The 97,394-nt window shown below is 68.5% G+C and carries 80 protein-coding genes, 3 pseudogenes and 2 riboswitches; of the genes and pseudogenes, 36 read left to right on the forward strand and 47 right to left on the reverse strand.

The window, feature by feature from the left end:
- Positions 1-96: 96 nt before the first annotated feature.
- From gnd to AAEX60_RS00690, 6 genes are all read right to left on the reverse strand, one after another.
- Entirely contained in the window at positions 97-1,065 is a 969-nt protein-coding gene (gnd, locus tag AAEX60_RS00665) for a phosphogluconate dehydrogenase (NAD(+)-dependent, decarboxylating) (RefSeq protein ID WP_342100334.1), read from the reverse strand.
- Between the two features lie 215 nt (positions 1,066-1,280).
- Positions 1,281-1,718 carry a DUF779 domain-containing protein gene (locus AAEX60_RS00670; protein WP_342100467.1) on the reverse strand — a complete coding sequence of 146 codons (438 nt, stop codon included), beginning with the start codon at positions 1,716-1,718 and terminating at the stop codon, positions 1,281-1,283.
- Positions 1,719-1,818: 100 nt separating this feature from the next.
- Positions 1,819-3,342, reverse strand: a complete 1,524-nt coding sequence (gene exaC / locus AAEX60_RS00675; protein ID WP_342100336.1) for an acetaldehyde dehydrogenase ExaC — start codon at positions 3,340-3,342, stop codon at positions 1,819-1,821.
- Between the two features lie 244 nt (positions 3,343-3,586).
- Positions 3,587-4,747 (reverse strand): DNA polymerase III subunit beta, encoded by a 1,161-nt coding sequence (gene dnaN, locus AAEX60_RS00680; protein WP_342100338.1) that lies wholly within the window; start codon positions 4,745-4,747, stop codon positions 3,587-3,589.
- A 212-nt stretch (positions 4,748-4,959) separates the two neighbouring features.
- Positions 4,960-7,521 (reverse strand): ABC transporter permease, encoded by a 2,562-nt coding sequence (locus tag AAEX60_RS00685; RefSeq protein ID WP_342100340.1) that lies wholly within the window; start codon positions 7,519-7,521, stop codon positions 4,960-4,962.
- A 1-nt stretch (position 7,522) separates the two neighbouring features.
- A complete protein-coding gene (locus AAEX60_RS00690) occupies positions 7,523-8,440 on the reverse strand; it encodes an ABC transporter ATP-binding protein (protein ID WP_342100341.1) in 918 nt (305 codons plus the stop codon).
- Between the two features lie 511 nt (positions 8,441-8,951).
- Between AAEX60_RS00690 and AAEX60_RS00695 the strand changes: the two genes are divergently transcribed.
- Positions 8,952-9,590, forward strand: coding sequence for a TetR/AcrR family transcriptional regulator (locus tag AAEX60_RS00695; RefSeq protein WP_342100342.1), 639 nt, complete (start codon positions 8,952-8,954; stop codon positions 9,588-9,590).
- Positions 9,591-9,757: 167 nt separating this feature from the next.
- On the opposite strand, the gene dnaA is transcribed toward AAEX60_RS00695, so the two are convergent.
- A complete protein-coding gene (dnaA, locus tag AAEX60_RS00700; RefSeq protein WP_342100343.1) occupies positions 9,758-11,203 on the reverse strand; it encodes a chromosomal replication initiator protein DnaA in 1,446 nt (481 codons plus the stop codon).
- A 491-nt stretch (positions 11,204-11,694) separates the two neighbouring features.
- Between dnaA and rpmH the strand changes: the two genes are divergently transcribed.
- The 5 genes and pseudogenes from rpmH to AAEX60_RS00725 all read left to right on the forward strand — a co-directional run bounded on the left by rpmH (position 11,695) and on the right by AAEX60_RS00725 (position 14,431).
- The gene (gene rpmH, locus AAEX60_RS00705; RefSeq protein ID WP_342091803.1) at positions 11,695-11,832 is read left to right on the forward strand and encodes a 50S ribosomal protein L34; all 138 of its coding nucleotides are present in this window, start codon (positions 11,695-11,697) and stop codon (positions 11,830-11,832) included.
- 9 nt (positions 11,833-11,841) lie between these two features.
- Positions 11,842-12,237: a ribonuclease P protein component gene (rnpA, locus tag AAEX60_RS00710; protein WP_342100344.1), complete on the forward strand. Its 396-nt coding sequence runs from the start codon at positions 11,842-11,844 to the stop codon at positions 12,235-12,237.
- Between the two features lie 11 nt (positions 12,238-12,248).
- Positions 12,249-12,464: pseudogene (gene yidD, locus AAEX60_RS00715) on the forward strand (membrane protein insertion efficiency factor YidD); the annotation flags it as partial.
- Positions 12,465-12,565: 101 nt separating this feature from the next.
- Positions 12,566-13,666 (forward strand): membrane protein insertase YidC, encoded by a 1,101-nt coding sequence (gene yidC, locus AAEX60_RS00720; RefSeq protein ID WP_446721216.1) that lies wholly within the window; start codon positions 12,566-12,568, stop codon positions 13,664-13,666.
- A 318-nt stretch (positions 13,667-13,984) separates the two neighbouring features.
- Entirely contained in the window at positions 13,985-14,431 is a 447-nt protein-coding gene (locus tag AAEX60_RS00725) for a Jag family protein (RefSeq protein ID WP_446721226.1), read from the forward strand.
- Between the two features lie 144 nt (positions 14,432-14,575).
- Here the strand turns inward: AAEX60_RS00725 and AAEX60_RS00730 are convergent, their stop codons facing one another.
- On the reverse strand, positions 14,576-14,938 hold the full coding sequence (locus tag AAEX60_RS00730; RefSeq protein ID WP_342100345.1) for a GNAT family N-acetyltransferase: 363 nt from the start codon (positions 14,936-14,938) through the stop codon (positions 14,576-14,578).
- Between the two features lie 519 nt (positions 14,939-15,457).
- Here AAEX60_RS00730 and rsmG point away from each other — a divergent pair.
- From rsmG to AAEX60_RS00745, 3 genes are all read left to right on the forward strand, one after another.
- Complete coding sequence (gene rsmG / locus AAEX60_RS00735) at positions 15,458-16,072, forward strand: 16S rRNA (guanine(527)-N(7))-methyltransferase RsmG (protein ID WP_342100346.1); 615 nt, start codon at positions 15,458-15,460, stop codon at positions 16,070-16,072.
- 1,673 nt (positions 16,073-17,745) lie between these two features.
- On the forward strand, positions 17,746-18,513 hold the full coding sequence (locus tag AAEX60_RS00740) for a ParA family protein (RefSeq protein ID WP_342100471.1): 768 nt from the start codon (positions 17,746-17,748) through the stop codon (positions 18,511-18,513).
- Complete coding sequence (locus AAEX60_RS00745; RefSeq protein WP_342100349.1) at positions 18,513-19,460, forward strand: ParB/RepB/Spo0J family partition protein; 948 nt, start codon at positions 18,513-18,515, stop codon at positions 19,458-19,460. The genes AAEX60_RS00740 and AAEX60_RS00745 overlap by 1 nt, the downstream gene beginning before the upstream one ends.
- Positions 19,461-19,583: 123 nt before the next feature.
- Here the strand turns inward: AAEX60_RS00745 and AAEX60_RS00750 are convergent, their stop codons facing one another.
- From AAEX60_RS00750 to AAEX60_RS00765, 4 genes are all read right to left on the reverse strand, one after another.
- Positions 19,584-19,976 carry a DUF3817 domain-containing protein gene (locus tag AAEX60_RS00750; RefSeq protein WP_342100351.1) on the reverse strand — a complete coding sequence of 131 codons (393 nt, stop codon included), beginning with the start codon at positions 19,974-19,976 and terminating at the stop codon, positions 19,584-19,586.
- A 10-nt stretch (positions 19,977-19,986) separates the two neighbouring features.
- Positions 19,987-20,679 (reverse strand): SURF1 family protein, encoded by a 693-nt coding sequence (locus tag AAEX60_RS00755; RefSeq protein WP_342100354.1) that lies wholly within the window; start codon positions 20,677-20,679, stop codon positions 19,987-19,989.
- A complete protein-coding gene (locus AAEX60_RS00760) occupies positions 20,676-21,716 on the reverse strand; it encodes a D-alanine--D-alanine ligase family protein (RefSeq protein ID WP_342100357.1) in 1,041 nt (346 codons plus the stop codon). The genes AAEX60_RS00755 and AAEX60_RS00760 overlap by 4 nt, the downstream gene beginning before the upstream one ends.
- A 140-nt stretch (positions 21,717-21,856) precedes the next feature.
- The gene (locus AAEX60_RS00765; RefSeq protein ID WP_342100360.1) at positions 21,857-23,167 is read right to left on the reverse strand and encodes an aminotransferase-like domain-containing protein; all 1,311 of its coding nucleotides are present in this window, start codon (positions 23,165-23,167) and stop codon (positions 21,857-21,859) included.
- Positions 23,168-23,321: 154 nt separating this feature from the next.
- On the opposite strand from AAEX60_RS00765, the gene AAEX60_RS00770 reads away from it, so the two are divergent.
- Entirely contained in the window at positions 23,322-23,945 is a 624-nt protein-coding gene (locus tag AAEX60_RS00770; protein WP_342100362.1) for a hypothetical protein, read from the forward strand.
- A 219-nt stretch (positions 23,946-24,164) separates the two neighbouring features.
- On the opposite strand, the gene AAEX60_RS00775 is transcribed toward AAEX60_RS00770, so the two are convergent.
- From AAEX60_RS00775 to arsD, 8 genes are all read right to left on the reverse strand, one after another.
- Positions 24,165-24,767: a transglycosylase family protein gene (locus tag AAEX60_RS00775; protein ID WP_342100364.1), complete on the reverse strand. Its 603-nt coding sequence runs from the start codon at positions 24,765-24,767 to the stop codon at positions 24,165-24,167.
- Positions 24,768-24,933: 166 nt separating this feature from the next.
- Entirely contained in the window at positions 24,934-25,371 is a 438-nt protein-coding gene (locus tag AAEX60_RS00780; RefSeq protein ID WP_342100366.1) for an OsmC family protein, read from the reverse strand.
- The gene (locus AAEX60_RS00785; protein WP_342100367.1) at positions 25,368-25,982 is read right to left on the reverse strand and encodes a hypothetical protein; all 615 of its coding nucleotides are present in this window, start codon (positions 25,980-25,982) and stop codon (positions 25,368-25,370) included. Before AAEX60_RS00785 ends, AAEX60_RS00780 begins: the two co-directional genes overlap by 4 nt.
- A gap of 103 nt (positions 25,983-26,085) precedes the next feature.
- Positions 26,086-26,409 (reverse strand): thioredoxin, encoded by a 324-nt coding sequence (gene trxA / locus AAEX60_RS00790; protein ID WP_342100369.1) that lies wholly within the window; start codon positions 26,407-26,409, stop codon positions 26,086-26,088.
- A 57-nt stretch (positions 26,410-26,466) separates the two neighbouring features.
- A complete protein-coding gene (gene trxB / locus AAEX60_RS00795; RefSeq protein WP_342100372.1) occupies positions 26,467-27,522 on the reverse strand; it encodes a thioredoxin-disulfide reductase in 1,056 nt (351 codons plus the stop codon).
- Between the two features lie 278 nt (positions 27,523-27,800).
- Positions 27,801-28,112 (reverse strand): hypothetical protein, encoded by a 312-nt coding sequence (locus AAEX60_RS00800; RefSeq protein ID WP_342100374.1) that lies wholly within the window; start codon positions 28,110-28,112, stop codon positions 27,801-27,803.
- Positions 28,113-28,219: 107 nt separating this feature from the next.
- Positions 28,220-29,986 (reverse strand): arsenical pump-driving ATPase, encoded by a 1,767-nt coding sequence (arsA, locus tag AAEX60_RS00805; protein WP_342100375.1) that lies wholly within the window; start codon positions 29,984-29,986, stop codon positions 28,220-28,222.
- A 41-nt stretch (positions 29,987-30,027) separates the two neighbouring features.
- On the reverse strand, positions 30,028-30,423 hold the full coding sequence (arsD, locus tag AAEX60_RS00810; protein WP_342100378.1) for an arsenite efflux transporter metallochaperone ArsD: 396 nt from the start codon (positions 30,421-30,423) through the stop codon (positions 30,028-30,030).
- Positions 30,424-30,547: 124 nt separating this feature from the next.
- Here arsD and AAEX60_RS00815 point away from each other — a divergent pair, with 124 nt between their 5' ends.
- Both AAEX60_RS00815 and AAEX60_RS00820 read left to right on the forward strand, forming a co-directional pair.
- Positions 30,548-30,880, forward strand: coding sequence for an ArsR/SmtB family transcription factor (locus AAEX60_RS00815; RefSeq protein WP_342100380.1), 333 nt, complete (start codon positions 30,548-30,550; stop codon positions 30,878-30,880).
- 70 nt (positions 30,881-30,950) lie between these two features.
- On the forward strand, positions 30,951-31,406 hold the full coding sequence (locus AAEX60_RS00820) for an arsenate-mycothiol transferase ArsC (RefSeq protein WP_342100381.1): 456 nt from the start codon (positions 30,951-30,953) through the stop codon (positions 31,404-31,406).
- 594 nt (positions 31,407-32,000) lie between these two features.
- Here the strand turns inward: AAEX60_RS00820 and AAEX60_RS00825 are convergent.
- Positions 32,001-32,951, reverse strand: coding sequence for a sugar-binding transcriptional regulator (locus tag AAEX60_RS00825; protein WP_342100383.1), 951 nt, complete (start codon positions 32,949-32,951; stop codon positions 32,001-32,003).
- A gap of 222 nt (positions 32,952-33,173) precedes the next feature.
- Between AAEX60_RS00825 and glpK the strand changes: the two genes are divergently transcribed.
- Positions 33,174-34,694, forward strand: coding sequence for a glycerol kinase GlpK (gene glpK, locus AAEX60_RS00830; protein ID WP_342100384.1), 1,521 nt, complete (start codon positions 33,174-33,176; stop codon positions 34,692-34,694).
- A 365-nt stretch (positions 34,695-35,059) separates the two neighbouring features.
- Positions 35,060-35,617 (forward strand): TetR/AcrR family transcriptional regulator, encoded by a 558-nt coding sequence (locus tag AAEX60_RS00835; RefSeq protein ID WP_342100386.1) that lies wholly within the window; start codon positions 35,060-35,062, stop codon positions 35,615-35,617.
- A 50-nt stretch (positions 35,618-35,667) separates the two neighbouring features.
- On the opposite strand, the gene AAEX60_RS00840 is transcribed toward AAEX60_RS00835, so the two are convergent.
- From AAEX60_RS00840 to AAEX60_RS00865, 6 genes are all read right to left on the reverse strand, one after another.
- A complete protein-coding gene (locus AAEX60_RS00840) occupies positions 35,668-35,949 on the reverse strand; it encodes a hypothetical protein (protein WP_342100389.1) in 282 nt (93 codons plus the stop codon).
- Between the two features lie 163 nt (positions 35,950-36,112).
- Positions 36,113-36,700: an RNA polymerase sigma factor SigM gene (gene sigM, locus AAEX60_RS00845; RefSeq protein ID WP_342100391.1), complete on the reverse strand. Its 588-nt coding sequence runs from the start codon at positions 36,698-36,700 to the stop codon at positions 36,113-36,115.
- A complete protein-coding gene (locus tag AAEX60_RS00850; protein WP_342100394.1) occupies positions 36,697-38,772 on the reverse strand; it encodes a protein kinase family protein in 2,076 nt (691 codons plus the stop codon). The genes sigM and AAEX60_RS00850 overlap by 4 nt, the downstream gene beginning before the upstream one ends.
- A gap of 7 nt (positions 38,773-38,779) precedes the next feature.
- The gene (locus AAEX60_RS00855) at positions 38,780-40,864 is read right to left on the reverse strand and encodes a DUF6049 family protein (protein WP_342100395.1); all 2,085 of its coding nucleotides are present in this window, start codon (positions 40,862-40,864) and stop codon (positions 38,780-38,782) included.
- 9 nt (positions 40,865-40,873) lie between these two features.
- On the reverse strand, positions 40,874-42,295 hold the full coding sequence (locus AAEX60_RS00860; protein WP_342100473.1) for a CCA tRNA nucleotidyltransferase: 1,422 nt from the start codon (positions 42,293-42,295) through the stop codon (positions 40,874-40,876).
- 83 nt (positions 42,296-42,378) lie between these two features.
- Positions 42,379-45,771, reverse strand: coding sequence for a DEAD/DEAH box helicase family protein (locus AAEX60_RS00865; protein ID WP_342100398.1), 3,393 nt, complete (start codon positions 45,769-45,771; stop codon positions 42,379-42,381).
- A gap of 187 nt (positions 45,772-45,958) precedes the next feature.
- Between AAEX60_RS00865 and AAEX60_RS00870 the strand changes: the two genes are divergently transcribed.
- From AAEX60_RS00870 to AAEX60_RS00910, 9 genes are all read left to right on the forward strand, one after another.
- On the forward strand, positions 45,959-47,113 hold the full coding sequence (locus tag AAEX60_RS00870) for an ImmA/IrrE family metallo-endopeptidase (protein WP_342100399.1): 1,155 nt from the start codon (positions 45,959-45,961) through the stop codon (positions 47,111-47,113).
- The gene (locus AAEX60_RS00875) at positions 47,113-47,613 is read left to right on the forward strand and encodes a DUF4411 family protein (protein WP_342100401.1); all 501 of its coding nucleotides are present in this window, start codon (positions 47,113-47,115) and stop codon (positions 47,611-47,613) included. Before AAEX60_RS00870 ends, AAEX60_RS00875 begins: the two co-directional genes overlap by 1 nt.
- 189 nt (positions 47,614-47,802) lie before the next feature.
- On the forward strand, positions 47,803-49,314 hold the full coding sequence (locus AAEX60_RS00880) for a sodium:solute symporter family protein (RefSeq protein ID WP_342100403.1): 1,512 nt from the start codon (positions 47,803-47,805) through the stop codon (positions 49,312-49,314).
- Positions 49,311-50,564, forward strand: coding sequence for an AGE family epimerase/isomerase (locus AAEX60_RS00885; protein WP_342100404.1), 1,254 nt, complete (start codon positions 49,311-49,313; stop codon positions 50,562-50,564). Before AAEX60_RS00880 ends, AAEX60_RS00885 begins: the two co-directional genes overlap by 4 nt.
- Entirely contained in the window at positions 50,561-51,316 is a 756-nt protein-coding gene (locus AAEX60_RS00890) for a 6-phosphogluconolactonase (RefSeq protein WP_342100406.1), read from the forward strand. Before AAEX60_RS00885 ends, AAEX60_RS00890 begins: the two co-directional genes overlap by 4 nt.
- Entirely contained in the window at positions 51,297-52,052 is a 756-nt protein-coding gene (locus tag AAEX60_RS00895) for a sugar isomerase domain-containing protein (protein WP_342100407.1), read from the forward strand. Before AAEX60_RS00890 ends, AAEX60_RS00895 begins: the two co-directional genes overlap by 20 nt.
- 125 nt (positions 52,053-52,177) lie before the next feature.
- The gene (locus AAEX60_RS00900) at positions 52,178-53,176 is read left to right on the forward strand and encodes an N-acetylglucosamine-6-phosphate deacetylase (RefSeq protein WP_342100408.1); all 999 of its coding nucleotides are present in this window, start codon (positions 52,178-52,180) and stop codon (positions 53,174-53,176) included.
- The gene (locus AAEX60_RS00905; RefSeq protein WP_342100409.1) at positions 53,173-54,417 is read left to right on the forward strand and encodes an alkaline ceramidase; all 1,245 of its coding nucleotides are present in this window, start codon (positions 53,173-53,175) and stop codon (positions 54,415-54,417) included. The genes AAEX60_RS00900 and AAEX60_RS00905 overlap by 4 nt, the downstream gene beginning before the upstream one ends.
- Complete coding sequence (locus AAEX60_RS00910) at positions 54,417-55,379, forward strand: LacI family DNA-binding transcriptional regulator (protein ID WP_342100410.1); 963 nt, start codon at positions 54,417-54,419, stop codon at positions 55,377-55,379. The genes AAEX60_RS00905 and AAEX60_RS00910 overlap by 1 nt, the downstream gene beginning before the upstream one ends.
- A gap of 16 nt (positions 55,380-55,395) precedes the next feature.
- On the opposite strand, the gene AAEX60_RS00915 is transcribed toward AAEX60_RS00910, so the two are convergent.
- The 4 genes from AAEX60_RS00915 to AAEX60_RS00930 all read right to left on the reverse strand — a co-directional run bounded on the left by AAEX60_RS00915 (position 55,396) and on the right by AAEX60_RS00930 (position 60,385).
- Positions 55,396-56,301, reverse strand: a complete 906-nt coding sequence (locus AAEX60_RS00915; protein WP_342100412.1) for a restriction endonuclease — start codon at positions 56,299-56,301, stop codon at positions 55,396-55,398.
- On the reverse strand, positions 56,298-57,461 hold the full coding sequence (locus AAEX60_RS00920; RefSeq protein WP_342100414.1) for a restriction endonuclease subunit S: 1,164 nt from the start codon (positions 57,459-57,461) through the stop codon (positions 56,298-56,300). The genes AAEX60_RS00915 and AAEX60_RS00920 overlap by 4 nt, the downstream gene beginning before the upstream one ends.
- Positions 57,458-58,981, reverse strand: coding sequence for a type I restriction-modification system subunit M (locus AAEX60_RS00925; RefSeq protein WP_342100417.1), 1,524 nt, complete (start codon positions 58,979-58,981; stop codon positions 57,458-57,460). The genes AAEX60_RS00920 and AAEX60_RS00925 overlap by 4 nt, the downstream gene beginning before the upstream one ends.
- A 69-nt stretch (positions 58,982-59,050) precedes the next feature.
- On the reverse strand, positions 59,051-60,385 hold the full coding sequence (locus AAEX60_RS00930; protein WP_342100419.1) for a sodium:proton antiporter: 1,335 nt from the start codon (positions 60,383-60,385) through the stop codon (positions 59,051-59,053).
- A 178-nt stretch (positions 60,386-60,563) separates the two neighbouring features.
- Between AAEX60_RS00930 and AAEX60_RS00935 the strand changes: the two genes are divergently transcribed.
- The 4 genes from AAEX60_RS00935 to AAEX60_RS00950 are packed head-to-tail and all read left to right on the forward strand — an operon-like array spanning position 60,564 to position 67,410.
- A complete protein-coding gene (locus AAEX60_RS00935; protein WP_342100421.1) occupies positions 60,564-62,882 on the forward strand; it encodes an ATP-binding cassette domain-containing protein in 2,319 nt (772 codons plus the stop codon).
- Positions 62,883-62,919: 37 nt separating this feature from the next.
- On the forward strand, positions 62,920-64,701 hold the full coding sequence (locus AAEX60_RS00940; RefSeq protein WP_342100423.1) for a serine/threonine-protein kinase: 1,782 nt from the start codon (positions 62,920-62,922) through the stop codon (positions 64,699-64,701).
- 44 nt (positions 64,702-64,745) lie between these two features.
- The gene (locus AAEX60_RS00945) at positions 64,746-66,386 is read left to right on the forward strand and encodes a serine/threonine-protein kinase (protein ID WP_342100424.1); all 1,641 of its coding nucleotides are present in this window, start codon (positions 64,746-64,748) and stop codon (positions 66,384-66,386) included.
- Positions 66,387-66,411: 25 nt separating this feature from the next.
- Complete coding sequence (locus AAEX60_RS00950; RefSeq protein ID WP_342100425.1) at positions 66,412-67,410, forward strand: hypothetical protein; 999 nt, start codon at positions 66,412-66,414, stop codon at positions 67,408-67,410.
- Positions 67,411-67,437: 27 nt separating this feature from the next.
- On the opposite strand, the gene AAEX60_RS00955 is transcribed toward AAEX60_RS00950, so the two are convergent.
- On the reverse strand, positions 67,438-68,334 hold the full coding sequence (locus tag AAEX60_RS00955) for an EamA family transporter (protein WP_342100427.1): 897 nt from the start codon (positions 68,332-68,334) through the stop codon (positions 67,438-67,440).
- Positions 68,335-68,498: 164 nt separating this feature from the next.
- Positions 68,499-69,389 carry a mechanosensitive ion channel family protein gene (locus AAEX60_RS00960; RefSeq protein WP_342100429.1) on the reverse strand — a complete coding sequence of 297 codons (891 nt, stop codon included), beginning with the start codon at positions 69,387-69,389 and terminating at the stop codon, positions 68,499-68,501.
- A gap of 75 nt (positions 69,390-69,464) precedes the next feature.
- Positions 69,465-69,588, forward strand: a riboswitch (cobalamin riboswitch).
- Between the two features lie 4 nt (positions 69,589-69,592).
- Here AAEX60_RS00960 and cobN point away from each other — a divergent pair.
- The 3 genes from cobN to AAEX60_RS00975 are packed head-to-tail and all read left to right on the forward strand — an operon-like array spanning position 69,593 to position 74,747.
- On the forward strand, positions 69,593-73,231 hold the full coding sequence (gene cobN, locus AAEX60_RS00965; protein WP_446721221.1) for a cobaltochelatase subunit CobN: 3,639 nt from the start codon (positions 69,593-69,595) through the stop codon (positions 73,229-73,231).
- Positions 73,228-74,001, forward strand: a complete 774-nt coding sequence (cobF, locus tag AAEX60_RS00970) for a precorrin-6A synthase (deacetylating) (RefSeq protein ID WP_342100433.1) — start codon at positions 73,228-73,230, stop codon at positions 73,999-74,001. Before cobN ends, cobF begins: the two co-directional genes overlap by 4 nt.
- Positions 73,998-74,747, forward strand: a complete 750-nt coding sequence (locus AAEX60_RS00975; protein ID WP_342100435.1) for a cobalt-precorrin-6A reductase — start codon at positions 73,998-74,000, stop codon at positions 74,745-74,747. The genes cobF and AAEX60_RS00975 overlap by 4 nt, the downstream gene beginning before the upstream one ends.
- Before the next feature lie 13 nt (positions 74,748-74,760).
- On the opposite strand, the gene AAEX60_RS00980 is transcribed toward AAEX60_RS00975, so the two are convergent.
- The 5 genes and pseudogenes from AAEX60_RS00980 to AAEX60_RS01000 form a co-directional block, all read right to left on the reverse strand.
- A complete protein-coding gene (locus AAEX60_RS00980) occupies positions 74,761-75,060 on the reverse strand; it encodes an addiction module antidote protein (RefSeq protein WP_342100438.1) in 300 nt (99 codons plus the stop codon).
- A pseudogene (locus AAEX60_RS00985) lies at positions 75,057-75,347 on the reverse strand (type II toxin-antitoxin system RelE/ParE family toxin); the annotation flags it as partial. The gene AAEX60_RS00980 and the pseudogene AAEX60_RS00985, both read right to left, overlap by 4 nt.
- Before the next feature lie 142 nt (positions 75,348-75,489).
- Positions 75,490-77,733: a VWA domain-containing protein gene (locus AAEX60_RS00990; RefSeq protein WP_342100440.1), complete on the reverse strand. Its 2,244-nt coding sequence runs from the start codon at positions 77,731-77,733 to the stop codon at positions 75,490-75,492.
- 27 nt (positions 77,734-77,760) lie between these two features.
- Positions 77,761-77,918: riboswitch (cobalamin riboswitch) on the reverse strand.
- A gap of 35 nt (positions 77,919-77,953) precedes the next feature.
- Positions 77,954-80,449, reverse strand: a complete 2,496-nt coding sequence (locus tag AAEX60_RS00995) for a polynucleotide kinase-phosphatase (RefSeq protein WP_342100442.1) — start codon at positions 80,447-80,449, stop codon at positions 77,954-77,956.
- Entirely contained in the window at positions 80,442-81,911 is a 1,470-nt protein-coding gene (locus tag AAEX60_RS01000; RefSeq protein ID WP_342100443.1) for a 3' terminal RNA ribose 2'-O-methyltransferase Hen1, read from the reverse strand. The genes AAEX60_RS00995 and AAEX60_RS01000 overlap by 8 nt, the downstream gene beginning before the upstream one ends.
- 54 nt (positions 81,912-81,965) lie before the next feature.
- Between AAEX60_RS01000 and cbiE the strand changes: the two genes are divergently transcribed.
- The 3 genes and pseudogenes from cbiE to AAEX60_RS01015 all read left to right on the forward strand — a co-directional run bounded on the left by cbiE (position 81,966) and on the right by AAEX60_RS01015 (position 83,645).
- A complete protein-coding gene (cbiE, locus tag AAEX60_RS01005) occupies positions 81,966-82,982 on the forward strand; it encodes a precorrin-6y C5,15-methyltransferase (decarboxylating) subunit CbiE (RefSeq protein ID WP_342100445.1) in 1,017 nt (338 codons plus the stop codon).
- 96 nt (positions 82,983-83,078) lie between these two features.
- Positions 83,079-83,304, forward strand: a pseudogene (locus AAEX60_RS01010) (toxin HicA).
- Positions 83,301-83,645, forward strand: a complete 345-nt coding sequence (locus AAEX60_RS01015) for a type II toxin-antitoxin system HicB family antitoxin (RefSeq protein WP_342100446.1) — start codon at positions 83,301-83,303, stop codon at positions 83,643-83,645. Before AAEX60_RS01010 ends, AAEX60_RS01015 begins: the two are co-directional and overlap by 4 nt.
- 143 nt (positions 83,646-83,788) lie before the next feature.
- Here AAEX60_RS01015 and AAEX60_RS01020 read toward each other — a convergent pair whose 3' ends face one another.
- The 6 genes from AAEX60_RS01020 to AAEX60_RS01045 form a co-directional block, all read right to left on the reverse strand.
- A complete protein-coding gene (locus tag AAEX60_RS01020; RefSeq protein ID WP_342100447.1) occupies positions 83,789-84,625 on the reverse strand; it encodes a phosphotransferase family protein in 837 nt (278 codons plus the stop codon).
- Positions 84,626-84,727: 102 nt separating this feature from the next.
- On the reverse strand, positions 84,728-85,486 hold the full coding sequence (cobM, locus tag AAEX60_RS01025; protein ID WP_342100450.1) for a precorrin-4 C(11)-methyltransferase: 759 nt from the start codon (positions 85,484-85,486) through the stop codon (positions 84,728-84,730).
- Complete coding sequence (locus tag AAEX60_RS01030; RefSeq protein ID WP_342100453.1) at positions 85,483-87,111, reverse strand: precorrin-2 C(20)-methyltransferase; 1,629 nt, start codon at positions 87,109-87,111, stop codon at positions 85,483-85,485. The genes cobM and AAEX60_RS01030 overlap by 4 nt, the downstream gene beginning before the upstream one ends.
- A complete protein-coding gene (locus tag AAEX60_RS01035) occupies positions 87,108-87,773 on the reverse strand; it encodes a precorrin-8X methylmutase (protein ID WP_342100455.1) in 666 nt (221 codons plus the stop codon). Before AAEX60_RS01035 ends, AAEX60_RS01030 begins: the two co-directional genes overlap by 4 nt.
- Before the next feature lie 7 nt (positions 87,774-87,780).
- Entirely contained in the window at positions 87,781-88,659 is an 879-nt protein-coding gene (locus AAEX60_RS01040) for a nitrite reductase (protein WP_342100457.1), read from the reverse strand.
- A gap of 55 nt (positions 88,660-88,714) precedes the next feature.
- Positions 88,715-90,685 carry a penicillin-binding transpeptidase domain-containing protein gene (locus tag AAEX60_RS01045; protein ID WP_342100459.1) on the reverse strand — a complete coding sequence of 657 codons (1,971 nt, stop codon included), beginning with the start codon at positions 90,683-90,685 and terminating at the stop codon, positions 88,715-88,717.
- Positions 90,686-90,844: 159 nt separating this feature from the next.
- On the opposite strand from AAEX60_RS01045, the gene AAEX60_RS01050 reads away from it, so the two are divergent.
- Together AAEX60_RS01050 and AAEX60_RS01055 are read left to right on the forward strand one after the other, a co-directional pair.
- Positions 90,845-92,005, forward strand: a complete 1,161-nt coding sequence (locus tag AAEX60_RS01050; protein ID WP_342100460.1) for an LLM class flavin-dependent oxidoreductase — start codon at positions 90,845-90,847, stop codon at positions 92,003-92,005.
- Between the two features lie 405 nt (positions 92,006-92,410).
- Entirely contained in the window at positions 92,411-92,782 is a 372-nt protein-coding gene (locus AAEX60_RS01055; RefSeq protein WP_342100461.1) for a hypothetical protein, read from the forward strand.
- 59 nt (positions 92,783-92,841) lie between these two features.
- Here the strand turns inward: AAEX60_RS01055 and AAEX60_RS01060 are convergent, their stop codons facing one another.
- Positions 92,842-94,179, reverse strand: a complete 1,338-nt coding sequence (locus tag AAEX60_RS01060) for an MATE family efflux transporter (protein WP_342100462.1) — start codon at positions 94,177-94,179, stop codon at positions 92,842-92,844.
- A gap of 142 nt (positions 94,180-94,321) precedes the next feature.
- On the opposite strand from AAEX60_RS01060, the gene AAEX60_RS01065 reads away from it, so the two are divergent.
- Entirely contained in the window at positions 94,322-94,990 is a 669-nt protein-coding gene (locus tag AAEX60_RS01065; protein WP_342100464.1) for a CE1759 family FMN reductase, read from the forward strand.
- A gap of 227 nt (positions 94,991-95,217) precedes the next feature.
- Here the strand turns inward: AAEX60_RS01065 and AAEX60_RS01070 are convergent, their stop codons facing one another.
- Together AAEX60_RS01070 and AAEX60_RS01075 are read right to left on the reverse strand one after the other, a co-directional pair.
- Positions 95,218-95,676, reverse strand: coding sequence for an Lrp/AsnC family transcriptional regulator (locus tag AAEX60_RS01070; RefSeq protein WP_342100466.1), 459 nt, complete (start codon positions 95,674-95,676; stop codon positions 95,218-95,220).
- Positions 95,677-95,748: 72 nt separating this feature from the next.
- The gene (locus AAEX60_RS01075) at positions 95,749-97,269 is read right to left on the reverse strand and encodes an amino acid permease (RefSeq protein ID WP_446721224.1); all 1,521 of its coding nucleotides are present in this window, start codon (positions 97,267-97,269) and stop codon (positions 95,749-95,751) included.
- Positions 97,270-97,394: the final 125 nt, after the last annotated feature.

Here is a 97,394-nt window from a genome sequence, read left to right on the forward strand (position 1 = left end):
CCCCCCCCCCCCCCCCCCCCCCCCCCCCCCCCCCCCCTCCCCCCCCCCCCCCCCCCCCCCCCCCCCCCCCCCCCCCCCACTTCTCTCTTGACGCGTCTAGTTCCCGGGCTTGATCGGGTTCAGCGACCCCTTCGGGTTGCCGCTCTCGCCGGCCGCCATCGGCTGCTCTGCCGGCACCTCACCGGGCTGCGGCGCGGCGACGACGGCATGCCCGCCGAACTCATTGCGCATGGCGGCGATCATCTTCATGGCCGGCTTGTCCTCCTGCTGGCTGACGAAGCGCGCAAAGAGGCTGGCCGCGATGGTGGGCACCGGAACACCAAGATCAACAGCCGCATTCACGGTCCACCGGCCCTCGCCGGAGTCCTCCGCAATGTCGTCGATCTTGTCCAGATGGGGGTCCTTCTTGAGGGCGTCGACGGTCAGGTCCAGCAGCCAGGAACGGATCACCGTGCCCTCCTTCCAGGACTCGAAGATCGCCGGGACGTCGGTCACCTCGTCGGCCTTCTCCAGCAGCTCCCAGCCCTCGGCATAGGCCTGCATCAGGGCGTACTCAATGCCGTTGTGCACCATCTTGGCGAAGTGCCCGGCACCGTGTGCGCCGGCGTGCACGAAGCCGTACCCGCCTTCCGGCTTGAGGGCATCGAAGATGGGCTGCACCGTGGCGACGTCGGCAGCCTCGCCACCCACCATCAGCGCGTAGCCGTACTCCAGGCCCCAGATGCCACCGGAGACGCCACAGTCCAGGAAACCGATGCCCTTGGCCTTGAGCTGCTCGGCGTGGCGCTTGTCATTGGTCCACTTGGAGTTGCCGCCGTCGATGATGATGTCGCCGGGGCTGAGCATGTCGGCCAGCTTGGTGATGGTCTCGTCGACGAACTTGATGGGTAGCATCACCCAGACCACCTTGGGGCCCTCGGTGAGCTGGGCCAGCATCTCCTCCAGGCTCGCGACGTCGCTGACCTCGGGGTTCACGTCGTAGCCGATGACGGTGTGCCCGCCCTTGCGGATCCGCTCCCGCATGTTGCCGCCCATCTTGCCCAGGCCGACGAGTCCGATCTGCATGCTGCTTCCTCTCGAAGAAGTCCTCGGTGTACACCGGTTCGTACCCCAGCCTAGGGACATTGGGGCGCTTTGTGGGTGCCGGAGCCGTCCGCCCACAGCGTCATCGCCGGGGCCCTGCTTGGCGGCCCTGCTGAGAACAGATGCATCTCATGAGGGCAACGCAATAGTTGCGTCGGACCCCCGTCCGGCATCTGTTCTGAGCGACGCCTGTGTGGTCAGTCCACCGGGACCTGGCGCTCCTGCTCGGTCAACAGCCGGGAGCGGGTGAGAAAGCGCACTCCTTCGGGGCTCTCCAGGCTGAAGCCGGCGCCCCGCCCCGGAACCGCGTCGATGGTCAGGTGGGTGTGCTGCCAGCCCTGGAACTGGGCCCGGGAGATCCACACCTCCACACCCTCCGGCTGGGCTTCGGGATCCAGCCCGGGGACCGCCAGCCTGCCCAGCAGGACGTCGCTGTCCCCAGTCAGGAAGTCGCCCTGTGGATAACACATCGGCGCGGAGCCGTCACAGCACCCGCCCGACTGGTGGAACATGACCGGACCATGTTTCTCCACCAGCCGGACGAGCACTTCTGCGGCCGCCCGGGTGAGCCCCACCCGGGACGTTGTGGGTTGTGGCAGTTCCTGCCACCAGGCCTGGGACGTCGACGAGCACACGTCACCCTGGGCAGACGGTGGGGCCCCGACGGGTTCGGCCGCCGTGGCCATGTTCAGCTTTCCGCCTCCAGAGGACTTGTGCGTCGTCATGGTCGTCGGCTCAGAAGAAGCCCAGCTTGTCCGGGCTGTAGCTGACCAACAGGTTCTTGGTCTGCTGGTAGTGGTCCAACATCATCTTGTGGTTCTCCCGGCCGATGCCGGACTGCTTGTAGCCACCGAAGGCCGCGTGCGCGGGGTAGTGGTGGTAGCAGTTGGTCCACACCCGGCCGGCCTGGATGGCGCGGCCGATGTGGTAGGCCTTGTGCATGTGGCGGGTCCACAGGCCGGCACCCAGGCCGTAGATGGTGTCGTTGGCAATCTGCATCGCCTCGGCCTCGTCCTCGAAGCTGGTCAGCGCCACCACGGGGCCGAAGATCTCCTCCTGGAAGATCCGCATCGAGTTGTTGCCCTCGAAGATGGTCGGCTGCACGTAGAAGCCGCCGGCCAGGTCTCCACCAAGATCAGCCTTGTCGCCGCCGGTGAGGATCTTGGCGCCCTCGTCGCGGCCGATCTTGAGATAGCTCATGATCTTCTCGAACTGGTCATTGCTGGCCTGGGCACCCATCATGGTGTCGGTGTCCAGCGGATTGCCCTGCACAATCGCCTCGACGCGCTTGATGCCGTCGGCGACGAAGGACTCGTACATGCTCTTCTGCACCAGCGCACGGCTGGGGCAGGTGCACACCTCGCCCTGGTTCAGCGCGAACATCGCGAAGCCCTCCAGCGCCTTGTCGTAGAAGGCGTCCTGCTCCTCCGCGACGTCGGAGAAGAAGATGTTGGGGCTCTTGCCGCCCAGCTCCAGGGTGACCGGGATGATGTTCTGGCTGGCGTACTGCATGATCAGCCGGCCGGTGGTGGTCTCACCGGTGAAGGCGATCTTGGCGATCCGCGGGTTGCTGGCCAGCGGCTTGCCGGCCTCGACGCCGAAACCGTTGACGATGTTCACCACGCCCGGGGGCAGCAGGTCACCGATGATCTCGAACAGCTTGAGGATGCTCCACGGGGTCTGCTCGGCCGGCTTGAGCACGACGGCATTGCCGGCGGCCAGCGCCGGGGCGAGCTTCCAGACCGCCATCAGGATCGGGAAGTTCCACGGGATGATCTGGCCCACCACGCCCAGCGGCTCGTGGAAGTGGTAGGCGACGGTCTCCGAGTCGATCTGGCTGATCGCGCCCTCCTGGGCACGCAGGCAGCCGGCGAAGTAGCGGAAGTGGTCGACGGCCAGCGGGATGTCCGCGTTCAGGGTCTCCCGGACGGCCTTGCCGTTGTCCCAGGTCTCCGCGACGGCGATCTCCTCCAGGTGCTCCTCCATCCGGTCGGCGATCTTCAACAGGATGTTGGAGCGCTCGGTGTTGGAGGTCTTGCCCCAGGCCGGGGCCGCGGCGTGCGCGGCGTCCAGCGCCTTCTCGATGTCCTCGGCGGTGCCGCGGGCAACCCGGGTGAAGACCTGGCCGGTGACCGGGGTGACATTCTCGAAGTACTCGCCCTTGACGGGGTCGACCCACTCGTTGTTGATCCAGTGGCCGTACTTCTCGGCCACCGTGATCGTGGAGTCGCTGGATCCTGGCTGGGGGTAGACGCTCATCTGATTCCCATCGTCGGTGAAGGGTGTGTGATCTTTTTCACACCATACCGACGAGGGCAAGCCAGCGGAACCCCCGCCGGACAGATTCGGGCGGACGCGGCCAGCCGTCCCCAGGCGCCGGGCCAGGAGGTCCGGGACAGAGGGCCTCAATGCCCGGGCCCGCGCGGGACATCACCAGGGCGGGACATGACCCGAGGGGCACCCCAGCGATGGGGTGCCCCTCAGCAGGTCAACGTCGGCCGGATCAGTTGGGCAGGCGCATCAGCATGATCACGTGCTTGTAGTCCGGCAACGGGTCGGAGTCCAGGTCCGCCAGGCCCGTGACCAGGCAGGGCTTGCCGGGCGCGGTGAAGGCGAAGTGCACATAGGGGGTGTCCAGCGCGTTCAGGGCGTCGGAGAGGTAGTGCGGGTTGAAGCCGGCCGCGGTGATCGGGGCGTCGCCGCCGACGTGGTTCTCCACCACGGCCTCGATCGCCTCCGAGGCCTGGGCCTGGTCACCGGTGGCGGCCTCCAGGGCCACCTGGCCGTCGCCGATCATCATCCGCAGCGGGGTGTTGCGCTCCGCCACCAGGGCGACGCGCTTCACGGAGCTGATCAACTCCGCGGTGTTGACCCGCACGGACAGGGCGGCCTGCACATTCATCAGGTGCCGCACCTTGGGGAATTCGCCGTCCAGCAGGCGGGTGGTGATCTGGCGGGTGCCGCCGGAACCCTCGCCCTCGAAGCCGATCAGGCCGTCGCCGGCCGAGGCATTGGACAGGCTCATGGTGACGTTCTCGCCGGAGACCATGCTCTTGGCAGTCTCGCTGAGCACCTTGGCGGGCACCAGCGCGGCGCCGGAGGCCTGGGAATCGGCGGGCCGCCACGTGAGCTCCTTGAGGGCCATCCGGTAGCGGTCGGTGGCCAGCAGGGAGAGGGTCTCGCCCTCGATCTCCACCCGGACACCGGTGAAGACCGGCAGCAGCTCGTCGCGGCCGGCGGCGACGACCACCTGGCCGACGGCCTTGGAGAAGTCCTCGCTGGCCACGGTGCCGGTGGCGGCGGGCATCTCCGGCAGGTTGGGGTAGTCATCGACGGGCAGCGTCTGCAGCGTGAACCGGGCCGAGCCGCAGACCAGTTCCACCCGGGACTGGTCGGCCGTCAGCTCGACGGGCTTGTTGGGCAGGCTGCGGGCGATGTCGGCCAGCAGCCGGCCGGAGACCAGAGCCTCGCCCGGCTCGTCCACCTGGGCGTGGATGTTGATCTGGGCCGACGTCTCGTAGTCGAAGCTAGACATGGTGACGCCGTCGGGGGTGGCCTTGACCAGCAGGCCGGCCAGGATCGGGACGCTCGGGCGGCTCGGCAGGCTGCGGGCAGCCCAGGCCACCGCCTCGGCCATCACATCGCGTTCCAGGCGAATCTTCACGGCGTCCCCTTCGGTTCTGGTTCTGATGCCCGCAAAACCCGTGTGGCTGGCCCCTTTGGCGCCAACGCGACGGGTGCAGTGCGGCGCTGGCATCATATCCAAGCCGGGCCCGACGCGCACCGGCGCGAGCCACTGACCGGGGCAACCCTCCAGCCCAGCGTGAGGTTCACACGGCCAGGGCCGTCGCGACGCTCACTCCTGGGCGATGACGCTCACTCCTGGGCAATGGCGTCCAGCACGTTCAGTCGCGCGGCCCGTCGGGCCGGCCAGACCGCCGCCAGCACACCCACCAGGGCGGCCACCGCCAGGAAGAGCAGCAAACGCCCCCACGGGATGGCCAGGGTGCTCAGGCCGCTGTCTGCCAGTACCCGCTGCAGTGCGGCGCCGAAGACCACGCCCAGACTGATCCCCAGGATGGAGCCCAGCAGGGCAATCACGACGGACTCCAGGGTGATCATGGCGCGCAACTGCCCGCGGGTCAGGGCGATGGCCCGCAGCAGGCCGATCTCCCGGGTACGCTCCACCACCGACAGGCCCAGGGTGTTGACGATGCCCAGGATGGAGATCACCACCGCCAGGCCCAGCAGGCCGTAGATCACGTTCAGCAGCTGGTTCACCTGGCTGGAGCGGTTCTCGATCAATTCCTGGGCGTCCATCACCCGCACCATCGGCAACTCGTCGGTGAACTTGTCCATCTCGCCGTGCACCCGCTTGAGATCCGCGCCCGGCGCAAGTTCCACGCTCAGCAGCTGGTCCTGGTTGGGCGGCACGAACTTCGCTCCCGTCTTCTGGTTGACCACCAGGTTGCCCATACTGCCACCCTCGGCATCGGTGAACAGCCCCACCACCTTCAGGGGAGTGGGCTTGCGGTCCCCGCCGATCACGGTGACCACGTCCCCCACCTTCTTGCCCCACTCCTCGGCGGCATCCCGATTCAGCACGGTCTCGTTCATCCCGGTGGCCTGACGGCCGGCCACCAGTTCCTGGGCCAGCATCCGGTTGAAGCTGGCCGGGTCCTGCACCGCCAGCCAGGTGCGTTGGCCGTCGCGGATCACCATCCCGCCTCGCAGGATGTTGACCTTCTGCACGCCGTCGATCTTCTGCGTCTGCTCGGCGATCGAGTGCGGGAAGTTGCCGAAGGTGGCCGACTCCACCATCAGGTCCCCGCGCAGGCCCTCGCTGATCGCGGTGCGCAAGGAACTCGACGCGGAACTGCCCAGCACGGACAGCGCACTGACCAGGGCCAGGGAGAGCATCAGGGCCGACGCGGTGGCGGCGGTGCGGCGCGGCTGGCGGGTGGCATTGAGTTCGGCCAGCTTGCCCACCTCGCCGAAGGCGGAGCGGTAGGCCCTGCCCAGCAGCCAGGTCACCGGCCGGCCCATCCACGGGCTGGCGGCGGCCACGCCCAGCAGCACCGCGGCGGCACCGACACCAACCACCAGGGCCCGGTCGTCGTCCAGCCACCACAGCCCGCTCACCATCGCCAGGGCACCGGCCAGCCCCAGCGCAACGCCGAACCAGATCCGTCGTCCCAGACCCTTGTCGGTATTGCTCAGGGCACCGGTCATGGCGGTCACCGGCGGCACCTTGCTGGCGGCCCGGGCCGGCATCCAGGCCGCCACCAGGGTGACCAGGGTGCCGATCAGGTAGGAGGCCAGGATGGCATTCCAACCGGGGCGGGGGACCTTGCCGCCGAAGTCCATCCCCATCTGGCCGAAGAGCTGGACGATCCCGATGGCCAGCAGCCAGCCCACGAACAGGCCGATGGTGGCGCCCACCAGTCCGATCACCAGCGCCTCGAGCAGCACGGTGTTGCGCACCTGCCCGCGGCTGGCGCCCATCGCCCGGAAGAGCGCCAGCTCCCGGCTGCGTTGCGCCACCAGGATGGAGAAGGTGTTGACGATCAGGAAGCTGGCCACCACCAGGGCAATGGCGGCGAAGACCAGCAGGAAGGTGTCGATGAAGCTCAGCCCCTGGTTGACCACCGACGCGGTGGCGTCGGCCGCCTTCTGCCCGTCGACCGCCTCATAACCCTGGGGCACCACCGTGCCCACCTCCGCGCTCATCGCGACGGGGTCCTTACCCGGCTCCAGACTGACCCAACCGGTCTGGAAGACCTTCTTGCCCCCCAGGAAGAGCCGCTGCGCCTCGGCGTCGGTGAAGAAGGAGTACATCGCGCCGGCGCTGCCGCCGCTACCCCAGGAGGCGGTGCCGACGATGGTCTTGGTGAAGCTGCCGGCCGCGGAGCTGACGAACTTCATCCGGTCACCGATCCGGTACCCGGAGCGCTCCAAGGTCTTGGGGTCCACCACCACCTCGTCGGTGGTGCGCGGTTCCCGGCCCTCCTTCAGGGTCACCCCGGGGGTGTTGCCCAGGGCCGGGGCGGTCAACCAGTTGGACGCGATCCCCGGGGCCCCGCCGACATTGAGCACCTTGCCGTCGGAGCCGATCGGGAAGACCTCGGTCATGGAGACCACGCCCTCGGCCTGCTGCACCCCGGGCACGGCGCGGATCTTCTCCAGGTCCGCCGGGGTGAGCACCATGGCCGTGCTGCTCACCTGGGACATGTCCATGGACTGCGGGTCATAGGTGCCCTTGACCACCACGTTCACGTCTGCGACGGTGCCGCGCATGATGTCGTCGAAGGTGGACTTCAGCATCCCGGTGAAGATCAGGGTGCCGGCCACGAAGGCGACACCCAGCATGATCGCCACCGCGCTCATCAGCAGGCGCAGCTTGCGCGCCAGCAGCGACTTGAAGGAGGCCTTGTACATCTCAGCCCTCCGCCGCGCGCCGCGGCCGGACCAGTGCGGCACCCGCAGCAGGGGAGTTGTCAGCCGCGGAGTTCTCAGCAGCAAGGGTGGTCCCGGACGGTGCGGCATCGCGTCGGTTCGCGGCCTGGTCCGCGGCGGCGTCCTCGTCCAGGAAGCGCGGATCCAGCCGGGCCATCTGGTCCAGCACCGATTCCCGGGTGGGGTCCAAGACATCACCGACGATCCGGCCGTCGGCTAGGAAAAGCGCCCGGTCCGCGTAGCTGGCGGCCACCGGGTCGTGCGTGACCATCACGATGGTCTGGCCGAAGTCGTCGACGCTCTGCCGCAGGAAGGCCAGCACCTCGGCGGAGGAGCGCGAGTCCAGGTTGCCGGTGGGTTCGTCGGCGAAAATGATCTCCGGCTTGCCCACCAGGGCCCGGGCGCAGGCCACCCGCTGCTGCTGCCCACCGGACAGCTCCGACGGCTTGTGACCCAGCCGATCACCCAGGCCGACGGTGTCGATGATCCGGCGGTACCAGTCCGGGTCGGGTTGGCGGCCGGCGATGGCCAGCGGCAGCAGGATGTTCTCCTCGGCGGTCAGCGTCGGCACCAGGTTGAAGGCCTGGAAGATGAACCCCACCCGGTCCCGGCGCAGCTGGGTGAGCTCCTTGTCCTTCAGCCTGCCGATGGCGGTCTCGCCCACCATCACCTCCCCGGAAGTGGGTACGTCCAGCCCGGCGGCGCAGTGCATCAGCGTCGACTTGCCGGAACCCGAGGGGCCCATCACCGCGGTGAACTCGCCACGACGGAAGTCGACGTCGACGCCAGCCAGCGCGATCACCTGGGCATCGCCCTGGCCATAGTGTTTGGTCAGGCCGCGGGCGCTGGCGGCCACCTCGGCAGTGGTGGGGTTGGGGTTGGCGGGCTGCGGTGTGGTCATGTCTGCTGCTCCTGTCGGTCCAGCCACCACCCTATTGAGCCCGATGCCCCCGTTGGGGGTACTCAGGGTTGGATCCGGGACGCACCCGGGAGCGTTCACGTGTGGTTTGCCCGCCGTTGTGCACAGGTTGGCTGGGGGCTGACTTTGAAGATCGTGGAGATATGTAGAACTTCATCATCGTCATCACTTCTGTGGAAGCTGTGGAAAACCACCGTTTGTGCTTGTCATCCTCCGATTCTTTGTCCTTTGGGGATGTGGACGGGCGGCGGAACAGCGGGTGCGGCGTGTGGATCGAGGGGCTACCCGACTCTGCCCATCCACCACTCGCACACAGCGAGCAGTGAACTTTTCCACAGTTGTCCACAGGCTTGCTGTGGATTGTGCACAAGGCGGGCGACGGGAATCGGGCCCGGGTGGGGCCGTGAGACGGGGCATTGGCCCGCGAACCGTCCACGCACGATACTGGCCAGTGCAGACGTCGCCACCGGGGCGACGGGAGAGAGTGAGACCCGTGAGCGGAACCGACCAGCACGAGCCCAGCCCGAAGGGTGATCGGCGTCGCGCCCAGATCATCGAGACGGCCATCCAGCTCTTCGGCGAGGTGGGTTACCGCGGGACCTCCCTGCGGGACATCGCGGCCAAGGTGGGGATCACCCACCCCGGGCTGCTGTACCACTTCCACTCCAAGGAGGAACTGCTGCTGGAGGTGCTCGCCCGGCGCGACGAGGACGACGGCGCCCGTTTTCACACCAAGGATGCCGACTCCACCCCGGTGGAGAAGCTGCGGGCGATGGTGAACATCGTCGAGCACAATTCCCAGCGGCACGGCATCGTCGAACTGTTCAGCACGCTGTCCGCCGAGGCGACCGACCCGGGTCACCCGGCGCACACCTACTTCACGCTGCGCTACGAGATGCTGGCGGACAGCAACACCGCCCTCTTCCAGGCGCTGGCCAACGAGGGCCTGCTGCGCCCTGAGGTCTCGCCCGCCAGTGCTGCCCGCAGCCTGATTGCGCTGATGGACGGCCTGCAGGTGCAGTGGCTCTACGACGAGCGCGGGGTGGACATGGTGGCCGACGTGAGCACCTACCTGGACGCCATCCTGGTCAAGCCGCTGGCGACGCTGGAGGCCGAGCAGGCCCAGGGCTGAGCCGTCCCTCCTGTCAGGACAAGCCAAGGCCTCGACAAGCCTGGGCCTCGACAGGCTCGGCCACCGTGGTGACGTGGGGCCTGACCAGCCACGGTCCCCGAGCGCGTCGAGGGGTGGTCCCAGCTCACGGGCAGTGAGCGTAGGCGAAGCCGAAGCGACCCCGTGAGTTACTGACCCTGCTGCTTGATCCGGTTGGTGAGCTCGGTCACCTGGTTGAAGACGCTGCGACGCTCCCGGAGCAGTTCGCGGATCTTGCGGTCCGCGTGCATCACCGTCGTGTGATCCTTGCCACCGAAGAGCTGGCCGATCTTGGGCAGGCTCATGTCGGTCAGTTCCCGGCAGAGGTACATCGCGATCTGGCGGGCGGTGACCAGGACGTGGGTCCGGGAGGCGCCGGTGAGCTCCTCCATGGTGATGCCGAAGTAGGCGGCCGTCTCGTTCATGATCAGCTGCGGCGTGACCTCGGCCTCGGTCCCCTCCGGGATCAGGTCCTTGAGCACGATCTGCGCCAGCTCCAGGTCGACCTCCTGGCGCTGCAGGCTGGCGAAGGCGGTGACCCGGATCAGGGCACCCTCCAGCTCGCGGATGTTGGTCTGGATGCGCGACGCGATGAACTCCAGCACCTCCGGCCCGGCGGTCAGGTTCTGGGTGGCCGCCATCCGCTTCAGGATGGCGATCCTGGTCTCCAGGTCCGGCGGCTGGATGTCGGTGATCAGGCCCCACTCGAAGCGGCTGCGCAGCCGGGGTTCGAGGGCCTCCAACAACTTGGGCGGCCGGTCGGAGGTCATCACGATCTGCTTCTGCGCATTGTGCAGCGTGTTGAAGGTGTGGAAGAACTCCTCCTGCGTCTGGATCTTGGACTCCAGGAACTGGATGTCGTCGATCAGCAGGACGTCGACGTCGCGATAGGTGCGGCGGAACTGCGCGGTGCGGTTGTCGCTGATGGCGTTGATGAAGTCATTGGTCAGCTCCTCGGTGCTGACGTACTTCACCCGGACCCGGTCGTAGTAGTTGTGCACATAGTGACCGATGGCGTGCAGCAGGTGGGTCTTGCCCAGCCCGGACTCGCCGTAGATCATCAGCGGGTTGTAGCTCTTGCCCGGGGCCTCCGCGACGGCGGCGGCCGCGGCGTGGGCGAATCGGTTGGAGGAGCCGATCACGAAGGTTTCGAAGGTGTACTTCGGGTTCAACCGGTCCAGATCGGCCGAGGGGCTGGCCGTGGCGGGGGCGGCGCCGGGCCGGGGACGTTCCTGGTCCGGCTTGGGGATGAACTGGGCCGGCTCCGGATCCAGCTCCTCGGGATCCTCGTCGCGCTCCGGCACCTCCAGGCTCAGCTCCAGGTCGGGTTCGACGGTGATGGCCAGCCGCATCTGCCGGTGGAAGAAGTCGGACAGCGCTTCCTCGATCTGCACCCGCATCCGGGTCTCGATCCGTTCCCGGGTGAACTCATTGGGCACCGCGATCATCACGGTGGACTCGTGCATGGTCAGCGGGCGGGTGTTCTTCAGCCAGGCCTTGTTGGGGCCCTGGGCGCTGGTCTGGATGTGCTTCCACGCCTTGGTCAGCTGGGCGGCAGGGTCCACGGGCGCCCTGTGCTCTGCCGGATTGCTCACTGACACACCCATCACTCCACCGCGGCGATCGGGCAGTGCGTCCTCGTGGCGGGTACGAGGTGCCCGTGATTCCCCTGCAGGGAATGCTGTCTTGACCAACTGCTGCGCTTACCAACTGCTGTGCTGACAAGTATCCACATAGTTTTCCACAGGCTGTGGGCGGGGGTCCCCCGTCGACACTCCCAGACGCGTCCCGGGCCTGTGGACAACTCAATGGCTCAGACCGTAGACGATACTTCCGGGCCGACGAAGTGGGCAAGCTGGGCCCTGGGATTTGTTTGGGTGCCGACGGCGTGTCGGCTGGACTACATGGTTGTAGTTCTCCCGTCGCTGGCCGGGCTGGGCAGGCCGGTTTGCCCCGCGGGTGTCAAAACCCGTATCGTTGACCAGTCGCTGGCAGTCGGCGACGCACTTCCCCGTGCCGGAATGGACCCCGCAAGGTGTCTGTCCGTTCCGGGTTCCGCCTTCGAAGACAAAAGGGAGTAATCCCCGTGAGCAAGCGTACTTTCCAGCCCAGCAACCGTCGCCGCAGCCGCACCCATGGCTTCCGCGCCCGGATGAGCACCCGCGCCGGTCGCGCCATCCTGGCGGCTCGTCGCCGCAAGGGTCGCGCCGAGCTGTCTGCCTGACGAGTTCGGGTGCTCCCCGCCCAGACCCGGATGCGTCATGCATCCGAATTCCGCCAGACCATGCGTGGCGGGGTCCGGGCGGCGAGACCCACTCTCGTCGTGCACGCACACCGCACCAACAGCCCCCCTTCCCGGGTGGGCTTTGTTGTGTCCAAGGCCGTAGGCAATGCCGTCACCCGCAACCGGGTGAAGCGTCGCCTACGGCATCTTGTGCTTCCCCTGCTGGCCACCTCGCCCGACGTGCGGGTGGTGGTCCGGGCCCTGCCCGCCGCCGCCACCAGCCCCGATCGGCTGGCCGAGGACCTGGCCCAGGCCTGGGCCAAGTGTCTGGCCCGCTTGGGCGTGGAGCCCGGCGTCGCCACGGGGGACAATGGCAAGGACGCCAACCCGGAGGGCATGCCGTGAAGTACCCGCTGATCGCCTTCGTGCGGCTCTGGCGTGCCCTGATCTCCCCCCTGTACGGCAATGTCTGCAAGTACCACCCCTCCTGCTCGGCCTATGGCCTGCGCGCCCTGCAGACCCGCGGGGCCCTGATGGGGAGTCTGCTGACCGTCTGGCGGATCCTGCGTTGCAATCCGTGGTCCCCCGGTGGTTATGACCCGGTACCCGGAACCCCCGAGCATGCGGCCTGGCTGGCCGAACAGGCCGCCGACGCACCCAAGATCTCCTCCGTCGTCGTCCCGGCTCATTGCGCGGCGACGGATCCTTCCCACAACACCCGAGGTGAAATCTGATGGCTCCACTCCACGAAGTGCTGCTGTTCTTCGGGCTGAAGAGCGCGTTCATGGGCTTTGCCCACGCGGTCATGCAGCCCATCTACTGGGCCGTGTCCGGCCTGATCGTCCTGGCCCACAAGCTGTGGTCCCCACTGTTCGGTGCGGACACCGGCCTGACCTGGGTGCTGTCCATCGTCACGCTGGTGATCGTGATCCGTACCCTGCTGATCCCGCTGTTCGTCAAGCAGATCAACTCCGCGCGGGACATGCAGCTGATCCAGCCCAAGGTGCGCGCACTCCAGGAGAAGTACGGCAGTGATCGCGAGCGGCTTGGTCAGGAGACCATGAAGCTGTACCGGGAGGAGGGTGTCAACCCCGCCGCCTCCTGCCTGCCGGCACTGCTGCAGATGCCGATCTTCCTGGCCCTGTTCCGGGTGCTCGACGGCGCCTCGCGCGGTATCCCCCGCGGCACCTTCTTCCGGGAGAACCCGGAGCTGATGACCTCGCTGCAGCACGCCACCTTCCTCAAGGCCCAGCTGGCCGGCCGCTTCCTGCCGCTGGACCACGGCTTCGGCGCCAACCAGATCATGGCGATGACCCTGATCGTGCTGATGACCGCCGTGCTGTTCATCCAGCAGAAGGAGCTGATGGTGCGCAACATGCCACCGGAAGCCCTCGTCGGCCCGATGGCGCAGCAGCAGAAGATGATGCTCTACATGTTCCCGATCATGTACCTGTTCTCGGGTCTCTACATCCCGATCGGCGTGCTGGTCTACTGGATGACCACCAACCTGTGGACCCTGGCCCAGCAGTACATCCTGATCCACAACAACCCGACGCCCGGTACCCCTGCCTACATCGACTGGCAGGAGCGGATGCGGGCCAAGGGCAAGGATCCGGTCAAGATCGAGGCCGAGCGTCGGGCCAAGCGGCAGCGCAACCGCGTTCCCGCCACCGTCGCCACCCCTGCGGCCAACGAGGAGGGCGCCAAGCCCACCGTCGCGCGGCAGGGGGTCACCCGGCAGACCGTGCGCCGCACCGCCGACGGCGGCCAGCAGGTGGTGCAGCGTCAGCAGCCTGCCCGCCAGCCGCGCCAGGCCCGCAAGAAGAAGAAGTAGGGCCCGCCCACTCCCCTGTTTTCACGGTGCGGGCCGGCAACCCAGCCGCCGGGCGCACCACCCCATCCCTAGGAGAACACCATGAGCGAACAGCTCAGCACCCCCGAGGTGCCAGCCGAGGTCACCGACGAAGCTGCCGTGGCCGAACAGGAGCAGGCCCCGGCCCGCCAGACCGCGGAAGACGTCACCGCCGAGGAGCTGGCCAAGGACGCCGAGATCCTGTCCCCCGCCTCCACGCCGGCGTCGGAGGACGACGACGAAGACGATCAGGCCGAGGACGATGCCGACGCTGAGGACGACGAGGAGTCGGACGATCCGCTGGACGCCGAGGGCGACATCGCCGCGGACTACCTGGAGGAGCTGCTGGACATCGCCGATCTGGATGGCGACATCGACACCTACTCCGAGGGCGGCCGGGCCCACGTCTCGATCGTGACCGACACCGAGATCCTGGTGGGCAAGAACGGCGAGGTGCTGGACGCCCTGCAGGAGCTCTCCCGGCTGGCCGTGATGACCGAGACGGGCCACCGGAGCCGGCTGATGCTGGACATCGCCGGGCACCGTGAGCGCCGCCGCAAGGAGCTGCAGGTGCTGGCGCACGACGCCATTGCCGAGGTGAAGACCTCCGGGGAGGCCGTGCGGCTGGCGCCGATGAACCCCTTCGAGCGCAAGATCGTGCACGACGCGGTGGCCGAGGCCGGGCTGGTCAGCGAGTCCGAGGGCGTGGAGCCCAAGCGACGCGTGGTGGTGCTGCCCGCCGGCTGAGCGGCCACCCCGAAACCAACCCACCCGGGATCATCCCAAGGGCCCGGCGGAGCATCCGTCGGGCCCTTGTCATGCCCCAGGCACCGTGCTCCGGGCTGCCCTGCGGCAGGGCGTCGTGGGGTCCCGGCAGGGCAGGCGCGGCCGTCAGCGTTCGCTGGCCAGCAGGGCATAGGCGTAGGAGTCCAGCCACTCCCCCGAACGGTGCAGGGAGTCCTGGCGGAAGGTGCCCTCGCGTCGCATCCCGATCCGTTCCATGATGCGCCAGGAGGGCTCGTTGGCGGCGAAACAGTAGGCGGTCACCCGGCGGTAGTCGGCGTCGAAGGCGATCTCCAGCAGCGCGGCGGCCAGCTCGGTGCCCAGCCCCCGGCCCTGCTGGTCGGGGGCGATCAGCCAGCCAATCTCAGCCTGGGCTCCCGCCGCGCGGATCCGCACCTCGTCCTGCGCCCACGCCGTCTCCGGCGCCACCTTGCCGAGCCCCACCATCCGGCCGACGCTGTCTTCGGCCACCACCCAGAGCGACAGCCGGTTGCCCAACGACGAAGGTAGTTCTCCCGATCCCGGGGAATGCTGGTCAGCCAGGTGCTCATCCCCGGCTGGGTTCGCCAGGTCCAGACGGCTTCGCCATCCGAGGGGGTGGCAGGTCGAATCGTCAGGCGTGCGGTGGTGCGCGGCCAGCTCAGCGCGTCGAGACCCGTCGTCATGACCTCTCCTAGTCGGCGTCCTCACAGCATGTCAGTCGACGAGGAAAGCACAACCGGTCGTTTCACGTGGAACTGGGCGTGACGTGGTTTCGGTTGACGGCCGGTGGTGGACCAGAAGGCCTGCCGGGGCTGGTCTGGTCCTGTCCGGATGTGGCTGTAGTGGAGGTCCCGCGCATGATGTGAAGTCAGAAGACCGCCCGTGCCGTGCGCCAGGGCGGGGCCCGGGGCCGAGGCAGACGGATGGGTCGAGCCTTCTGATGCCTGCAGGGCTGGGGCAGTAGGTGCCGCCGGTAGGCTGGGCGGGCAACCACATCGGAGGAGCGGCATGGATCCCATTCGGCAGGCGCAGGCGGTCTATGGAGAAGCCTTCAAAACGATTAATCGATATGTCGACATTTTGGCGACGAAGGGTATTGACTGGGGGCTGATGGGTCCCCGGGAGAAGGACCGGTTGTGGGACCGGCACATCCTGAATTCCGCGGCCTTGGCGGACCTCATCCCGGAAGGCAGCACAGTTGTGGACGTCGGTAGCGGCGCCGGTCTGCCCGGCATTCCGCTGGCCATCCTTCGACCCGATCTGCAGATCACCCTGCTGGAACCCCTGCTGCGTCGGTTCAACTTCTTGGGCGAGACCGTGGACGAGCTCGGGCTGGCGGAGCACGTGACGGTCCAGCGAGGACGAGCCGAGGACTGCGACCAGACCTTCGACGTGGTGACCTGCCGCGCCGTGGCCAATGTCCAGAAACTCCTGGGCTGGTGCACCCCCCTGTTCTATCCGCATGGGCGATTGGTGGCCTTGAAGGGGGATTCGGTGGACCAGGAGATCATCGACGCCTCCCGTCGGCTGGAGGCCAGTCGGCTCGAAGCCGAGGTCTTCCAGGTGAGGGCGCACCCCGAGGCCGAGGTAACCAAGGCGCTGGTGATCAAGCCAGTCCGCTGAGTGCCGCTCTGGGCCGTTGTGGTGATCGCCGGGCCGTCCACGAATTCCTGTTTCACGTGAAACACGGGGTGGGTTAGTCGAGCGGACCCAGCCACGGCGGCCGAGCTTGTCGAGGGTACGCAACCACGGTGGCCGTGCTTGTCGAGGGTACGCAACCACGGTGGCCGTGCTTGTCGAGCCCCCGGGCGCAGTGACCCGGGTTGGGTCGACGTCGGGTCGGCAGCCTCTGGCGCTGCGTCTCGTCGACGCTCGCTCGCTCGCGTCTCCTCGCGGAACCGCGCCGCAAGGCTCCGAGCCCGACGACGTCCCTTGCCAATCAAGTCCCCTGGGCTTGTAGAGGGAATCAACCAAGTCGGCGATGCTTCCGAGGGGTCTGAAGCAGTCCCCGTGCGGCCTCGGGCCTGCTAAGGGAACCCGACCACGCGATGGTCGAGGCTGTCGAGGAACTCAGCCACGTCGGCCGAGCTTGTCGAGGCCCTGGGCGTAACTCCCCGATCGGCCCGGCAGCTGCTCGGCAGCCCAGACGGAGCGGGCAAGCAAGCACGGTGCTCGAGCTTGTCGAGGGCTTCTCGTACAGGGTCGGTTCATCGTCGGATCGGTGGCCTCTGGCGCTGCGTCTCGTCGACGCTCGCTCGCTCGCGTCTCCTCGCGGAACCGCGTTGCGAGGCTCCGAGCCCGACGACGAACCTCACCACCGGCTCCCGAACCTGTGGCAGGAACCCGACCACGGTCCCGGAGCCCGTCGGGGGAACCCAGCCACGGTCCCCGAGCCAGCGAGCGGACTCAACCACGGTGGCCGAGCTTGTCGGGGCCTTGGGCGCAGTTGTCGGGTCGGTTCGTTGTCCGGGCGGTGGCCTCTTGCGCTGCGTCTCGTCGACCCTCGCTCGCTCGCGTCTCGTCGCGGAACCGCGTTGCGAGGCTCCGAGCCCGACGGCAACCCTTGCCAACCAGGGTGCCCGAGCCCGAGTGGGCTTCGACAGACTCGGCCCTCCTGGTAGGACTTGCTGCCTTGGTGGTCCCGGTCTTTCGATCTGGTGGCCTCGACAGACTGGGCCTTCCTGGTACGGCTTCCTGCCTGGGTGGCTACCGTGCTCGGCCCGGGTTGCGCTCGCCAGAATTGGACGTTGTGGTCGGAGTCGTGTCGTGGTGACCACGGTCTCCGAGCATTTCGAGCGTCGAAAGCAGTCGGCGGACTTCATATGGACGTCTACCGGTAGCCCTGACGATCCGCGCGTCCGCAGAGGCGAAACGAGTCCACCCTTCAACATGAGTATCGGCGTCGGGTCCGCAGCCTCGCAGCGCGGTTCCGCGAGAAGACGCGAGCGAGCGAGCGTCGACGAGACGCAGCGCCAGAGGCTGCCGGCCCGGCGGCGAGCCATCCACTATTGCGACACGCTCCCCACGACAGTGCTTTGCGTCTGCATTCGGTGCCCCATCGAGCGTCTAGTAGAATTCTCGGCGTACTGACCGCTGGAATCACAGTGATGTGTTTTACGTGATGTTTCACGTGGAACATCGACGCTGACCTTCCCCGAGACCGCGGTTGTCAGGCGAGACGAAGGGCAGAACCACCAGTGAGCAGCGCGACCTCTACGCAGCGTCCTGCGGGAACGCCCCGAATCATCCCCCGCGATGAAAAGCGCGACTTTCCGAAGCCTTCGGATCCCCGGGTGATGGTAGTGGTGAACCAGAAGGGCGGGGTCGGCAAGACCACCACGACGGTGAATCTGGCCGCTTCCCTGGCCAATGGGGGCCTCAAGGTGTTGGTCCTGGATCTCGACCCCCAAGGAAATGCGTCCACGGCTCTGGGAGTGGACCATGGACCAGGCACACCTGGCACCTACGAGGTGCTGATGGACGGCGTACCGCTGGCCGACGTCGTGGTCGACTCTCCGGAGGCGCCCGGCCTGCAAGCCGTTCCCGCGACAGTTGATCTTGCTGGAGCCGAACTGCAGTTGGTGCAGATGGTGGGCCGCGAACAGCGGTTGGCCCGCGCCATTCGGGCCTACCTCAAGGACCACGACGTCGACTACATCCTGTTCGACTGCCCGCCGTCGCTGGGGCTGCTCACCCTGAATGCCCTGGTGGCGGCCGGGGAGATCATCATCCCGATCCAGTGCGAGTACTACGCCCTGGAGGGTGTCTCCCAACTGATGAACACCATCGGCGTCGTGCAACGGGAACTCAATCCTGATCTTGATCTCTCCACGGTGCTGCTCACCATGTTCGACGCCCGCACCAAGCTCTCGGCCCAGGTGGCTCGCGAGGTGCGGCGCTACTTCAGTGACCAGACCCTGAACGCCCAGATTCCCCGCAGCGTACGGATTGCCGAGGCACCCAGCTACGGCCAGACCCTGCTCCAGTTCGACCCGACCTCCGCCGGTGCCAAGGCCTATTGGCGTGCCGCGCAGGAGATCGCCAACCGTGGAAAGGCGCGTTGATGCCCGCAAAACACCAGTCCGGACTGGGCCGAGGCCTGGGGGAACTCTTCCAGCGCACCGACGTCGACGAGGACTCCCGCCGCCCGGCCGGGGCGCTGGGTGATCCCGGTACGGCCGAGAGCCAGGAGCATGACCGCTCGGCGCCGCTGGAGGATGGCTCGTACTTCCAGCTGATCCCGGTTGACCAGATCCGCCCCAATCCCAAGCAGCCTCGCACGGTCTTCGACGAAGACGCACTGCAGGAACTGGTGGAGTCGATCAAGGAGGTCGGCGTCCTCCAGCCGATCGTCGTGCGCAAGGTTGACCAAGATCAATTCGAGTTGATCATGGGTGAACGGCGCTGGCGAGCCACTCGGGAAGCCGGTCTGGAGCGGGTGCCGGCGATCGTTCGCGGTACCGATGACGGTGACCTGCTGCGCGACGCCCTGCTGGAGAACTTGCACCGGGCCCAGCTGAACCCGCTGGAAGAGGCCGCTGCCTACCAGCAGATGCTGAGCGACTTCGGCTGCACCCAGGAGGAATTGGCAACCAAGATCAAGCGGTCCCGTCCCCAGATCTCCAACACCATCCGGCTGCTCCGGTTGCCGGCCCCGGTGCAGCGACGGGTGGCGGCCGGGGTGCTCTCCGCTGGCCACGCCCGGGCACTGCTGATGGTGGAGGACCCGGTGGCCCAGGAGCGCCTGGCCCAGCGGATCGTGGCCGAAGGGCTGTCGGTGCGCGCCGTGGAGGAGATCGTCGCGCTGGGCGGTGCCGAGGCCGGACCAGAGCGCCGGACCCGGGCCCCGAAGGAGCCGTCGCCGCGTGCGCTGGAGCTGTCAAACTCCTTGTCAGACCACTTTGACACCCGGGTCAAGGTGGACATTGGCCGCAAGCGGGGCAAGATCACCATCGAGTTCGCCAGCGAGGATGACCTGGAGCGGATCCTCAACATCGTCAATGGACAGTGACCAACTCAGGCATTAAATAGATTTGGGGCTTTGTCGACAATTCGACAAAGCCCCAAATGGTTGGTTGATGGACTTCGGCTACGGGTGGCGCAGAGTCGGTGGCACCCATGTGCCCGAGAGTTCTCAGGCGTCGAGACTCCCCATGCGTCGCGACCAGTCCGCCAGCTTGGCCTGCACGTCCTTGCGCGCGGAGTGCTCGGCGACAAAGGAGAGGAAGGGGACGGTGCCGGCCAGGGCGATCAGCAGCAGGCGCTTCCAGGACCAGCGGGCCCGACGGCCAAGGTCATAGGCGGTGATCAACAGCCCCATGTAGAGCCAGCCGTGGGGCAGGCCGGTCCAGGTGACCACCGTGTCATTGTCGGCCAGGTACTTCATAGGCATGCCCACGCACACCAGCACCACCAGCAGGATGCCGGTCACATAGGCGAAGAAACGGTAGCGACCCAGGGCGCCGCGCAGCCCGCGCAGATCATTCTCGTCCAGGTCGTCGAGGTAGTCGTCAGGAGTCTCAGTCACGGGGCCAAGCCTACCCAGCGTCGGCGGAACGCCCCACCGCTCGCACGCCGGCGGCGGTGGCCACCGCCCCGAAGGCCGCGAAGGCCCACCACTGCAGGGCATAGCCACGGTTGCGGGTCGTGCCGCCGCCCACGTCGGGAATCACCGGAACCGCCTCGCCCAGACCCTGCGCGCGCGCGGGCTCGCCGGGTTGGGTGATGAAGCCGTCCAGCATGGGCGCCGGCCACAGCTGGGCCAGCTGTTCCAGCCGGACGCTGGCCAGGGTGCCGGCCGGGGCGCCCGCGGGCACCGGCTGCGTGCCGCGGGACTGGGTGGGCAGGATCAAACCGGTCACCTGCTGTGCCCCGGCAGGAGCGGCTGGAACGGCCTGGCCCTGACCGACGGTGCCCCGGACGACGGCCACCGTGTGGCCCTGGTTGGTACGAAAGGCGCTGACCACCTGCAGCGGGTACTCGGTTCCCGCCAGCACCTGCTTGCCCGGGAGGTACTGGCCGGTGGTCGTGACCTGCCGGCCGTAGAGATCACCCACCTTGCCCCCGGTGAGGCTCTGTTCCAGATCGACGGCGGGAGCGGCGGCCCGCTGGGCCGCGCTGCCGTCGGCCTGGGACTGGAAGACCTGCATCTGCCACAGCCCCAGGAAGACCATGAACAGGGTCAGGGCCCCGCCCAGCAGAGCCACGAGGAGCTGTTTGATCTTGGTCATCTCTCGGCGGCCTCCTGGACCAGCGTGCTGTAGAGCTTTCCAAGATCAAGTTCTGCTGCCTCCATGGCCAGCGGGGCCAGAGAGGTCTCGGTCATCCCGGGGGCCGTGTTGGCCTCCAGGAACCAGGGCTCACCGTTGTCGTCGACGATCATGTCCACCCGTACGACGCCGTCGAGGTGCAGGGCCTCCACCACGCCCCGGGCCAGTGCGTCGGCCTTCGCGGCGGCGGATTCGTCCAGCTCGGCGGGTACCAGGAAGCGGGTGAAGCCGGCGGTGTAGCGCGCGTCGTAGTCATAGATGCCGGACTCGGGGCGGATCTCCACCGCGGGGAGCACCCGGGTGCGTTCCTTGCCCACCAGGATGGTGACGGCCACCTCGGTGCCGGCGACGAATTCCTCCACCACCGCGACCGGGCCATAGGCATAGGCGGCCACCAGCGCCACCCGGAGCTCGTCCATGGAGTTGACCTTGGTGGTGCCCAGGGCGGAGCCGCTGCGGGCGGGCTTCACGATCAACGGGAAGCCGAGCCGCTCGCCCAGCGCGTCCACCAGGGCGTCGGCCCCCAGCTCCCGGAAGATGTCGTGCGGCAGGGCGACCTGTTCCGGCGCCTTCCAGCCGTAGCGGCCGACGACGGTCCCGGCGACCGACTTGTCGAAGGTGGTGCGGCAGGCGGCTCCGCTGCAGCCGACGAAGGGCACCCCCAGCAGTTGCAGCACCTCCCGGACCGCACCGTCCTCGCCCAGCCCGCCATGCAGCATCGGCACCACGACGGGCCGGTCCAGCCCCCGCAAAAGGCCGACCAGATCGGAATTGATGTCGGACTCGATCACTCGGTGGCCGGCACGGCGCAGGGCCTGCGCCACCCGACGGCCGGAACGCAGGGAGACGTCGCGCTCATGCGAGAGGCCACCGGCGAGCACCACGACGGGTGCCAGGGCTTGCTCGGCTCCCTTGTCCTGCGGGGCGCCGTCCACCTGCTCGGCCACGGGGGTCTGCGCTTCCTGGGTGGGGCGTTCGTCGGTGACGGGATCGGACATGCTGTGCCTTCCGGTGATTCTGGGGGTGGTGCTGGGCAACCATGATGTGGAGCTGCTTTGTGGGAGCTGTTCCGTGGTGGAGCTTTTCCGTTGTGGCGAAGGGGGTGGGCACCCCGGGGTGGTGAGGGGTCTGGTGCGGGTCAGAGGGTCTCGGGCGCTGGTCCGTCGATGCGACGGTGCACCGGGGAGGTGCCCAGGCCGAAGGTGTGGTGCAGGTCCAGCTCCCGGTTGACCACGTCGGCCAGCCGGCGCACCCCCTCCCGGATCCGGTCCGGGGGCGGGTAGCAATAGCTCAGCCGCATGTTGCGGCTGCCCAGGCCATCGGCGTAGAAGGCGGTGCCGGGGGTGTAGGCCACCCGGGCGGTGACGGCGCGGGGGAGCATGGCCTGGGTGTCCAGGCCCTCCGGCAGGGTCACCCAGACGAAGAAGCCACCCTTCGGCTCGGTCCAGGTAGTGCCCTCGGGCATGTATTCCGCCAGCGCCTCCAGCATCGCGTCGCGGCGGGCCCGGTACATGTCCTTGAAGGTGACAATCTGGGCCTGCCAGTCGTGCTGGTCCAGGTAGGAGCTGACCGCGTACTGGCTGAAGACCGGCGGGCACAGGGTGGCGGCCTCCTGGGCCAGCACCAGCTTCTCCCGCACGGCGTGCGGCGCCAGCACCCAGCCAACCCGGAAGCCGGGGGCGAAGGTCTTGGAGAAGGAACCCAGGTAGATGACCTGCTCGTCGTCCAGGGAGCGGATGGCCGGCACCGGCTCCGAGTCCAGGGTGAGCAGGCCGTAGGGGTTGTCCTCCACCACCAGGATGTCCAGCTCACGGCAGACCGCCAGCAGCTCGCGGCGGCGTTCCAGCGTCTGGGTGATGCCCGACGGGTTGTTGAAGTTGGGGATGGTGTAGAGGAACTTGGGCTTCTTGCCGGCCGCGGCACAGGCCTCGGCGGCGGCGCGCAGCGCGTCGGGTTGCAGGCCGGACTCGTCCATGGCGACGTGGACCACCTCGCACTGGTAACTGCCGAAGGTGCTCAACGCCCCCACATAGCTGGGTGCCTCGGTGAGGATCACGTCGCCGGGATTGCAGAAGATCCGGGTGACCAGGTCCAGTCCCTGCTGGGAGCCGCAGGTGATGGTGATGTCGTCGGCGTGGGCGTTGATTCCCTCCAGCGCCATCACCTCACAGATCTGCTCCCGCAGGAAGGGTTCGCCCTGGCCGGAGCCGTACTGCATGGCCTGCTGGCCGCGGGTCATCACCAGGCCGGAGAGGGCGTCGGCCACCACATTCAGCGGGAGGTCGGCGATGTTGGGCATGCCGCCCGCCAGCGAGACCACCTCCGGCCGGTTGGCCACCGCGAACAGGGCGCGTACCGCGGAGGCTCGCATCCCGTGGGTGCGGTCGGAATAGCTGGAATGGTAACGGTCCAGCCGGGTGTCTCGTCGTTGGGGTTCAGGCAGGCTCACGCCCCTACTCTGCCACGCCGCGCCAGTGCGTGGACGCGTGCTCACCGTGCAGGGCGCGGTTCTTGCGGCTTGCCGTCGGGCTGCGGAGCGGGCCAGTAGCATGGCAGGCGCCGGCGGGCGACGGGGCCGTCGGCCTGGCTGGTGGGAGGCGACGATGGGACGCGGGAGCAGGGTGCACGCGGTGGTCCCCGGGGATCTGGCGGGGCTGTTGCCCGGCTGTCAGGGCCATCCCGAGCTGGAGTACGCCCTGCATGACCCCGCGGCGGGATGGGCGCGGGCGGCCATGGCCCAGTGGGGGCTGTGTGGCGTGGCGATGCACGACGAACAGGACGCCCCGGTGGCCCAGGCGCTGGTCTGTCCCGGGCTGAACCTGCCCCCCGAGCACCCGCTGGTGCACTGGTCCAAACTGCCCGACGCGGCCTATCTGCTGGCACTGGTCACCCACACGGACGACGACGAGGCGGCGCATGCCCAGGTCAGGCTGCTGGTGCAGGGCTTGGCGCGGCACCTGCACGGCCAGGTGGACACCCTGGAGGCCGTCGGACGCCATGCCGCCCCCAGCTGTCTGGAGCCGCCGGTGGGCTGGCTGACCGCCGCGGGTTTCCAACCCGTCGACGAGTTCCGGGCCGACGGCTGCCAACGGCTCCGCCTGGACCTGGGCACCACCGTGCGCTGGCGGCCCGACCTGGCGCGGGCCTGGCACCTGCTGGGCGGCCTGGTGCCGCGTCCGGTGCCGCCGGCCGAACCCACCGGGCGGCAGGGCCGCACTCAGCAGTAGCACCGACAGGCGTCGCCTTGGCCCGGGTGGCCGCGGTGACCGGTTCCCAGCGTGCGGCTCGGCACTACGTGACTCGGGACAACTATCGCCGTGGTGGGACGCCGCTCTGGTTGGGCTGACCGTCGTCGATGACGGGGGGCGAGGGCGGTGCCCACGGTGGACATGGCAAGGGCCCCGGTCTGCCGTGACCGGGGCCCTTGGTGGGACAGCAGGGGTGGCTCAGGCCACGCGGACCTTCTGGCCGACCTTGATCATGTTCGGGTTCTTGATGGTGGACTTGTTCAGCTTCCACACCTTCTGCCAGGAGCCGGCGCCCGAGCGCTTGGCGATCTTGCCCAGGGTGTCGCCGGGGCGCACGGTCACGTACTTGGCGCCCTTGACCGACTTCACCGGGGCGGCCTTGGTGGTGGCCTTCTTCTTGGTGACCTTCACGGTCTTCACGCTGCTGGTGACGCTGCCGGTGTTGGCGGCCAGGCCATTGGCGCGGGTCAGGCCGGCGCGCTTGGAGCAGACGGGCCACGCGCCGGGGCCCTGGCCCTGCAGGGTCTTCTTGGCGATGGCGATCTGCTGCGCCTTGGTGGCCTTGTTGGCGGTGGGGGCGTACTTGCCGCCACCATAGGCCAGCCAGGTGGAGCGGGTGAACTGCAGGCCGCCGTAGAAACCGTTGCCGGTGTTGATCTGCCAGTTGCCGCCCGACTCGCACTGGGCCACGCGGTCCCAGACGGTGCCCGCGGCCTGGGCGGGGGCGGCAGCGCCGATGCCGACGCCAGCGCTCATGGCGGTCGCGGCGACCAGGGAAACGATGGTGGAAGTCTTCTTCATGAAGAACAACCTAAGCAATCCTGAGTAATTCTCAAAATCGCTCTCAGTGAATCGGGCGGCGTGGCGCGGGGGCAAGCCGGTGGGGATGCGCTATGTCACGCGGAAATTCATCAGTTGAGAGGCGCCTGAGAGCGTTCCGCTGACCGGCACCTCGGCCCCGCCACCGTCAGCCCCCGGCCACCGTCCGCCCGTCGACGTCCATCCGGACCGGGGTGGGAAATTCCACCGTCCGGGAGACCGTGCAGTCCCGCTCATGGGAGAGCCGCACCAGCCGTTCCACCAGCCCGGCCGCCTCGCGGGCGCGGTCATCGTCGCCGAAGACCAGGTGGAAGTCGGCCACCACGTCCCGCAGGCGGGCCCCGCCCGTCTCGTCGGTCATCTTCTGGGCGGAGACCTCCACCTCGAAGCTGGTGGGCTCGGTGCGCCTGGCGGTCACCACGTCGACGTCGATGGCGCTGCACCCGCCGATGGCGGCCAGCAGCAATTCCACCGGGGAGAAGACGTCGTCGCCCTGGCCCAGGCCGATGCTCACGCCCGCGGCATTGGTGGCCCGGTAGTTGCCGGTGCTGGTGCGGCTCAGCCGCACGCTGTGTCGGCCGCTCACTTGGCCATCTCGTCGGCGAACTTGTGCGCCACCACCATCAGGTCGGAGCGGCTCTGCCCCACCAGGTCAACGATCAGGATCGCGGTGTCATCACGCATGATCGCGCAGCCATCCCGGTTGGAGTCCACGCTGGTGCCGCAGTAGCCGTCGTCGGTGGCCACCACGGTGTTCATCCCCATGTCCGCCATGAACTTCTTGGGATCCTTCTCCGGCCGGCTCATCAGCAGCACGACGCTGTTCTGCCCGCTGCGGGCATAGGTGGCGGAGATGGTGGACGTCTTCGTGGTGGGATTGGCCGACGGGGTGTCGTTGGCATTGGCGTCCCGGGAGAACTCGTCGACGGCCAGGGGTGGCACCATCGCCCATGGGGTGCGCGGTCCGGAGGCCGTCACCACCACCTGCGGTTTGCCGGTGTTCATCCGCCACGCGACGTAGGCGGCGCCGGCCACGGAGGCCAGGATGAGCAGGGTGCCGATCAGTACCAGCGCCCAGCGCGGGAAGCGGCCGCTGTGGATGGCCGGGCCCACCTCCAGCTCGTCGGGGCCGGTGCTGGCGCCGGGCGCGAGCTGACTGGAGCCGTTGATCGGCGAATTGCCGGGAGTGCTGCTCATGGTCCCCAAGGTAGTGGAAAGCGACAACCGCGGGCACCGGTAGGGCCCGCGGTTGTCAAGGAGTGGTTGAGCCTTCAGCCGTCGGGCCGGCCGGCGACTGCGCTCAGAGGTACTCGTTCAGGGCCTTCAGCAGCGCACCCTTGGTCTTGGCGCCCTGGAAGGACTTCACCACCCGTCCGTCCTGCCAGATCTGCAGGGTCGGCAGGCTGAGGATGCCCTGCTCGGTGGGGATCTGGGTGTTGGCGTTGGTGTCCATCTTCACGAAGTCCACCTGGCCACCCAGCTCGGAGGCCAGCTCGTCGATGATCGGGCTGAGCTGCTTGCACGGGCTGCACCAGTCGGCCCAGTAGTCCACCAGGACCGGCTTGGGGTTCATCACGACCTCGTCGACGAAGGTCTTGTCGGTGACGTCCTTGACATTGCTCATGGCTTCTCCTTGTTGCCCCTCGACAGGCTCGGGGATCGTGATTGCGGTTGGTCTTGGTCAGGCCTGGACGTTCTCGTCGGCCAGGTCGGCCAGGAAGCGCTCGGCGTCCAGGGCGGCCTTGCAGCCGGAGCCCGCGGCCGTGATGGCCTGGCGGTAGGTGTGGTCCACCAGGTCGCCGCAGGCGAAGACGCCGGACAGGTTGGTCTTCGTGCCGTCGGCTTCGGTCAGCACATAGCCGGCGGCGTCCAGCTCCACCTGCCCCTTGACCAGCTCGGAGCGGGGATCGTGGCCGATGGCGACGAACAGGCCGTTGACGGGCAGTTCCTTCTTCTCGCCGGTCTGGTTGTTCTCGATGGTGACGGTCTCCAGCGCGGGCTCCCCGGCCATCGAGACGACGTTCGAGTTCCACTCGATGGAGATCTTCGGGTCATTCAGGGCGCGGGCGGCCATGATCTTGCTGGCGCGCAGCTCATCGCGACGCACCACCATGGTGACGGTGGAGCCGAACCGGCTCAGGAAGGTGGCCTCCTCGACGGCGGAGTCACCGCCGCCGACCACGACGATCGGCTTGTCCTTGAAGAAGAAGCCATCGCAGGTGGCGCACCAGGAGACGCCGCGGCCCGAGTACTTGTCCTCGTCGGCCAGGCCCAGACGCTTGTAGCCGGAGCCGGTGGCCAGGATGACGGACTTGGCGCGGTAGACCCGTCCCTCGGAGTCCGTGACGGTCTTGATCGGGCCGGTCAGGTCCAGTTCCTCAGCGTCGTCGGTGACCAGCTCGGCGCCGAAGCGCTCGGCCTGGGCGCGCATGTTCTTCATCAGGTCCGGGCCCATGATGCCGTCGGTGTAGCCGGGGTAGTTCTCCACCTCGGTGGTGTTCATCAGCGCACCGCCGGCGGAGAAGGCGCCCTCGATGACCAGCGGCTCCAGGCCGGCGCGCGCGGTGTAGATGGCTGCCGTGTACCCGGCCGGGCCGGAGCCGACGATGATCACCTCGCGCACCTCCTGACCAGCATCGACGGCCGGGGTGGCGGGCTGCTCGTCGGGGGTGATGTCGTCCAACGAGATCAGGCCGCCGGTATTCAGGCCAACGGTGTTCAGGGCGGGTGTGGTCATGATGTCCTCTCGCGCGGGGATACCGCGGTGGCGTGCTGCGGGAAGCACTCTACCGAGGCTTGCTGGTGCAGCAGTGATTCGCCTCCTCAACCCCAGACGGCGGCGGAGTATTCCGCGCCCGTGCCCCTCGACAGGGTCGGGGATCGTGGTGGGGTGGGGTGCCGACGCATCCACGATGGCCGAGCCCGTCGAGGCCCGGGAGAACTGGCCGGGCCCCGCCACGACGTGCGTGACGGGGCCCGGTTGTTCAGTGCGCCAGTGCTGCGGGCGCCCTGCGATCACTTGTCGCCGCAGCAGCAGCCCTTCGCCTCGGTTTCGGCGGGCTTGGCCTCGTTGCACCCACAGGCGCACTCGGGCCCACAGGTGCACTTGCCGGTGGTGCAGTCGCAGCCACAGGTGCAGGGCTCGTTGCACGAGCAGGCGCAGTCGGGGCCGCAGGTGCAGTCAGCGGCGGGGCGTCCGCAGCCGCAGGTGCACAGGCGCACCTCGTCGGCCGCCTCGGTGGTCTCGGCGGGGGCCGCGGTGCCCTCGATGGTGATGGTCTGGTCCTTGTGGCCGCCGCAGCAGCCGCCTTGGGTCTGTTCGGTCATGGCAATCCTCCTGGTCTGCGTCGGCAAGAGCCGACAGCTCGAACCCTATGCAGTCGGACCGCCACCGCCCACCCCGGGGCCACAATCCTCAACCGACCCACCAGATCTCAGTCCAGCAGCGCGACCAGGGCGTCCACACCCACCGGTTCGGCCGTCTGGCTGGCCAGGACGGCCATCCGTGACGCGCGGCGATCCACCTCCGCCAGCAGGGCCTGCTCATTGCGCGCCCGCTGGGCCAGCAAGGGCGAGTGCGGCTCCGCCTTCGCCAGCGAGTTGTTCACCACCCAGGCCCACGGCCTGATGCCGGCACGTTCCAGCTCCTCGGCCAGGCCCCGGGCCTCCAGCACCGGCGTCGTCTCCGGCAGGGTCACCACGATCACCTTGGTGAGTTCCGGATCCTGCAGCCGCATCAGCGGCGTGGTCATCCGCGCCGCCTGCGTCTGGTCCAGATGACGGGTGATCTCGCGGTGGTAGGAGCCGGTGGCATCCATCAGCAGGAGGGTGTGTCCGGTGGGTGCGGTGTCCATCACCACGAAGCGGTGCCGGGCCTGGTTGACTGCCCGGCTGAACTGTTGGAAGACCGCGATCTCCTCGGTGCAGGGGCTCTTCAGGTCTTCGGCCAGCGCGGCGCGGCCCGCGTCGTCCAGGCTGGCGCCCTTGGTGCGCATCACCTGCTGCCGGTAGGCGGCGATCGCGGCCTGCGGATCGATCGCGCTCACCTCCAGCCGGGGCAGTTGGTCGGGCAGGGCGGTGCTCAGGTGCGCGGCCGGATCGGTGGTGGTCAGCAGCACGTCGTTGCCGCGTCGGGCCAGCTCTACGGCGATGGCCGCGGCGACGGTGGTCTTGCCGACGCCACCCTTGCCCATCGCCATCACCAGACCGTGGCCCTGGGATTCCACCTCGTCCACCAGGGTGCGCAGGCTGGAGGCTTCGACGGGCTCTGCCGTGGGGGGGTGCTCCGGCACCGAGGACTCGGGCGCTGCGGTGCTGAGCAGTGAGTCCAGCGCGGCGGGGCCCATCATGTTGACCGGCTTCAGCTCGATCAGGTCGCGGGGCAGCGACGCGAGCGGGCCCGTGAGCTGGGCCAGGGCGGCTTGCTCGCGCTCCCGGATGGCCCGGTGCAGGGGGTCCGGGGCCTCGGCCGACGCGAGTTCCGGCAGGACGCCGTTGACCACCAGATGGGTGGCGTGGATGCCCAGCTCCGCCAGCTCCTGCTGGGTGCGGGCCACCTCGTCCAGGGTGGAGTGCTGGGCGCGGCTGACCAGCACCAGCCGGGTGCGGCTGGCGTCGGCCAATGCAGCCACCGCGTTGCGATAGGTGGCGCGGCTCTTCTCCAGGCCGGAGAGCGGACCCAGGCATGAGGCGTCGCCCTTGCCTGCGTCCAGATAGTCGGTCCATTCGCCGGGCAACTGGAGCAGCCGGATGGTGTGCCCTGTCGGGGCGGTGTCGAAGACGACGTGGTCATAGCCGGCGGTGGCCGCCGGATCGGCCAGCAGGCTGGTGAACTCGTTGAAGCTGGCCACCTCGGTGGTGCAGGAGCCGGACAACTGCTCGGTGATCTCCGCGAGGGCAGAGGCGGGCAGCACGGCCCGCACCGGAGCCAGGATCTTGGATCGGTAGGCATCGGCTGCCTGCTGGGGATCGATCTCCAGGGCGTCCAGATCCGGGACGTCGGGGATGGGGGTGATCCGATTGCCAATGGCGACGCCAAAGACCTGGCCGACATTGCTCGCCGGATCGGTGCTCACCAGCAACACTCGGCGGCCAGAGCGAGCCAGGTGCAGGGCGGTGGCACAGGCGACGGAGGTCTTGCCGACTCCGCCCTTGCCGGTGAAGAAGAGGTGCCGAGGTGGATTGTCGAGGAAGTGCAACATGGTCATGGTCCTGGTCGTGGTCCTGGGTTCGGGCGAGCGGTTCAGCAGCAGCCGGTGCCACCGCAGCAGCCCCCCTCGTCAAGGGTCTGGGTCTCGACGGTGGTCAGGGTGGGCCGCCCGTCGGCCTCGGGGGCGGTCAGCCCGGCCCAGCGGCGCAGCTCGTCGCGGCTGGGGTAGCGCCCGGTCAGCACCGTGACGTCATCCACCAACACCAGCGGAAGGCCCTCGGAGCCGGCGGTGTGCAGAAAGGCGACGGCGGTCTGGTTCTCCGTGAAACGGATCGGGTCGGTGCCCAGGTTGGTGCGCTCGATGTCCGCACCCTCGGCGGTGACTGCCTTTACGTCGGCGGTGATGTCCACCAGGGCCTGGTCGACGTCGGTGCCGCAGACCCCGGTGTTGCAGCACAGGGCGGGCTCGAAGATGCGGATGGCGGTCATGGCTGTCTCCTGTGACTCGATGCGCCGGCTTGGCCGACGTATTGATAGATGTCGATGACTCCAGCATCTCGCCTTGTATCGACGAATGTCAATGCGATTGGTGGATCTGGGATAGCATCGGGGCATGGAAGCGTCCGGGATCCAGGATGAGTGCTGTGCGCCGTCGCCCCACGTGATGAGCGTCGAACAGGCCGAGGCGCTCACCGCCAGCATCAAGGCCCTGGCGGACCCGGTTCGGCTGCGAATCTTCCATCACGTCGCGGTCAGTGACAGCAGCGTCTGCTTCTGCCATCTCCCAGAGGCCTTCGGGGTCAGCCAGCCGACGCTCTCCCACCACCTGAAGAAACTCACCGAGGCCGGGCTGGTCAACCGTGAGATGCGCGGCCGCTGGGCGCACTACACCCCCCGCCCCGAAGGGCTCGCGGCGCTGCGGGGATTCCTGGGGGAGCTTCCGTGACGTCGCAGTCGGGCCCATCGACAGGATCGGGGATCGTGGTCGGGTTGCTGCCTCGAGGATCCAAGCCCTGGTGAACGAAGGAAATGAGGAACTCATGAAGCCCAGTGTGTTGTTCGTCTGCGTCGGCAATGGCGGCAAGAGCCAGATGGCCGCGGCCCTGATGCGGCTGCGCGCCGGGGATGCCGTCGAGGTGCACTCGGCCGGCACCTGGCCGGGAACGAAGCTGAACCAGGAATCCTTGGCCAGCATCGAGGAGATCGGCGGCAGCTTCGACGGCGAACGCCCCAAGGCGATAGACCCCGACCTGCTGCGCCGGGTGGACCGCACCGTGATCCTGGGCGACCAGGCCGTCGTGGAGCCCGTCGAGGGGATGCGCGGCACGATCGAGACCTGGCTCACCGACGAACCGTCGCTGCGCGGCATCGAGGGCGCCGAGCGGATGCGCCTGGTGCGCGACGACATCGACGCCCGGGTAAAGGCCCTGCAGGCGGAGCTCGAGTGGACGGGTGCACAACGCAAGCATTGAGTGTTCGCCCGGACAAGGGCTTCGACGGCCAGTGCCTGACCTGACCGTGGCCGCCCAGATCGGAGTAGTTGAATCCAGCTGGCTCCGTAGCTCTGGCCGATGGCCTGTGGCAGCCATGCCCGGAACAGGACCTCCTCGGCGAAGGCGGCCAGCGTGATCAGGCCGACGGTCAGGGCCAGCGTCTCCGGCCCGAGGCCGCTCGCATGCGGCTGGAGGGTGCCCGTCGCCCAGCCTGCGGCCACGCGGGCGAACCCTGCGATGGCCAGAGTGATCCCAAAGGCAGTCGCCGCCAGGCGGACGTGTCCACGGCCGTCGCTGGAGAGCAGAGCGGTGACACGCCAGCGGCCCCCACCATCACGCCTGCCACGGCTGCCGGAAGCGCCGCGGCCATGGCTGCGTGGCCCAGCAGGTCATCGGCGCGGTGGCCCACCAGGGCATGCAGACCCTCCGTCAGGGCGATGAAGCTGACGGCGAAGACCACCACCAGCACGACGAATTCGAGGAGTGGGCGCCACCATCGAGCCCGTGGCGAGAGTCTTGCGAGCAGGTGAAAGGGAACAGGATGTTGGACCTCGTTCACGGGATCCACCCTAGCTAGAGGCGTTCGAGCAGGGCCTGGGCGCAGGCCTCGTCGAGGACGACGTCGGTGGCGACGCGGGCTCGCAGGGCGCCCAGCAGGGGTGCGGCCTTGGCGGCGCCGGCCACCACGCAGATCCGACGGGGCACCCGGTGCAGCTGCGTGGGCAGCATGCCGGAGGCGCGGGCATTGATCGGGATGTCCGCCCAGGTGCCGTCTTCGCGCAGGAAGACGGTGTTCACGTCGCCGACGACGCGTTCGGCCCGCAGCTGCTCCATGTCGCGCTCGTCCAGGTAGCCGGCGGAATAGACGTGCGACGGCAGCTCGGCGGACAGGCCACCGACGCCGAAGACCGCGAGGTCGATCTTGTGGTGCAGCGCCAGCACATTGCGCACGCTGCGTTCGCGCCACATGGCCTGTTTGGTCTCCGCGAAGTCGAACAGGGTGGGCACCGGGAAGGGCACCACTTGGGAGTTGAAGGCCTGCGCGAACTGGGAGATGATCCCGCCCACATAGGGCATCCCGGAGTTGGTGGGGCTGGCGGCGCCATTCATCTGCACCACGACGGTGCCCTTGACGTCGTTGGGCTGCAGGTACTGCACCACGCTGCCCAGGGTGGTGCCCCAGGCGGTGCCGATCACCATGGTGTCGGTGACCGCCTCACTGATCAGCTGCCCGGCTGCCCGGGCCACCCGCTCCAGCCGGTGCACGTCGGAGGCACCGTCCCGCACCGGGACGACGTGGGCCCGCACTCCGAAGTGCCGGCCGATGGTCTCCCCCAATGACGTTCGGGGGCCCGCCGGGTTGGCGAGCGTGATCTTCACCATCCCGGTCTCCCGGGCCTGCTTCAGCAGCCGGGAGACGGTGCTGCGGGAGATGTTGAGCTGCCGCGCGATGGACTCCATCGTCTCGTCCTGCACGTAGTACAGGGACGCCGCCAAGTACATCTCGTCAGAGCGCTCGTGCATGAAATCCTCCGCCTCTCGCACATTTGTTCAACGCCATGCGTCAATTGTGCACGGTGTCGGGGTTTTTGGCGGGAGCGGGGTGTGCCGGGGCTGGTCAGAGCCCCCAGCATGTTCCATCATGGGGACAGATCTGGCCGTCGGCGGCCCGCGTGCCGACCCCGACACCAGCGTCCCAGACCTCACCGGGTGACCGGTGGCATTCACGACGAAGTGGAGCAGTTCATGACCGACACCAAGTACATCCTCGCGATCGACCAGGGGACCACCAGCTCCCGCGCGATCATCTTCGACCACGCCGGGCAGATCATCAGCGTGGGTCAGAAGGAACACGAGCAGATCTTCCCGAAGGCCGGCTGGGTGGAGCATGACCCGGAGGAGGTGTGGGGCAATGTCCGCGAGGTGGTGGCGGAAGCCCTGAGCAAGGGCAACATGAACCGGCACGACATCGCGGCCGTCGGCATCACCAATCAGCGCGAGACCACCGTCGTGTGGAACAAGGAGACCGGCAAGCCGGTCTACAACGCCATCGTCTGGCAGGACACCCGCACCCAGAAGATCTGCGACGCGCTGGCCCAGGGTGACAATGACCGCTACAAGGACAAGGTGGGCCTGCCGCTGGCCACCTACTTCTGTGGCCCCAAGGTGAAGTGGATCCTGGACAACGTCGAGGGCGCCCGGGCCGACGCCGAGGCCGGCAAGTTGCTGATGGGCACCATGGACACCTGGGTGCTGTGGAACATGACCGGCGGCGTCGAGGGTGGTGTGCACGTCACCGACGTCACCAATGCCTCGCGCACCATGCTGATGGATCTCAAGACCCTCAACTGGGACGAGGAGATCGCCAAGGACATGACCATTCCGCTGAGCATGCTGCCGGACATCCGTAGCTCTGCTGAGCAGTATGGCGTTGGCCGCAAGGGCGGCTTCCTGATGGACATCCCGATTGCCGGCATCCTGGGCGACCAGCAGGCCGCCACCTTCGGCCAGGCCTGCTTCGAGAAGGGCATGGCCAAGAACACCTACGGAACCGGCTGCTTCATGCTGATGAACACCGGTGAGGAGATCGTCCCCAGCAAGAATGGCCTGTTGACCACCGTCTGCTACAAGATCGGCCAGCAGCCCGCCGTCTATGCCCTGGAGGGTTCGATCGCGGTGGCCGGCTCGCTGGTGCAGTGGCTGCGCGACAACCTCAAGATGTTTGACAGCGCTCCTGAGGTGGAGCAGCTGGCGGCCACCGTCGAGGACAACGGCGGCGCCTACTTCGTGCCCGCGTTCAGCGGCCTGTTCGCCCCCTACTGGCGTTCCGATGCCCGCGGTGCGCTGGTGGGCCTGACCCGCTACGTCAACCGCGGCCACATCGCCCGCGCCGTGCTGGAGTCCACCGCCTACCAGACCCGTGAGGTGCTGGACGCGATGGAAGCCGATTCGGGTGCCCCGCTGGCCGAGCTCAAGGTGGACGGCGGCATGACCGCCAACGAAACCCTGATGCAGTTCCAGGCCGACCAGGTGGGCGTGCCCGTCGTGCGGCCCAAGGTTGCCGAGACCACAGCTCTGGGCGCCGCCTATGCCGCCGGCATCGCCGTCGGCTTCTGGAATGGCGAGCAGGACGTCATTGACAACTGGGCCGAGGACAAGCGCTGGGAGCCCAGTGCCGAGCAGGACGAGCGGGAGCGCCTGTTCCGCAACTGGAAGAAGGCCGTGACCAAGACCTTCGACTGGGTGGACGACGACGTCAAGGAGTGAGTAGGGGCGCAATCCCAATCCCAGCACGAAACCGTCCGGTGGGGCGCGGCCGCGAGCCGCGCCCCACCGGCCTGTCCGGGGCCGCTGCTTTCGGCTTCCTGAGGTCTCATGCTGCGACGCGCCGGGGCCGGTTGGGGCGGGGTGATCTGTTGGCGGGGCTGGGGTGAGGCCTCGCAACATCTTTGTGTCCAAGGTTTTACGGTGGTCCGTCGGAGCGCCGGGGCGAATGTGACTGCGCGCGGGGGTGACAAATCCGTCGGCCAGTCACCCCTCGGTATGACGGACAACCTACTCAACGTGGGGCATGATGGACTCGCACCTGACGTAAGGGTGCAACCAACACATTGTTCGGGGGGACAATAGGTATGGCAAAGGATGTGCGCGAGCGCATGGTGGCGGGGGCCACCACACTGCTCGCTACCAAGGGATTGCAGGCGACCTCGTTCAGCGAGGTGATCGAGCTGACCAATACGCCGCGAGGATCCATCTACCACCACTTCCCAGGCGGGAAGGATGAGCTGGTGCTGGCCGCGCTGGCCGAATTCCGTGGCCGGATGCTGGAGACGATGGGTGAGGACGCCCAGGATGCCCACGGCGTCCTGCAGGCCGTGATCTCCGCCTGGCGGGGGCTGTTGGCCTCATCCCAGGCGAGCACGGGATCCGCGGCCGTCGCGGTCACCGTCGCCACTGACACCGACGAGCTGCTGACCGCCGCGGCGGAGGTCTACCAGGCCTGGCAGCAGTGTCTGGCGGGCCAGTGGGTCACCGCCGGGCTGCCCGCCCTGACCGCCGACCGGCTGGCCGCGCTCACCCTGGCCACCGTCGAGGGGGCCGTCGTGATTGCCCGGGCCAAGCGCTCGCTGGAGGCTTATGACCAGGCCGTCTCGCTGTTGCCGCAACTGCTGGACGGTGCCGTCGACTGACGACGCCCGCTGGTCACGCCTCGGTTGACCATGGCTCGGCTGACCAGCTTTCAGCCGAGCGAGGTCAGCCCCAGACCGTCGGGTGAGTAGCTGGCCGGGGCATTGGGGCCGAAGCTGCCCCGGTTGGTGCATTCCTCCAGCCGGAGGAGTTCCTCGGCCTCCGTGCGGTCCGGCAGTTCCCCGGCCTCGCGTAGGCGCTGCTCGTCGGCCAGTACCTGCTCCAGCCGGGCCTGCACCTCGGGCGGCATGGATGGCGCTGGCTCGCAGCGCAACAGGTCCGCGACCCAGGCCGTGGCCTGGTCGCTGGCGTCGTGCTGGTGCTTCGGATCCATCGGTAGCTCCTGGTACGGGGTGGGGAGGCCGGGGAGTTGGGGCTCCCGCACGGGGTTGGACGGACGGATGGCGGATCTGGTTCCCATCGTGTCAGGCAATCGTCAAGTTGTACCAGCCACTGTGGGAACCCCTCGTCGGGCTGGGGGATCGGGCTTGCTGGACTCAGCTTTCCCGGAGGTGTTCCAGCAGCGGTGCCAGCCGGGCCCGGCCGCGGGAACAGCGTGACTTCACCGTACCCGTGGCGCAGCCCAGCATGGTGGCGGCCTCCTGGACGGAATAGCCCTCCAGGTCCACCAGCACTATCGCGGCCCGTTGGTCGGCGTTCAGTTGGGCCAGGGCATCCAGCACATCGCGTCGCGCCTCCTGCTGCTCCGCCCCGGAGGTCAGGTCGGTGGGGTCGGCCAGCTGCAGCTCCCGGTCGACGTCGTCCGGCAGGCCCTCCGCGCGTCGCGAGCGGTTGTGCCGGATCCGGTCCAGGCAGGCATTCACCACGATCCGGTGCAGCCACGTGGTCACCTGGGAGTCCCCGCGGAAACTGCCCGCCCGCCGGAAGGCGGAGATCATCGCATCCTGCAGGGCGTCGGCGGCGTCGTCCGGGTTGCGCATGGTGCGCAGGGCGACGGCCCACAGCCGGTCCCGGTGCCGCTGGAAGAGCCTGTTGAAGGCCTCGGGGTCACCCGCAACATGGGCCGCGAGCAACTGCTGGTCACTCAGACCGTCCACGTCCATGCCCTCGGCCAGGACATTCACGAGTTCACCTCGATCTCGGCGATCGCTGCCTGGTAACGGTTTCCGCTGACCTTTGGCAGGCTGGTGAGGTAGATCAGCAGGTAGCGGGTCTCCACCGCCTGATCCGGCTTGAGCTCGGTGCTGGTGCCCGCGGCAGACTGGCTGGCCACCGTGGTCCACTGCTTCTGGGAGGTGGCCGGGGCGCTGTCGGAGCCGGTGTCGGCCGGGACCCGCAGCTGCACGGCCGTCGGGGAGCCCTTCAGGGTGAGCTTGACCCCGCTCACCTTCTGCCGCTGGCCCAGGTCAACCACCAGGCCGACGCCCGGCTTGAGCCGGCCCAGTTTCGGATCGCCCAGGTAGACCAGGCTCTGCCAGGCGGTGGCCGGGTTGCCGTCGAAGGCCAGCTTCACCTGGCTGGGGTTCTCCTCGCCATTGCCACCGTCGCCGGTGGGATCGAAGTCGTTGACCGCGGAGATCTGCACGGTGTCGGCCTGCTGCTCGTCCCCGCCGCCGCCGAGGACGCCGCCGGTGCCGTCCTTGTGCAGGGCCACCCGGATCAGGGAGACCAGCAGCACCAGGGCCAGCAGCGCCACCAGGATGATCAGCCAACGGCGGCGCGGCGGGCGCGAGTGGCGCACCGTGGGCGGCCGGGTGGCGCTGGTGGCCCCCGGCCGACGGGTCACCGAGGGGGTGGCGGGGCTGGCGGCGTCGAAGCCGTCGTCGCTGGCGGAGGAGGCGGAGCTGGCGCGGCCGGGCGGCGGGACCGCGGTGAACGGACCGCTGGGCTGATGGTGTGCCTGGCCGGCCTGGGTCTGTTCGTCGGGGCCACCGACGGCGGACAGGCTGCCGGTGGTCTCCAGCAGCGGGCCACCCGCATCGCCGTCGGACGGGACGACGGGATAACGCATCCGGCGCTCCAGATCGGCCGAGCCGTCCGCGGTGCCCAGCACCTTGCTCAGGGCCAGCATCACCTGGTTGGCGGTGCGCAGCGGCAGCTCATTGTGCCGGGGGGCGTCGGAGAGGATCTGGTCACAGATGATGTCCAGGGCCGGGGAGACCCCGGACCGCACCTGGCGCGGGGTCAGCCAACCGCGGGCGTCCATCGGGGCCGCGGCCATTCCCCAGGTGCGGCGCGGCTGCCCGGACTCGTCGACGGCCTGCTCCCGGGCGGTGGGCCAGCGGGTGACCAGGCTGGCGTAGAGCACCTTGCCGATGGCCATCACGTCGGCCTGCTCCCGCTCGGACCAGGCCAGGGTGCCCTCCTCGGCGTCGGGATACATCGCGGCCTCGATCAGGAAGCCGACGATCTTCACATTGCCCGTGGAGGTGATGATCACGGTGTCCGGGTTGATCCGCTGGTGGAACAGGCCCTCGGAGTGCATGGACTGCATCGCGTCGGCCAGCTCCCGGGCCACCCACGCCGCCTCCAGGGCGCTCAGTGGGCCCTGACGCAGCAGCTTCTCCAGGCTCTCGCCGGGCGCGAACTCGCACACCACCAGCGATGGCTCGCCGGGCTGCTCCCCGACCACGGCATCCAGCACCCGCAGGAAACGGGAGTCGGTGGCGAAGGCGGCCTTGCGGGCGGCGTCCAGCACGTCCGGCGTGCGCGGGTCATGGGGGGCCAGGATGTGCACCAGCACGGAGCGGGAGAGCTTCTGGTCGAAGGCCCGCCAGGTCAGGGTGCCGCCGCGCTGGGCCAGCTGCTGCTCCAGCCGGTAGCGGCCGGCGTGCACGTCGCCGGACTTCACCTCGGCCATCGGCTGGTTCTGGGAGGCGCCCTCGGGGACGCTGGTGGCCATCGCCGGGTGCAGGGTGTCGGAGAGCGGGTCGACGGTGTCCTCGGCCGGTGCTTCCTCGGCCGGGGACTCCTCGACAGGCTCGGGGATCGGTGCGGGTTGTGGCTCGGGGATCGGTGCGGGGTCAGCTTCGGGGGCCGTGGTGGGGGTCTCCGGGGTCGTTGCGGTCTCCGGAATCACGGTGGGGTTGGGTTCGTGGGAGATCAGCTCGGTACGTTCGTCGTCGACGGAGGCGAACAACCGGGTCTCGTCATCGGGGTCCTGCGGCGCCGGCCGTTGGCCTGGAATCTGGTTCATCTGGTCCTCACCCTTCAACCCCACTCTTGCCAGCGACGTTAGCCGATCCCCGGCGTTCCCGCTGTACCTGCCTGATCCGGATCGCCGTGCCGGCGAGGAAGACGGCCCCCGAGGCGATGATGATGATCCAGCCCACCCGGCCCGCCTGGGTGGCGGTGATGGTCATCTGCCGGGGGGTGCCGATCAGCCGCCCCGTCGGCGTGGCCAGCCGGGCCTGCACGCCGACCTGGCCGTTGGCAGTCGAGGTGACCTTCACCTTGACCGTCTCCGAGTCGCCGGCGCCCACCGTCAGCACCGGGGTGTCGGCCACCCGGATGCGTTGCGGATTCTCGCTGGTGAACAGGATCCGGACCCGGGCCGGGACGGTGAGCCCGTTGCGGATGGTGACCGGCACCTCCTGGTCCTGCGAGCTGGTGACAAAGCTGCCCACCACCTTCAGGCTCACCCGGTCACTGGTCAGCACGGCGCCCACCTGGGAGCGGGCGGCATCCAGCCAGCGCAGCGCCGGCTTGCGGTTGCCCTCCCAGGCGGTGCTCAGGGCCTGCGGCAGCACCACCTGGGCCAGCGCTTCGGGTTTGGCGGCGCGGGTGATCTCGCTCCAGGCCTGCAGGTCTCCCTCGGCCGCGTCCAGCCGTTCCAGCCAGACGGGATCGACGGTGATCGGCTCCTGTTCGGTGTCGGCGGGGGAGAACAGCGGGCCCAGGCCCCGGGGCAGCAGCTTCGGCAAGGCCACCCGGGTGCGCCAGGGGGCGGGGGCCAGTTCCGCGTCGGCCTGGGTGGTGGTGCTGACCAGGGTCACGGCCCCCTGTGGGGCCAACAGTTGGGTGGCCTGCAGCCGCCCGGTGACCTGCGGCTGGCCGGTGTCGGGGTCCGGGCCGGGGCCGCCGGCGTAGGCATTGTCGCGGACCGCCACCACCCGGCTGGAGGAGCCGTCGGCCAGCCGCTGTACCGGGGTCTGGGTGGCGGCATTGCCGGCCAGCACCAGCGCCGGCTTGAGCCCGGCCAGCAGTTCCCGCGAGGCCTCGTCCAGGCGGTTCTCGGCGGGCACGACGGCCAGTGGCAGCGCGGCGAGGGGATGGCCCTCGGTCAGGGGGCGGGCGGCCTGCGTGACCACCTCCCGACGGTCAGCGGCCACCGCCCGGGACACGTCGGGGCTGCCGTAGAGCGTGCGGTAGGCATTGCCGGAACGGACCACCCGCTCCAGCGCGGCCAGGTGGTCCTTGGCCAGCTGCTGGGCCTGGGCGCTGCCGGGCTGGGTGGTGCGGCCGGAACGGACCTGGTAGCCCTTGGACATTGCGGTCAGGGCGTCCACCAGGGCGGGGTCCACCAGCGTGGTCACGTCCGGGGTCTGCGCCAGCTTCAATAGCCGGGAGAGCCGGCCCCGCAGCTCCCCGGCCAGATGGTCGTCGCTGAACACCCCGGCGGAGACCATCGACGGCCGGGAATTGAGCAGCACGACGGTGGCGGCGGGCTTGCCCAGCGTCGCCAGTTTGCCCGAGGCCGGCGGGGAGAGCACGAACAGGCTGCGCGCCCGGCCTACGGTCTGGTTCTCCTGCCCCTGGGGGACGCCGCGCACCTGGACTCCGGTCAGGTAGGCGCCCGGCGCGGCCAGGCCCAGCTCCGCGATGGTGCTGTGCACCGTGAACTCGGCGCTCTCCCCGGGGGCGAAGGTCGGCTTGGGCTGCTTGCCGCCGAAGGCCTGGCTGCGCTGGTCACCGACGTCGGTGATGTTGAAGATGTTGCCCTTCTCGAAGGAGAGCATCCGTCGCCCCAGCGGGTTGGCCGGGTCGGACCGGAGCACCTCGTCCAGGGTCTCAAGGTCCCCGATCGGATCCTCCGAGCGCCACAGGTGCACCTGCACGGCGCTCATCGGGGTGGTGGTGTTGTTGGTGACGGTGCCGCGGATGGTGACCGACTGGTCCGGGGTGCCGGAGGCCGGCGACAGTTCGCTGATGGAGACGCTCAGCGTGGCCGGCTCGTCCGCGCTGGCCGGGGTCACCACGACGGTGCCCAGACCCAGCACCACGAGCAGCAGCGCCAACGCGCCGGCAAGGGCACGATGGGCGGCGGCGCGCGCGACGGGGGCTGTCACCCATCCAGCCTAGTTGCCCTGCTGGGCCTGCCGCTGCTGCCACCACTGAAGCAGCGCCTCAGTGGCCTTCTCCTCGCCCAGCGGACCCTCGTCGATCCGCAGGTTGAGCAGGTACTTGTAGGCCTCGCCCACCTCCCGCGACGGCTTCAGCCCCAGCAGCTGCATGATCTGCTCACCGTCCAGGTCCGGACGCATCGCGTCCAGCTCCTCCTGCTCGGCCAGCTGCTGGATCCGCTGCTCCAGGTCGTCATAGGCGGCGCGCAGCCGGGCCGCCTTGCGCTGGTTGCGCGTGGTGCAGTCGCTGCGGGTGAGGATGTGCAGGCGTTCCAGCTGGTCACCGGCGTCGCGGACATAGCGTCGGACCGCGGAATCGCTCCACTGCGCCTCCCCGTAGCCGTGGAAGCGCAGGTGCTGCTCGATCAGCTGGCAGACGGCCTTGGTGTCGTCGGTCGAGAACTTCAGCGTCTTCATCCGCTTCTTGGCCTGCTTGGCACCCACCAGGTCATGGTGGTGGAAGCTGACGCTGCCGTCGTCCTCGAAGACCCGGGTGGCGGGCTTGCCGATGTCGTGCAGCAGGGCGGCCAGCCGCAGCACCAGGTCTGGCTGGTGGCCGCGCTCCCGCTCCAGCGCGATGGCCTGGTCCAGCACCGTGAGGCTGTGCTGGTAGACGTCCTTGTGACGCTTGTGCTCGTCCTGGGTCTGGCGCAGCGCGGACAGTTCCGGCAGCACCCGGTCCGCCAGGCCGGTGGTGACCAGCAGGTTCAGCCCGGGGCGGGGGTGGTCGGTCAGCAGCAGCTTGCACAGCTCGTCGTGCACCCGCTCCGCGCTGATGATCTGGATCCGGTCGGCCATCTCCGTCATGGCCTGCTGCACGTCGGGGGCGACGCTGAACTGCAGCTGGCTGGCAAAGCGGGCGGCGCGCATCATCCGCAGCGGGTCGTCGGAGAAGGAGCGTTCCGCCGTGAAGGGGGTGCGCAGCACCCGGTTGGCCAGGTCCTGCAGGCCGCCATAGGGGTCCACGAAGCGGTTGTTGGCGACGTCGAAGGCCATCGCGTTGACCGTGAAGTCCCGACGGATGAGGTCGTCGGCGATGTTGCTCCCGAAGTTCACCTCCGGCTTGCGGGAATCGCTGCGGTAGCTGTCCGCGCGGAAGGTGGTGATCTCGATCTGCCAGTCGACGCCCTGGGAGCGCTTCTTGGCGCCGATGGTGCCGTACTCCTTGCCGATGTCCCAGACGGCCTTGGTCCAGCCGCGCAGCAGCTTTTCGATGTCGTCGGGGCGGGCGCTGGTGGTGAAGTCCAGGTCATGCTGCAGCACGCCCAGCAGGGCGTCGCGCACCGGGCCGCCCACCAGGTAGAGCTCGTGCCCGGCGTCGGCGAACAGCTGTCCCAACTCCCCGACGACGGGCGTGCTGGCCAACAGGCCGGCCATCTGCTCGTTCTGGGTCCGGGTCAGTGCGGTGGGCTGGTTCTGGGGCACCGGAGAAGTGTACGGGAGCCGGGGGTGGGGGTGCGCTAGGCGCTCACCGGGTTGCCGCCCGGTGGGGATGCCGGCTGGGCGCGGCGCTTCACGTCCCGCAGGATGGCCACGATGTCATCCACCTCCTGTGGCTGGAAGACGTGTTCCGGGCCCGTGGGTGCGGTATCCGTGAAGGGAGCCTCGAACAGCCGACGCGGCTCCACCAGGCCATTGCTGGTCAATTCGTCGACGATCAGCTGGACGAAGCGCACCTGATTGACCGAGTACCGCGTTCCGTCCAGGAAGCGGCTGAAGGCCTCGGTGGCGGCACCGCGGTCCAGGCCCACCAAGGATCGGACGAACAAGCCGAGCCCGCCAGCGGCTTGACCAGCCGTGTCGACGACGTCGTGGGTTCCACCGGCGTCCAACAACATCTCCTCGAGCGCAGCCAGGTCATCCGTGGTGAGCGGCTTGTTGCGCAGCAGCCGCTGCATGGAGATGTGGCTCTCATGGGTCCGCAGGTAGGAGCGTGCCTTGGCGCGGAATCGCTCCAGGTCGGTGCCCGGGGTGATCCCAGGCAGGTCCACCTCCACCGCGATGCCCAGGGTGTCCTCGAAGTCGGTGAAGACTCGGGTTCGGGGAGTGTTCTCAATCAGGTGCATCAGCCCGCGCAACCGGGTGCGGGCCAGCTCCAGCATCGACGGGGTGACGTCGGCCCACCAGTCGTCGGAGGCCACCGCCTCGATCAGCACCTGCTGCTCGGCCACCATCGGGATGTTCGTCTTGCCCAGCAGCATGGTGCACATCTCCTGCACCTGACCGCGGATGCGCTCCGCCAGCACGGCATCGCCCTCCAACTGGGCCACCTGACGCCGCAGGATCAACAGGTCGAAGCGCTTGGCCTTCTCCGCTGCCTTCTCCACCTCCGCGGTGGTGGGAAGACCAGCCAGGATGATCGCTTCCCGGATGCCATCAGGCGTGAGGTTCTCCCAGCGGCTGCGTTCGTTGAACTTCTCCACGGTCTCCCAGTGGGGCCGCACCAGGACATTGTCGAAGGTCATCCCGGCCACGAACTCATGCAGCGTGGCGGCGGTGGCTTTCCGTAGGTCCTCCTCCGCAGCCTGGCTGGCCAATGCGCGGATCAGCTCCATCCGTGCCTCGAAGATCCGCTGCGTCAGGGACTTCTGGGTGGAGCCCTCGCTGCCGGGGAAATCCTGTCCGAAGAACTCCAGGTTTCCGCAGTAGTCGAAGACGTAGAAATCGCGTTTGTCCTTGCCGGGGCCGAAGAGGTCGGGGCAGAGCCGGGTGCCGCGGCCGATCATCTGCCAGAACTTGGACTTGGAGCGGACCATCTTGAAGAAGACCAGATTGGCCACTTCGGGAACATCGATCCCGGTGTCCAGCATGTCCACGCTGATTGCGATCTGCGGGTTCTTGGCGGCGTCGCTGAAGTCGTCAATCAGGCTCTGGGCATAGGGGTTCGCGTGGGTGATCACCCGGGCGAACTGGCCGGCGTGCTGGGGCCAGCCCAGGTCAAAGCGTTGCTGGATGAAGTCGGCGTGCTGCTGGTTCTTGGCGAAGATGATGGTCTTGGCCAGCCGGTCATTGCCGGCGACGCGGTAGCCGTCGGCCATCAGCTGCCCGAGCACCTTGTCCACCGTGTCCTCGTTGAACAGGAAACGGTTGAGTTCCTCGGCTCCCACCTCGTCGGGAGCGCCGTCCTCTCCCCAGTCCAGGGAATCCCACTGCTCCTTCTCGGCCTCGGTGAGTTCGTTGTACTTGATTCCGAGGCGGGTGAACTTGGTGCCGACAGCGATCCCCTTGGGCGGAACCAGATAGCCGTCCCGGACAGCCTCGTCCAGGCTGTAGGCGTCGGTGGGCACCCCGTCCTCCAGGTGGAAGAGCCGATAGGTGTTGTGATCCACCTCGTCCTTGGGGGTGGCCGTGAGCCCCACCAGCAACGAATCGAAGTAGCGGAAGATGGCGCCGTACTTGTCGTAGACGCTGCGGTGGGCCTCGTCGATCACCACCAGGTCAAAGTGTCCCGGGCCAAAGCGCCGCTCGTCGGCGTCGTCGGTCTGGTTGATCAGGTTGAGGATGGTCGGATAGGTGGAGCAGTACACCCGGCCCTCGGCGGCGCGCTCCTTGACCAGGTCGACGGTGGTGACATTGGGTAGGTGGGCGCGGAAGGCCCGGGCCGCCTGACCGACCAGCGCGGTGCGATCGGCCAGGAAGAGCACCCGCTTCACCCAGCCGGCATCCATCAGCTGCTTGACAAGCGCAATCACGGTGCGGGTCTTGCCGGAACCGGTGGCCATCACCAACAAGGCCTCGCGGTGACGCTGGTCAAAGCTCTGGCCGATCGCCTTGATCGCCCGGCTCTGGTAGTAGCGGCCCGCAATCTCTGGGTCGACGGGTTCCAGAGCCAGCTGTTTGCGGCCAGCGCGGCGCTGGATGGTGAGTTCCAGCTGGTCCTTGGTCAGGAAGCCCTGGATCTCCCGCGGCGGGTAACCGGCCGCGTCATCCCAGAGCCAGGTGCGGATGCCGTTGGTGTAGAAGATCACCGGCCGACGCCCGAAGCGTTGTGCCATGCAGTCGGCGTAGAGGGTAGCCTGCTGCTGGCCCTTCAGTTCGCTGGCCTGGGTGCGCTTGGCTTCCACCACGGCCAGGGGGAGGCCGTCGTCGCCCCAGAGTACGTAGTCGACATAGCCGACGCCGCTGTTGTTGGGCATCCCGTGGACCTCGAATTCGCGGTCCCTGGCCTGGTCAAGAGGCCACCCGGCTTCGCGCAGTTGCAGGTCAATGAACCGAGCGCGGGTGATGGCCTCGGTGTAGTCATGAGTGTCGGCGACGGCGTGTTGCGTCTTGGCTGCTGCCAGCTGTTGACGCGTGGCCTCCAGCTCGGCCTCCAGGGAAGCGAGGGCGGAGGCATTGCCCTCCAGCTGTTGGGCAGCCTGCTGATCCTTCAGCTTGAATTGACGGACCAGCTGCGCAACCTGGGTGCGCGGAACGGAGGCCTTGCGCCTGGCCACCTCGGGGTCGAAGCGTTGGCCTACTGGAACCTGGTTGGGTGTGGTGGTGTAGTTCAGCCCGAACCACACCAGCACGTGGAAGAGCTCCTCCAGGCAGGCCTGACCGTCGGCTGGGCGGAGCGTGCGAGTGCCGGGGTGGGCGGCGTCGTTGCCGTAGCGCCGGATCAGGTTGAGCTTGTCGGTGATGGGTGTGGGCACGATGGTGCGGAAGGGCCCGGCATTCATCTGGGCGGAGAGTTCAGGGCGGTAGGCCTCCGGCAGCCGGTTCAGGGCGTAGATCTCCTGCACCAGCAGCTCGACGGTGCGCCGGGCGTAGACACAGGTGATCAGGGGATCGGTGGCCATCGCCTCCTCGGCGCGGGCAGCATTGCCCGCGATGTCGGGCCAATCGCCCCGCAGGAAGTCGAAGTTGCCCACCGTGGCCATCCTCTTGGTCGGATGATCGACAGCGTAGCGGGAGTGGTGACAGGCGTCTGTCTGGATCTCAGTCGTGTCAGTCACCTGTCCGTCGCGTAGACAGACGGGGGTGACTGAGGCTGGACAGCCTCAACAGGCACAATGGTTTACTTGTGTCAAGCAACGTTGCCCGGGAGAGGAGGGGGCCATGACTGAAGTTGCCGTCAGCGCACCGGTCCTCACCTGGGCGCAGCGTCGTAGCGGCCGCGACGATGAGGAAATCCGGCACAAGTTTGCCGAGTGGGACGAGTGGCTCGCGGAGGAGAGCAGCCCCAGCTTCGCCGAGGTGGAGAAGATCGCTGAGTTCACCCGAGTTCCCCTCGGGTACTTCTTCCTGCCCGAACCCCCCATTGAGGAGCTTCCGATTCCCGACCTCCGGGTCGGACGCGGTCAGCGAGTGGCGGCGAGTGCCGATCTATTGGACACCATCTACCTCAACCAGCGCCGTCAGGCCTGGTACGAGGACTATCTGGCGGACCAGCGGGAGCCCGAACCGCTCGAGTTTGTGGGCAGCGCGGCTCACTGGACGGTTTCCCGGGCGGCACGCGAGATCAGCGCGGCGTTGGACTACTCCGTGGCAGCGCGCCAGCGGTTCCGGACGATGGACGAAGCGCGCGCACATCTCGTCGCGTCCTTCGAGGGTCTGGGCGGGCTTGTTGTCCTGAACTCCATGGTGGCCAACAACACCCAGCGGATGCTGGATCTTGAGGAGTTCCGCGGCTTCACCCTGCATTCTCTGTATGCGCCGTTGGTCTTCGTGAATTCCCACGACACCAAGAACGGTCAGGTCTTCTCCCTGCTTCATGAGTTCGCGCATGTCTGGCGGGGCGAGTCCGGTGTGAGCCAGGGTGGAGATCCGCTACACAACCGCAGTACCGACACGGAGCGGTGGTGCGACGCGGTTGCGGCCGAAGTGGCGGTCCCGACGAAGGACCTGGAGCGCAGCTTCAGTGGCAGCGCGGATCTCACCGCAGAGCTCGACCGGTTGGCTGGTCGGTATCGGTGCTCCACTCTGGTGATCCTGCTCAAGCTCAAGGAGGCAGAGCTCATTCCGACGGGTGGCTTCGCCCAGGTCTACGCGGAGGAGCTGGACCGGCTGATCCACCTGGCTGGACAGGCGCCGCCAGGCGGTGGCGGTGACTTCTACAACAACCAGCCCTACCGGATTGGCCGCACCCTCAGCCGAGCCATCGTCCGGGACGCTCGTCGCGGAGGCACCTCCATGACCGAGGCGTTGCGGTTGCTGGCCTTCGGCCGGATTGGGATGTTCGACAGCTATGCCCGACGGTTGGAGGAAGGCTGATGTTCCTCCTGGACTCCAACGTCTTCATCCAAGCGGCCCGGCTCTACTACCACCCGGACATCGCGCCCACCTTCTGGCGTTGGCTGGCCGAGCAGCACCAGCAGGGTGCGTTGGCTTCCATTGTTGCTGTCCGCAAGGAGTTGGACGATGGGGACAAGAGGCAAGGCCCCGGGCATTTGAAGACCTGGGCGGCCAGCCTGCCGGCATCCTTCTGGTTGAAGCCGGATGCGTCCACGACGCCTTCGATGACGCAGCTTTCGGCGTGGGTGATGCACCCGGATCGCAAGTACACCCAGGCGGCCAAGGACGAGTTCCTCCGCGTGGCCGACTACTACTTGGTTGCCCAGGCCCAGAGCGGGCAGCATCACGTGGTGACCTTCGAGCTTCCCTCACCCGACTCCAAGAAGCGGGTCCTCATCCCCGATGCCTGCAATGCACTGGGGGTCCCCTTTGCAGAGCCGTTCTCCGTCTATCGAGACCTGGGGCTGCGCTTCCTCTGATCGGATGGTCGACAGCGTAGCGGCAGTGGTGACAGATGCGTCGGAGCCCGTCGAATCCAAACGCCTGACGCCATAGGTACCCACGAGGAAGAAAGAAGAACAGATATGCCCTTGATGGGCAACCGATTGCATGCCAGTGTGCCACGAACGGAGCGCAACGGGGCGCCCCTTGGCTGAGGAGTTTTGATCATGCAGACACTCGACTGGGTCGTGGTGGGCGGGTACTTCTTGCTGATGCTGTGGATCGGTTGGTGGTCCAAGAGCCGCGTCAAGAACGCATCGGACTTCTTTGTTGCCGACGGGAAGATCCCTTGGTGGCTCGTGGGTATCTCACACCACATGTCCGGCTACTCGGCCGCGGTCTTTGTTGGCTACGCCGCGCTTGCGTACACCGTGGGATTCGCGGTCTACGTGTGGTGGGCCCTGTCCATCACGGTTGCCTGCATCGTGGGTGGATGGCTCTTCGCTCCCCGCTGGCCCCGGTTGCGCCAGCGGCTGGGCATCATCTCGCCTTTGGAGTACTTGGCCGTGCGCTTCAATGTCGCCACCGAGCAGCTCTTGGCTTGGAGTGGAGCCCTGCTGAAAGTCTTTGACGTGGCGGCGAAGTGGACCGCCTCGGCCATCCTGCTCAACGTTTTCGCTGGCATCCCTACCGCCTGGGGGGTTCTTCTGGTTGGCGGTGTCACCATGGTCTACTCCACGATCGGAGGTATTTGGGCCGACGTGTTGACTGACTTTGGGCAGTTCGTCATCCAGCTGGTGGCCGCAATAGCGCTCGCCGTGGCGGTCATGATCAAACTGGACGGACTGGTGACCCCCTTCACCATCTGGGAGAAGTTGCCGTCTGGTCATGCCAATCCCTTCGGCGGAAACCTGACACTGGCCTTCTTCCTCGCCTACGTCGTGATCTCGACGCTTTCTTACAACGGCGGTACGTGGAACCTGGCAATGCGCATGATCTCGGCGGAGAACGGCTCCCAGGCGCGGCGGTCCATCATGCTGTCTGCCGCGTTGTACGTCGCTTGGCCGCTGGTGCTCTTCTTCCCGATGTGGGCTGCGCCGATCCTGCTGCCTGATCTTGCCAAGCCTGACCAGAGCTATGCGCTGTTGACGACGACTCTGCTGCCTCAAGGTCTTGTGGGCTTGGTGCTCGCGGGCATGTTCAGCCACACCATGGCGATGACCTCATCGGACTCCAATGCGATCGCCTCTGTGGTCGTGCGCGACATCATCCCCCAGTTCCGAAAGGACAGGTCTTTCCTGCCGGAGAAGACGGAGCTCTTCTTCAGCCGACTCATAACCTTCTTGTTCATCACTGGGTCGATGGTGATTGCCCTCACCGCGGACCAGTTCGGCGGCGTCCTGGGTCTGCTGATCCTGTGGTTCGGTGCGCTGGTCGGTCCCATTGCCGTGCCGATGCTCCTCGGTCTCCTGCCTGCCTTCCGCCGCTCCGGGTCTTCCGCGGCGCTGCTGTCGACCGCGGCGGGCCTGATGATGTTCGCCGCAAACCGCTGGCTGTGGACGTCCTGGCTCGCCACTCTGGGCGCCAATGCCCAGGCCTGGACCGTGGCCACGCCGGTGCTGCTGTCCATCCTCGTCTTCGTCGCGGTCGGCTACATCAAGCCGGAGAACACTCCGCGCAGTGATGCGCTAGTGGACTCCCTCTCGAGCGAGGCTGGCACTTTGGAGCGCACCGCATGATTCGCAGCTGGGCCGGCCACCTGTGCCGGGACATCTTGCCATGGTGGGAAATCAACGCGGTCGACGACGTCGGCGGGGGAGTGCTGACCGGATTCGACAACAGGGGTCAACTCCACACCACTGACCGGTTCACCTGGTCAGAGGGGCGCTGGGCGTGGGTCTGTGCCGAACTTGCTGACGACGCGAGCTCCGGTCGGCTGCCACTCGACGCGGACCTGTGGCGCCAGCGGTGCCTGCAGACCTGTGAACGCATCGTGCGGCTCAGTTTGCGTGCTGACGGGAGGACCCATTTCCGGCTCACCGAGGCCGGTGAACCCGTCTCAGATGCTTCGGGCGAAACCGCTACAAGCGTCTTTGCTGACCTGTTCGCCGTCTTGGGTCTGGCAGCGGGGATCCGCACTCTTGCGCCGGAAGACCCCAGACAGAGCGAATGGCAGCAAGCGTGCGGCAAGGTCCTCGCCACTGCGTACGCTGCAGTCAGGAACCGCACTGCGCTGAGTGAGCCCTACCCGGTGCCGGAGGGGTTCAGTGATCTCGCCGGGCCAATGAACCTGTTGCACACCGCCGCAGAAATGCTTCGCATACCGTTGGGCGAGTCGGTAGCCATGCAAGCGCGTGCTGTGCGCGACTGGGCAGCAGCGCGAATTCATGACACGCACCTGACTTCTGATGGCTGGCGGGAGTTCGCGCCGCGAGCCGCTTGCGACGAGGACACGCTGCTGGCTCGGCACCGCACCCCGGGCCACCTGCTGGAGTTGCTCTGGATGGCTAAGCACGCTCAGCAATCTGACCCCACCCTCGTGGTGATTCCGGAGGATCGGATGGTCCCTCTAGCGGAACAGGCAATTCGGATGTCCTGGGACCAGCGGCACGGAGGCCTCCTGCGCTACACCGACGAGCGCCAGGGAACCGCGCCACAGGGGCGCGCCATGAACTCCCGGTACGAGGAACTGGTGCGCCAGACGTGGGACACCAAGTTGTGGTGGGTGCACTCCGAGGCCATCTACGCCCTCAACCTGCTTGCACCCCAAGACCCTGGCGGAGGCTTGGCGCCCTGGGCGAGCATGGTGTCCGACTGGACGATGGACACCTTTCCCAACGGAGCTGGGCAGGAATGGACCCAGATCCGTACCCGCGACGGGCGCCCCTTCGACGAAGTCGTGGCGCTGCCGGTCAAGGATCCCTTTCACATCATCCGAGCACTAGTCCTCACCAACCGGCTCTCAGAACCCACGGAGGAAAGCACATGAGCCTGCATGACCTGGTCTTGACCATCCACGACGACGCAGAGCAACTCGGAGCCGTTACTGCGGCACATGCCGCTATGGCGATCCGGGATGCCATAGACAAGAAGGGGGAGGCGAGGGTCATGCTCGCCGCTGCCCCAAGTCAGGAGCCGACGTTGCGCCATTTGGCCCGGGAGTCCTTCGATCGCGACAAGCTTGTCTTGTTCCACATGGATGACTACTTGGGACTGGCCGCCGACGCTCCCCAGGGGTTCGGCAACTGGTTGGAGACGAACTTCCTCGACCGGCTCGGCAGCGGGCCGGTCTTCCACCGGATCAACCCTGCGCTGCCCCCCGAGGAGGCAGAGGCGGACTATGCCGCAGTCATGGGGGTCGAGCCCTTCGACCTCACCTTGTGTGGGCTCGGGGTGAACGCGCACCTCGCCTTCAATGACCCGCCCGCTGACTTCCATGACAGCAAGTCGGTGCGGGTTGTCCAGCTGGAACGGCGTTCCCGACAACAGCAGGTGGATGAAGGTCACTTCCCGAACCTTGAGGCCGTTCCTGAGCGGGCCCTGACCGTCACCATCCCCAGGCTGCTCAACGCTGAGGCGGTGGTCTGCAGTGTGCTCGGAAGGGCGAAACGTGAAGCCGTCGAAAAGACCTTGGCAAGCCCGCCCGACCCCCAGGTGCCGGGAACAGCACTCAAGACCCACCCCCGCGTGGAACTTCACATCGACCGAGAGGCGGCCACCGATGCCAAGCTTGGGAGCTGAGTACTTCGAGGCCGTGACCGGCCTCATGAAGAGAATTCTCACCACGCAAGAAGACGCCATCAACCGGGCCGCCGGTCTACTCGCCGACCAGATCGAGAAGGATCGCCTGGTGCACGTCTACGGGCCTGGCGGACACTCGAACCTCGCATCCCAAGAGGTCTTCTTCCGGGCGGGTGGGCTCATGCACATCTCTGCGGTCTTGGACGAAGGCACCCTGCTGTCCTCCGGTGCGCTGCGGTCGATGGCCATTGAGCGCACCCCCGGATACGGGCGGATTGTCATCGACGACCAACGGCTCGGTCCAGACGATCTCCTGGTCCTGGTCAACGCCTACGGGATCAACGCGGCGCTGATCGACGCGGCGCTGCGCGCCCGAGAGCTCGGGGTGAAGACCATCGGCGTCTCGTCCCGCTCGCACGCGGAGGGGACGACGCTGGACCATCCGGCTCGGCACCCGTCGAAGCAGAACCTGCACGACGTCGTCGACCTGCACATCGACACCCTCGTTCCCATCGGGGACGCGCTCATCCAGGTCCAGGGTGCACTGGAGAAGTCCGGCGCTAGCTCGACCTTTGCCAACGCGTTCACCATGAACTGGCTGATGCTCGCGACCCTCGAGGAACTCGTGGAACGCGGTGTCGAGGTGCCGATGTGGCGCAGTGGCAATGCCCCTGGTGGGGATGAGGCGAACAGCCGCTTCATCCATGCTTTCAAGGGGCGGGTGCGATGCCTGTGAGCAGGCAGCCGGGCACGGTGCAAGGGCGTTGTCCGTTCACCGGCACCCCGCTGGAAGTGCGTTGGAACAGGCATAGGGTCACATCTGTGGAGCGGATTCGCACATGCGACTCCCTACCCTGGCTGGTGCCAGGCCTGGTGGACCTCCAGGTCAACGGCTACGCCGGCCACGACGTGAACGGTGAACAGGGTGACGCGAGCGACATCGCAGCAATCACCGCTCTGCTGGCCACGGCGGGCGTCACCACGTGGGTGCCGACCATCATCACGGGTTCGCGAGAGAAGATCCTCTCCTGCTTGAAGCGAGTCGCGAAGGCCCGCCAGGACCCGGTGGTTGCTGCGGCGGTGCCATACGTGCACGTGGAGGGCCCTTTCATCTCCGAGCTCGATGGCCCCCGCGGGGCCCATGACCTCGCCCAGGTACGTCCGGTCGACGCCGACGAGGTGGCCGAGTGGAACCAGGTCACCCGGGTGGGCTACGTCACCCTCTCCCCGCACTGGCCGGGTAGCGCCGAGCAGATCACCCGCATCGTGGCCTCCGGAACTCGCGTGGCGATCGGGCACACGCACTGTTCGCCTGAGGAGGTGGCTGCCGCGGTGGATGCCGGTGCCACTATGTCCACCCATCTGGGCAACGGGATCTTTGCCGAGCTGCCCCGGCACCCGAACCCGATCTGGAGCCAGCTGGGTGACCCGCGGCTGACGGCGGGTCTGATCGGCGACGGTCATCACCTGCCGGGCGAGGTGCTCGAGGCCATGGTGCGGGCGAAGGGAACGAAGGACTGTTTCCTGGTTTCGGATTCGGCAGCCCTGGCGGGCTCAGCGCCCGGTGTCTACGACACTCCCGTGGGCGGAAGGGTCGAACTCACCGCCGATGGCCGGCTCACCCTACCGGGCACCCCCCTGCTGGCTGGATCAGGGGTGAACCTTGCACAGGTCGTCGTCTCGACCCTGGCCAACACTGGTCTCACTGTGCGTGAGGTGGTCGAGATGGCCAGTGTGACTCCGTCGCGGCTGCTCGGCCGGACTCCTGCCTACCTGCAGGCCGGTGCCCGCCCTGACCTGGTCACCTTGGACGAGTCTGGCCGGGTGCTTGACGTTGTCCAGCAGGGAAGCTTGCTGTGAACGCCACCACTGTCGGGATCGCGGTCGTCGAGGTGAACGTGCCAACGGGCACCCCGATGTCCGGTTTCGCAGCACGGACTGAGGGCTCGACGGGAGTCCACGACCCGACCTCGGTGCGAGCCTTGGTCATAGGGGGTCATGGCATCGTGGCGGTGGACGTGTGTGCGCTTCACGAGGACACGTGCCACGAGATCGCGGGGCGCAGCGGCCTGGCCTCGGTCACGGTCAGCGCTACGCACACCCATTCGGGACCGTGTATCTCCCGGGGACGGGTCGGACGGCACAACCCCGAGGTGCATGCAGCCGTGGTGAGTGCCGCCGTCGAGGCCCTGGACGCTGCCACCGAGGGCGCACAGCCCGTGACCGTCGAGTACCGGGAAGCCACCGGGGTGGGCGTTGCCAGGGACCGCCGACACCTCGAACGGCCGGTCGATCCACCTCTGCAAGCAGTGTGCTTCCACGCCGGTGACCAGATGGTGGCAGCGATTGTCTCGTACCCCTGCCACCCTGTCGTGTTGGACGGGACCAACACTCTGATTACAGGTGACTACGTCCACTTCCTGCGCGTCTCGCTCGAAGAGGAATGGGGCGGCCAGGTGCTCTTCCTCAATGGGACCGCCGGGGACCTCAACACCGGACACACCGCAGAGTCTTCCTACGAGCCGGGAAAGGACCCAGCCCGTACCTTTGCCCGGGCTGAGCAGATCGGCACCACGCTTGCGGAGGCGTTGGCCGCCTCCACGCCGCGGGCAGTGGGTCAGCTCACCACCGGCTTTGCTTGCGCGGATGTATCGCTCGACTTCTCGGATCTCCCCGAGGACGAGTTGAGCGGTGAGGTTTCCGGCTGGCGTTCCCAGCGCACCGCCGCGCCACCGGGAACTGCAGCTCTGCTGGACATCTGGCTTGACTGGGCTGACCGGTGGCCGCGGGCGGCCCGCCAGCAGACGACTCAGTGGGCCGCCCGGGTCTCGTGCCTGCGCATTGGCGAGCTGTGGCTCGTGACACTGCCGGGAGAGCCCTTCTTCGGGGTTGCCGAAGCCATCAGGCGCGCTGCGTCACTCCCGGTGGTTGTTGCTGGCTACACCGATGGTGTGCCCGGGTACATCCCGATGGAGCAGGACTACGCGGACGGCGGGTACGAGGTGTGTGACGCGCATCGCTACTACGACATGCCGGCCCCCTTCGCTGTCGGCTCGGCTGAACGGCTCGTCCAGGCGGCCATCCAGCTCATGGAGGACTGATGCCTGGCCGTTCGACCATCCATCAGGTAGCGAGAGAACTCGGAGTCTCGGCGAGTACCGTCTCGAGGGCCTTCAACAACCCCAACAAGCTCCTTCCTTCCACCGTGGCACGCGTCAAGGAGAAGTCGGAGGAGATGGGCTACGTGCCCAACAGGCATGCTCAAGCGTTGTCGACCGGAAGGACGGGCATCATCTCACTCGTGGTGCCCGACATCACCAACCCGTTCTTCCCACCCATGATCCGGGCAGCCCAGCGCACTGCGGAGTCTGCCGGGCTCAACGTGATGGTCGTTGAAACCAATTCAGACCCTGACCGGGAACGGTCACACATTGCGTCGCTGCTACCGCACTGCGAGGGAATACTCATTGCCTCACCCCGCCTTTCCGCGGCCGAACTGCAGGGGATCGCGCAGCTCACCCCGCTCGTGCTGTTGAACAACGACACCGAGGGCGTCGCCCGTGTCCTGCTGTCCACTCGCAAGGCCCTATGCAATGCCCTGCACCATTTCAGCCAAATGGGGGCGAGGCGAGTCTGCTACATCGGTGGCCCCGCGCGTTCATGGTCAGAGAGCGAACGACGCTCGACAATTGAAGGTCAGGCATGTGCTCTCGGGCTCACTCTGGAGGTCCGCCGAGTCGAGTCGGGGACCTATGCACAGGCGCGCCACATTGTCGCCGAGGACCCCCCACGAGCTGACCTGGTGATCGGGTTTGATGACATCGTTGCCTGTGCCACTCTGGACGGTTTGGCAGACGCTGGGGTGGATGTCCCTGGTCAGACCAGCCTCTTGGGGTGCGACGATGCCCTGCCGGTGCGGACCAAGCCGCGAATATCCACGATCACGGTGCCTACAGCCGTAGCGACCCACCAAGCAGTGAAGATGATCATGGGTTCCTCCACGAACAAGCTTCCGGAACAGCGGCTGCTGTTTCATGGTGAACTGCGGATCCGCGAGACCTGAAGCCCTACCGTCTCGCTCACTCGAAGAAGTCCTCATCCAGCTCGACGACCTCGTAGGTCTGCTTTGTCTGGACGCCGACACGGTACTTGATCATCAGCGATGCCAGGCGTTGGCCATTGATCAGGATGACGCGGGTGGGGATTCCTTGGGCGTAGTTGACAGCATTCACCGTGAAGTCGCTGGAGGTTATGAACACCCCTCGGCTGGCACCGACGCCTGCCAGGGCACCGATGAAGGCCTGGATGGTTTCCCGGCCGACGTTGTTGCCCTCGGCGTAACGCTTCGCCTGGACGTAGATCTGCTCCAGACCCAGGGCATCCTGGTCGATCACGCCATCCACGCCGCCATCACCCGTGCCGCCGATTCGATGGCCACGTTGCTCGGCACCGCCGTATCCCATGGCCAACAGCACCTTGACCACGGCCTCCTCGAAGAAGGTGGGATCGGCCGCCCGCAACCGATCCAGCGATTCGGCCGCGACGGCCGCGTTGAGTTCGGCGACGGCGCCCTCAATCTGTTCCACCGGATCAACCGGGGACACCGGCAGCTCATCAGACGCGGACACCTGGACCGCGGGTTCAGGAGTCTCCCAGAACGGGTCGAGCACCTTGCTGGCATGGGCATAGTCGTGGAATCCACCCGCGTGGGCATTCATCGCTTCACGACCGGCGTCGGTGAGCCGGTAGGAACCCCGGGCCACTCGCTCGATCCAACCCGCCTTGTGAACATGGGTGATCGCCCAGCCCGCCCGGTTGTGGGCGCGGGAATCGCCGCTGGCCAGAACCTCGGCGCGGGCGGCCTCGTCCAGGGCCATCCGATCGAAGGCGGCGGTACGCATCTCCCGGGTGGTGCGGGTGTTCCCGTCCGCCAAGACCTCCAGGATGGGCAGGACGAACTCGGGCCAGATTGGGACAGTGATCACAGCTCACCTCGGAAGGCTCGGGACTGGAGGGATGAGAAGAGGGCGTCGGCTTGCCTGACACCGATCGCCACTGCGTCCCGTTGTGTCCGGATGCCTTCGCAGGTCTTCGCGAAGCCCCGCTGCTTGGTGATGTCCGCGACAGCAATCGGCAGTGTCCGCAATCGTGCTCCAGAGATGTTGGACATGCTGGCGGCGGCGCCACCTGCGATCTTGCGCACGGCTCGACGCATGTGGGGGCTCATCATGAGGGTCTGGAAGTAGAAGGGGTCGAGGGTGTCTCGCAAGCGGAGCCGGAACACGAGGTCGGGGAGGGCAAGGTGGGTGACCTCTTCCTGGACGAGGGCGACATGTCCGACCAGCTCAGGGGTGTTCTTGCGGGTCATCAGAATGTCATCTCTGTGTACCTCTGCCCTGCGCAGCTGCGCAGGGTCGCCCAGGAACGCCTTGTTCTCCTCTGCCCTGAAGATACCGTGAGTCACGGCGCTGAGCTTGAGAATGCCCCACTCACCTGAAGCGGCCCCGCGTGCTTCGCAGCTGAGACTAATGCCCGTCTCTATCGCCTGAAGATGCTCGCCCAGAATGTCGCTGGCATCAGTGTGCGCGAACATCTCGTGGAAGATGGCTTGGGGGAGGGCGTCGAGGTGGGTGAGCTGAGTGCGGCGCTTGGCGCACAGGGCGTCAGCTTGGTCCAGGATCATGGCAATTCGACGTTGATCAGGGAGGCTGGGGAGAGGGACTAGCGACGCTTTGACGATTCGGTCACTGACTGCCGGATAGCTCGCGCCCGTAGCCGAGCGAACCATCGACTCGACAAAGTTGCTTGTGCGAACCCAGTGGAAGAGGTAGTTGGAGTCAATTTCTCGGGTTGGCCGAAGCACGGTGAATCCCGTCGATGCGGTGGCACCGTCCAAATCCTCGTTGACCCTCGCCACGGCGTTCAAGTTGGGCCGCACCGTGGAAACCAGAACGTCACCTTGGGCAACAAGTTGTCTGGCGCGACTCGGAGCATCGCGTCCCAGCAGGATCGAAGGTGCCGAGACACGCTTCTCTGATTGGTTTATGGAACTCAGGTCGATGTAGGTGATCTGGACGTCGGGCTTCCTCCCCGGGTTCCACTTGGCTATGGGAGTTGTCACCTTGCCTATCGGAACGGTCTTCACTTCAGCATCGCCTTTAGCTCGGCGAGACCAGCGGCGATCTCTTCGTCCAGCTTCTCGATGTCGGCGATGATGTCCAGCGGCGCGCGGTGCTCAACCTCCTCGTACTCGACCTCCTTGTAGCGGTTGAGGCTCAGGTCATAGCCCTGCACGACAATCTCCGCCTTGGGCACCAGGAAGGACTGGTCAGTGCGCTTGCGGTCGCGCTCGGAAGGGGCCTCGACAGGCTCGGCCACCGTGGTGGCAGGCGCGGCCGCCCCGGTGGTGTTCAGCGACGCCCAGCGGGTGCGGACGTCGTCCAGGTCACTCTCGGCAATCGGATTGCGCTTGTCGTCCAGGCTGAAGCCGTCGGCGCGGACGTCGTAGAACCAGACATCGCTGGTGCCACCGACCCCGGTCTTGGTGAAGAGCAGGATCGCCGTCGATACCCCGGCATACGGGCGAAAGACACCGGAGGGGAGCTTGATCACCGCGTCGAGCTTGTGCTCCTCCACCAGCTGCCGTCGCAGCTCCTTGTGTGCCTTGGAGGAGCCGAACAACACCCCATCGGGGACGATCACCGCGGCCCGGCCGCCGGTGGTGAGCAGTTTGATGAACAGCGCCAGGAAGAGCAGCTCGGTCTTCTTGGTCTTCACCGTCTTCAGCAGGTCCGTCGAGGTCTGCTCGTAGTCCAGTGAGCCGGCGAAGGGTGGATTTGCCAGTACCAAGGAGTACTGACCCTCGTCACCGGCGGCACCCTCGCTCAACGAGTCCCGGTAGGAGATGTCGGGGGACTGGATGCCGTGCATCAGCATGTTCATGCTGCCGATCCGCAGCATCGTCTTGTCGAAGTCGAAGCCGTGGAACATCGACTCGTGGAAGTGCTTGCGCTGTGCGGCATCGGTAGTGACCGACGGGTGATGTTCCCGCAGATACTCCGACGCTGCCACCAAGAAGCCAGCAGTTCCGCAGGCCGGGTCACAAATGGAGTCCTTGGGGGTGGGCGCCATCAGGTCAACCATCAGCTGGATGATGTGCCGCGGGGTGCGGAACTGCCCGTTCACGCCAGCGGAGGCGATCTTGCTGAGCAGGTACTCGTACAGGTCCCCGTTGGTGTCCCGGTTCTCCATCGGGATGGTGTCCACCAGGTCCACCACCTTGCTCAGGAGGGCAGCATTCGGGATGGTGAACCGGGCATCCTTCATGTGCTCGGAGTAGGTGGAACCGTCGCCACCCAGCTGGGTCCCCAGACGTCGCAGGAAGGGGAAGACCTCTTCCGAGACCCTGGCGAACATCACCTCGGCGGACTCGTTCTTGAACCGACTCCAGCGCAGATGCTGCTGACCGGGCAGGAAGACCGGATCCTCGATCACGCCGTCGTTGTACCGGGCCTTGCTCTCGGCCAAGGTCTGCAGCTCGTCGAGCCGACGCATGAACAGCAGGTAGGTGATCTGCTCGATCACCTCCAGCGGGTTGGAGATGCCGCCGGACCAGAACGCGTCCCAGACGCGATCCACCTTGCTCTTCAGCTCACCCGTGATCACGAAGGGAGCCTAGTAGCTGGCACCCACAGAATGTGTTTCTTGCGCTCAGATATGGCGGAAGCTGGGCGCCTAGGACGAGGCGGGCTTGGTCAGCACCCGTCGGGCCGCATTGCCGACGATCACCAGGGTGAGCGCCGCACCAAGGGCCTTGCACCACAGCGGGTCGGCGATGAACAGCAGCACCATCGCGGCCAGCACCGGCGCCAGCTCCCGCAGGCTCCACACGATGTAGCCGCCGAAGCTGGGCATCGCCCGGCCCTGGGACTCGGCCACCGAGCGGACCATGAAGTTGGGCCCATTGCCGATGTAGGTCAGCGCGCCGCAGGTGACCGCGCCCAGGCTGATCGCCACCAGGTAGACCTCGGGCACATTCGCGATCCGCGGATCGCCGGGCAGCTGGGTGGCCAGCTCGAAGAAGGTGGCGTAGGTGGGCGCATTGTCCAGCACCGACGACAGACCGCCGGAGAACAGGTAGAAGGTGATCTCATTGAGCGACAGCTTCGGCGCCATGGTGGACAGGTACTGCAGGGCGGTGATCATGGTGGTGAAGATGCCCAGGAAGAGCGCGGCCACCTCCAGGATCGGGTCCCAGCTGAACTCGTTCAGGCCGAACCGGACGTCGTGGCTGCCGGCGAACCAGGAGATGGCGGCCAGGGCAACCATCACCAGCTCCCGCCACGGGGTGGGGACGAAGGCGACGGCCGCGACGACGCCGGCCAGCAGCCCCAGCTGCCAGGCACCATGCACCTTCAGCGGCTGGATCTCGGTGCGGTCGCGCAACAGGTGCTCGCGGTCCTCGCGTCGCATCATGGCGGCATCCAGGCCGTAGTAGGCCACCAGCAGCAGCGTGTTGATGAACAGCCACTCCCAGATCAGGTTGAAGGTCCAGGTGAAGGGCACGCCGCGCAGCATCCCCAGGAAGAGCGGCGGATCCCCCAGCGGGGTCAGCAGGCCGCCGCAATTGGCCACCACGAAGATGGCGTAGATCACGGTGTGCATGGCGTGTTCCCGCTCCCGATTGGTGTTCAGGATGGGGCGGATCAACAGCATCGCGGCACCCGTCGTGCCGATGAAGGAGGCCAGTACCGCGCCCACCGCCAGGAAGAAGGTGTTGTTGCGCGGGGTGGCGCGGATGTCCCCGGCCAGGTGGATTCCGCCGGAGATGATGAACAGCGATCCCAACAGGGCAATGAAACTGAGGTACTCGTGCAGGGCGTGGGTGACCAGGTGGTGGTGCCCGCTCAGCCACACCCAGGCGGCCACCGGCAGGCCCAGCAGCAGCGCGACGCCCAGCTGGGTGCGCGGTTTCTCCCAGTGATGGGCCAGCGCGGGCACCAGCGGTGCGATGGCGATGCTCAGCAGCATTGCGACGAAGGGAAGGATGGCCCACCAGGAAACCTGCATGGGGACCATGCTCTCAAACCAGTGGCTGCCCTGCGGTGTGGGGCGCAGGCTGGACGGTTGTCCGCATGGCGGCACCCGACGACCGGGGGGTGGGTGCGGGATGGGATCATGACGGAGCATCGTCATGGCCGAGAACCGGGCAGCGAGCAACAACCCAGAGGGAACCCGAGGTGCAGCCGTGACCGTCGCGCAGGAGCCAGAACCCGGGGCGGAGGCCACGGCCAGCGTCCGGGTTGGTCCGCGTCGCCTCACCCTGACCCCCGGCAACACGGTGGTGATTGGACGAGATCCGGAATGTGACCTGCCGGTGACCAATGCGCAGGTCTCCTGGCGCCACCTTGCCCTGACCGCCACCGGCCTGGGAACGGTGCAGGCCACGGACCTGGGCAGCTCCAATGGCAGCTTCCGGCAACAGACCCGGTTCACGGAGCTGGAGCTGGGGCAGGTCAGCACCCTGAACCTGGGCGCCCCCGACGGCCTGCGGGTGCGGGTGACGCCCGCCCTGGCCGCCGCCTCCGGGGCCGAGCGCGACGCTGCCAGTACCCAGGTGATCGGCAGCAGCGAGGCGCCGCGCACCGAGACCGTCGTGATGGCGCCCGACGCGGTGATCACCATCGGCCGGGACCCGGCCAACACCCTGCTGCTGGACGATCCGCTGGTCTCCCATCGGCACGCCCAAGCGGTGCGTTCCGGCGACGGCTTCGACGTGACGGACCTGGACAGCCTCAACGGCATCCAGCTGAACGGTCAGCCCGTCCAGCTGGCCCACCTGGGGCCCGGCGACGTGCTCACCATCGGCCACTCATCCCTGCAGGTGCAGGCGGGCCAACTGGTGCGCACGGTGCAGCGCACCGCCAGCCTGGTGGCCAATGAGATCAGCTTCACGCTGCCGGAGGGCCGGGCCCTGTTGGACCGGGTCTCCTTTGCCGCCGCCGGCGCCAGCCTGGTGGCGGTGATCGGCCCGTCGGGTGCCGGGAAGTCCACCCTGCTCAAGGCCTTGACCGGCACCCAGCCCGCCACCTCCGGCCAGGTGCTCTACGACGGCGCGGACCTGTACGCCAACTACGCCAACCTGCGCCAGCGGATCGGCGTCGTGCCGCAGGACGACGTCGTGCACCGCCAGCTCACCGTGAAACAGGCGCTGGACTATGCCGCCGAGCTGCGGCTGCCCGGTGACTACACGGCGCAGGCCCGGGACGGGGAGGTCACCCGGGTGATGGCCGACCTTGGCCTGGTCAACCACCAGCACACCCGGATCGCGAAACTCTCCGGTGGCCAGCGCAAACGGGTCTCCGTCGCGCTGGAACTCTTGACCCAGCCCAACCTGCTGTTGCTGGACGAGCCCACCTCGGGGCTGGACCCCAACCTGGACCGCAGCGTGATGCAGCTGCTGCGGCAGCAGGCCGACGGCGGCCGCACCGTGCTGGTGATCACCCACAGCGTCGCCAACCTGGAGATGTGCGACGCGGTGCTGATCCTGGCGCCCGGCGGGAAGGTGGCCTACTACGGCCCGCCCGCGGGAGTCCTGGCCCACTTCGGCGTGCGGGACTATGCCGACGTCTTCGCCCAGGTGGCGGAGGGGCCGGAGCTGGTCTCGCAGCGCTTCGCCAGCTCCCACCTGAGCCAGATTCCCGTCCTGTTGCCGCCGACGCCCCAGCTCAGCGGCGGCGCGGCACCCTCCCAGCGGGCCGGACGGCAGTGGAACACGTGCGTGCGTCGGCACCTGCGGATTGTGCTTGCGGACCGCTCCTATGCCGTCGCCACCGCCCTGCTCCCGCTCTTCCTGGCCGCGATGGCCCTGCTGATCCCCGGCTCCACCGGTTTCGGCAAGCCGCCGCTGAAGGACCCCGGGGAGCCCTCCCAGCTGCTGGTGGTCACCATCGTCGGGGCCGCCTTCATGGGGATGAGCGCCAGCATCCGGGAGCTGGTGGGGGAACGGGCGATCTTCCTGCGGGAGAGAGCGGTGGGGCTCTCGCCCAGGATCTACCTGTGGGCCAAGGTGTGTGTGCTGGTGGGCATGACCCTGGTGCAGAGCCTGTTGCTGGTGGCCCTGGTGCGGGTGGGCAAACCCGGGCCGACGGGGGCGGTGCTCCTGGGCTCCGGCACGGCGGAGCTGGTGGTGGCAGTCTTCGTGACGGCGCTGACCTCGGCCGTCGTCGGGCTGCTGCTGTCCGCCCTGGCCGGCACCAGCGAGCAGGCGATGCCGGCCCTGGTGATTGGGGTGATGTTCCAGTTGGTGATGTGCGGCGGACTGATCCAGGTCAGCGGCCGCACCGGGATGGAGATCCTGTCCGGCATTGCCCCGGCCCGCTGGGGCTTCGCCATGGGTGCCTCGACGATTGACCTGCAGGCCCTCAACCCCACCGTCGACCATGACTGGTTCTTCAACCACACCAGTACCTCCTGGCTGACCTCGCTGGGGGCCCTGGCGGCCATCGGCCTGATCAGCATCGCCGCCACCATCCGGCGGCTCCGCAAGCAGAGCGCCAACATCTGATGTCACCCGGACCGACCCGAACCGCAGGAGAACACTCATGACGCAGGAATACCGCCACCTCGGCAGCAACTATCGCCTGGTGGAGCGGATCGGCCAGGGGGCCATGGGCGAGGTGTGGCGCGGGTTGGATGCGGCGGACCAGCCGGTAGCGGTGAAGCTGCTGCTGCCGCACCTGGCCAATGATCCGGCGATGGTGCAGCGCTTCGTCGGGGAACGCTCGGTGCTCACCGGGGTGAAGCACCGCAATGTGGTGCAGGTCTTTGACCTAGTGGCCGAGGGCAAGAGCCTGGGGATCGTGATGGAGTACGTGCCCGGGCCGGATCTGCGGGAGGTCCTGCACACCCAGCGGACCCTGGCCCCGGCCCTGGTGGCCCACGTCGGACAGGCGGTGGCGCAGGGGCTGGGCGCGATCCACCGTCGGCAGGTCTTCCACCGGGACGTGAAGCCGGAGAATGTGCTGCTGGCCGGTGGCGCCGGGCTGGCGTCGGTGCCCAAGCTGACCGATTTCGGGATCTCCCGGCTGAGCCCCACCGGCGCGGCCCAGACCGCGACGATGGTGGTGGGCACGCCCTACTACATGGCGCCCGAACTGGCCGACGGGTCGTTGCCGACCGCCCGCAGCGACCTCTACGCCCTGGGGGTGTTGCTCTACGAGCTGTGCTGCGGGGTGACCCCCTTCCAGGGGCGTCCGGCGCTGGGCGTGCTGCAGGCCCATGCCACCCTGCTTCCGGGGCGTCCCGACGGGATTCCGGACGAACTGTGGGAGATCATTGCCCGGCTGCTGGCGAAGGACCCGGCCGCCCGTCCGGGCAGCGACGCCGAGGTGGTGGGCCTGCTGGCCCCGCTGGTCACCGACCTGGCCGAGCTACCCGCGGCGCCCGCGCTGACGGAGCCACCCGTCGCCGTTGCGGTGCAGCACACCGGAACCACGGTGTTGCCGGCCGCGGCCGCCGCCGCAGGGCTGGGCGCGACGGCCGCGGTCGCAGCCGGGGCCCCGCCGGTGGTGGGGCCGACGCCGCACACCGACACCGTGCTGACCCCGCCCGGGTGGAATCCGGCCAGCTCCGGTGTGCCCCTGGGCTCCGGTGCCCCGGTGGCAACGGGCGCGCCCCTGGCCCAGCCGACGCCCCTGCCGTTTGGGCCCCAGGCCGGCTACCAGACCGGCTTCCCCAACCAGGCCGGCTACCAGACCGGCTTCCCGCCGGGGCCGGGCAGCTCCGGCGTCGGGTGGGTGGGTTCTGGCCCCGGAGCCAGCCCCGCGCCCGCGCCGCGACGTCGCACTGGTGGCCTGGTGGCCCTGGCCCTGCTGCCGTTGCTGGCCCTGGTGGCCGGCGGGGTCTGGTACGTCTCGTCGGACCGCAACCAGCCGGCCGCGGTGCCCGCCCCGGTTCCCACCAGCTCGGCGCCCACCGCCACCTCACCCGACCAGCCGGCCAGCACGTCGGCACCCACCCAGACCCAGACGGTGCAGGTCACCCAGGTGGTGCAGCCGGCGCAGACCGTCACCGTGCAGCAGACCACCACCCAGCAGGCACCGCAGGAGGGGCTGGCGGAGGCCCCGGTGGGGAAGTGGGTGCTGGTGCTGGAGTCGCTGGAGCAGGGCAAGTACTCCTATGCCGACGCGAGCGCGAAGGCCGCCTCGCTGTCCACCTCCGGGGCGACGGTCCATGTTCTGGACAGCACCGACACCCCGGGTCTGCGCAGCGGCTACTGGGCCCTGGCGGTGCTGCCCTTTGACAGCCGGGGCGAAGCGACCGCGATGTGCCCCCAGATGGGACGTGAGACGGGCGACAAGTGTTACCCGCGTCGCGTCGGGTGAGGCAGTGATGCTGACCCCACGATTGCTGACGACGAGGAATGACCATGAGTGAGCCACGGCAGTTCGGCAGCAACTATCGGCTGGTCGAGCGGATCGGCAGCGGGGCGATGGGTGAGGTGTGGCGCGGGCTGGATGCGCAGGACCAGCCGGTGGCGGTGAAGCTGCTGCTGCCCCAGTGGTCACGGGATCCGGCCATGGTGCAGCGTTTCGTCGCCGAACGCCAGGTGCTGACCGGGATCGTGTCGGCCAACATCGTGCAGGTGCGGGACCTGGTGGTGGAGGGCGATGCCATGGGCATCGTGATGGAGTACGTGCCGGGAGCCGATCTGCGCACGCAGCTGGCCACTGCGGGCACCCTGGCCCCCAACCAGGTCAGCCAGCTGGGCGCCGGTCTGGCCCACGGCCTGCAGGACCTGCACAACCACGGCGTCGTGCACCGCGACGTCAAGCCGGAGAATGTGCTGCTGGCCGGGGTTCCCGGGAACTGGCAACCCAAACTCACCGACTTCGGGATCTCCCGGATCAACGACGCCTCGCCCCAGCGGGCCACGGCCGTGGTGGGAACCCCGGACTACATGGCGCCGGAGCTGGCCGATGGTGCGCTGCCCACCCCGCAGACCGACCTGTATTCCTTGGGGGCGCTGCTCTACGAGCTGTGTTGCGGGGTTCCGCCCTTCCAGGGCAGCCCGCTGGCGGTGATGCGGGCCCACGCCAGCCTGGAGCCTGGCCGTCCCGCCGGGATTCCCGACGAGTTGTGGGCGATCCTCGCGTGGTTGCTGCGCAAGGACCCCGCCGCCCGGCCCGCCAGCGCGATGCAGCTGGCCACCGCCCTGGAGCGGATCACAGCTGGTCTGGACCGCTACCCGCCGGCGGCCGCGCTGACCGCCCCGCCACCCGGGGTGCCGACGGTGCGGCAGGGAACCACGTTCATGGGGGCGACTCCGCCCCGGAGCGACACGGTGCTTGCCTCGCCCGGTTCGATTCCACCGGGTTCGATGCCGCCCGGTTCCATTCCACCGGGCGCGATTCCACCGGGCGCGATGCCGGTCACGAGTCAGCCGCCCGCCGGGCAGTTCTCCAGCCCGCCGCCGAGTTCACCCGTCGCTCCGGGGATGGCCGCCGCCCAGTGGGGCCCGATGCCGGCCGGCAGTCCGGTGCCGCCGGCCCCGCCAGCGAACAAGCGGCCAGGCTGGCCCCTGTGGTTGGCAGCGGTGCTGGTGCTGGCGCTGCTCGGCTTTGGAGCCGTGCGGGTCCTGGGTTTTCCGGGCTCCGGCGGTTCCACGCAGAAGTCCGGTGGGGGCGGTGCCTCGGCCGCGCAGTCGACTGCCCAGCCCGCCACGACAGCCCCGTCGGCGGCCCCGTCGGCGGCCCCCAGCACGGCCGCCACGCCGGTGCCGTCGGCCACCAGCCAGCGGGTGATCCAACTGCCGTCGGGGTCCACCACCTGCGTCACGTCCAGCAGTGCGACGCCCTGGGCCAGTGCCGCGGCCGGCAATTCGGTGACCAGTTGCCCCTTCGTCCGGCAGGTGCTGCAGGACTACACCAACAGCAATGGCAACGGTCAGCGGCTGACCCTGAACTCCTACAGCGCCACCACCGGCAAGTACTACGACATGACCTGCGAACCCACCGGTGACCTGGTGCGATGCACCGGAGGCAATGGCGCCGTGGTCCTGATCTGGTGACCCGTCGATGAATCGGCTGCGACGGATGGATGGCGATGCTCGGGTGGGGGCCCGCCAGCTGCTGGCCCCGGGTCTTTCGGCTCTAGGCCTGGCGGTGCTGGTGGGTTGTGCCCAGACCCCACCCTCGCCGCCGCAGCAGGACAGTGATGCCCCGGTGGTGGTGACCACAGCGCCGAGCACCGCAGCGCCGAGCACTGCCTCGGCCACCGGACCCCGCCCCACCCCGGTGCCGGTCCCCACCAGCGGCTCGACGGCGCCGTCCTCCGCCGCTTCGGTCACGCGGGCCCCCGCCAGCGTCGGGCCGGCGGATGCCTCGGCACTGGCGGCCTCCTTCGGGAAGCTGCAGGCGTCGCTCAGCGGACCGGCGGGGATTGCCGTGGTGCCCGTGGGTGGCCGGGGAGAGGCCGTGCACTGGGGCAAGTCGGATACCGGCCCGGCCTGGTCCACCGCCAAGGTGCCGCTGTCGATCGCCGCGCTGTCCTCCCCGGGGCCCGACACCCAGGCCCTGGTCCGTCGGGCGATCACCGCGTCGGACAATGAGGCGGCGGATCAGCTCTGGCACCAGCTGGGGGCAGGCAAGAAAGCCGCCGCCGCGGTTGACCGGGTGCTGCGGGCCGGCGGGGATCCGGTGACCCGCACCCAGCCGGCTGCCGTGCGGCCGCCGTACAGCGCCTTCGGGCAGACCCCGTGGGCGCTGGGAGACCAGGCCCGGTTCGCGGCGCAGCTGCCCTGCCAGGACGGCGCCAGCCAGGTGCTGGGCCTGATGCGGCAGGTGGATGCGGGCCAGGCCTGGGGGCTGCACCGGCTGGAGGGCGCCGCGATCAAGGGTGGTTGGGGCCCGTCGTCGGGTGCTGGCTACCTGGTGCGCCAGCTGGCGGTGCTGCCGGTGGATGGCGGTCAGCTGGGCGTGGCGGTGATGGTGGATTCCCCCGCTGGCTTCGAGGCCGGGGTGCGAGACCTGGACGCCATCGCCGGCTGGGTGCGGGAGCACCGGGCGGAGCTGCCGGCCGGCGGGAACTGCTGACCACTGCTGCTCCTCGCCGAGCCTGGTTCAGGCGGAGCGGGTGGCGCCGATCGAGGCGACGATCACGCAGCCCATCGCCAGCAGATCGGTGGGGCTGAGCTTCTCGCCCAGCAGGATCAGGGCGGCCAGGGCCGCGGCCGCCGGCTCCAGGCTCATCAGGATGCCAAAGACCCGTGGTGGGATGGACTTCAGCGCCACCATTTCCAGCGAGTACGGGATCACGGAGCTGAGCAGGCCCACCCCGGCGCCCGCCAGCAGCACGTCGGGCCGCCAGATCTGGGCGCCGCCCTGCGCGATGGCCGGAACTGCCAGCGCGACGGCACCCAGGCCGCAGGCCAGGGTGAGGGCGTCCCTGCTGGCCCAGGTGCGGCCGGCCCGGGCGGCGGTGGCGATGTAGCCGGCCCACAGCGCCCCGGCCAACAGGGCGAAGAAGACGCCCACGGGGTCCATTCCGGTGGGGGTGAAACCCAGCAGCGCCACCCCGGCTAGGGCCAGCAGGGCCCACAACACGTCGCGGGCCCGACGGCTGCCCAGCACCGACAATCCCAACGGGCCAAGGAACTCCAGCGTGACCGCCAGCCCCAGTGGGAGCCGGGCGAAGGCCTCGTAGATGCTGACATTCATCCCCACCAGGCAAACGGCATAGGCCAGCCCGTCGCGCCAGGAGCGGGCGGGGGCGGCCGCGTTCCCTGCGCCTGTTCCTGCCACGGCTCCTGAGCCTGCCGAAGGGCGTCGGGCCCGGGCGAGCGCGCCCAGCACCAGCAGCGCCACCGCGGCGGCCGCGAGCCGCAACCAGGCCATGGTCACCGGCGGCACCACCCCGAACAGGTTCTTGGCCACCGCCGCGCCCAGCTGCACCGAGGCGATGGCGCCCAGCACCATCCAGATGGCGCCGGGCATGGCACGGGCGGTCTGGGAGGTCACCCGGTCACCATCTCACAGGGGCTACTGGGGGCCGCTTCCTGTCCGTCGAATCTTGGTCAACAGCCCAGTTATCCCGATAGAGCGGATATCGGGGTCCACTGCCACTATGGCAGTGCGCAACGGCATCTGCTCTACTGGGAAAATAGGTCAGGCGTCCAAGAAATTCAGGGGGCGGTGGAGCCGGATCCCCAGCCGGAGATCGCGCCCCGGATCCCGGCCGCGTCCAGGGCTCGTTTGGCCTGCTCCCGGAGCTCCCGTTGCACCCCCCACTGCTGGTTGGCAAGGCACTTCGCGCTGATCCGCAGGGTCATCGCCTGGCCGGTGATGGTCTCGACGCCGAGCACCTCGGGCGGGTCGATCAGGTCGGCCGCGTACTGCTCGTCGGCGGCGAAAGTGGTGCAGACCCGCTCCAGCACTTCGACGGCGCGGGCCGGATCCTCCGTCGGATTGATCGGCAGGTCGATCGTCGCGATGCTCCAGCCCTGGGACACATTGCCCAGCGTGGTGATCTCGCCATTGCGCAGGTACCAGAGCATCCCGTTGGCGTCGCGGACGCTGGTGACTCGCAGCCCGACGTGCTCCACCGTGCCGGTGATCTCGTTCACGGTGATCACGTCGCCGACGCCGAACTGGTCTTCCAGGATCAGGAAGATGCCGCTGATCACGTCCTTCACCAGGCTCTGCGCGCCGAAGGCCAGGGCGACGCCGCCGACGCCGGCCGAGGCGAGCACCGGCGCTAGGTTGATCCCGATGTGGCTCAGGATGGTCAGTACCGCCACGGTGACGATCAGGAAGGTGGCGGCGCTGCCCAGGATCGAGCCCATGGTGGCGGCGCGCTGGCTCTGCCGCTGCGATTCCATCCCGGTGGCGGCCGCCAGGATCTGGCCGGGGCGGCCCAGCTTGTCCAGGTGCTGCTTGGCGCGATCCGTGGACAGCTTGACCATCCGTCGGATGGCCACCTGCACCAGCCACCGGCCGATCACCGCCAGCGCGATGATCACTGCGATGGCGACGGCCGTGTCCGGCCAGACGAAGACGAGACTCTGCAACAGCATGGCTCCATTGTGTCGGGTCGGCCGGGCGGCTGGCGCCGCACGGCAAGGGCTGGCGGCCGGTACCCGACGGCTGGCTAGACTGACCCCGCTCGCGGCGCAGGAACCCGGTGTGAGTCCGGGGCGGTTCCGCCACTGTGAATGTGCTTGTCATTGCTTGATGGGCACCAAGCCAGACACTCACCGCGGGCATGACCTGAACGACGATGGGGCGAGAACCCCACCCAGGAGGAAAAGTGCGCATCGCGTTGCTGTCCACGTCCGACACCGACCTGCTCTCCGCCCGCGCCAGCGGCGCCGAGTACGTGCTCGCTAATCCGGCCCGCTCCGGCCACCAGTCGATGGCCGAACTGATCGAAGGGTGTGACCTGGTCCTGGCGCGCATCCTGGGTGGGCCGCAGGACCTGTGCGAGGGTTTCCGCCGGATCGCCGCCACCGGGATTCCCACCGTCGTGCTCGGCGGCGAGCAACAGCCCAACGCCGAGCTGATGGAACTCTCGACCGTGCCGATGGGTGTCGCGGCCGAGGCACACCGCTACCTCGCCGAGGGCGGCCCCGAGAACCTGGCCCAGCTGCACGCCTTCCTGGGGGACACGGTGCTGCTCACCGGCGAGGGATTCGAAGCCCCGCAGGAAATCCCGTCCTGGGGTTGGGCCCGTCGCGAGCCGGTGGCGGGTGCCGGGGACCTCGCCAAGGTGGGCATCCTCTACTACCGCGCCCACGAGGCCAGCGGGAACACCGCCTTTGCGCACGCCCTGGCCGACGCCGTCGACGCCACCGGGCAGGCCGTCGGGCTGCCGATCTTTGCCGGCTCGCTGCGCTCGGCCCCCGACGCGCTCTATGAAGCCCTGGGTGAGTTGGATGCCCTGGTGGTCACGGTCCTGGCGGCCGGCGGCAGCACTCCGGCAACCGCCGGCGCAGGTGGGGATGACGAGGCCTGGGACGTGGAGCGGATGGCCGCCCTGGACATCCCCGTCATCCAGGGCCTCTGCCTGACCAGCTCCCGGGCGGACTGGCAGGCCAGCGATGACGGCGTCAGTCCGCTGGATGCCGCCACCCAGATCGCCATCCCGGAGTTCGACGGGCGGATCATCGCCGGGCCGTTCAGCTTCAAGGAGTTCGACGACGAGGGGCTGCCCCACTACGTCGCCGACCCGGAGCGCTGCACCCGCCTTGCCCGGCTCGCCACCCACCACGCCCGGTTGAGACACCTTCCCAACAAGGACAAGAAGATCGCGCTGATGCTGTCCGCCTACCCCACCAAGCACGCCCGGATCGGCAATGCGGTGGGCCTGGACACCCCCGTCTCCGCGGTGCGGCTGCTGCGCCGGCTGCGTGACGAGGGTTATGACCTGGGTGGGGAGAACGAGGTCACCCGGATCATCGACGGTGATGACGACACCGTCGCCGGCGACGCCCTGATCCACGCCCTGATCGCGGCCGGTGGACAGGATGAGGAGTGGCTGACCAGCGCCCAGCTCACCGATGCGCACGTCCGGATCACCCCCGAGCAGTACCGCGAGTGGACCGCGGACCTCCCCTCGGTTCTGCGTGAGCAGATGACCGAGGCCTGGGGTGAGGGCCCCGGTCAGCTCTTCGTCAACGACGACGGCGAACTGGTGCTGGCCACCCTGCAGGCCGGCAATGTGGTGCTGATGATCCAGCCGCCCCGCGGCTTCGGGGAGAATCCCGTCGCGATCTACCACGACCCGGACATGGCGCCCAGCCACCACTACATCGGCGCCTACCGCTGGATCGAGCACGGTTTCGGCGCCGACGCGGTGGTCCACCTGGGCAAGCACGGCTCGATGGAGTGGCTGCCGGGCAAGAATGCGGCGCTGTCCGCCGCCTGCGGGCCGGATGCCGCGATCGGTTCGCTGCCGCTGATCTATCCCTTCCTGGTCAACGATCCCGGGGAGGGGGCGCAGGCCAAGCGGCGGGCGCACGCGGTGATCGTCGACCACCTGGTGCCGCCGATGGCGCGCGCCGAGAGCTACGGCGACATCGCCCGGTTGGAGCAGCTGCTGGACGAGCACGCCAACATCGCGGCGATGGACCCGGCCAAGCTGCCCGCCATCCGCGGCGAGATCTGGAGCCTGATGCGGGCCGCGGAGATGCACCGTGACCTGGGCCTGGAGGAGCGTCCGGAGGACGAGGAGTTCGACCACTTCCTGCTGCACGTCGACGGCTGGCTGTGCGAGATCAAGGACGCCCAGATCCGCGACGGCCTGCACACCCTGGGCAGCGCTCCGGCCGGTGAGGCCCGGGTGAACCTCGTGCTGGCCATCCTGCGCGCCAGCCAGGTCTGGGGTGGCGCCACCGCCGCGGTCCCCGGGCTGCGTCGCGCGCTGGGGCTGGCCGACGACGCGGATGCCGTGCGCACCGACGAGGTGGAGGGCGTCGCGCGGGAGTTGGTGCAGGCCATGGAGGAGGCCGGCTGGATCCCGGAGGCCGCGGACCGGGTGGCCTCGACGAGCCCGGCCAGCGTGGATGCTGCGGAGGTCGCCCGGGTGCTGCGCTTTGCCGCCGAGCAGGTGGTTCCCCGCCTGGCCCGCACCACCGACGAGCTGACCGCCGTCATCCACGCCCTGGCGGGCGGCTTCATCAACGCCGGACCGTCGGGCTCGCCGCTGCGCGGCCTGGTCAACGTGCTGCCCACCGGCCGCAACTACTACACCGTCGACCCCAGGGCCATCCCGTCGCGGCTGGCCTGGGAGACGGGTCAGGCGATGGCCGACTCGCTGCTCAAGCGCTACCTGGACGAGACCGGCGATTACCCAAGCTCCGTGGGGCTGAGCGTCTGGGGGACGTCGGCCATGCGCACCAGCGGCGACGACATCGCGGAGGTCCTTGCCCTGCTGGGAGTCAGGCCGGAATGGGACGAGGCCTCGCGGCGCGTCAACAGCCTGCAGGTGATCCCGCTGGAGGAACTGGGTCGGCCGCGGATCGACGTCACGGTGCGCATTTCCGGCTTCTTCCGCGACGCCTTCCCGCACGTCGTCGCGATGTTGGACGACGCGGTGCAGCTTGTCGCAGGTCTCGAGGAGCCCGACGACCAGAACCATGTGCGCGCCCACAGCGCCGCGGACCTGGCCGAGCACGGCGACGAACGCCGTAGCCGCACCCGCATCTTCGGCTCCAAGCCGGGCAGCTATGGCGCCGGCATCCTGCAGGTGGTGGAGAGCGGCAACTGGCGCAGCGACGAGGACCTGGCGGAGGTCTACACGGCCTGGGGCGGCTATGCCTACGGCCGCGGCCTGGACGGCGTCCCGGCCAGCGAGGACATGCGCACCAACTACCGTCGGATCAAGGTGGCGGCCAAGAATGTCGACAACGTGGAGAGCGACATCCTGGACTCCGACGACTTCTACCAGTACCACGGCGGCATGCTGGCCACGGTGCGCGCCCTGACCGGTGCCGAGCCGAAGGCCTACGTCGGCGACTCCACCAGCCCGGACCGGATCCGCACCCGCAGCCTGGCGGAGGAGACCGCCCGCGTCTTCCGCGCCCGGGTCGTCAACCCGCGCTGGATCTCCGCGATGCAGCGACACGGCTACAAGGGCGCCTTCGAGCTGGCGGCGACGGTGGACTACCTGTTCGGTTTCGATGCGACGGCCGGGGTGGTGCCGGACTGGATGTATGACCGGCTGGCCAGGGAGTACGTGCTGGACCAGACCAACCAGGACTTCCTGCGCACCTCCAATCCGTGGGCGCTGCGCGGGATCGTCGAGCGGCTGCACGAGGCCGCCGACCGTGGCCTGTGGGAGCAGCCGGACCCCGAGCTGCTGCAGCAGATGCAGCAGGTCTACCTTGACGTCGAGGGAGACTTGGAGGAGCAGCAGTGAAGATCCGCATTCTGGGCATCGGCATGGGCCCGCAGCATGTCACCGCGGAGGTGGCGCAGGCCATGCGCGAGGCCGACTACCTGGTGGCCTATGACAAGGGCCGCACCACCGGCGCGCGGGTGGGCAATGGCGTCGACGAGCTGCTGGCCGTCCGCCAGCGGGTGGCCGACGCGTACGGCAAGGAACTCGTCGCCATCCCCGATCCGGAGCGGGATCGCAATCCCGACGACTACAAGAAGGCCGTCGCGGACTGGCACAAGGCGCGGCTGGATGCCCTGGAGGCGGTGCTGCTGGAACGCGCTCCCGGGCTGCGCGACGGCGGAACCATCGGCTTCCTGGCCTGGGGCGACCCGGCCTTCTACGACTCGACCGTGCGGATCGTCTCCGCGATCAGTGAGCGCACCGGCGCCGAGTGGGATGTGCTGCCCGGGGTGAGCGCGCCGCAGCTGCTGGCCGCGAAGCACCGGATGAGCCTGCACGCCGTCGGGGACCCGGTGCACATCACCGCGGTGCGCAAGCTCCCCGACGCGATCGCGTCGGGACAGCGCAATGTGGTGGCGATGCTGGGCGAGGTGGACTGGACCAAGCCCCCGCTGGACGGCCTGGGGGACTGGCAGATCTGGTGGGGTGCGAACCTGGGCGCGACGGGGGAACGCCTGGTCAGCGGCCGGTTGGGGGAGGTGCTCGACGAGCTGCTGGCCGCCCGCCAGGAGGCCTTCGACGAGGCTGGTTGGGTGATGGACCTCTGCTTGCTCCGGGGCCCCAGGTGACGCTCCGGGTACTGATCCTGGGTGGCACCACCGAGGGGCGGGAGCTGGCGAAAGTCCTGGCCGAGCAGCCCGACGTCTCGGTGCTCTCCTCCCTGGCCGGGGCCGTGCCCAAGCCGCGGCTGCCCGTCGGCCAGGTGCGGATCGGCGGCTTCGGCGGCGTCGACGGCCTGCGCGCCGCGCTGGCCGAGATCGACGTCGTGGTGGACGCGACGCACCCCTTTGCGCAGGGGATGAGCGCCAATGCAGCGGCGGCCTGCGCGACCCCGCTGCCGGATGGCCGGCGGATTCCACTGCTGCGGCTGGAGCGCCCGGCCTGGCCCGTCGAGGACGGCTGGCATCTGGCGGCGACGCATGAACAGGCCGCGGAACTGGCCGCTGACCTGGGCAAACGCCCCTTCGTCACCGTCGGGCGCAATGAGCTGGCCCGTTACCTGCCCGCGCTGGGCGGGTGCGCGGTGCTGGCCCGGATGGTGCAGGCGCCGGACCTCGTCGCCCCCGACGCCTGGCGGATCATCACCAGCCGCGGCCCCTACACCTTCGACGGCGATCTGGCCATCATGCGCGAGCACGGCACAGACGTGCTGGTCACCAAGAACTCCGGCGGCCACTTCACCCGCCCCAAGATGGATGTCGCCAGGGAGCTGGGAATCCCTTGCGTGGTGGTGGAACGCCCGCACCCCGCCGACGGGGTTGAGACGGTCAGCGACGTCGACGAAGCGGCGGCCTGGGTGCTGCGTCAGCGCTGAGCCGACGCGTGGATCAGGCTGCTGGCTGGAATCGAACCCGAAGACCCAGTGCTTGAGCCACCTTGACCACGGTGGCAAAGCTGGGATTGCCGTCGGCAGAGAGGGCCTTGTAGAGACCTTCCCGGCTGATCCCGGCTGTGCGGGCGATCTCGCTGAGGTTCCGGGAGCGCGCCACCGCGCCAAGTGCCTGGGTGATCAACCGAGGATCATCCTCGCCCTCCTCGATGACTGCCTCGAGGTAGGCCGTGACATCCTCCAGGTTGGTCAGGTAGTCGGCGGTGTCATAAGGGGTGAATTCTTCGGCGGTGTTCATGATTGTTTGTCCTTCTGGGCTCGCCAGGCGGCGGCCAGTTCATGTGCCGTCTGGATGTCGGACTGCTGACTGGACTTGTCGCCTCCAGTGAGGAGCAAGACCAAGCGATCGGCCCCCTGCAAGAAGTAGACCCGGTACCCCGGGCCGTAGTCGATGCGCAGCTCGGACACGCCATGCCCCACAGGTTTGGTGTCTCCGGGATTGCCAGTGACCAGTCGCTCGATGCGGACCTGCACTCGGGCGATTGCCCGCCGATCCTTCAGCTTGCGCAGCCATCGGTCGAAGGTCGCTGACCTGGACCATGTGTCAACTGTAGTTCACAAACCGCGAGGTCAAGTGTTGGTCACCAGGGCCAGTCCCGTGTCAGCATTTCGTGCAGCCCAAGCTGATCCATGCGTCAACACCATATTGGCGGTCAGTCGTGGAGGCTCATCCCGCGGCCGGCGTCTCCGGCGGGCCAGGGATGGTGCGCTGGCGGACCGTGCTGGTCAGCGCGTCGGCGGTGACGTCGGCGACGGGCAGGTGCTCGGCCTGCAGGTGGGTGGCAAGCTTGTGCGCCAGGCCCATCCGCAGCGGGCCCTGTTCGCCGTCGATCACCACCGTCGAGATTCCCAGCCCGGCAACGAAATCTGCGGCCTGGATGGACCGGGCGACGGCATCGGGGCCGGCCGTGGCGCGACCGTCGGTGACCACCACCAGCAGGGGCCTCAGGTGAGGGTCGCGCAGTTGTTCGCGACTCAGCACCCGGGCGGCCTCCAACAGCCCCTCCGCCAGGGGAGTGCGGCCGCCGGCCGGAACCTCGTCGAGCCGGGCCGCCGCGATGTCCACCGAATTGGTGGGTGGCAGCACCAGCTCCGCCCCGGCGCCGCGGAAGCTGATCAGCCCCACCTTGTCCCGGCGGCGATAGGCGTCCAGCAGCAGGCTGAGGATCGCGGTCTTGACCTGCACCATTCGCTTGCGCGCGGCCATCGACCCCGACGCGTCGACGCAGAAGAGCACCAGATTGGCCTCGCGTCCCTCGCGGACGGCCAGCCGGATGTCCTCGGCGCGCAGATCCAGGCGAGTGCCTTCCCTCCCCGTTCCCCGAGCTGATCGGGGGGTCTCGGCAGGCTCGGCCATCGTGGTTGGGTTGGCTGGGGCAGCCGCGTCCCGGCGACGGGGCTGTTCCCCGGCGGCGGCGCGCAGGGTCTCCACCAGGTGCAGCGATCCGGTCGAGTCGCCATTCGGGCGACGGGCGCCAACCCGTCGCCCACTACTGGTGATGGCCCGGCTGCGCTTGCCCGCAGCACCATCTCCCACCCCGCGCACGGTCAGCGTACGCGGCCGGGGCGACGGCGTGGCGGCCCTCACCACGGTCTGCGCCCCGTCCGAGGCCGCGTCCGGGGGAAGGGGCGGCGGGGGCAGCGGCAGGTCCTCCTCTTGCCCCTCGACAGGCTCGGGGTCCGTGAAGTCGGCACCACCGTCCTGCGGGCTGGGCGGCTCCGGCGGGGTCAGCTCACCGTCGTCACCCTCACCGCCTTTTGGGTCGCGATCATCCTCCGGGGCATCGTCGGGGCCTTGGCCTGGGTCGGGCTGCTGCTCCTCCGGCTCGGGCGGAAGTTCGTCGTCGCCCAAGAGCTGGTCCAGCAGGTCCTCGTCCAGACCGGGGGCGTCGAAGGGATTGCGTCGACGCCGGTGTGGCAGCGCCAGCAGGGCGGCCTGGCGGATGTCGGCCTTGGTCACGGCGGTGCGGCCCTGCCAGGCAGCGTGGGTGATGGCGGTGCGGGCGGTGACGATGTCGGCACGCAGGCCGTCCACCTCGAAGGCGGCGCAGATCTCCGCGATCTTCAACAGCGCCGCATCACCCAGCCGGACACTGGGCAGCAGCTCCGTGGCGCGGGCGATCCGCTGGCTCAGGGTCTCATCGGCCGCCTGGTAGCGGGCCTGGAAACCGGCCGGGTCAGCGTCGTAGGCCATCCGACGGCGCACCACCTCGGCGCGAAGTTGCCAGTCCCGCGGGGCGGCCACCTCGACGGTCAGGCCGAAGCGGTCCAGCAGCTGGGGGCGCAGCTCGCCCTCCTCCGGGTTCATGGTGCCGATCAGCACGAAGCGCGCCGCGTGCTCGATGGAGACGCCGTCGCGTTCCACCGTCGCCCGGCCCATGGCGGCGGCATCCAGCAGCAGATCCACCAGGTGGTCGTGCAGCAGGTTCACCTCGTCGACGTAGAGGATCCCGCGATGCGCCTTGGCCAAGAGCCCCGGCTCGAACTCCACATTGCCGTGTGACAAGGCGCTTTCCAGGTGGATGGAGCCCAGCACCCGGTCTTCGGTGGCGCCGACGGGCAGTTCCACCAGCCGCACCGCCCGGCTGGTGACCGACTCGATGTCGAAGGGGCCGTCGGGCGAGGTGGCGCGCGGATCGGCCGGGTCGATGGAGAAGCGATCGCCCTGGAAGACGTCGATCGGCGGCAGCACGGCGGCCAGCGCGCGCACGGCGGTGGACTTCGCCGTGCCCTTCTCGCCGCGGACCAGCACGCCGCCGATCTGCGGCTGGATGGTGGTCAGCACCAGGGCCAGACCCATGGCGTCCAGGTCGTCGGACTCACAGCCGACGATGGCGGAGAAGGGGAAGTGCTGGTGCGTCAGCGCCGTGGGCGCCTTCTGGGGTGACTGAGACTTCTGTGACAAGGGCATTCGAGGCTCCCGCTCAAGTGGCCGATGGATGGTCAGTGGCTCGAGGCCGGTCTTCGGACTCGTCGGGTGCGTGCGTGACGCCCCGGCTCACCGCAGCGGGCCTGTGCCGGATTCCCACCGGCTTCCCAGATTCTCCCCAACCCCCGGCGGACCGGTTCGGAGGCACCTCGGGCCAAGTGAGGCCCACCCTAGCGTTTTCCAGGGCCGGGCCACACCGCCGTCACAAGCGCGGATCCACCGGCTCCGACTCCATGGCCAGCACCGCGAAGACCGGCTCGTGCACCCGCCACAACGGTTCGTCGCGCACCAGCCGGTGCAGCGATTCCAGCCCCAGCGCGTACTCCCGCAGCGCCAGCGAGCGCTTCTTGCCCAGGTTGCGGTTCTTCAGCCGGGTGAGGTTGCGCTCCACCGTGTAGTCCGGGCCGTAGATGATCCGCAGGTACTCCCGCCCGCGGACCTTGAGGCCGGGCTGCATCAGCGCACCCTTCTGTGTGTGGCTCAGGTTGGCCAGCGGCTTGACCACCATTCCCTCGCCGCCCGCGCCGGTCAGCTCCTCCCACCACGCCACGCCCTCGGCCACCGAGCTCGGATCCTCGACGTCCACCTCCAGCTGTCGGGTGCGACGGATCAGCTCGGGATCCGCCTCGGCCAACCGGTCCGCGACGGCCAGGTGCCAGCGGTGGTCGCGGGTCTCGAAGGTGCTGCCTTGTGCCGCCAGCACCTGGAAGGGCGCCAGCTGCACCCCGGCCAGACCTCGGGTTGGCCAGGCATAACGCCGCCAGGCCTGGTCATAGGCGTGGGCATTGGCCAGGCTCTGCCGGGCGGCGGCCAACTCGTCGGCCAGCTCCAGCCCGCGCCCGACGCCGGCCTCCAGCGCCGCCACCTCGGCGGTCAACGACAGCTTCGCGGCCGCGGCGACGGCGGCATACTGCTCCCGCAGCATCCCCTCCGATTTCATCGACCACGGCAGCAGCTCCGCATCCAGCAGCAGCCAGCTGCTGCCCAGCTCCTCGAACAGCCCGGCGGCGGTGGCGGCCCGGCGCAGCCGTCCGGTGAACTCGGCCTGAAGCTTGGGCGGCAGGAAGGCCCGGCCGGTGCGGGTGTGCACCACATCGCCATCGTCGTGCAGCCGAACCACGGCCCGCGAACCCATGTGCTTCTCCTGGCAGACCACCCGTCCGGCGCCCCACTCGCGGAACTGGCTGAAGGCCTCATCGGGGTGTTCCAAGTGGTCAGGGCGCTTGGACGTGGCCACCGGGGACATCGTCGGCGGCAGATAGGCCAGCTGCGACGGGTGCAGCGCGAAGCGACTCATCACCTCCAGCGCGCCGGCGGCATTCTCCGCGGGAATGGAGACGCGGCCCAGCAGCTCGGTTTCGACATTCCGCAACCCCAGCACGTCGTCCAGCCGAAGTTCGTCGGGCGCGCGTTCGGCCGTCGCGAAGGGTTTGACCGGCTGGTAGTGCACCGCGTGCGCGGCCACCTGCACCGTCTCCCGTTCCGGGTAACGCAGCGCGGAGAGTTGCCCGCCGAAGACCACGCCGGTGTCCAGGCAGAGCGTGCTGTTCACCCACTCCAGCCGCGGCGTGGGGGTGTGGCCATAGACCACCATCGCCTGGCCGCGGTATTCGTCGGCCCACGGGTAGCGAACCGGCAGGCCGAACTCGTCGGTCTCGCCGGTGGTGTCACCGTAGAGCGCGAAGGAGCGCACCCGACCCGACGCCCGCCCGTGGTAGGCCTCCTTCAACCCGGCGTGGGCCACCACCAGTTTCCCGTCGTCCAGTACCAGGTGGGAGACCAGGGAATAGCACCACTCCCGCACCGCAGCCCGGAAGCTGGCCGGCTGGGCGTCGAGCTCCGCCAGGGTGGTCTCCAAACCGTGGCTGACCTGCACCTTTGCCCCGTCCAGGGCCCGGACCAGCTTGGCCTCGTGGTTGCCGGGCACCGCCAGCGCATGGCCGGCGGCGGTCATTCCCATGGCCAGCCGCAGCACGTCGACCGTGCCGGGGCCACGATCCACCAGGTCACCGACGAAGATGACGGTGCGGCCGTCGGGGTGTTCCGCGTCCACCGCGTGACCGTCGTGGTCGCGGCTGATCCGGTAGCCCAGGGTCTTCAGCAGCTCCACCAGCTCGTCGAAGCAGCCGTGCACGTCACCGACGATGTCGAAGGGGCCATGCAGGTGCTTGTGGTTGTTCAGCAGCGGATCGCGAACAATCCGGGCCTGCTCGATCTCCTCGGTGGAGCCCAGCACCGTGATGTGTCGGAATCCCTCGCGCTGCAGGCCCTTGAGGGACTTGGCCAGTTGTGCGGCCTGCCGGCGCACCGGCCCCTCACCGAAGGCGCGATCCGGCCGGTGGGTGTTGCGCTCGATCGCCACTGCCGGATCGACGTCGAGCACGATCGCGACCGGCAGCACGTCCTGCTCCTTGGCCACCCGGACCAATTCCTTGCGGGCCTGGGGCGACGTGTTGGTGGCGTCCACCACGGTCAGCAGGCCGCGCTCCAACCGCTTGCCGACGATGTGGTGCAGGATCTCGAAGGCGTCGGCGGAGGCGGACTGGTCATTCTCGTCACCGCTGACCAGGCCGCGGCAGAAGTCCGAGCTGACCGCCTCGAAGGGCGCGAACTTCTCCCGCGCGAAGGTGGACTTGCCCGCGCCGGAGACCCCGATCAGGGCCACCAGGCAGAGTTCCGGGACGTGGACGTCAGCCATGGGAGGCCTCCTCGGTGCGGGTGAAGACGGCCAGTTGGGTGGGTGGGCCGAGCTCGGGGTCGTCGTCGCCGATGCCGCCGAGCGTCACCCGGTAGCCGTAGGCCTGGGCGACCCGTGCGGCCCACGCGGCGAACTGTTCCCGGGTCCACTCGAAGCGGTGGTCCGGGTGGCGCAGCTGGCCCGCCCCCAGCCCGTAGCGGGCATTGTGCTCGCCATTCGGCGTTGTCACGATCACCTGGCCGGGCTGCGCGGCGCCGAAGATGTTGGCCTCCAGCGACGGGTGCCGATCCTCGTCGACGTGCTCCAGCACCTCCACCAGCAGGATCGCGTCGAAGCCGGTCAGGGCGTCGTCCCGATAGGTGACCGACGACTGGCGCAGGGTCAGCTTGCCGCGCACCGTGTCGCTCAGCCGGTCCAGGTTGAGCTTGCGTTCCGCCCGTTCCAGCTCACGGGCCGAGACGTCGAGTCCCAGCACCCGGGTGAACTGCGGGTCGGGCAGCAGGTGGCGCAGGAAGGCGCCCTCGCCGCAGCCGACGTCGGCGACGCTGTGCGCCCCGCCGCGGTGCAGCTCGGCCAGGACTGCTTCCAGGCGGAGTTTGCGCAGCGGATGGCGCGCTTCGGGTTCGTTGTCCGTGGCCTCGGCTTCGGTGATCTCCGCCTCGGCGTCGTCAGTCTCGGGGGAGTCCACCTCGGCGGGGAGCCGGTCGTCGAGTTCCTCCAGCCGGGTCAGGGCGTCGTCCACCAGGCCGCGATGCGCGCCCAAGTAGCGGCCGGTGATGAACTCGCGTTGTGGATGGCCGGGCAGCCAGTCGCCGCCGCGCCGCAGCAGCTTGTCGACCTCGTCGGTGCTGATCCAGTAGTGCTTGCCCCGGTCCAGCACGGGCAGCAGGACGTAGAGGTGGCTGAGCGCGTCGGCCAGCCGCAGGGTGCCGGTGAGGGTGACGTCCAGATAGGGCGACGGACCCCAGTCGAAGCCGGCATCCTGTTCCAGCAGGGGAGTGCTGCGGGTCTCCACCTGCCAACCCAGCGGCCCGAACAGGCTGGTGACCAGCTCATTCGCGTCCTGTCCCTGGTCGGGGCGGACGGCCATCGCCGGCAGGTGCACGGTCAGCGGCAGCGGGCTGGCGGCCAGGTCCGGGCGGGCATCGCAGCGGCCGTTGAGGGCGGTGGTGAAGACCTTGCCGATCGCCAGTGCCAGCATGGAGCCCGCCGCGTAGGGGCGGTCGTTGACGTACTGGCCCAGGGTGCCGGGCTGCGCCTTGATGCCGCGCTGCTTGACCAGCGCGATCGGGTCGACGGTGACGCTCAGCGCCACGGTGCACCGCTCGTCGCTGGCCTCCGGGTAGTAGACCGTCGCGGTGCCCACGCTGAGGCTGCTGCGCTGCACGCGCTCCGGATGCTTGTGCAGCAGGAAGCCCAGGTCGGACGCCGAGGGCGCGGTGGAGGTCAGGGTGAGCAGCATCCCACCAGTCTGGCACTGGGGCGGGCCGCAGCCGTGCCGCTAGCGTTGGGCACCATGAGCTCCGAGCGACCGGTTGACGTGGTGGGGGTTGGCGCCGACGGCTGGGATGGCCTGCCCGAACGATTGCGACGGCTGGTGCTCGACGCCGACGTGGTGCTGGGCGGCGCCCGCCACCTGGCGATGCTCCTCGAGGGGTCCCCGCGCCCAACTCGCCTGCCGTGGCCCTCCCCACTACGGGAGAAGCTGCCCGCGCTGCTGGATTGCTTGCCCGCCGATGCGACGGTGGTGGTGCTGGCCTCCGGTGATCCGCTGGTCAGCGGGATCGGCACGACGCTGATCGGGATGCTGGGCGCGGAGCGGGTCCGGATCCACCCCGCCGTTTCCTCGGTGGCCCTGGCCCGCGCTGAACTGAACTGGGCGGCGGAGAGCTGCGCCGTGGTCAGCGTCGTCGGCCGCGACGTCAGCTTGGTCAACCGGGAGCTGGCGCCGGGGCGACGGGTGATCGTGCTCAGCTCCGACGAGCACACCCCTGCGCAGCTCGCGGAGCTGCTGGTGGCCGCGGGCTACGGCGCCAGCACCCTGCACGTGCTGGGCCACCTGGGCGCTCCCAACCAGACCCACCGGACCGGCCAGGCCGACGGCTGGCAAGGGGATTCACCGCGGCTGAACATCGTCGGGCTGGAACTCGACGGGCCGCTGCGTGCCGGCTGGACGGTCGGTGCCCCCGACCACCTGTTTGCCCCGTTGACCCCGCTGCCGCGGGATGAGCGGGCCGTGATCCTGGCCCGGCTGGCCCCGGTTCCCGGCGAGCACCTGTGGACGGATGACGCGTCGGTGGCCATCGAATGGCTGCGCTGCCACCCGTCGTGCACCGCCACCTGCTTCACTCCTGAGCCCGACGAGGCCATGACCGCTGCGCGGAACCTGGGCGTCCCGGGCCTGGTCTGCGTCGTCCCCGATGCCGATCCCGCCGTGCTGACCGGGCCCGACGCGGTCTCCTTTATCCAGAGGGTCCCCGCGGGAGTCCCCGTGCACGCCCGGACTGTGGATCCGCAAGTAGGCCGGCTGTGACAGGCGCGTGACATCGATCATTTGGCGAGCAGTGCGATTTGGTACTACCGGCGGTATCATGGGGCCATGTCCAGTGTTGCGAAGATCCTCGCCGAGATGCGAGCCAATCCCCACAACATCGGCTACGCCGAATTGGCCAAGGTCTGCGAGCATCACTTCGGGCCGCCCCGCACGAGCGGCGGCTCCCACGCCGTCTACAAGACACCATGGCCCGGCGCCCCCCCGGGTCAACATCCAGAATGACCATGCCAAGGCCAAGGCCAATGCCTACCAGGTCAAGCAGGTACCGCAGGCCATCGAGAAGTTGGAGGCGAATCTATGAGCACCACCATGATCGACACCGCGCGCTACAGCTTCCGCGTCACCTGGTCCGCCGACGATGAGGAGTTCGTCGCCACCTGCGTCGAGTTCCCATCTCTGTCGTGGCTGGCCGGCACCCCTGAAGCGGCCCTGGCGGGCCTGCGTGAGCTGGTGGACGAGGTCGTTGCCGACATGTGCGAATCGGACGAGGACGTGCCCGAGCCGTTGTCGACGAGGCACTACTCAGGCAAGTTCCAGCTCCGGTTGGGCGAGGAGCTGCACCGTCGTCTGGCGATTGAGGCCGCCGAGCAGCACCTCAGTCTGAACCAGTACGTCACCCGCAAACTCGCCGCGGCGTCCTGAACTTCCGTCGCTGGGCGAATTTCCGCCACTGGCTGACCAGCGAACGCACTCTCATGCCGCTGGGCGACTTGAGGACGGAGATCTCCACATCCAGCGGCAGTTCACTGGACAGGCGCTGGGCACGTTGCGGTGATCGCGTGTGTTCAGGGCAGTCGGTCCACGGCCTGTCTGACGGCGCGGTTGACCTCGTCGGCGGGGCGTTCGTGGAGCAACGAGAAGGCCACGATCTGCATCGGATAGGTCTGGCGGATCACTTCTGCCCGTTGCACCGTCTCCGCGTCGGCCAAGCATGGGAGCAAGTCCCAGCCGTGCCACAGGGCAATGGAGGCTACATCATCGGCAGGGTCGCACCATGCCGCCAGGTCCCAGTCGAGGACTGCCGAGACGCGTCCGTCCTGCCAGAGCATGTTGGATCCCGCCAGGTCGCCGTGGTTCAGGGCTTTGGGAGCCGAGTCCAGATCTTCGGCCTGTTCGATGATGCGTAGGGCGGTGCTTCTCTTCGACGTGTGCAGGAGCGGGACGACTTGCTCACGCAGAACCGACAGCCATTGTGTTCCGCCGCTGAAAGCATGTGGTTCCGCGAGCCACTCGCGCACGGGTCCTACGTCGATCTCGTGGATGGCGTCCAGTACTGGCCTCAGCGCGGCTGGCTCCCCCGAACCAGCCGGGTGTGGCTCTCCGTGCAGTCGCCGGGTCGCGATGGCAACAATGTCTCCTTGCCGGACTGGTGGAGCCAGCGAGGTCGGCACGTCGAAGGGTAGTGGTGGCAGGTGATCGACGAGCCGTTGGGTACGGAGCAAGGCCTGAGCAACTTTCGGGTCACGAGCGATCCGCACGGCTGCGTGCTCAGTGAGGGCGACCACTGAGCTGCTGCCCGTCTCGATGACTTCGAGCGGGGCCGCTTCACCTGGAGCGCATTGCTCCACGAGGGTCGCGATGGTCTCGCCATCGGGCCGGGCGAATCTCGTCTCGAGTTCCATGCCCTAGACCCTAGGGCCTCGGTGTGCGAGACATCGATCACCCGGTGGACGAGGTGGTTGCCGCTTGGTTGGCGTTGGACGTACGAACCCTCGGGCTGGTCCTCAGCCCTGTTGGCGGGCCTTGCGCTCCCGGTGTGAGTCGTAGAGGAAGCTCTCGCCACCCGGCTCGGGGTCCAGTGCGCGGCCGACCAGGATCAACGCCGCCTGGCGCAGACCGGCGGCCTCCACCTGATCCGCGATGGTGCCGATCGTGCCGCGCAGCACCAGCTCGTCGGGCTGGCTGGCGCGGTAGACCACGACGACGGGGCAATCGGCGCCCAACCGCTCTTCCAGCTCGGCCATCAGCTCCCGGGTGCGACGAATGGCCAGGTGCAGCGCCAGGGTTGCGCCAGTGGCGGCGAAGGCCTGCAGGCTCTCGCCGTCGGGCATCGGGGTGGAGCGGGCCTGGGTGCGGGTGATCACCAACGACTGCGCCAACAGCGGCACCGTCAGTTCCCGGCCGATCCGCGCCGCGGCCGCGGCATAGGCGGGCACGCCGGGGGTGACATCCCAAGGCACGCCGGCCTCATCCAGCCGTCGGCTCTGCTCCGACAAGGCGGAATAGACGCTCAGGTCGCCCGACGCCAGCCGCACCACCTTCTTGCCCGCCCGGTGCGCGTCCACCAACTCCGCGGTGATCTGGTCAAGATCAAGATCCTGGGTGTCGACGAGTTTCGCCCCGGGCCCGACGAGCGCCAGCACCTCCGGGTCCAGGTAGGTGCCGGGGTAGAGCACCACGTCGGCCGAAGCCAGCAGACGGGTGGCGCGCACGGTCAGCAGGTCCGCGGCGCCCGGCCCGGCCCCGACGAAGTGGACGGTCATTCGGCCACCTCCGTCGGCTCGACGAAGCGCGGGGTCCAGACCCCGGCCCGGCTGACCCGCGTCGATGAGGCCCCGATGATCACCAGGCACTTCATGTCGATCGATTCCGGGTCCAAGTCACCCAACGTCGTGACCCGCAGCTCCTCCTCGGCGCGGCCCACGTCGCGACCCACCAGCACCACCGTCTCGGGGGAGCGGTGCTCCAGCAGCACCCGCTGCGCCTGCCCGAACTGCTCGGTGCGGGCGCGGGAACGCGGGTTGTAGAGCGCCAGCACCAGGTCCGCCTGCGCGATGTGCCGCAGCCGATCCTCCACGACGCTCCATGGCTTGAGCCGGTCGGACAGGGACATCACGGCGAAGTCGGCGCCGATCGGTGCGCCGGCGCGGGCCGCGACGGCCTGCACCGCACTCAGCCCGGGCAGTACCCGCACCGGCACCTCGGCGAAGCGCGGGTCCTCCGCGGCCTCGAAGACGGCGGCGGCCATCCCGAAGATCCCGGCGTCGCCGCCGGAGACCACCGCCACCCGCTCGCCGGCCAGGGCCAGCTCCAGGGCGTGCCGGGCCCGGTCCACCTCGACGGTGTTGCCGCTGGCATGCCGCGTCAGCCCGGGGCGCTGTGGGACCCGGTTCACATAGGGGGCGTAGCCAATCACGTGCTGCACGTCGGCCAGCGCGGCACTCACCTCGGGGGTGATCCAGCCGTCGGGGCCGGGTCCCAGGCCGACCACCAGCAGCTCGACGGGTTTCACGTGGAACCCGTCGCCGGAGGGGGTGGCTTCGACAGGCTCGCCCACCGCGAGGGGGTCGGCCACCGTCGCGCGGGAACGCTTGCCGTGCAGGGAATCACCAGGCACCACGACCAAGCTGAAGTAGGGCACCGACGCCTCGTCGACGTTGGCGACGGGCAGCCAGCGTTCCTCGGGCATCGAGGCCCGTTCCACATACCAGGCGCCGTCCAGCCGACGAGCCGAGTGCAACGCGCGGCGCACGGCGGGGAAGGTGCGGCCTAGCTTCATGATGATCGCCCCGTCGGTGTCGGCCAACCGTCGGGCCAGCTCCGGCTCGGGCAGGGTGCCGGGCAGGATGCTCAACACGTCCTCCTGCCGCACCAGCGGGGATCCGACGGCTGACGCGCTGGCCAGGAAGGACGGCACCCCGGGCACCACCTCGGTCTCGAACCGCTCGGCCAGCCGGTCATGCATGTACATGTAGGAGCCGTAGAGCATCGGGTCGCCCTCGCTGAGCAGCACGACGTCCCGCCCGGCCTCCAGATGCGACGCGAGCCGACCCGCCGCGGACTCGTAGAAGTCGGCCATCGCCCCGGCATAGCCTGCGGGGTGGTCCACCGTGCCGGTGGTCACCGGATACTCCAGCACCTCCTCCAGCACCCCGTCGGGGAAGAGTTCGGCGGCAATCCGACGGGCATTCGACGGCTTGCCCGGCGCACAGTGGTAGGCGATCACGTCGGCGGTCTGGATCAGCCGGGCCGCCTTGCGGGTGATCAGCTCCGGGTCGCCGGGGCCAACGCCGACGCCGTGGAAACGCCCAGCTCCGGCGGCGTGCCCCGGCTGCCCCTCGGCAGGCTCGGGGACCGTGGTGGGGTCTGCGGGGGCCGTGGTGCTCACTCCTTCTCCTGGGCCAGCGCGTTCAGCGCCGACGAGGTCATGGCGGAACCACCGCGGCGGCCGTGCACGGTGACGAAGGGGATCTCGATCCCGTGCTCCGCCTGGAGATCGGCCAGGGCCTGCTTGGACTCGGCGGCGCCGATGAAGCCCACCGGGCAGCCGACGATGGCGGCCGGGCGCGGCGCCCCGTCCAGGATCATCTCCAGCAGGTGGAACAGGGCAGTCGGCGCATTGCCGACTGCCACCACGGCACCCTCCAGCATCGGCTCCCACAGGCTGACCGCGGCGGCGGTCCGGGTGGTGCCGAAGTCGGTTGCCAGCGCGGGGACCCGGGGGTCATTGAGCAGACAGACGACGTCATTGTCCCGGGGCAGCCGGGAGCGGGTGACGCCGGTGGCCACCATGGTGGCATCACACAGGATCGGCTTGCCGGCCTGCAGCGCCTCCCGCGCCGCAGAGACCAGCCGCGGGTGCACCTGCAGGTCCGTGGTCAGGTCCACCTGGCCGGAGCCGTGGATCATCCGGACCGCCAGCTTCTCCGCGTCGGCGGGAATCCGGGAGAGGTCGGCCTCGCGTCGGATGGTGGCAAAGGAGTCGACGTAGATCTCCTGGCCGGTGCGGAGGTAGTCATAGCGGCTGGTGGGCCGGCGCGGTGTGCTCACGGGGTCCTCAGTTCTGGGTGGGCTGGGCAGGGACGATGATGCCGTACCACGGCGTGACGACGAACTCGTCGGCGCGGGACAGCAATTCCTCGGCCAGCCGGCGGTCAATCCCGCCCTGGCCCACCTCGACGTGTTCCCCGCCGGGGCAGGGTCCAAAGGGCAGGGGGTCGCTGGCCTGGGGCAGCCGAGGGTCGGGGTTGACGGTGGGGAAGAGCCGTCCGTCGTACTCGACGACGTGCCACGGCGCCTCCGGCTGGCTGCCGACCCGCTCGACGAACTCCTCGGCCAGCACCGCCAGCCGGGCCGCGGCCAGGCCGAGCGGTAGGACCTCGCCCCAGCCGTCGCCGATCCGCAGCTGCACGGTCTGCGCGTCCAGCGCCACCAGGCCCAGGTCACAGGCATGGCTCATCAGGTGCCCGCTGCCGTCGTCCAGCACGAACAGGAATTTCCCGGGCAGCCGGGCGAGGCTCGGGCTGGCCACCAGCAGGTGGTCCAGCTCCTGGGCGACACCGCGCAGGTCCGCCCGGCCGCCGCCCTCGACGCCCGTGTCCAGCCCGGTCAGCGGGGAGACCATGATGTTGCGCACCAGGTCATGGTCCGGGTGCTGCAGCAGACCGGTGGCCCGGATGGCGTCGACGGCGGCCGCGCTCGGCTGGCCCTCCTGGCCCGGCTGGCTGCTGGCCGGGAAGCCGCGCAGCTGCAGGTTCGCGCGGTTGGTCAACCGGATCCGGCCGTCGCCGAAGCCCTCCGCCGCGGCCAGCACCCCACGCAACGCGTCTCCGGAAAGCCGCCCGCCCACCAGCCGCAACCGCAGCAGCAGCCCGTCGTCGGCAGGCCAGGGGCGCAACACGCCCGGGCATCGGTCACGTCGGTCACGAACAGGCACTCTGAACTCCTTGGGTAGGCGTGGACACCCTACTGGCAAGGGGTTCGACACGCAGCTACCCGCCGGCCAGGAAACTCTTGAGGATCGGTGCCGCGTCCTTCGACCCCGACTTCCCCTCGTTGACCAGTGCCGCCACGGCGTACTTGTCATTCCAGGCGATCATCCAGGCGTGGGTCTTCGGCGGTTTGCTGGCGCCGAACTCGGCGGTACCGGTCTTGGCGCCCGTCGCGACGCCCTTCAGCGCTGCCCCGGAGCCACTGGACACCACGGCCTTCATCATGGTCTGCAGCTGCTGCGCCTCCGTGGGGGAGAGCGTGGGCTTCGGGGCGGGCTTCTTGTCCGCCACCAGCCACGGCACGACGGTCTTGCCGGAGGCCACGGAGGCGGCCACCCCGGCCATCGCCATCGGGGAGGCCTCCACCTGCCCCTGCCCGATCAGGTTGGCCGCCTTGGTCACCGGATCCTTCGCCGGCGGCACCGAGCCGAAGAAGGAGGGGAAACCGGCCTCGTGGTCCACCCCGACGCCCAGGCTGGCCGCGGCGGCCGCCAGGTCGGCGTCGGTCAGCTTGGCGTGCTGGCTGAGGAAGGCGGTGTTGCAGGAATTGGCCAGCGCATCGGTGAGCGTGACGTTGCCCACCTTGCCGGCCGGGAAGTCGTCGTAGTTCTCGAAATTGCGGCCGTTGACGTTCACCGTCTTGGTGCACGGCACGGTGCTGGTGGGCGTCAGCCCCTTGCGCAGCAGGGCCAGCGAGCTCACCACCTTGAAGGTGGAACCCGGCGGGAAGTGGCCAAAGGTGGCATTGGGGCTGGCGCCGCTGGCCGTCGAATTGGCCGCGGCCAGCAGGTCTCCGCTGCCCACCTTCACGACGGCCAGGGAGGCGATCCCCTTCTGGGAGGCCAGGGCCTCCTCGGCCCGGGTCTGCAGATTCCGGTCCAGGCTCAACGCCACCGGGGTGCCGGGCTTGGCGGGGCTGGCGAACAGCTCCTTCACCACCCCGAGGCCGGGGCTGCCCGACGGGCTGGCCGATTCATCCGGCTGCTCCGCCGGCTGGGTGCTGTCCGACGGGCTGGGGGAGGCCGACGGTGTGGTGCGCTGCACCAGCTCGATCCGGTGCCCGATGGTGCCGCGCAGCCGCGCGTCGTACCGCTTCTGCAGCCCGCTCTGCCCGACGTAGTCACCCGCCAGCACGTCGCCCTTGCCGGCGGCCACCTGCTCCGTCGTGGCCTGGCCGGAGGTGCCCAGGAGTCCAACGGCAAAGCTGCTGGAGGGGCCCAGCGGCATCTCCACCGGCTGGGCCAGCACTCCCTTCATTGTGGTTGCGGCGGCCGGCACCTTGCCCTCCCGCAGTGTGATGGCGGGCACGAAGGCCCGGGCCCCGGCGGCCTTGACCTGCTTGACGTACTGGGCGGGGTCGATCTTGACCAGCTTGGCCAGCGCCGTGGCCACCGTCGGCTGCTGCGCCGAGGACAGGTTGGCCTTGTCCACCCCCACCCGGTAGGCGACGGTGGTCTCCACCAGCGCCTGCCCATCCGCGCCCGTGATCGCGGCGCGGGCGGGGATCACCCGGTCATGCCGCAGCCGGGTCTGTTCGGTCAGGTCCGGGTGTACCAGCTGCGGTTTCCAGTCCACCTTCCAGGCCCCGAACTCGTACTTGAGCTGGGCGGTGGTCTGCCAGGTCCAGGCCAAGCCACCCAGGGGCAGGCTGTGGTCCAGCGGCACCGTCGCGGTCTGGTCCTTGTGGTGGTAGGTGATCTGCCCGGGCACGACGCTGGGGTGCAGCCCGTCCATCCCGCCCATCACGGTGGCCAGCTCGGCCTGGGCTGCGGCGGGGGATTTGGCCGGGGTGGTCTGCAGCGTGCTGACGTCGCCCTTGACCAGGGCCGCGGTCAGCTCCCGCACCGACTTGTCGGCGGCCGGGATGCCGTCGGGTGGGGTGGTGGCGTCCCCGGACTCCTTGGTGCAGGCGGTCCCGGTCATCAGGACGACGGCCAGCACGGGGGCCAGGCTGCGAATCACGGAAGGCATTGTCGTGGACCTCTCGGGGGATTTCCCCCGATGCTAGCCAGCCGTCCAAGTCCGTCCGGGTTGCCGCACCGGAACAATCAGATCCCCGATGGCGTTAAGGTAGATGAATCTTCAACCAAATGGTTGAGCGCAGCGGGCCGAGGCCCTCAAGGAGTCATCATGCAGTTCGGCATCTTCAGTGTCAGCGACATCACCACCGACCCCACCACCGGCCGCACCCCCAGCGAGGGCGCGCGGCTCAAGGACATCGTCACCATCGCCAAGCATGCCGAGGAGGTGGGGCTCGACGTCTTCGCGCTCGGGGAGCACCACAACCCGCCCTTCTTCAGCTCGTCGCCCACCACCACCCTGGCCTACATCGCCGCCCAGACCAGCACCCTGCAGCTGTCCACCGCCACCACCCTGATCACCACCAATGACCCGGTCAAGATCGCCGAGGACTATGCCATGCTGCAGCACCTGGCCGACGGGCGGGCCGACCTGATGCTGGGCCGCGGCAACACCGGCCCGGTCTACCCCTGGTTCGGCAAGGACATTCGCGACGGGATCAACCTGGCGCTGGAGAACTACAACCTGCTGCACCGGCTGTGGCGCGAGGACGTGGTGGACTGGCAGGGCCGCTTCCGCACCCCGCTGCAGGGCTTCACCTCCACCCCGCGCCCGCTCGACGGGGTGCCGCCCTTCGTCTGGCACGGTTCCATCCGCAGCCCCGAGATCGCGGAGCAGGCCGCCTACTACGGGGACGGCTTCTTCCACAACAACATCTTCTGGACCATGGACCACACCCGGCAGATGGTGAACCTGTACCGCCAGCGCTTCGAGCACTACGGCCATGGGAAGGCCTCGCAGGCCATCGTCGGGCTGGGCGGGCAGTTCTTCATGCGCAAGAACTCCCAGGATGCGGTGAACGAGTTCCGCCCCTACTTCGACAATGCGCCGGTCTACGGCCACGGCCCCAGCCTGGAGGAGTTCACGGCGCAGACCCCGCTGACCGTCGGCTCCCCGCAGCAGGTGCTGGAGCGCACCCTGGGCTTCAAGGAGGAGGTTGGCCACTACCAGCGCCAGCTCTTCCTGGTGGACCACGCCGGGCTGCCCACCCGGACGGTGCTGGAGCAGCTGGACCTGTTGGGCGAGATCCTGCCGGCCATGCGCGCCGGATTCGACGAGGGACGCCCCGCCGACGTCCCGGACGCGCCCACCCACGCGTCGCTGCGGGCGCAACGGGGAGCCGACCCGGTGGCGGATCATCAGGGCCAGCAGCCCGTCGGTGCCAAGGACATCTGGACCGGGACCAGTGACCGGGCCGACGACGTCGCCTGACCCTTCGCTGGTTCACTGCGACGTCGCCCGGCCTCTCCCCGGTGCACTGCGCAGCCGTTGGGTCTTGGGGCAGCCGCTGCAGCAGCTGCCCCGACAATAAGCGGCTGCGCAGTTAGGGGTCGGGGGTCGGGATCCCTCCACGGGTCCGCTGCTCCGACCCCGCTGCAAATTCCCGGAGCACAGCCAGCGGACTTTCCTGATGGCTTGCCTGTCCCCTGATCAGGTGACATTTTGCCCCCGGGATCTGAAGGCGGGGTGTGGTTTCCCGCCCGTCGACGCCCGTGGTTGGCCATTTGACCCTTGATTGACTTAACGTTTCCTGTGGCGTTGATCGGGGGATCGAGGCCACAGCACCGGGTTGGGGAACCCGGTCGACATCGGGGGAAATTCAACATCGGGGGAAGTATGCGGGGTTCCGCACTGCACACCAATATCAGTCTGTTCATTGTCGCGCTCACCGGCGCGGCGCTGGTGGCCATCACCTCCACCCAAGCGCCCGTCTGGGCCGCGCTGCTCGGCCTGCCAGTCCTGGTGGGCACCATGCTCGAGTTCAGCGCCCGTCGCAATCCGGTCCGCACCGCCACCATCGTCGAGCTGCCCGTGGCCGAGCCGGCCCGGCAGGAGACCGCTGAACTGTTCGACCTGGCCGCCTTCCGCGCCGCTCGTGGCCTCGTGGCCACCGCCAAGGACGACGAGCTGCCCACCGATCAGGTGGCCGAGGTGGTTCGGGTGGACTTCCGTCGCACCGAGTCCCGGCCGCTGCGCGCCCACGCCTGACCAGTGTCCACGCTCCCCGAGCACATCGGGGTGCGGGTTCTGGCTCACGCACTCCCGGCTCAGGCGCCCAGCCGCATCCACGCGTCGCTTCGCGCCCGCAGGGTGAGGGTGCCGACGCGGGCCAGCAGGTAGCCACCGTAGGCCACCCACAGCCACACCACTCCGGCCGCCTGCTGGTTGACCAGCCAGGCCAGCGGCAGGTAGCAGGCCGTGGCCACCAGCCCGGCGAACGCCAGATACCTGGCATCCCCGGCCCCGATCAACACCCCGTCGAGCACGAAGGCGATGGCCCCAGCCGGCGTGATCAGCGCCAGCACCAGCAGCAGCCGGCCCAGCAGCTGCTGCACCCCGGCATCCGGGGTGAAGACCGGCGCCAGCGACCCCCGGGTCAGCACCAGCAGCAGGGCCAGCACCACGCCCCCACCGGCTCCCCACCAGCACAGCTTGGCCGTGATGGCCCGCACCGTGTCGGCATCCCCGGCGCCCAGCTCGTGCCCCACCATGGCCTGCGCGGCGATCGCCAGCGCATCCAGCGCCAGACAGATGAAGCTCCACAGGGAATTGGTCACCTGGTGACCCGCCAGCCCGACCTGCCCGGTCTGGGCCGCCACCGCGACGGTGACCGCCAGCGCCGCCTGCAACCAGACGCTGCGCAACACCAGCCAGACCCCGCCCCGGGCGGCCTCCAGCACCCCGGACAACCGGATCCCCAGCGGCGCGCCGGCGGCCCGGGCGCCGCGCAACACCACCCCGGCCAGCACCGAGGCCCCCACCGCCTGGGAGATCAGGGTGCCCAGCGCGGAGCCGCGGATGCCCATGCCCATCCCGTACATGAACAGCGCATTCAATCCGATGTTGGCCAGGTTCATGCTGACCGCGACGCGCAAGGGGGTGCGGGTGTCTTTCAGCCCGCGCAGCACCCCCGTCGAGGCCAGCATCAGCAACAGCATCGGCAACCCCCAGCCCGCGATCCCCAGATAGGCCACGGCCTGGGCCGAGACTTCCGGGGTTCCGCCGTACCAGCCGATCACCGTGGGTGCCCCCAGGTGCAGCCCGAGCGCCAGCACCAGCCCCAGGCCCAGCCCCAGCGCCATGCCGTCGATTCCCCCGGACAGGGCCCGACGAGTCTCGCCGGCGCCGATCCGTCGCGCCACCAGGGAGGTGGTGCCATAGGCCAGGAAGACGCACAGCCCGTTGATGATGCCCAGCACGCTGCTGGCCAGCCCCAGACCGGCCAGCTGCCGGGTACCCAGGTGGCCCACCATGGCGGAGTCGGCCATCAGCAGCAGCGGTTCGCTGACCAGGGTGGCGAAGGCCGGCACGGCCAGGGCCAGAATCTCCCGGCTCAGGCCGGGACGGGATGCGTCGACGATGGGATTGGCGGTGGGATCAGACACGCCCGCCACTCTAGGAGGCTGCTGAACCATGCAGCCCGGCTGCGGCGGGTCCGGTCAGGGTGTGGAATGTCTGGGTGCCCGGCGACGTTGTCCGGGAGTGCCCGGGCAGCACGAGCGGGCGGACGCGAACAGTGAGGGAGTCATGAAGGTCGTTGCGATCAGTGCGGGGTTGGGTCAGCCGTCGAGTACCCACCTGCTGGCCGAACGTCTGGTGCAGGCCACCGGCGCGGACCAGGTGGAGCATCTGGAGCTGCGCCTGCTGGCCCATGACCTGGTCAACGCCCTGCTCACCCGGGTGCAGTCCCCGGCGTTGCAGCGGGCGGTCTCCGACGTGGTGGAGGCCGACGGCCTGGTGGTGGTCAGCCCGGTCTTCAATGCGTCCTTCTCCGGGCTGTTCAAGATGTTCTTCGACGTGCTGCACGAGGGTGCCCTGCTGGACAAGCCGGTGTTGTTGGCCGCGACGGGTGGCACCCCACGCCACTCGCTGGCGATCGACCAGGCGCTGCTGCCGCTGTTCTTCTACCTGAAGGCGGCGGTGGTGCCCACCGCGGTCTTTGCGGCCACGGAGGACTGGGGCGACGCCGGCTCCGGGCTGGAGCGTCGGATCGGGCGGGCGGGCCGGGAGCTGGCCGCCATGGTGCGGCTGCGCACCGACGAGTCCCTGCCCGAGGCGCTGGACGAGGACCCGCAGGAGCAGGACGAGCCGCAGTCCGGCGCCCCGCAGCCGCTGACCAGGAAGAAGGCCCAGACCGCGACGGCGGGGGACTTCACGCTCACCAAGAGCTTCGAGGAGATGTTCGACGCCATCTGAGCGTGGCTCCGGCGCCGGGGGCAGGGGCGCCCTCAGAGCCCGTCGGCGAGCAGTGGGGTGACGGCCATCCCGGCAATCAGGACGATGGCGATCAGGGCGAGGACGATGCTGAGGCTGTGGATGATCATGGCTCCACTGTTTCGCCGGAGCTGCTCGTCGGGCATCGTCCGCCGGGTGGGTTCTGGACTCATCCCGTCGGGCCAGGGGAGAACTCAGGGGTCAGGCCGTCACTCCACCGTCGGGTCGAAGTTCTGGCCTCGACGGTGTTCCATGATGACGCAGGTCTCGGTGCTGGCGATGGCCTTGTCATTGCTCAGGTCCCGCAGCACGAAGTCGCGCAGTTCGGTGGGGTCACCCATCGCCACCCAGACGACGAAGTCGCAGTGCCCGCCCAGGAAGATGACGTGCAGCACGGGCGGCAGCTGGGCGAGCCGGTCGGCCTCGGCCACCAGTTCGTCGCGCAGCCCCGGGTGGATCTTGACGAAGATCAGGGCCTGCAGTGGCCGCCCGATGGCGGCGGTGTCCACATTGGCGTGGATTCCCGTGATCACTCCGGCCTCCCTGAGGGCTTGTACCCGGGCATGGCTGGTGGACTCGGCAGTGGACGTCGCGGCCGCCAGGGCGGCATTGCTCATCCGTCCGTTGGCCATCAGCAGCTTGATGATCTGCCGATCCGTGGCGTCCAACTGCCGGGTCTTGCTTGCTCGTGGGCTTCCTTGCCCATGGCGAGAGGCCGAAGTGGTCACATGTCGAGACTACTAAGCCTTGGTTCGACCATGCGCGGCGGCCCCGTGCGCAGCCTCCTCCACCTCCCGCATGGCATTGAAGTCCAGCGGCTTCTTGGTGGCCTTGACCGGCTTCATCAGGTGGTAGATCACCGCCATGATCAGAATCCACACCGGCGCCGCAATCAGCGACATCCGGGAGTCCTTGGACAGGCCCAGCACCACGAAGATCGCGGCGAAGAAGACCAGCGTCGCCCAGGGCATGAAGTGCGGCAGCGGCATCTTGAAGGAGGATTCCGCGTGGCGCTCCGGGAACTTCTTCAGGTAGCGCAGGTAGCTGACCATGATCAGGCCCCAGACCGAGATGTAGAGCACCGACGAGACGCCGGCGATCATGCTGAAGGCCTCCATCACCGAGCCCTCCAACGAGACCATCAGGATGGCCGGGGAGATGCAGATGGCGGTCAGGATCAGCGCATTGCGCGGGATGTGCCGGCTGGACAGCTTGGAGAAGACCTCGGGGGAGTCCTTCTCCCGGGCCAGGCCATACATGATTCGCGACGTGGAGTAGACGCCCGAGTTGGCCGAGGAGGCGGCCGAAGTGAGCACCACGAAGTTGATCACGTGGAAGGCGATCACGATGCCGATGAAGCCGAACATGGTGACGAAGGGGCTGTGCTCCGGGTCGATCAGGTCCCAGGGCACGACGGACATGATCACGCCGAGCGCCAGCACGTAGAAGATCAGCACACGGGCCGGGATCGAGTTGATCGCCTTGGGCAGGTTGTGGGTCGGGTCGGCGGTCTCGGCGGCGGCGGTGCCGGCCATCTCGATGCCCTGGAAGCTGAAGATGGCAATCTGGAAGCCGGCCAGGAAGCCGGAGACACCCGTCGGGAAGAAGCCGCCGCGGTCCCACAGGTGGGCGACGGATGCCGTCGGGGCCCCGGCCTGGGGCGGCTGGAAGGCGGTCAGCGCCAGGTAGCCGCCGACGAAGATCAAGGCGACGATGGTGACGATCTTGATCATCGCGAACCAGAACTCCAGCTCACCGAAGAGCCGGACGGCCACCATGTTCAGCGCGGTCAGCAGCAGCACGACGCACAGGGCCGGGATCCACTTGGGCAGGTCCGGGAACCACACGGACAGGTAGCCGCAGATGGCGACGGTGTCGGCGATGCCGATCACCACCCAGCACATCCAGTACGTCCAGCCGATGTAGAAGCCGGCCCAGGGGCCGATCAGGTCGGTGGCGAAATCGGCGAAGGACTTGTAGGCCAGGTTGGACAGCAGCAGCTCGCCCATGGCCCGCATCACGAAGAAGAGGAAGAAGCCGATCACGGCGTAGACCAGCAGGATCGACGGGCCTGCCAGATGGATGGTGCGGCCCGAGCCGAGGAACAGGCCCGTGCCGATGGCGCCGCCGATGGCGATCAGCTGCAGGTGCCGGTTGGTCAGCCCACGCTGGAGCTGCATCTCCTGCGCGCCGATTCCCGTCGTGGGGCGCCGTGAGCTGGGTGGGATTGGTTGGGTTTCCGTGGTGCCGGTGTCAGTCATGGGGAGGACTCCTTTGTTCTCCGAGAGAATATGGGGTGGCCGGGTGTGCCCCGGGGGGGGGGGGGGGGGGGGGGGGGAAAAAAAAAAGAGGGGGGGAGGGAGCAGCAAAAACAAAAAAAACACCC

The organism is Luteococcus sp. H101, from assembly GCF_038433155.1.
Lineage (GTDB): Bacteria > Actinomycetota > Actinomycetes > Propionibacteriales > Propionibacteriaceae > Luteococcus.

Coding starts and splice junctions, on each gene's coding strand:
- AAEX60_RS00980 (WP_342100438.1), bottom strand. CDS start 75,060: ATGAACACCGCCGAAGAATTCACCCCTTATGACACCGCCGACTACCTG.
- trxA (WP_342100369.1), bottom strand. CDS start 26,409: ATGAGCAATGTCAAGGACGTCACCGACAAGACCTTCGTCGACGAGGTC.
- AAEX60_RS00685 (WP_342100340.1), bottom strand. CDS start 7,521: ATGTACAAGGCCTCCTTCAAGTCGCTGCTGGCGCGCAAGCTGCGCCTG.
- AAEX60_RS01045 (WP_342100459.1), bottom strand. CDS start 90,685: ATGCCTTCCGTGATTCGCAGCCTGGCCCCCGTGCTGGCCGTCGTCCTG.
- AAEX60_RS00890 (WP_342100406.1), top strand. CDS start 50,561: ATGAGCCTGCATGACCTGGTCTTGACCATCCACGACGACGCAGAGCAA.
- AAEX60_RS00885 (WP_342100404.1), top strand. CDS start 49,311: ATGATTCGCAGCTGGGCCGGCCACCTGTGCCGGGACATCTTGCCATGG.
- glpK (WP_342100384.1), top strand. CDS start 33,174: ATGACCGACACCAAGTACATCCTCGCGATCGACCAGGGGACCACCAGC.
- AAEX60_RS00815 (WP_342100380.1), top strand. CDS start 30,548: ATGGAAGCGTCCGGGATCCAGGATGAGTGCTGTGCGCCGTCGCCCCAC.
- AAEX60_RS00940 (WP_342100423.1), top strand. CDS start 62,920: ATGACGCAGGAATACCGCCACCTCGGCAGCAACTATCGCCTGGTGGAG.
- arsD (WP_342100378.1), bottom strand. CDS start 30,423: ATGACCGCCATCCGCATCTTCGAGCCCGCCCTGTGCTGCAACACCGGG.
- AAEX60_RS01020 (WP_342100447.1), bottom strand. CDS start 84,625: ATGGAACTCGAGACGAGATTCGCCCGGCCCGATGGCGAGACCATCGCG.
- arsA (WP_342100375.1), bottom strand. CDS start 29,986: ATGTTGCACTTCCTCGACAATCCACCTCGGCACCTCTTCTTCACCGGC.
- cobN (WP_446721221.1), top strand. CDS start 69,593: ATGGGGCGAGAACCCCACCCAGGAGGAAAAGTGCGCATCGCGTTGCTG.
- cbiE (WP_342100445.1), top strand. CDS start 81,966: ATGAGCTCCGAGCGACCGGTTGACGTGGTGGGGGTTGGCGCCGACGGC.
- AAEX60_RS00800 (WP_342100374.1), bottom strand. CDS start 28,112: ATGACCGAACAGACCCAAGGCGGCTGCTGCGGCGGCCACAAGGACCAG.
- AAEX60_RS00745 (WP_342100349.1), top strand. CDS start 18,513: ATGCCCGCAAAACACCAGTCCGGACTGGGCCGAGGCCTGGGGGAACTC.
- AAEX60_RS00840 (WP_342100389.1), bottom strand. CDS start 35,949: ATGGATCCGAAGCACCAGCACGACGCCAGCGACCAGGCCACGGCCTGG.
- AAEX60_RS00930 (WP_342100419.1), bottom strand. CDS start 60,385: ATGCAGGTTTCCTGGTGGGCCATCCTTCCCTTCGTCGCAATGCTGCTG.
- AAEX60_RS00770 (WP_342100362.1), top strand. CDS start 23,322: ATGGGACGCGGGAGCAGGGTGCACGCGGTGGTCCCCGGGGATCTGGCG.
- yidC (WP_446721216.1), top strand. CDS start 12,566: ATGGCTCCACTCCACGAAGTGCTGCTGTTCTTCGGGCTGAAGAGCGCG.
- AAEX60_RS00850 (WP_342100394.1), bottom strand. CDS start 38,772: ATGAACCAGATTCCAGGCCAACGGCCGGCGCCGCAGGACCCCGATGAC.
- AAEX60_RS00875 (WP_342100401.1), top strand. CDS start 47,113: ATGTTCCTCCTGGACTCCAACGTCTTCATCCAAGCGGCCCGGCTCTAC.
- gnd (WP_342100334.1), bottom strand. CDS start 1,065: ATGCAGATCGGACTCGTCGGCCTGGGCAAGATGGGCGGCAACATGCGG.
- AAEX60_RS00945 (WP_342100424.1), top strand. CDS start 64,746: ATGAGTGAGCCACGGCAGTTCGGCAGCAACTATCGGCTGGTCGAGCGG.
- trxB (WP_342100372.1), bottom strand. CDS start 27,522: ATGACCACACCCGCCCTGAACACCGTTGGCCTGAATACCGGCGGCCTG.
- AAEX60_RS00950 (WP_342100425.1), top strand. CDS start 66,412: ATGGATGGCGATGCTCGGGTGGGGGCCCGCCAGCTGCTGGCCCCGGGT.
- AAEX60_RS00870 (WP_342100399.1), top strand. CDS start 45,959: ATGACTGAAGTTGCCGTCAGCGCACCGGTCCTCACCTGGGCGCAGCGT.
- AAEX60_RS01015 (WP_342100446.1), top strand. CDS start 83,301: ATGAGCACCACCATGATCGACACCGCGCGCTACAGCTTCCGCGTCACC.
- AAEX60_RS01050 (WP_342100460.1), top strand. CDS start 90,845: ATGCAGTTCGGCATCTTCAGTGTCAGCGACATCACCACCGACCCCACC.
- rsmG (WP_342100346.1), top strand. CDS start 15,458: ATGGATCCCATTCGGCAGGCGCAGGCGGTCTATGGAGAAGCCTTCAAA.
- AAEX60_RS00895 (WP_342100407.1), top strand. CDS start 51,297: ATGCCAAGCTTGGGAGCTGAGTACTTCGAGGCCGTGACCGGCCTCATG.
- AAEX60_RS00995 (WP_342100442.1), bottom strand. CDS start 80,449: ATGGCTGACGTCCACGTCCCGGAACTCTGCCTGGTGGCCCTGATCGGG.
- AAEX60_RS00760 (WP_342100357.1), bottom strand. CDS start 21,716: ATGTCCGATCCCGTCACCGACGAACGCCCCACCCAGGAAGCGCAGACC.
- AAEX60_RS00690 (WP_342100341.1), bottom strand. CDS start 8,440: ATGACCACACCGCAGCCCGCCAACCCCAACCCCACCACTGCCGAGGTG.
- AAEX60_RS00785 (WP_342100367.1), bottom strand. CDS start 25,982: ATGAGCAGCACTCCCGGCAATTCGCCGATCAACGGCTCCAGTCAGCTC.
- AAEX60_RS00825 (WP_342100383.1), bottom strand. CDS start 32,951: ATGCACGAGCGCTCTGACGAGATGTACTTGGCGGCGTCCCTGTACTAC.
- AAEX60_RS01065 (WP_342100464.1), top strand. CDS start 94,322: ATGAAGGTCGTTGCGATCAGTGCGGGGTTGGGTCAGCCGTCGAGTACC.
- AAEX60_RS00960 (WP_342100429.1), bottom strand. CDS start 69,389: ATGCTGTTGCAGAGTCTCGTCTTCGTCTGGCCGGACACGGCCGTCGCC.
- cobM (WP_342100450.1), bottom strand. CDS start 85,486: ATGACCGTCCACTTCGTCGGGGCCGGGCCGGGCGCCGCGGACCTGCTG.
- exaC (WP_342100336.1), bottom strand. CDS start 3,342: ATGAGCGTCTACCCCCAGCCAGGATCCAGCGACTCCACGATCACGGTG.
- AAEX60_RS01075 (WP_446721224.1), bottom strand. CDS start 97,269: ATGACTGACACCGGCACCACGGAAACCCAACCAATCCCACCCAGCTCA.
- AAEX60_RS00835 (WP_342100386.1), top strand. CDS start 35,060: ATGGCAAAGGATGTGCGCGAGCGCATGGTGGCGGGGGCCACCACACTG.
- AAEX60_RS00775 (WP_342100364.1), bottom strand. CDS start 24,767: ATGAAGAAGACTTCCACCATCGTTTCCCTGGTCGCCGCGACCGCCATG.
- AAEX60_RS00860 (WP_342100473.1), bottom strand. CDS start 42,295: ATGGCCGGCCTGTTGGCCAGCACGCCCGTCGTCGGGGAGTTGGGACAG.
- AAEX60_RS00990 (WP_342100440.1), bottom strand. CDS start 77,733: ATGCCCTTGTCACAGAAGTCTCAGTCACCCCAGAAGGCGCCCACGGCG.
- AAEX60_RS00740 (WP_342100471.1), top strand. CDS start 17,746: ATGGTAGTGGTGAACCAGAAGGGCGGGGTCGGCAAGACCACCACGACG.
- AAEX60_RS01055 (WP_342100461.1), top strand. CDS start 92,411: ATGCGGGGTTCCGCACTGCACACCAATATCAGTCTGTTCATTGTCGCG.
- AAEX60_RS01000 (WP_342100443.1), bottom strand. CDS start 81,911: ATGCTGCTCACCCTGACCTCCACCGCGCCCTCGGCGTCCGACCTGGGC.
- AAEX60_RS00910 (WP_342100410.1), top strand. CDS start 54,417: ATGCCTGGCCGTTCGACCATCCATCAGGTAGCGAGAGAACTCGGAGTC.
- AAEX60_RS00755 (WP_342100354.1), bottom strand. CDS start 20,679: ATGACCAAGATCAAACAGCTCCTCGTGGCTCTGCTGGGCGGGGCCCTG.
- AAEX60_RS00880 (WP_342100403.1), top strand. CDS start 47,803: ATGCAGACACTCGACTGGGTCGTGGTGGGCGGGTACTTCTTGCTGATG.